The following is a 115,343-nucleotide window of genomic DNA, read 5'->3' on the forward strand; positions in this document are numbered from 1 at the left end:
CGGGCAGAATAGTGTAATAACATAGAAAAGGCCCGTCCTCAAGGGGCCTTAGCATACCATCGGTTAATATTATTATTTGGTATCCAATCTAACCATAGACTTTAGTACTTTTAATAATTGCTCTGGTGTAGTTCGCCCAGTTATTATGTACCACGTTTTTCCATTATCATAAGACCAACCAGCATCCGAACGGACACCCTCATTTGTATCAATTGCTGTAATCTGTCCATTTATTGCACCATGAACTGGATTACTTCCCTTTGGTATTGTAGCCATGACACGCTTCATGATATTAATAGCATTGTTAGTATTCTCTGCCCATACTAAGTATTCCCAGCCGTTATCTTTCCAGATAAATGCTCTTTTATTAGCAGAATACTTTACATCATACCCGTTAAATTTAGTGGCTCCCTCTGGTATTTCGAACATTTCATAGGTAGAGAAAGGCTGTTTTCGGTAACTAGGAAGAGTACCTGCTGACATTGTCATTACGTCAAAAGTAAGCATTTTTGATTCCCCATCACGCACTCTTTGGCGTGATATCTCGAATAAATAATGGTCTTTACTTACTTCAAGTTTGCTTACAAATAAAGAACCAAGCTTTCGAGAAAATTCAGATGAAGCTACATAAGAAGGAACATACACAGCAACATCTACTTTTTTTAGTTCATCAACATACTGTCTATCCCAAGTAAACGGTTCGACCTCCTCGTCTTGAATAGCCACAGCAACAGAAGCAAAACCGATAAGCAATGTAACAAAGAGCAAGATGACTTTCTTCTGCATAAAGCACCTCCTTACCTATCTTTTGTATATTGGTAAATTCTATGCGAGGTGTTTTATGAATCAAAAAGTGGATAGTCATTTGTCCAGTATTGAACTAACGGGTTTCGATAGTTCAATGAGTCAGTCTAAAACTCTATTATAAATGAACATCTGTCCGTTGATCTAAAAATGGATGCTAACAATACCAGGCCTGATCATGATTATGGCAAGCCTGGTACGATGATGACACTTAATTTTTGAATAGAATTTCGCCCACCTGTGTGGAAATGTTGAGCGTTGCATTCTCGGATTGAGCCTCACCTACATATCCATGGAGTTCTTTGGAAACAACCGATGTGGTATTTGTTGCTTTTTCAAGATTAACTTGATTATCAATATTCCCCATTTCTGTTGATAGATTTACATATAGAGGTGCTAATTGATCCGGTAGAGCGAATTCGACGTTTCCAAGGTTAGTAGATATGTTACTGCTTTCCTTGCCAATTACATCCGTTACGGTGATGTTGCCAGCATTGCTGCTCACATTTAAATGTTGGACCGACAATTCTGACTCAATGAAGATGTTGCCAACTTCATTATCTATCTCAAGGGATTTGAAGTCTTTATAAGGAAGATGGATCGTTAAGGATGGCAATGGCTCCGTATTTATGAACTTCTTTTGTTCCTGTTTAAGCATAATCTGTAATGTTCCATCTTGTATCGACGTAGTCACATTGGTATCCATTCCTTTTGAATTGCCCTTGGATAATTCCCATTCTGCTTGATTGATTTGTTTGTCTCCTATGACTTTAACTATAGCAGCGTTACTCTGAATTTTTAGGGAATGAATGTTAGTTACATCTATTTGAGAAATATCCCCATTTACTGCATTCGAGACATTCTTAATGTCCGATGTTTCTGAATTTGCAATTGTGTTCGTCGGTATAGTAGCGTTTTGCTGGGACGAACTTTGTGTACTAGTGACGGAGGATTCCTTCGTACATCCAGCGATTCCGATACTGGCAGCGGCCAGGAGAATCATTGCTAACTTCATGTTGTTGTTCAAACGTTTATCTTCCTTTCTTCTGCATATGCTAAACAGATCGTCATTTCAAATTACGTGATCCGTTTGTACATTAATCGTACAGTGGTCAGAAAGATTTGGTAACGGACTTTGGCTTGAATAAGAACTGGACTTAAGACTAGAAAGAGCCTCCGCCTTTAAACCTAGAGGCACATGATGAATCGAATCCTTGATGTTGAGAAATTAACCGTTTACTCGGTATTCTCATAGAGTTATGCTATGAATTGCAACTTGTAAGACTAGGAACGGGTGATTTTACCGCCAAAAGGACAGCTCGTATGGCAATATGATTAATCATCGTATTTCTAACGATTCCCGTTAGCAACTTTAAGCAACTTCATGAGGTTAGCCAACAGAACGTTGTCTAAAATCGGCTACTGATTAACTTAACGGCAGGTAACTATAAGCGCCATTAATAGTTCAATGGAGCAAGAAGGTTGAAGAGGAGTGGGATATTGAATGTGGAATATTTTAAATATTCCTTTTAGATTCTATGTATAGCCATTTTATTTCTAACCGCTATGTCTATTATTTATTCGATTAATAGCCTGGTTGCTTCTTCTGAAACGAAGCCATACATACCTGTTGAAACGAGAGAACTTACACTGTAAACCAGCAAAGAAATAATGATCAGTCTACTTTTGAATACGATGATGATGTTAAACGTTCATGGTCCATAAGGTATAGACCGACTTAACTATGGCTAGTAAGTACCTATTTTTTTGACAAAGTAATCGATCCAAACGGAACCATTTCTAAAGATGTTTCAGGGGTAACGCTCAGAGAAATCGAGTCGCCCTGAAACAACTCACAGAGAAAAGAAAAGGAAGTCGCGCGTATACGCCACTTCCTTTTAAATCGGGAGATCCCGCAGTGTGGTACACGCATAAAAAGGCAACATTAATTCCCCTTGCTTTTATTATAAAGTGCACAAAAAAATAATGAGTTTCGTTCAACCAACGTGATCGATAGCGTAATAAAACAGCGGCGAATCTAAGACTTTTTTTCAGGTCTTAGGTCGCTGCTGTTTTATTATTCGGGTTCAGTCTAAAACTAATTTTTCTGAGTCTGGAGATTTTTTTATCCAAGAACTACATAGAGTCAACAACTCCAGTCTATTACATTATTTTCAACGAACAGCTCTTTGCCGAAAAAATCGGCATGTGAGACTGCCCCATTTAACTCTTACTCATTCCGCCAAGCCAACGCCAGCGTCCCCATCCCAGCATGCGCCCCAATCGTGGAACTGATCGGTCCAACCAACACCTCGACATCGGAGTACTTGCTCTGAATTTTCTCTTTCAGTTCCAGCGCTTTGTCCAAGACGTTGCCATGCAAAATCTGCACGTGCTTCACGGTGTAAGTCTGCTTGGCTTTCTCCAGCTGCTCCAGCATACGCTTGATCGCTTTGCCTTCGGTACGAACCTTTTCATATACTCCAAACAGCCCATCTTTAATTTGGAAAATCGGCTTGATCTGAAGCAGATTGCCGATAAAATATTGCAAACCGGTCATTCGGCCGCCCTTGTAAAACTGGTCGAGACTGCCAACCAGGATATAGTTCTCAAACTTTTTGTATTCCTCACGCAAGGAAGCAGCAATCTCCTGATAGCCTTTTCCTTCTTTGGCTTGCTCGATTCCGTTTAAGATGATCGAGGTAATCGGGTACGACATCAGCTTGGAATCTACCGGCTCGACAGGGAAGTCTACCATCTTGGCTGCCATTACACTAGTATTGTAGGTCCCACTCAGATCAGAGGAGAGGTGGACAGCAATCGCGCATTCATACTCTTCCTTTAATCGTTCGTAGAGCGTCACAAATTTTCCTAAGGAAGGCTGTGACGTTTTGGGAGCATAACTGGCCTGCACAATTTTCTGATAAAGCTGCTCAGGCGCTAAATCAATACCGTCTTCATAAGTGCCATCTTCAAAAATAATCTCTAGCGGAACGACGTAGATGTCATGCTCTTCCATGATGTGATCAGGGATGAGTGCGGTACTGTCTGTAACCCAGGCAATTTTTTTCTTCAAGGAAACATGTCCTCCCCCATTAAAATGCGTGTTCTATCTTTACTAGCGAAAGCTTCATGGTTGTTCGTTACGGATGTTGTATAAGCAAACTCGCATATTCTATCATAATACGAAAACTGTCGTTTTTTGTCGCAAATAGAAGGAGTTTTATTGAACAAATGAGAGGAGATTAATGGGGAAGAAGGCACAGACAAGAAAAATCCCATGCTTCTTCGAGGGGAAGAGACATGGGATTTGTATCGTCTACTCAACCAACGGCTTGATTTTGGGAAACACCTTCAATGCTGTCTTGTAAAACACATCCTCGTGATATTCCGCTGGGATTAGCTCCTGTACAAATTGGATATACGGCTTCACTGGCGCCAGCGGCCAGTCTGTCCCGAACAAAAATTTGTCGTAATGATCACAATAGGTGATCGCGTGTCGCAGATGAGAGAAGAAGAGAGGGGAGTCCGCGAGTCGCTTGCAATTGGCTGCGTCACCGACCATTAAGCCGGAGAGATCTGCAAACATGTTGCGGTTTTTATAAACGACTTCTGCCCCATCGAGTACCCACGGATCGCCAAAATGGGCCATCATGAAATGAACGTCTCGATGCTTCACAGCCACCTCGTCTAGTGTGAGAGGGTGGGAGTATTTTAAGAGCCCGCGCTCCGAGTACGTATCGCCGGTGTGAAAGACGACAGGTACCTGATATTTGGCTGCGAGCGCATAGACGGGATCATAGACGCTATCGTAGGCGTAGAAGGGATAGTAGCCCAGATAGATTTTCAACCCGACCACGTTGGGCTTTTGCAGGTCAGCTTCCAAGCGTGCCACTGCCGTTTCATCCATCTTGAATGGGTTGATTCCCAGACAATAGACGAACTGTGGTGGCAACTCGTCTGTCAGGTCTAGTCCCATGGGAGTGACAGCTTCCACATCGGGAAAGCCGTCTGGCTGAGTCTCTGTCAAGCCCATGCCTATCCCAAGGACCACGCCATTCTCTGCATATTCTTGCAAGAGACCAGCGACGGAGTAATCGACAAACGACTTTTCTGCCGCTGTCCGCTTGAATTCCTCGATATGGGATAAATGCATGTGCGCATCAATGATTTTCATTAGAAGCCCTCCCTTATTTGGCAAAGCGTATCGTCCGTAAGTCAGATAAGGCATTGGAAGGAAGCGTGTTGTCGGCAAACAGGAAAAAGACAGGCGGAGTAAAGGTAGAGCTGTTGTTTGGCAGATTCAGTTCGCGTATGACAGAAGCTACGGCGACTTCCTTGTTTGCGTATACTTGGAGGTCCGCAGTATCGAGGTCAGTAACGATATGCATCTGATCGTTGCTGGAAGCTCGCCCGAGGACATAATCGGAAACTTCAAGGACATCCAATTCACCTTGTGCCAGCTTGTAGCTGAGCTCCTCACCATTCGTACCAATGGTTTTCAGCCATACCGCCTCTTCCTCGGTTCCTGGCTGCAAAAAGATGTCAGTGGCTAATTCTTTGCCAGCAAAGTACGTTCCAGTATTTTGTTCGATCTCTACTGTATGGCAGAGGACAGGTACTCCTGGTAGCAGCAAGTAATACTGATGGCAAGTCAACCCGCGATACTTCTCCTGCTTTTTCACATGGTAGCTCACCTTGATTCCCTGCCACGCATTTTGCTTGTTGTCGATTAGCTCGACAAAGGAAGCCGTCCGCTCTTCCTTAACCAGTGAAAATGCGCTTAACTCCTCCATATAGTTGCCGATTCCACCAGTCCACGGATTCCACCAAGATTTCGGCTTCCGCTCAGGGAAGGCGCTGTCCAGCCACTCCTGCCCATTGCTTGTAAGCGAGTAGAGCGTCGGAGCAAAATCTGGAGCGGCTTTGATCCGCAATCGTCCATTGTCGGCGATATAGACCTGCTGTCCTTCTTCCACTGTTTGCTCCTGTATGACCTTGCCTTGACCGATTGGGAAAATCGCGCTCTGCAAATGCGACACATGCGTGGCAAAACGTCCCTCTACTTGCACGAGGTCAAATGGTTTTTCCGGCGTCTTGAAAGAGAAGCCAGATTCCGTCTCTTCCTCATCTTCTGTAAAGCTCTGTGCTTGTTCGGAAGCTGACTCGCTCAAAAGGGATGCGATCAGTTCTCCGTCCAAATATTGTTGCTTGTATTCTTTCACCTGTACATCCAGTTCCTTGCTTGTGACAAAAGGATTTTGCCCATTAGCGCTCAACTCTAGATGAGAGCTCAAGGTCAGGTCTGCTGGCATAGGTTCTTTACGGGCAAAGGCACGGAACTCTTTCCAGTCAGCATAGCCCCCATGTGAGAAGTGGAAGGGACCAAACGATTTTTTTTCATGTGGAGCAAGCATGCCGAGATTGGTTTCGAGTGTGACATACCAGCCTTGAATATCAAAACGGTATTCAGGAGGCCAGCACATTCCCCAGGGGGCCGTTTCATCCTGTGTAAATAGCCAGTTTTCACTGACTAACTCTGCATCCCAATAATCCATATCGCTGCCATAGGAGGATGGTGTTTCAACATAACGGCCTTGATACGGCACAATCGGGCGATGAAAACTGTGACTAAATCCTTGGTTAAGCCAAAGCTCAGTAGTCAGCTTGTCAGCAGAGTGGTTTTCTATCTCCAATCCGTGTTCAACGGTACCATCTCCGAACAGGAGCGTTTTGCTAACCAGGGCAATTTGCGGGTATGCCCCGGAGCGATACGTTGCATGGATGCCGATTGCTCCCTTTTCCACGATAAACGCAACATTCTCGGCACGCTTCTTCGAGAACTCGCTAGAAAACGGTTTGCCGAGCTTGGGATAGAGGAAGTTGGTTGGCTCCCCACCTGTCCCGCCGGCAACGGTCATCTCATTATCTTCTTTGTTCAAGTAGAGCGTATGGCGGCCATGGTGAACTTGCCAAGCCTGTTCCGTTTCTCCAGACACCATCGCACCAAGTCCCGTAAAGGCAGCTCCGATTTTTTTGGCAAAAGAAACCGATCTGCCATCTGCGAGCTTTGCCTCCACCTGTACGCTGGCTTCGTAAAAGCCGTGTTCATACAGGTCAGCGTTAAGCGGAAGCGAAATGCGCTCTTTGCCAGATAGTTTCAAAGTGTGGCGTTGCTCTTGTAAGCCAAAAAAAGAACAAACGGGCAGCTCGAATGAAAATTCCGCTTCATCCGTAAAGTTGTTTTCCACGTCCAAATAAAACAGCTTTGTCTGTCCCGGATAGGAGAGGCCAGGTACATGCAAGGAAAGGGTAGCAGGAAACTTGGGAAGGATTCCTACCTCAAATAGCGCTGCCTTGCCGTTGATCAGTAGCTGGGTACAAACACGCGGATGCGTGCGCCAGATGCTTTGCTCTTCTGTGATTGGATCGACAAAAAAGGTAGCTGACAGCGTCGTTTCACCTGTTACAGCCAGCTCGTGCTGATAATCAAAGCGGATCGTGTCGCTCGGTTGCCCGTTTAACGAAATCTGTAACGGCTTGCCTGATTTGTTGACGATCCGGTAGTGAATTTGATACTCCCGTCCAAAGACCAGCTCCAGCTTTTCCGCTTCGGCAGACACGAGATAATCCTCCGTCTCGATGAGGCGCATACCTCGACCCCGCCGCTCAAACTCCACGTGCAGGCTCTTTTCTCCTTTTGCCCAGGAGTATGTGAAGTAATCAAAGCCGTTTTCCTTGCGTCCATCTGGCTCTACAACGATCTCCCGCGTGGAGTCCTGATACCAGTCAAGCTCCTCAAAATAGTGGGCGATCGCTTCGGTACGGAGCACAGAAGGAATCATGTTCATCAGATGGGTGGCGTCGTCCCGGTCTTCCCAGAAAAAGCCGAACTTCTTATACAACGGAACAGCCTTCGTGTTTCCTGCCCACGTATACAGATCAAGTCGCGGCCAGCCCAGCTCAATCGTTTTCTCCAGTGCGCATGAAAGCAGCATCCGGCCGACTTTTTTTCCATGATAGTCGGGACGTACATTGAGCAATGGGATGTAGAGGGCACCGGTATCTTCCCGATATTCGGCCAGGCTGCAATAACCAACGACCGTTTCACCTTCCATAGCGAGATAGACGGTGATAGCGTCAGAGGCTGCTTCTTCTTGTCTAATTTGTTCTGCTGTCGTAATCGAATTTCCGCCTCCCCAGCTATCTCGGCTGGCATTCCACATTTCTGCGACCGCTGCGGCCAGCTCAGGGCGGTAGGTGACAATTGAGATTGATGCTTCCATGCTTGTTAACACCTCGATTACATTGTTAAATTATGTATCTTCTAAGAGTTGTACGTTTGATCGACAGAATTGTTGCTAGTTTTCGGAAAAAGAATCAGCGCATGTGCAAAAAAAGCACCTTATTCAGGTGCTTTTTAACGCATTCAGGTTCTCGTTCTCGTTTTTACTGCGAGTCCACTAAACGTAACAGGCCCAACAACATCAGCTCTGGTATTTGCCGTTCGGTTTTCTGCGGTTACTGTGTAAATATGGGTACCAGCTCTTACATTTCGATCGATTGCCTGAAAGGTGACAGCATAGTTTTGTTCAGAACCAGTAGATTCAATACCTTGGAGGGTGTTGAAAATCTCTCTACCATCACGAAATATACGGAAGAGGATTTGCGCAATACCGGTAATCCCCCGAACACCAACCGTAGCAACTAATTCAACACGATTCGGTTGGGAATTCCTAGATGGGATTCTGATTCGGATAGTGGCGAGGCGAGACCTTCCTGGCGCGCGTCTGATGGTAAAGGAATTTGCCAAGTTGAATCGACGGCGTGGCTGAACGGCTGCTTTATCTAGAATACGTACCAATAATATCACCCCCTTTTTACTTTGATACCTCAAATTATGTTGGACAATGGGGGAGTGATTGGACGAGTTCACGATACTATTCACAATTAAGTCATCTATCTTTGTTTGGGTAAACAATAGAAAAGGGATGTAAAATTAAGGTAACGATAAGGTGCCCTTTAGAAGCCATTAAGCTTAGCTCGATACAATCAGGCATGAGGTGATAGTCATGGAGCTAAAAGAGAACCGCGTCCGAATTATCGATGGCTTGCGGGGATTTAGTTTAGTAGGGATTTTGATGGCGAATATGCTGATTTTCCAGTATGGGATTTGGGGAAGCCAAGAAATGGATTTATACGCCCTCCCCGATTATGAAATGACAGCTTATAAGCTTGTGAAAATATTTGTGGAAGGCAGCTTTATGCCGATTTTTACCTTCATGTTTGGTTTTGGCATGATCAAGATGCAGCAAAGCTTGGCCGCCAAAGGTTTGAAGCAAAAACGCTACCTTGCCCGCAGATTTTTGATGCTGATCGGACTTGGTCTCCTTCATTCGTACTTCCTGTGGGAAGGGGATATCTTGGGGTTTTATGGCATGATGGGCTTCTTTCTGTTGCTGTTCATGAACCGTAAACCGAAAACTCTGCTCATTTGGGGGATTGTCTTACTCTGCCTCATCAGCTTAATGGGGCTTGCTCCAGATGATCCGAATGATCCTACGAGTATTACCGATTCTGCCCGTATGGAAGCTTATGTCGTCAAAACCATGACCGTCTATGGCACGGGCACATACGAGGAAATCGTACATCACAGAAGCAGTGAAGATCCGCTTGGTTTGCCAGAATACATGATGGTTGCTTTATTGTTGATGGCGCCGCTTATGAGCGCACCCATGTTCCTTTTTGGGATGTATGCTGCGAAGCGCAGGTGGTTCGAGAAGCCAGAGGAAGAACGAACCTCGTATCTCCGAAACATGCTGATCTTCTTGCCAGCGGGACTTTTGTTAAAAGTGCTGCATGTGTATCTGCCGGGAACTTGGTGGAGTGGCGTCGGTGAGATATCGGGGGGGACCATCCTTGCCATCGGTTACATTTTCGCCTTTGTTTGGTTCTTTTCCAGAAGTACGAAATCAACTTGGTTGCCAAGATTTCAAGCCGTGGGTAAACTCTCCTTAACGAATTACCTTTTGCAAACCGTCATTTGTACGACGATCTTCTATGGCTATGGACTCGGATGGTTCGGAAAGATCGGGGTATTGGCTGGCTGCGGATTAGCGATTGTGATTTATGTGGGACAGCTGTTCATAAGCCCATTGTATCTAAAGCGGTTCCGTTATGGCCCAGTGGAACGACTACTGCGGATGTGGACGAATTTTTCAATCTCCGGCCAGACAAAGCAACGCCCGGAAAAACCTATTTCTGCTTAGCACCAGAAAATAAAAACCAAGCAGCTGCTCTATGGGCTACTTGGTTTTTTGTTTGATTGTTGGCCTCTAAAAATATGAATCCTCTGATCGGTCTCCATCATATAATGTAAACGATTGGAAAAAGATGATCAGATGGGTCATCGTAAAGAACGGAGGATGGGAATTGGGACGTTTTCCAAGAGCAGTAACGAGTCTTGTTTTCTTTAGCCTCTTTTGCTTGATCTTCCAAGCATCCATATTCGTGCCTGTAAGCCAAGCAGCAAGTGAAGAGGAAACACCTGCCGCGGTAGAATCCACTGTAGATCATCGTCACTTACAAGGAAAAGTCAATGAAATTAACGCCGAGAATTTAATCCAGGAAAAATTTACGCCCGACAGCTGGAGCAAGCTGGTGTATGCGTTGGATGCTGCAAAAGCCGTACTGACGAAGCCAAACACCACCCAAGCAGAAATCGATGGTGCCTTGTCCGTGTTAGTCCTAGCAAGAGAAGGGCTGAAGAAGCAGGAAGGTACAATCGACAAGAGTAAACTGCAAACGAAAGTAGAGGAAATTGCAGTGGAAAAGCTGCAAGAAAAAGATTACACGAGGGACAGTTGGAAAGAGTTGCAGAATCGACTAGGGAATGCTTACTTTGTGCTGGATGATCCGCATGCGAGCCAGCTTGTCGTAGATGTTGCCCTGGAGAAACTGATCAAAGCGAGACAAGATTTGAAGAGACAAGATGACGCTGTCTATAAAAGAGAGCTGAGGGCCAAAGCGAGAGAGATCGAGGACAAAGACTTGGATGAAGACGACTACACCAGATCGAGCTGGCGCAAATTGGAGGATGCGCTTGAACAAGCGTGGGATGTCATTGACGATCCACATGCTACGCAGTCTGAAGTAGATGACGCTCTGTACGATTTGAGAAAAGCATGGAGAAATCTAGAGGATGATGATCGAGACAGAGACCGGGATCGGGATAAAGATAGTAGAAAGGGTTCCTATACCACGCCGACAACCATCTTTTTCACTGGTGGTAGCCCTGCAGATAAGAAAGTGGTTCTCCCTGCAACCAATATAAAAAGTAAGAGCCAACGTGGCTATATGAATGGCTATCCTGACGGAACGTTTCAACCGGATCGTACAGTGACACGTGCGGAGATGGCTGCCATTTTACTGAACGCTGGAATGGTGAGCCAGTCTTCTGCGAATAAGGGAAGGTTCTTCGATGTAGCCGACAACTACTGGGCAGTAAATTCGATTCATCAAGCAAGTGCATCGGGTATGATGAGCGGCTACCCAGATGGCACATTCCGTCCATCGGCCAACATTACCCGAGCGGAAATAGCCGCGGTCATCTATAAGTACAAGGCCTTGCAAGGTGCGGGAGGGGGCACTGCCTTTTTTGATGTGAGGGGAGATCACTGGTCATCTCCAATCATTGCAGCGGTTGTTGCCAAAGGCTACATGACAGGTTATCCCGACGGCACCTTCCAGCCAGAGAAAGCGCTGACTCGTGCCGAAGCTGTAACCATTCTCAATCGCGTGCTGAATCGCGTGCCGCAGAACCAAGCTGGCCTGCAAAGATGGCCGGATGTTGCACCTGGTTATTGGGCGTATAAAGAAATTGAAGAAGCATCCGTTCAATAACGATTTCGAAAAAGGACTCACCCTCCTGTAAAATAAGAGGGTGAGTTTTTTATCACTCGTGCCGTAAAACCCCTTGCTTTAGCTATGGGGATATAAAGCACTTTGCTCTGAATCCCCCGCCTTTAGGCATGGGGAGTGTCAAGTCTGCTGCTCATGGTCATATTTGCTCCGCTAACAATGCGTCTGTATTTGACCAAACCGAATCGATAACTTGCGGATTCATTGCGAAAGCGTCGACGATAATGTCGATGCTTTTTATGTATAGTGAAAATGGTTGCATTTTCTATTCTTTTCTATCATTCGGTTATCTCTTCCAGAAAAATGTGGTATAATCTACCACTAAGATAGAATGGCATAAAATCATTCAGCTTAGAATCGAGAGGAGAAAGTTTCATGAAACTAAACAAACGCTGGAGCAAGCTGACTCGCTGGGCGGGTACAGGTGCACTCAGTTTGGCGCTTTTGCTCGGGTATGTGCTTCCAGTCCACGGGCAGACACCCGCAGCTCTCCCAATCAGCCCTTGGTCGGTAACAACGCTGAACGAAGGGGAGAAATACGGAATTTTTCCGTTGGAGTGGTATCAAGAGAGTTCTTTTCAGCAATCCATTCCTGCTGACAAATTTATTACCTTGATGGAGGGGACAGCGAAAAAGCTGGATCTTCTGGGAATGAAGAAAAAGAACGCTTCCTTATCCTTTCCGACTGATAAGGTCATTACGAGAGAAGCAGTCATTACTTCTTTATACAAACTCTTGGCGAACTACGAACTGCCAGCAGCATTCGAAATGACCGGGGATAACCCGATTGATTATATGAAGAAAAAAGGCTTGGTCAAAGGGACAAGCGCTGGTCTCGAGCTGAATCAGCCAAGCACGGTTGAACAAGCAACGGTGATGGCCAGCCGACTGGTCGAGTTCGTATACGATACGGGGGGCGGCGGTGCCGAAGGTCTCATGTGGAAAGTGACCAACGGCAAAAACACCATGTACTTGCTTGGCTCGATTCACATGGGGATCGCAGATATGTACCCGATGCAAAAAGACATCCGGGAAGCGTATGAAGAGTCGGATGAACTGTGGGTGGAAGCCGATATTATCAACGGTGACACTGATTATATGACACAAAAAATGGTATACACCGATGGCACGACACTGAAGGATCATGTATCCGCTGAGACGTATCAAAAGGTGCAAAAATTGCTTGCAAAGCTGCAACTGCCAGCCAATTCTTTTGACGTTTACAAGCCGTTTGCTGTTTCCTTGTCTGTGCCAACGCTTGGCTACGTGGACGGCGAAACGGATCTTCAGTTCGCAATGCTATCCGGCATCGACAGGTACTTCCTGACGAAGGCGATGCTGGATGAGAAGCCGATCAACGAGCTGGAAGGTATTAAGCTGCAAGCGGACTTGCTGTCAGGTGTTCCTGCAGAGCAGCAGGAGAAAGAATTGAACATCATGTTAGATAGTGTTATGGCCGAAAAAGGGCTGGAAGAAAGCACAAAACTCTTAAAAGACATGCAGACAGAATGGGTAGAAGGCGATCTGAATGGATTTACCCAAATCATGACGACGCATGGCGATTTCGGTGAAGGCGAAGTGAATCAGCGTCTGCTCGGTGAGCGAGACAAAAACATGGCTATTAAACTCGCAGAAGTGTTGGAGAAAAAAGGGGAAACGACTTCTTTTGTCGTGGTCGGTGCTGCCCACTTCTCGATGAAAGGCATGGTTATCGATCACTTGAGGGCAAAAGGCTATGACGTGCAGCAATTGAAATAAGAGAGAGAAAAGGAAGTGTCGGCGCAGGCTGGCACTTCCTTTCCTTGTTTTCCCGAAAAATTGCTTACCCAGACAAGTGTTGCTAACATTATCCAGCGGATAGTAAAATTATACTATCTAGGCATACATAGGAGGTATTTTGCGTGGGCTTGTTTGATATGTTTAAGACAGACAAAGGGGAAGAAATGACCCCTCATTTTGGATTCGCATGCTCCTTGCTCTACATGATGAAATCGGATGGAGAAATGGACCACGAGGAAATCGGTCAATTGCTCGCTGTATTAGGCGGTGAAGAAAGCAACGGCGTGATTGGTGTAGGTGCTAATAACAGACAGTTGCTCGAAAACGCAATGAAATATACACGCAATAACTCTATCGAGAAATTCCTGGGCGAAGTAACTCCATTGCTCACGGATGCTCAAAAAATGTGCATCCTGGTTAACCTGATCGATTCCTCCCTGGCAGATGGCCAACCTGAGCGTGAAGAGCAAGAGCTGTTTGGCAAGTTCTTGACTGCATTTGGTATTTCGGAAGATCGTTTCCGTCCATTCTTTGAAGTAATCGTGTTGAAAAATGACCGTGGTGTGTTCGTGAATCAAAACCATCCTAAGAACCAACCAGGTTACAGAGTGACGCTTCCTGTTTAATCTTTGATACGAATGTAAAGAGGCTGTCCCAAAAGTCATGAACAATGACTGAGGGACAGCCTTTTCATTTGATTTCTTACTAAAATGTAAGAGAGAGGGCGAAATCGTTAGATAGGAGTCATTCATTTGCATGAGAGTCTCGTCTATAATCCAGACATAAATCATTTTCAAGGAGATGTTCAGATGAAAAAAATAATAGGATTCGTGTTGGTTATCGCTCTTTTTGTAGGCATAGGGTTTGGCGTAAAACGATATGTAGAAGGTCCATCGCAACCGGTCAATGGAGTTCTCGTTATCGGCACAGAGAAAGATACGAATAAGGTCAAAGAGTTGTATAAAGATAACACCAAACAAACAAGCGACTACAAACTGAAATTGGTTACAACAACAAAAATCACGAAATTGACAGAGCAAGATCAGAAGGAAACGGGTCAAGAATTTGATAGCCGAGATATTAAGTATTCGGTTGTGAATCGATCTACAGCTGAGCAATTCGTCAAGAAGGGGATTCTCAGAGCCAGACAAGATCCAAGAAGCACGTCTATTATTTCAGACCCTGTTACCAGCATCAAAGAATTATCGAATGGTCAAAATCTGTTTTACTCTATAAGTGATGCAGACATGAAGAATAACCAAATCGATTTGAACGGTCAGATGGTACCTGTAGCGTATGTGAACCATCAAATGTGGATTGGGTATATACCACAAGCGGATCTTGTTATTGTTGACGACAAAACTTACAACCAATTAACTGAAGCAGAGTCAACGCTCTCCTTGATCCAGTTTGGAAATGGCGGCTTCGATTATAAGAATAAAGATAACGTGAACCAGGTCTTACAGGAAATCGGGAACGTTTATGCAGATAGCGAAAACAAAGTAAATTTTGTAGATGTACAAGATTGAGTTTGAGTGATGAGAGGATGAGCTGTATGGAAGTTGTACGGATGGAAAACGTAGTAAAAAGTTATGGGGAAGGCAACAACAGGGTAGATGCGTTAAAAGGGATTGACCTTTCTATTCAGCAAGGAGAGTTTGTCTCAATCGTAGGTGTTTCCGGCTCTGGAAAAAGTACACTGCTGCATATTTTAGGAGGGTTGGATCGGCCAAGTTCAGGGCAAGTATTTATTGGGGACCATAATCTTTATGATTATACAGATGATGAGCTTTCGATATTCAGAAGAAGAAAAGTCGGGTTTATTTTTCAGTTCTTTAATTTGATTCCCGTATTGAATGTCCAGGAAAATATCGCGTTGCCCATGTTATTGGACGACGAACCGATCGATATGACGTATTTGGATGAAATTATTGAAATCCTGGGGCTCCATGAACGAAAAGACCACTTGCCTTCCGAACTATCGGGCGGCCAACAGCAACGAGTTTCCATCGGCAGGGCCTTAATTAATCGGCCGCATTTGATTCTGGCAGATGAACCCACAGGTAATTTGGATACGCGAAATACGAAGGAAGTCATGGATTTATTAAGATTGACTGCAAAAAAATACAATCAAACCATCGTATTGATTACGCACGATCTTACTATTGCATCGGCTTCTGACCGTGTTATTACGATAGAAGACGGTGCGATCATTTCAGATCAACGGCTTGCTGCGAATTAGCCAAAAGACTGGAGGTGAATGATTTTGATCAGCAGTTATAAACAATTAAGCAGCAAGTATTTAAAAGGGAATATAAAACGAACCATTTTGACCTTGGTCGGAATCATACTCTCTGTAGCGTTAATTTCCACGATCGGCCTTTTTATGAAAGGATCACAAATCTCCCAAATTGAGAACATTAAAAAGATAAACGGGCATTCTTTTCATGTCGGTATTTCCAATTACGATAATGCGTTATTAAATAAAATCAAATATAATCCCCAGATTGAATCGTTTGGTTTGATGTCTCAAGGCAACATTGTTCCAGTTGGAGAAGTTTCGGTGCAAATGAATTTCGCCGATCATCGCGCCTTGGAGTTTTTAACGTACAGCCTCGCTGATGGTAAATTACCAACCAATGATCAGGAAGCAGTTGTTGATTCATGGGTGCTTCCTTCTATAAAAAATCGTCTTCAGATCGGCGACTCATTTGAATTGGATGGTAAAACCTATCAACTGGTTGGGTTGCTGGATAATCGCGCGTTCACTCAGAAGAATAAAGAGGGCCGTTTCTTAACCTATAAACGTGATTTCGCTATTGGCGAAGGCAGGATTTTACTCGAAATAAACGAGAAAGCGGACTTTCAAGAGGTTGTAGAGGAAATAAAATCACTTACGCAAGACGAGAATATTGTGATCAATGACGAATTGATCAAAGTTTTGAAACCGGGATCGAACCAATCGATTTTTGCCATGCTCGTCATCGTCGTCAGTATTGTTGTGATCGCGACGGTTGTTGTGATTTACAATGCTTTTCAAATCAGCGTTGTAGAGCGGATGAAGCAATTCGGCTTGCTCCGAAGCATCGGTGCTACACGAAAGCAAATTAGACAAATCGTGATGAGAGAAGCAGCAGTGATGGCTGTCATCGCCATACCGATTGGGCTAGTATGCAGCATATTAGCGGTTGCTGCTCTCCAATTCATCTTCTCGATCCTTTTAGAAGATAGTGCAGGTGTTTCTTTTTTTCATATCGATTGGCAGATTTTATTCATCAGTTCGATCATTACCCTGACCGCCGTATTAGGGTCCAGTTATTACCCGGCTTTTTTTGCTGGCAGAATATCCCCTTTGCTGGCAATCAGCAGCAGGTTATCCATTAAGAAAGAGGCGATCAAAAAACATAACAAAGACGTGTTGAAAAAGCCTTTCTCTTTTCCTTTGAGCCTGGCCTTGAAAAATGTCAAAAGAAATAAAAATCGGTATTCCATTACGATTCTATCCATCATTATATCCAGCGTATTGTTTATTACTTTCTCGTCTTTGATGGATATCGCCTTTGCATCCAAGTATGTGAAAGATTTATCCGCTACATCGGATCTGACCATCTATCTGGAACAGGATAAAGAGGATTCTTCCGTAGAAAGACAGCAAATTTTGGAGCGATTGAAGTCGCTTGAAAATATATCCGAAGTGAAGGAACAGGACTACCGTTTTGAAATCAATTTGAAGGATGCAACTCAGTCTTCTGCTACTGTTGCTGACATCAAGCAGACTGTCGGAATCAAACACTCCATTACTATTGCGAATCACATGGATGAGAATAAAGTAAAGAGGGATTCTGAGCTGGTAATAAAAGTGCTGGTCTATAGTTTCATTGCGGTCATTTCTTTGATTGGCAGTCTCAATATCCTCAATACGATTACGATCAGCATTATCATCAGGCGAAAAGAATTGGCTGCGTTAAAATCCATAGGCATGTCACAAAGGGATTTGAAAAAAATGATCATCTATGAAGCGCTGATTTACGGTTTTTCGGGAAGTTTGCAAGGGATCTTTTTCGGTTGTATACTTTCTTATATTATCTATTTGGCTGTTTCTGGTATCGTGAGGATCGAATGGATGATCCCCTATGAAGCTTGTATCATTACATTTGTTTCCGCTTTGTTCATCAGTTTTTTAGCGGTTCTAATCCCACTGAGAAAAATTCAAAAAGATAATATTATCGATATTATCAGGGAACAATAATAAAAAACGGTCATGACTGTTTTGCTGACCGCAAGCGGTCACACCCACTTTTTATGAAAAGCGTTGAGACGTTTTTCACAGAAAAAGGCCTGGCTATTTGATAGTCGGGCTATTCGGATTGGTCAAAAGGAGGGGACTTCTTGAATAAAATTTTGCTTGTTGAAGATGATGAAGCTCTCGGTCTAGCCATCGAATTTTCATTGAAGAATGAAGGCTATGAGGTGGTCAGAGCCTCTTGCGTAAAAGAAGCGAAACACGAGTTTGATCATCATACTTTTGATTTGACTATCCTCGATATTGGCCTTCCAGATGGAAACGGCTATGATTTATGTCTGCATTTCAAAAAACAAAAAGAGTCAGCGGTTATTATTTTCTTAACCGCGCTGGATGAAGAAGCAAATGTGGTAATGGGTCTGGATATTGGTGGGGACGATTATATAACGAAACCTTTTCGAGTCAAGGAACTCATGTCCAGAGTGAAAGTGCAAATGCGCAAACAAAGGCGGTCGGAAACTTCTCCCATGATCTTAGCGTCTGAGAATGTAAAAATCGATACGAACCTAATCAAGGCTTATAAAAATCATGAAAATATTCCATTAACGAATCTAGAATATAAGCTTCTGCTAACTTTCATGATGAACCCTCATAAAGCTCTAAAAAGAGATGAGATCCTCATGAAAGTATCGGAAGGAGAAGATGCTTTTTTTGATGAAAACACGTTATCTGTATACATTAAGCGTTTAAGAGACAAAGTTGAAGATGACCCCAAGAATCCACAGTTTATCGTCACCCAAAGAGGATTGGGTTATCGGTGGAATAAGGATGTGAACAGAGAGTAAGATGATGAAGAATACCGAATGGAAAGGGTATATAACGATACTGGCTGTTCTGTTATCTCTATTTACCATTTACCAGTTTATTGCACATCAAATGTTTTATGATGATTTGAAACGCGATTACATTTCAAGCTGGGGTGAAATTACTGCTAGATTGGTTGAACTAAATCCCGAGAATGAAGCAGAAATTATGAAAGTCATAACGATGCACACTTCTGATTCAAGTGAGTATCAGGAAAAAGGAAGAGAGATATTTAGGCAGTACGGATTATATGAAGATTTGGAAACAGAGCTTTTTCCGCTTTTAAATCAACATATTTTCAGCCATAATCAATTTATTATTTGGGGATTGCTTTGTTTCGGATTGATGCTGTTTGGGGTAAGTTATATGCAGCATAAGTTGGTCTTCCATAAAATTAGACAACTTACTTCCGCAGCCAAAAAAATAATCGATGGGGATTACTCGGTTGTCATCAACGAAAATAAAGAAGGGGATCTCGCCAAACTAGCGGCTTCCTTTCGTTCTATGAAAGATATTATTAGAAAAAGCATGCAGGATCTACTGGAAGAGAAAGAGTTTTTAGGACAAATGCTGCAAGATATCTCCCATCAATTAAAAACGCCTCTTTCCACAATATCCATCTACAATGAAATGATGTTGAATACAGAGTTGCCCAGACAGCAGCAAGTTCAACTACTGCAAAACAATGAAGTTCAAATCTCGAGAATGAATGTCTTGATTCAAAATTTGCTAAAGGTAGCGAAAATCGACGCCAGAGCCATATCATTTGATAAAGAACCAGCAAATTTGGTGGAGACCATCGAGGAAGTATTGGATCGTTTGGCGAGCATGATCAGTGATAAACATATTTCGATTGACTGGGATGCCCCGGAGGAAATAATCGTTGTTCACGATAAACTATGGATGCAGGAAGCTTTGTTAAACCTGCTGAAGAATGCGATCGAGCATTCCAAACCTGATAGTAAAATCATGATTCAAGTCAAAGATACGCCGATCTTTACAGAATTGGTGATTCAAGACTTTGGGGAAGGAATTGCAACTGAGGAATTGCCGCATATTTTCGATCGATTTTACAAAGCAAGAGGTTCAAAGAAGCATGACTCGTCAGGGATTGGATTGGCGCTGGTCAAAGCCATTATCGAAGCACATCATGCCTTGATTAAAGTGGAGAGTGAGAGAAGTAGCTATACAAAATTTACGATTACCTTTATAAAATTTTAGGGACAGAAGAAATAAAATTGTTCCTTATGCGTAACGATGACTTCTGAATTTCACAGGGGTCATCTTTTTTATTGACCTGATGAGGAGATCCTCAAAAGAGCAATACAGAAGAAATGTCGCCGCTTTGATTGTGCTACGATCTGCTTAGGAAAAAAATGAAAGGTGGGACCCCCATGCGGAGTCAAATTTCCAAAACACGTCTGTGGATTGCACGGATTATGAGCGGACTTGTCATTCTTTTTATGCTTTTTGACGGCGTATTCAAACTCATCCAGCCTGCTCCTGTCGTAGAGGGAACTCTCGTACTCGGCTATGCGGAGCATCACATTGGCGTGATTGGAATTCTCGCCCTTGTATCAACGGTGTTGTATGCGATACCACGGACAGCAGTTTTGGGTGCACTTCTGTTAACTGGATTTTTCGGTGGGGTCATCGCTACCCAGATCCGTGTAGACGCGCCACTCTTTTCCCATACGTTGTTTGCTGTCTACCTCGCAATTTTGATGTGGGGCGGATTGTGGCTGCGGGATGAGCGAGTGCGAAAACTGTTTATTTAGTGCAAAGCTGTAGCCACATCATCGGCTACAGCTTTTTCCATAATGCTATTTAGTTATAACCGTGAGTCTCCGGTATTCGTTGGGCAACAACCCGGTGCTTTTGCGAAACAGCTGGGAGAAGCGACTGGAGTTATGGTAGCCCACGATATACGCAATCTGATTAATGTGTAAATCGGTGCTCGTAAGCAGTTGCTCGGCGTGATTCATTCGCTTGTTTTGGATATATGCGGTGATGGTGCATTGGTTCGCTTGCTTAAAGGTGTATTTCAGCTTGGTGAGTCCCATGCAGGCGATCCGGGCGAGGTGCTCCAAGTGTATTTCGGATGCGAAGTGATCGTCAATGTAGGCGGTCACAGCTGTCAGGCCGTCCAAGTCCTGTTGGGATATGCTTTTGGTTGGATGCGTTTTTTTGTGTGCTTTGGCTTTCTCCACGATCAGTGATACTGCTTCTGCGACTTTTCCCTCGTAGTACAGCTTTGCGGCAATTCCCGTTCCCCGAAAATTCCGTATCTGTCGGAGCACGAAAACAAGCTCCGCGAAATTCGTCATCCCATCTACCGTAATAAAGGACGAGCGCAGATCCTTATACTCTACTGGATATTTGCTTTTCAAATAATCCTCATAATACTCCGGCATGATTTCAATAGCCGTAGAGCGAATCGGAATGTTTTTGCGATAGCTGGCCCGATACAAATTGTTATAGCCGATATGGACGCGGATGCAGCCGCATGACAATCGTTTATATGGGTTGAATTCTTCGCCAGAGACGGAATCGTAATAATTGAAGCTCAGGTACTTGGGTTGCTGGAACTCCAGAAACAAATCCTCGTAAAAGACGAAATCTTGGATCGAAATCGAAAACAGGTTGTCACGGGTATAAGTCCAGTAGCGCCCCTGCCCTTTCTCTGGCAAAACAGAAAAGCAAACACCCTCGCGACTGTATGGACCGTGGTCGTCGTCACGATAAAAGCCGCATTGCATTAAACACGGCGTATGCAGTTCCGTCAAAATATCTTTCATTATAGTCACCACCCATGCCGTGATCGGACGAAAACATACTTCGAAAAGACGTATGTCTACCTGTCGTATTGCTAGAGATTATGATCATCATTATCATTACGATTTGTAAGGAGGACTTCAGCAATGTTCCATGTCCCCTTTATCAGGTTGTGTGTGATCTCGGTTGTAGGGGTGTTTGTCGGATGAAGGAAAAAGCTTATGAAAAAGAAACAGCGCGTACGAGACGTCTCGGTCCCAGAACGCATCTGTTAGTGCTGGTAATAGCGAGTATCTTGGCCATGACCGTTCGTGATGATATACAGGTGCACTTACTGGTGGCATTAAGTGTAGTGTACTTGGTATGGAATCACCTGTCCAGAAAGGCGTTTCAACTGGTTGTGTTCTATTGCCTGTGCATGGCTTTTGTGTTTTTCATGCCGAATGCGTTGGCATTGGGAACGATGAAGCTCATTGTCTACACGATGGTGAGAATGATGCCTGTCATCATGATCGGCACGGTTCTGATCTATACGCCACCTGGTAGTATCATGAGTGCGTTTGAGAAGATGTCAGTCCCCAAACCGATTTTGGTGATGATATGCATTTTGATCCGTTTTTTCCCCGTGGTCATTTTGGAAATGAAAGCGATTCGTGACGGTATTCGCGCCAGAGGGATTTTTCCGCATTGGTACAGCGTACTGAAGCATCCGGCCATGGCCTACGAGTGTTTTTTTATGCCGTTGGTCGTCCGTTGCCTGAAGCTGTCGTCAGAACTGGCGTCGTCTGCTGAGCTCCGCGGCATCGAGTGCACAAACGCGCGGACCTCTATCTATCCAGTTGGCTTCAAGATCATGGATGGCATCGTCGTAGGGCTGTATGCGCTGATAGGCTCAGCAATTTACTGGACAGGAGGGATGATTTCGTGATCGAGCTAAACGATGTTACGTTTCATTATGGTCAGGAAGATGGGGGACATGACACGGAGACCGGCGTGAAAAAGATAAGCCTATCTGTAAAAGCTGGACAGTGTGTCGTACTATGTGGGCGGTCTGGCTGCGGCAAGAGTACGATTATGAGGCTGGTCAATGGTCTCGCACCGAATTTTTATGCCGGACGTCTCACGGGTGAGGTAAGCGTTGGCGGCAAAAGTCCTGCGAGCATGCTGCCCGAGGAACGTACCCGGCTAATGGGCGTCGTATTTCAAGACCCCCGCAGCCAATTTTTTATGGAAACCGTCCGGGATGAGCTGGCGTTTTCCGCAGAAAATATCGGCATGGCATCAGACGAGATTCGAAGCCGGATGGATAGGCAGGCGAGCCAGCTCGGGATTTCCCACTTGCTCGATACCTCTTTACATAAGCTGTCCAGCGGGCAAAAGCAACGGGTAGCGATAGCGGCCGCATCGGTTTTGACACCGCCACTTCTTTTGCTGGATGAGCCTACTGCGAATCTGGACGCTTCCTCTACGCAAAACCTGATTGAAATCGTAAGCAAGCTCAAGCAAGACGGTACCACCCTGCTCATCAGCGAGCATCGGCTCGTTCCTTTTCTACCCGTTGTCGATTTGTTTGTTTGCATGGAAAATGGCAAAATCGCACGTACGTGGACGAAGGACGAGTTCTGCCAGTTGTCTCATGATGACGTGCGTATGTATGGTCTGCGCCATCCTGACATGACGCTTCCCGAGACAGTGAAGAAACGTGAACAGCCAGAAATGTCCGAATTCATGGTGGAAGGAAGAGGGCTTAGCTATTTTTATAAAAAGAAAAACGACGGAATCACCGATATCGACATCTCGCTTCCACAGGGGAGTGTAACAGCGTTGACTGGAGAAAACGGTACGGGCAAGACGACGCTATGCAAAATTTTATGTGGTCTTCTTCGTGAGCGAAAAGGAACGATTGTCAGCCAAGGTCGTTCACTGTCCGCTAGCAAAAGACGAGCTGTCAGCTATTTGGTGATGCAGGATGCGGACTACCAGCTCTACGCAGATAGTGTCGGAAACGAAATCGTGTTGGGAAAAATCTTGAATGAAGAGCTCCGCGAAAAGGCGTATGAAGCGATGGATGCTTTCGGTTTGCGCGAGCTTCGCGATCGGCATCCGGCGTCATTATCCGGTGGAGAGAAGCAGCGAGTCACGATGGCAGCCGCTTATTGCTCTGACGCAGAACTGATTGTGCTGGATGAACCGACAAGCGGACTTGACGGCGATGGAGTGCTGAAGGTGGCCGCATGGGTGAAACAGCTGGCTGAAGCAGGCAAAACGGTCGTCATGATCACGCATGACCAGATTCTTTCTAAGCTGGCATGTGATCAAGTGGTTGAGTTGCGGCTTACCCGAGATGTTGAAACGATTTTTGCGGAGCTAGGGATACGAACAACCGTTGAAACTGCCAATCGTTGACAGAAGAAAAAGCATGTGGTAGGATGGTCACAACTTATCAGGGACGGAGGGGTACGTGTGGCAAATTAATTTTTCGATACTTTATTCGCACAACACAATCAATGAAATAGCGTGAAAAGGCTATGTTGTGTGCATACGAATCGAAAAATGGATTGCCGCTACGGTAACCCAATTGAATCATGGGCAAATGGAGTGAGGAAGGCAAGCGTGATGACCTCCTCTATTTGCATGATCTGCGAAGAGAATGGAACCAATCTTTGTACAATCAGATTTTGATATCTGATTTTATGGTTTTCGTTTCTTCTTCCTTTTTCGATGACGTAAGCACAGGCAGTCTAGCCTGTGTTTTTTTATTTCCATTCGTTGAGGAGGAAAACATACAATGGCAGAACAGATTTTAAAAGTGAACGGTGTAGAAATATGTGCGGAAAGCTTTGGGAAGCCCACAGATCCGGCGATTTTGCTGATTATGGGAGCCCAGATGTCCATGCTTTGGTGGGAGGAAGAATTTTGTCAGCGAATAGCCGATGCTGGACGCTTTGTTATTCGTTTTGATAATCGGGATGTCGGACGCTCCACGACCTACGAGGTTGGGCAACCAGGCTATACATTTGAAGATATGGCGGATGACGCTGTTCACGTCCTAGATGCATTTAATGTACAGCAGGCGCACATCGTTGGTATGTCCATGGGCGGAATGTTGACGCAAATCATTGCATTGCGACATCCCGAAAGAGTTCGCACGATCATCTTGCATGCAACGTCGAATTTTGCCCCTGACCTCCCGCCAATTGATGAGAAGCTGATGGAGTTTTTCAGCAATATGGGAGAAATCAACTGGGAGGACGAACAGGAGGTTTTAGAGGTTGCCGTGGCGAGTTCGAAAGTTTTGATCGGTTCCAAGTATCCTTTTGATGAGGCACGCGTTCGTGAATTGGCCCAAATCGATATCGCCAGAAGCAGCCATTATGCGAGTAAGAACAACCACGCCTTTGTGACGGCCAGTGAAACGTACTTGATGCGGACAGGTGAAATCGCTGTGCCAGCACTCGTGATTCACGGTACAGAAGATCTGCTCATCCCTTTCGCGCATGCCTTACATCTTGCGGACACTATTCCAGGTGCAGTCTTGCTCGCGTTGGAAGGGACAGGGCATGAGCTTCCACATGGGGATTGGGATGTTGTCATCGAAGCGATTTTGAAGCATACGCAAGAAATGGAAGCGTAAATTACACATCCTCCAGAAAAAACGGAGTTAAAAACAGGAATGAACCCTGCTTTCTCTCCGTTTTTTTGTAGCGGAATGGTGTATTTTCTTGGAATCGTTTTTGCTTATGCTCTCGGGCTAACGAGAATTTTTACCTGGTTTTTCTCTTTCAGCAGTGCTTCAAAACCATGCTCCACGATGTCGTCGAGCTTGATGCGCTGGGTGACCAGCTTGTCTGCCGGGAAGAAGCCCTTTTCCATCAGGCTGATGACAGCAGGGAAAACGTCGCGGTAGCCGATGATACCTGTCATGTTGCGCTCTTTCATGACGATGTGGTTCGGTTTGATTGACGCTTCTCTTTCGAAGATGCTGACGATCATGATTTGTCCAGCGATTTTGGTAGATTCGATGGCTTGCGTGAGGACCGGAGGCACGCCTGTGACTTCAAAGGCGATATCTGCGCCGCCATTTGTTCGGTTGTGAATTTCCTGGACTACGTCGTATTCTTTTGGATCGATGACGATGGCGCCCAGCTCAGCTGCCTTGTTTTTACGTTCGGGGGACAGCTCCACTGCATAAATCTCAGCCGCACCTGCTGCTTTCAGTGCTTCAATAACAAGCAAGCCGATAGGACCGGCACCGAATACGACAGCTTTGTCGCCAGCTTTCAACTGACTTGAACGGACAGCGTAAAGGGCTACGGCAGATGGCTCCACAAGAGCGCCTTGCTCATAAGAGAGACTGTCTGGGATTTTGTGAACCATGTGCTCATCGCAAGCCACGTATTCCGAGAAGCCACCGCCACCGCCGGCCAGACCGAGGAAGCCCATTTTTTCACAAAGATTGTATTTGCCTTGTCTGCACGCAGCGCATGTTCCGCATGCGAAAACCGGCTCGACAACGACGCGATCGCCAACCTTGATGGTGTTCACGCCTTCCCCGATTTCCACCACTTGTCCGGAAAATTCATGCCCCATTACAATCGGGGCTTTTTCGCTTGTAAGCGGATGTTCAGCTCCCTGTGGGATGAAGATCGGGCCAGCAACGTATTCATGCAAGTCGCTTCCGCAAATACCGCACCACTCGACTCTGATTTTCACTTTACCTTTGGACGCAATCGGTTCCGAAATGGTTTCCATACGGAGGTCTTTCAAACCGTGCCAACGTAACGCTTTCATATCTGCCATCTCCTCGTTTGATTTGGATTCTATATGAAATTCAGCGAGTAAAATAGGAAACGTTTCCGAAAAATAATATGTCATAAGTTTGGCATCTTGTCAATTTGATTTCCTAGGCAAGAGTTGTGGTGGGTGTGCAATCGGTTGAGGGAAGGATGCTGATTCTAGCAAAGTTGAGAAGATGTATACGTGTTGTGCAACAGGTACGCAATTGCCTGCCATGTTTTGCTCACGCCTCGTTACCCTTGGTTTTGTGTATGCTATAATAGCGGTAGGAAAACACATTTTGCTCGGAAACATAGAAAACGATTCCGATATGGAAAGGAAAGCAAGGCGTTGGATACAAAAAATAAAGTGACAATAGAAGACGTAGCGAAGAAGGCGGGCGTAGGAATCGCAACGGTATCGAGGGCCATCAATGACAGTGGGGGGATCAGTCCGAAGACGAAAGCGTTGATTTTGCAGGTGATCGACGAGCTGGGGTTTATTCCGAACACTTCTGCGCAAAGTCTTAAGGTGCGCCAAACCTATCAAATCGCACTGGCTGTCCCTGACATTCGCAATGCGATCATTCCAGATATCGCTTGGTCGGTCGAGCAAGCGGCCAAGCAGCATGGCTACCGTGTCGTACAAATTAATACAGCAGGAAATGCCCGAATGGAGCTTGAGACTGTGCGTGAGGTCAAAAAGCTGCATGTAGACGGGCTGATTATCATGCCACTCGCCTATCCGAAGACGTTGGTCCAGATGATTAACAAAGCGAGTGTTCCCGTTTCGATTATTAACTATGGAAAAAAGCTTGAAGATAGTGTGAAAGCAGATGTGGTCAGCATGGCCCGTCAAGAAGGGCGACTCGTCATGGAGCATCTGATCAAAATTGGCCGTACGCGAATCGCATACGCTGGTGCGCCGAAGGACAAGATCGAGGAGCGGTATTTTGCCTATGAGGCGTCACTTCAGCACGTCGATCCTTCGCTGGTGTATTTTGGTGAGGACTTCTCGTTTGAGACGGGCCTTCGTGCTGCCGATTACTTTTTTAGCCTGAAAAACATGCCGGATGCTATCTATGCGGTCAATGACATGGTGGCAATCGGGATCGTGAATCGGTTCAAGGAGCTCGGCGTTCGCGTACCAGAAGATGTCGCGGTCGTGGGAATTGACAACAATGTGTGGACGACGATTACGACTCCGCAGATCAGTTCTGTTTCGATCATGGGGGAAGAGGTGGCACGGCTGGCGACTGAGCTTTTGCTGAAACGGATTCGTGAGCAGGGGGCAGGAGCGTACGAACGCGTACAGTTCGAGCCGCGGCTGATTGTAAGGGATTCCAGTGTGGCGGTTATCCGCAAATCCTCGTTGGATTCGTAGGGCATTTTCAGAGGAAAAGCCGAGTGAAAGACAGGTGATCGGTGATGATACCTGGCGTTTCCTCGGCTTTTGAATTAAGGCAAAATCGCAAACGAACGAACAGGAAACCCTGAGGCTTTTTCAGGCTTCGGTGTAATATTTACAATAACAGCACCTTTGGCCGGGAGCTTATCGAGATTTTTGAGTAGCTCTACTTGATAGGTGTCTTGATCGAGCACGAAATACTCACCCAAAAGCGCTCCGTTTTTTCGGTAATCGATAGTCGCATCTGTATCGAAGGTTTCGTGACCGACTGCTTTGATTTGTCTTTCCTCGAACAAAAATTTCAAAGCCTCCAATGACCAGCCAGGAGCGTGATTGTTACCATCTGCATCCTTGTTGTTGAAGGCTTCCACATCTGGCCAGCGCTTGCTCCAATCTGTACGCAAGGCGACGAAGGAGCCGCTCTCGATTTGACCATGCTCGATTTCAAAATGCAAAATGTCTTCCACGGAAAGTGAATAGTCGTTGTTGGCTTCGGCTTCTTTTGATTTGTCGATGACGACGAGTGGCACTACGAGTTCCTTCAGTTCGATCTCGTCTAGATAACGCTTGTTGCGCACAAAGTGAATCGGTGCATCCAAGTGCGTACCGTACTGTCCAGGAAATGAGAAGCGCTGAGCAAAGAAGCCGTCGTCATGCGTGAACAGCGTTTGGAATTCGGCGGCGTCAAAGGCGTGGAAGTGCGGAGATTCCGGACCGAATGTGTGCGTGAGATCCACCCATTCTTTTTGTTTTAACAGGGTAATTGCTTGAATCAGCTCGTTTGCCATGTGCCCACCTCGTTAATGTTTATTGAATTTTCGCGCTAGTAAAACCGAGTTTATCCAATACTTTATCGGTTCTAATTCCGAGTGTCAATATCGGAAATGATATGGATGAATGATTTAACAAAAAATAGCAATCGAGAAGAAGCGTTCGAGCATGATTCTGCTATGCTTTAAAGGAGAAGAATGAGTATCATCCAAACAAAACGCGAAGGAGAAATTCCCATGACAAAAGAGCTTTGGATCAATTTGCCCGTCAAGGACCTCGAAAAGTCCAAATCATTTTTTGCCGCACTCGGATTCTCTTTTCATCCTCGCCATGAGAATAGCAAAGAGATGGCGGGCTTGGTGATTGGTGAGAAAAACATGCTCATTATGCTGTTTCCAGAGGCTACCTTCCAAACCTTTACGCAAAATGAGCTGGCAGATACAAAGCGCGGAACGGAAGTGTTGTTTTCGATCGATGCCGAGAGCAGAGAAGAAGTGGATGAATTGGTGAATCAGGTGAAAGAGGCTGGGGGCACTGTTTTCAGTGAGCCACGGGAACATGGTCCAGGGATGTATGGGGCAGGCTTCGCTGATTTGGATGGTCATCGGTGGAATGTGTTGTATATGGATATGAGACAGATATCGAGAGAATAGAGGAGCGTGCCCCTGAGAAATCAGGGGTTTTTGCATGAACAAGCAAAAAATTCATGTTCTATTAAGGTTGTATAGAAATACGATTAAGACTGATTGTGTATTCTTCTAGAGAAGGAAATAAGGGTAAAGGAGAGGAGCAATCTTATGAAAATGTTTTCGAAGTTACAGACATTAATGGCGACTGTAATTTTAACTACTATGAGTGTCAGCCTTGTAAGCGGAGTTGTTTCTCCAACCAAAGTGTTCGCATCTTCTGTATCTGGGCCGGATGATCCGAGAGAGGTAGAGCAATTTGCAGATGAATTTTTTAACCAGTCAGAAATTAAGAACAACATGGCAGGAGCTACGTTTGTAGTTGTAAAAGGAGACAAGGTCCTTTTTAAAAAAGGGTATGGATATGCGGATGTAGAGAAGAAGATTCCGGTCGATCCTGATCGAACTGTATTCCGTGTAGCGTCAGTATCCAAGGTTATTACAGCTACAGCCGTTATGCAATTGGCGGAGCAAGGAAAAATAGATTTGAACAAAGATGTATCCGCATATATGGGGAGTGCCCGGATTCCGAATAAGACAGGCGCTCCTCTTACTATGAAACATCTGTTAACGAACGCCACTGGATTTGACTTTGGAGACACTTCTGACGGTTCAACAACCGACTTGAAACGGGAGGTTTCTTTAAAGAAATACGTTATGGACAATCTCCCAAATGTCATTCGCAAGCCAGGAGAGTTTTACAGATATGACAACCTCGGCTTCACCATTCAAGGTTATGTTGTGGAACAAGTAGCAGGAAAACCATTTGGTAAATACGTGAAGGAACGCATCTTTAAGCCGCTTGGCATGAAAAATAGTGATTTTCGACTGACGCCATCAATAGTCAAAGGGTTGGCTGTGCCTTATAATATTATCGGACAGCCGATCCCGACTTATGCAATGGTACCAACTGAGCTTCCTGATGGCGGAATGCTCTCAACTGGTTCTGATATGGCTAAATTCATGATTGCTCATCTCAATAAAGGAAAGCTTGGGAATGCGACGATTATGGAAGAAGAAACGGCGGCAGAAATGCACAGACCTCATCTTTCCGTGCATCCAAAGCTGAATAACATGGCGCTTGGTTTCGAATATGGCAACCAGCAAAATTACAATGGACAATATGTTATTGAAAAAGGAGGGGATTTACAAGGATACCATACCGGGATGTGGTTGATCCCGGAAGAAAAAGTGGGAGTATTCGTTACAGTCAATAAGGACTACGAAATTCGTATACCTTTGATTAAAGCGTTTATGGATCATTACTACCCGAAAAATGAGAAGAAAAAGGGAGCGTTTGCGTTAGCGAAACAAGAACTCACGAAGTTTGAAGGGACATACAGCGATTTGCGAAACCGGATGTGGACGACTCGTATACGTGCTGAAGGCGGCAAACTCATTGTAAAAGACTCGCTGGGAGAACATGTCCTATATGAGGTGGAGCCACTCTTATTCCAGGATGAACAAGGTAGTAAAGCTGCTTTTAAGCTGAACGATCACGGAGATGTGCAGGCTTTCTATTACGAGTTAAAAACAGATAGTTGGGCAGAAAAAATGCCTGAGCCGCAACGTTATCAGGATGTGGAGAATGACCATCCATATGCGTCCTATATTTATCACCTGAGACAGATCGGTGTCTTTGCTGATATGGAAGGAGACAATCTCTTTTCGCCCGAACAACAGATAACAAAAGGAGAGTTTGTTGGCTGGTTCATCAAGTGGAGTGGCGTTGCCCCATCAAAGCATAAACTGATTTACACGGATATTTCAGGTAACAAGTATGCGCGGGAAATTCAAGCAGCTTACGAGTTAGGTTTACTAAGAGCATCTGCTGGTGGCAAATTTTATCCGAACGAGCCATTGACGCGTCAAGAAGCAGCAAACATCGTATGGCGCATGGCATTTGGCTATTTTCATGCAGAGCCGAAAAAAGCCAAGTTGAGTGGTAGGACAGATGCTTGGGCTTTAGAGGGAGTCCATTTCGTAGTGGCAAAAGGATTATACGGACCAGAAGTGGTGAAAGGCGGAGATGGCAGTCTCGATTATAAATCAGAGCAGCCGATGGTAAGGAAAGAAGCGGCTGCGTTACTATCTCGGTTTGCAGACCAATTATTTTAGTGTACAACAAGCCGTGACTTCTTGTTTGTGCTTCGTTGCGACATGAGGCGATGGAGGGAAGTACAATCAAAACGATATTGATCATCGACGATGAAGCACAAATTCGTGAACTACTCAGTATTTATTTGAAAAATTACGGGTTTGCTACTTATGAAGCAGGTAATGGGGTTGATGCGCTGGCTGTATTCTCAAACGTGCAAATCGATCTGGTTATTGCTGATATTATGATGCCGATGATGGATGGATACGAGTTATTAAAAAAGATGCGACATATTTCCGAAGTTCCGTTTTTGTTCCTGTCCGCGAAATCGGACGATATGGATAAAATTATTGGACTGCAGCTTGGCGCTGACGACTATGTGGGGAAGCCTTTTAACCCCATAGAAGTCGTCAGCAGAGTTCAAGCGTTATTCAGAAGAATGGATGTATTTTCTAAAGGTGAAAAGCAGAACCATGAAATCATACAAATTGGCGATGTCATGCTCGATTTGGTGAGCTGTAAGCTGTACAAAAATGGACAGCAGAAAGAAGTGACATCGTACGAGTTCAAGATTTTGTCTTTACTGATGAAGCATGCGGGGAGAGTTTTTACAAAAGCATCCATTTACGAGCATGTTTGGGGGCAGGAATACATAGGGGATGAAAACCTCATCATGGTCTATATCAGCAAACTCAGGGAGAAGATTGAGGATAACCCAAGAAAGCCAGTTTATCTTATTACGATCAGGGGGTTAGGCTACCGTTTTGAAAAAAAATGAGAGCATCCCCGACAAGCGGCCGTTAAAACAACTGTTTTTTCGGCATTATGTTGTGATAAGCGGTTTGTTCTTATGTGTGATTATGGTTGCTCTTTTGGGGACAGACCTGTTGATGGACAACTATTTTAATAAAACGCCCGATTTGACCCAAGTGGATGGCAGTAAAATATACCAGTACCCTTTTGAAAAGATTGATGGTCGGTTGTTAGACGAGTACGGCGGCTGGTTCGAGATCGTGGATGAATCGGGGACAGTCATCTATGTAAAAGGCAACAAGGAAGACAATATCATGACATATAGCGATGGAATGCTGTACGCTAAAGTGGACATACTGCGAAATGATGATTCAATTTTCTACCATGCCTATCGAGCGCAAGGGCCAGAGGGTGAAAACTATGTTCTGTTATGGAAATTTCCTGAGCGGTCGGAAATTATATCATTGACGTTTGGAATCTTAATAGCGTTGTTTGTCGTTCTGTTGTTCATCGCCCTTTATTTCTACACCCGGTACTCCGTCTTGAAGATGAAGACGCCTCTCCGGCAAATTGTAGAGGGCATTAAAGAGATGGAAGGCTTCAATTATCAGAAGAGGCTTACATTTTCGGCTGAAATGGAATTTGCAGAAATCCGAGAAGCATTTAACGGAATGGCAGAACGACTACAGCAGACCTCCGCAGAGAAAGAAGCGGTAGCGAACAACAAAAGAAACATGCTGTTGCATTTGTCTCATGATCTGAAAACACCGATTACCTCTGTATTCGGGTATTCTCAGTTGTTGCTGGATAGGCCGGAGCTAGAAGAAGAGCAAAGGCGTCAGTATGTTCAATATATTAACGACAAATCGTCTTATATGGCCCATTTGATTCAAAATTTGTTCGAACTGGCAAAGCTGGAAGACCAGCACGTGAGACTGGATCAAGAAAAGGTGAATATTAGTAAGTGGTTTATGCAGCTTGTTGCGGAATTTTATCCGGAAATAGAAGATAGGGGATTTCAGTTGGAAGTGAAAATTCCAGAGGAGCCGCTGTTTGTCATGTTCGACAAAATGCATATGAACCGCGTTATTACGAATTTGATCGGAAACTCACTAAAATATAATCCGCCGGGAACGCAGCTATTCGTTTCATGCGAGAAAATAGAAGCTGGCGTTGTTCTGTGGTTAGGTGATAACGGTATAGGTGTTCAAGAGAATGTTAGGGAACACATTTTTGAAGAGTTCATAAAAGGGAGTAATCCTGTGAAAGATAGCACAGGACTCGGTCTAGCCATTTGTAAAAAAATTATAACGTTACATCAGGGGACCATTCATTTGGAAAGAAATCAACGGTATACGACTCTTTTTAAAATAACTTTGCCTCTTGAATGAACGGTACTCTTCTTGTGGATGTAACGACGGTCGTTTTTATAATGAAATCAATGGATTCCCGAGCCCAATGTCCATCCGGGATATCGCTGAACTGACTGGCTTGTATAGGCACGGGAGTTGAACCCTTCCCTATTTCTACTTAAACATTGCAGCTATACACAGGTTGATGTCAGGAAGAGATGCAAATGGTATGCTGGAGGGGTAAGGCAGGATTGGAGAAGGGGATGGTGTTATGAAAAGGACACGCAAAATCACCTCCTAAAATCATCATGTTTTCGATTTTAGGAGGGATACCCAATGAAATTTCAGCGAATTGATCTAGATAATTGGAGCAGAAAGCCTTATTTCGAGCATTATCTGAACCGAGTGAATTGCACCTTCAGTATGACTGCCAATATAGATATAACGGAGTTGCTCCCCGCTCTACGGCAAAAGGGGATGAAGCTGTATCCGGCTTTTCTGTATATGGTGACAAACGTTGTCAATGCGCATCGTGAATTTCGAACTTCTTTTCATGCGGATGGCGAGTTGGGCTATTGGGAGAGGATGATACCCAGCTATACTTTTTTTCACCAGGACGATCAAACTTTTTCTACGATGTGGACGGAATTCGCTGACGAGTTCCCTGTGTTTTATCGAAATTACGTAGCGGATATGAAACAGTACGGGGACAACAAAGGTCTTGTGGCGAAAGAATTGGAACCGCCTTATACTTTCCCTGTCTCTTGTATTCCCTGGGTTAGCTTCAGTGGGTTTAATCTGAATATTTCGGGAGATGGGCGGTATTTGCTGCCAATCATTACAAGTGGAAAGTATTTCGAACAAGAAGGCAAAACGTTATTGCCTGTTTCTTTGCAAGTCCATCATGCTGTTTGTGATGGATATCACGCCAGCCTGTTCATCAATGATTTGCAAAAGTGGGCGACAAATTACAAGGAATGGTTAGGTGTCGAGTGAATTGGCTCGTTTGGTATGCTTCTCCTTCCTAATCTCTTCCAATCATTTATAATAACGGTAGGAGAACTGGGAGGAGAAGGAATGAACAAAGAATTGGTAGGGAAAATCTTTGGATGTATCGTTTTGGGTGCGATCATCACTGTGATTGGAGTCGTGGCGGTGGTAATGACGGCCCTGAACGCACAGGGAAGAGTTTATTCCCTTCTCGTGGCTGTCACGACGGTCGTTTTTATCATCTACATCATCGGACAAATGTTCGCCCCGCAAAAGAGTCGGCTATGGAACCGAGCCCTCTTTGTCTATTTTCTCTTTTGTACGCTGCCGGTTGCAGGATATGAGATCAGTAGCTATTACCATAACAGCATTCCTGTGGTCAGTGAGGCAGAGGTCGATCTGGAACAGTATAAACCGTTTGGTGCAGATTCCAAGGTCAATAAACTTGATCATCCTGCGACACTGTCGTTACAGTCTGATTTGCCCAAAATAGATGGGGCGACGGCTTTGTATCCTCTCTATGCCTCCTTTGTGCAGGCTGTTTATCCCGACAAGGCATACGACCTCTACGACAGCGAAGTCATGGTAAGTAAGACGCCAAAAGCGTACGAAAACTTACTGGATGGCAAGGTCGATGTCATCTTTGTAGCAGGTCCTTCTGAGGAGCAGCTCCTAGCAGCAAAAGAAAAAGGAGTAGAGCTTAAGCTGACACCAATCGGTAGGGAAGCCTTTGTCTTCTTCGTCCATACAGAGAATCCTGTTCAAGGACTCACTACCCAGCAAATTCAGGACATCTATGTGGGAGACATCAGTTCTTGGGATGAAGTCGGGGGCGGCTATGAGCGCATTCGCGCCTTTCAGCGTCCAGAAAATAGCGGGAGTCAGACGATGCTGCAGAAGATCATGGGGGATAAAGAACTCATGACCGCGCCACAAGAAGACGTGGTAACAGGAATGGGTGGAATCATCGAGCAAACAGCCAACTATAAAAATTATTCGAATGCCATCGGTTACTCGTTCTTGTTTTATGCCACTGAAATGGTGCGAAACGGAAACATTCGTCTACTCGCAATTGATGGGGTTGCGCCTAATAAGGAAACGATAAAAAACAGAGCGTATCCGTTTTCGGCCGAGTTTTACGCAGTGACAGCTGGGACGGACAATCCGAATGCAGCGAAACTGATCGAATGGATTTTGTCTCCACAGGGACAAGAATTAGTAGAAAAAACGGGCTATATTCCGGTGAAATAATAAGCAGCATGTAAAGGAGACCCTTGGGCAATTGACCCGAGGGTTTCTTCTTCGTTCTCTCTTTGTTTCGATCTGGGGATCGTGAACTGGTTCATTATCACTTTCACTCCGTACCGATCAGCTTAGAAGGAAATTTGAAAAAATTAGACGGATTCGTGAAACGATTATTTGAATACCGTATTTCAAAATAGGAGAGGACGGGAATTTGGAATTACTCTATCACCGAAGTTATTCTGCTATCAATAAGGCGAGAAACTCTGTAAGAAACAGGAAGGAAGCCTTGACGGGGCCAAAAACGTGAAGATTGTAAATTCGTTTCTCTCCAATCTGTCATGCAGTAGACATATCCTTTTTTCTTCGCATGGGCAAGTCCATGTAGTGTAAGTGCATAATTGATACCTTGTCCGCGATATTGATCTAGAGTACCAGCAACTCCTAATTCAACACAACGATCCGGTACATTCAAATTTACATCACTTTTATCTAAGGGGAAATATCCTTGGAAAGAAACAATTTTTCCATCTTTTAAGGCGATCCAGAAATCGACATCATGATCATCAAGGAGACCTGCATAGCCTTTACGTAATTCCTGAGGGTCATCACGTAAAGAATAACCAAAAACGGGTGCCTTATTTTGATGAGTTCTAATAATATTTGCAATATCCTCTACCAAACTACGGTCTTCTGGGGATGCCAAGCGAATTTCAACATCTGGAATGCTCAAGGGAAGGGGAGATTCCCGATCAAGTAATGAGAGTAATGCATGTGTTTGTTCAAAGCCAAATCCTAAACGGAACCAAGAATGAAGTAATTCCGGTTGACTGGCTGGAATTAGCGCAATATGACTAAAATACCCCTCATCTACCCATAGTTGAGAAGCCTCTGAATAAAGATCTCTATATAATTCAACGGAGGTATTGCGAGAAATTGCATGCCCCTCCAACTTCATCCAGACATGTCGATCCCGAAGAGGGTTTTCAATCTTTTGTCCAATTAGGTATCCGATTAATTTACCATCTTCAATTGCTGCGACTCCGCTACTGTTTGGTTTTGACCATATCGTTTTAACAGCAGTCGTTGCATAATTTTCATCTTCACATTCAATTGGTAGTACCGAAAGGATTTCTCGATCTAGTTTATGACGTTTGGACAATAGTTGCCCAGCCTCTGAGATTAACTCATCAGTAAATGGTATGAAATACATGAAATGGACACCTCTGTTTTTTATCATCATAAAGCTGCTCTTCATCTATTGCAATTCGTTTCCTTAATCCAACTGGTCAAGAGTACATCTAACCCTCAATTTGAGTGAAACCAAGACTATTACCATACTGCTTTTTACTAATATGTCCCGGCCATTTTACCAAGTTGACTAGATGAAATTCCATTTTGTTAAAGTTGGCGGTTTTTCTTTCTGCTGGTTCATATTGACAGAAAAATCTAAGACTGTTATAAAAATAGTGAATAGCACTCACGAGATGAGAGTGCTAACATTGGAAAAGGAATATATAAGAAGTCCGGAAGGGTGGGTATTTCATGGAAAAAAAGCAGTTTCAAGCAGAATCTACACGTCTGTTGGAAATGATGATCCATTCTATTTACACACAAAAGGAAATCTTTTTGCGCGAGTTGATCTCCAATTCGAGTGACGCGATTGACAAAATTTACTACAAATCGCTCGTCGATGATCAATTGGTGTTCGATAAAGAGAACTATTACATCAAAGTAGCGGTTAACAAAGACACGAGAACGCTGACCCTGACAGATACAGGGATCGGGATGACGCAGGATGAGCTGGAAAACAATCTGGGTGTCATTGCGAAGAGTGGTTCGTTGGCGTTCAAAAAAGAAAACGACGCGAAAGATGGCTACAACATCATCGGTCAATTCGGCGTAGGTTTCTACTCGGCTTTCATGGTTGCCGACAAGGTTACGGTCATCAGTAAAGCACTGGGCAGCGACACTGGGTACAAATGGGAGTCCAGTGGTGCGGATGGCTACACAATCGAGCCTTATCACAAAGATTCCGTCGGGACCGAGATCATTCTCGAAATCAAGGAGAATACAGAAGAAGAGAATTACGACGACTTCTTGGAAGAGTACCGTTTACAAGCGATTATCAAAAAGTACTCTGACTTCATTCGTTACCCGATCAAAATGGACGTTACGCAGCATAAGCCAAAAGAGGGCAGCGAAAACGAGTACGAACAAGTGACGGAAGAACAAATCGTGAACAGCATGGTTCCGATTTGGCGAAAAAATAAAAGCGAGCTGACAACTGAGGATTACGAGCAGTTTTATGCGAGCAAGCATTACGGCTTCGACAAGCCGCTCAAGCACATCCACATCAGTGCAGATGGAGCCGTTGTTTATCAGGCGATTTTGTACATCCCGGAGAGCATGCCATTTGATTACTACTCGAAGGAGTATGAAAAAGGTCTGGAGCTGTATGCGAACGGCGTACTGATCATGAACAAATGTGCGGACCTGCTACCAGACTACTTCAGCTTTGTCAAAGGGATGGTTGACTCCGAGAGCCTGTCGCTCAACATTTCTCGTGAGATGCTGCAGCATGATCGTCAATTGAAGCTGATTGCGAAAAACATCACGAGCAAAATTAAAAGCCAGCTGCAAAGCTTGCTGAAAACAGAGCGGGAAAAATATGAGCTGTTCTACAAGTCGTTTGGCAGACAGCTGAAATACGGCATGTACAGCGACTACGGAATGCATAAAGAAACATTGCAAGACCTGTTGATGTTCTACTCTTCCAAAGAGAAAAAGCTGGTGACGCTAGAAGAGTACGTAGAGAGAATGCCAGAAGATCAAAAGTACATCTACTACGCATCTGGCGAGTCGATCGAGCGAATCGAAAAGCTGCCGCAAACAGAGCTCGTATCCGAGAAAGGTTACGAAATCCTGTACTTCACAGATGACGTCGATGAGTTCGCGATCAAGATGATGATGAACTACAAGGAAAAGGAATTCAAATCCGTGTCGAGCGGCGATTTGGGAATCGAACCGGGCGAAGAGGAAAAAGCAGCCGAAGCCGAAAACGAGAACAACAAAGAGCTGTTCGACTATATGGCATCGCTGCTCGAAGGAAAAGTCAAAGCGGTGAAAGCTTCCAAACGCTTGAAGTCACACCCTGTCTGCCTGTCGACTGAGGGTGAAGTGACGATCGAAATGGAAAAAATCTTGAATGCGATGCCGAACAATTCGAATGTGAAGGCAGACAAGGTACTGGAGATCAATGTGAACCATGCGGTGTTCCAGTCGTTGAAGGGTGCATTTGACACAGACAAGGAAAAGGTTAATCTGTATACGGCTCTCCTGTACAATCAGGCTCTTTTGATCGAAGGCTTGCCGATTCAAGACCCGGTAGAGTTTACGAACGACATTTGCAAAGTCATGGTGTAATTCAAAAAAAGAGGATGCGGCTTGCGCATCCTCTTTTTTATGTGAAAATAACGTCTCGACTAGTTTCTTGACTTCGACACATACGTAAAGATCGGATCCTTTAGCTCGAACTCATATGTCGCTCCATTCACTATTCCTACTACCTTCTCACTGTCATATAAATCGAGCAAGAAGCCTGCCATTTCAGCAGCTGTATGGAACTTGGGAACTGCACCAGCATATTCAAATTGATCAATATCAAAGGAACGCTTCGCAAATTCGGTCTCAGTCGCAGCAGGTGCCAAGACTTTTGCTTGCATGGCTGCTCCATGCTCCCTCAATTCTTGTGCGAGACCTTCCGTAAAGGCACTTACATAGAACTTCGTTGCGCAATAGGTGACGGCGTCAGCAATAATTTTGTAGCCTCCGCCTGAAGAAATATTGATGATTTGCGTTCCTTCAACATGTGCATAGTCACGAACATAAAGAGAAGATAGAATCGTGAGTGCTTCGATATTCAAGTGAAGCATAGACTCAATTTTATTCAAGTTTTGTTCCCCAACAGAAGCAAAGTTTCCGAACCCCGCATTGTTGATCCAGGTCTCAATCTCATAATCCTTTAGACTGTCGTAAAAATCATGAACATTTGCACTCACACTCAAATCAACGGTTCGAATGACGACATCCAATTTTGCGTTGATATCAGCCACTTTTGATTGTAACTTTTCTAATTCCTCCGTTCGACGAGCTGCTAAAATTAAGTTTTTTCCACGAGCAGCAAATGCCAGAGCGGTTTCAAAGCCAATTCCTGAACTTGCTCCCGTAATAACCGTATATTTCATGAAAATCCCTCCTGAATTTTATTCACTAGCTTTCATTGAGAAGTAACGATGAGCTGATTATACTGATTAGAGTAAACTCTAAGTCAAGGGTATTAGATTAATGCGGAGGTTTCCTATGTACACAATTGGTGAAGTGGCACAGCTATTAGGGATAAGCACACATACGTTGCGTTATTATGAAAAGGAAAAAATAATTATTCCTGATCGCGATGAAAACGGTGACAGGCGATATAACGATTCACATATTCGATGGCTGCAATTCGTTATCAAGTTAAAAGAAACGCAAATGCCGATCTCAAAAATAAAGCAGTACGCTTCCCTGTTTGTAGAAGGAGAACATACGACCTTAGCTCGATTGGGTCTTTTAGAAGAACATAAACGCTATATTGAGCAACAAATAAAAACGTTAATCGCTGTGGATGATATGCTAGAACGTAAGATTGTTGCTTACAAAGATTTCATCAGTAAACGAGCAGCCAAAACACCAGCAGACTAAAAACTTGCTGCTGCAGACATTGATTTTCCATTCCCAAGGGACTTATGATGATAGACAGGGATATACACAAAAGAGGAGAGTAGAACCTATGTGGAATCCGTTGGAAGTAAAAGATCTTATAACTAGTGCAGACGAACTAAAAAGCCTGGTAGGTGAACCGCACGAGGCGGTTGTGAAAAAAAGCATCGCACAGGTTGAGTCGCATGTGATCCATTATGTGTCTATGTCGCCGTTGTTTTTCTTGTCCACAGCAGATGCTTCAGGCAGATGTGACGTTTCCCCACGAGGCGACGAGCCGGGTTTCGTTAAAGTGCTGGATGATCACCATATTATCTTTCCCGAGCGAATGGGGAACAGACGGGTCGACTCTTTGCTAAATATTATTGCCAATCCGCAGGTGGGAATGATTTTCCTGATTCCAGGTCTGGAAGAAGTGTTGCGTATTAACGGATCAGCCCACATTACAAAAGATGCAGAGCTACTCGCCGCGCAAGAATGGAAGGGTAAAACAAGCGGCATCGGCGTGATCGTGAAGGTAGAGGAGTGCTTCCTCCATTGCCCGCGCGCATTTAAACAAGCAAGCTTGTGGAAAACGGATTCATGGCCAGAAAAAGAGGCAATGCCTTCGATGTTGGAAATGTTTCGCGCTCATTTGAAAATAAATGGTGTTACGTTGAATGAAAAAGAATAAGAAAGAAAAAACCTTGAATGAGCTTCAAGGTTTTTTTTCGTCCAAACGAGCTTGGCAGGAAGCTGATCCGAGCCACGTATGAGGATTGCCGTTCCAGCACCAACCTAGCTTCGGTTTATTTTCACTGATCCACATGGCCGTTACGCGTCGGTCGCCACAACGCGATCCGAGCAGAGAAAAGCCGTTGTTTTTCTTTACCAGATCCGGGAAGTGAGTGATCAGGGCAATCCCTTCCTCCAGCGTGAGCGGAGAACGCTGTTGCTCCAAGAGGATGGGCATCGCGTCATTCGGAGTGACGTTCAACGTCTCTTTTCCTGTATCAATTCCGGTCATTAGGTAAGCCATTCCTGTAGGAATCTCGATGCCCTCGATGGGTGTAAAGCGCCGAATTTCTTCTGCATCCATGACACTGAAGCCAGTTTTCTTTTGCCGCTCGATGGCTTGCATCGCTTTTTCTCCGTCGAACCAATCGCCTTTCACAACGAGAACAAAGGGGACGAGGCCGTCTTTCTGATCGTCTTCTGGAATGGGTAGAGCTTCTGCCAGTGATTGCAGCGGGGTCAGATTTTTCCTAAACACATCTGCTGTCATGCCCGCCATTTCAGGATAGCCCTTTTGAATGAGCGTTGTTAGTTGCCGTTCGAATTCAGCTTTGTGCATGGGGTAATGCGCCTCCTTCCACTTGTCACATTCATCTTACAACATTCGAGCTAATTCTAAGGTCTAACCAAAGAAAAAGGAATAAAGCGGGTTAAGATTGAAATAACTTTACAACTAAGCTTTAATCTTCATCGAAGAAAGTCGGGTAGGAGGCTGGTGGCTGCCATGCGCCCCATTGATATTGCACGTAAGCTGAAGCTGAGCACGAGCGCCTTGCGCAATTACGAAGCACATGGGCTGGTTCCGCCTGTGGAACGGTCAGCGAGTGGCTACCGGAAGTATACGGAGGAACATGTCGCTTATTTTACCTGTATTCAAGCCATGTCTCCCGGATTTGGGATGGAAGTGACGGCGCAGGTGATGCGACTGATCCAGGATAGACATTTGCAGGCTGCTCTGTGGCGTGTGAATGAGGCTCAGGCCAATCTACAGAGGGACAAGCAGTTAGCCGAACGAAACTTGGCAATGCTCGAAAACGGTGGAACAGGAAAGTACGAGGAAGCTGGAAACAGCGAATGGATGACGATTGGGGAGGTAGCAGCCATGACTTCACTGCCCAGCTCAACCATTCGTCACTGGGAAAAGGTTGGGCTCATTGCGACTTCCCGTGATGAGAAAAATGGCTACCGACTCTTCAATCGCTCGCAAATCCGCAAAATCATGCTGCTTCGTACGCTGCGACCTGCTGTCTATTCCTTATCGGTTGTGGAGCTAAAGGAAGCCATCGCGAACATGAATGAAGAGGATGTGAGAGAGGCGCGAAACATTGCTTTGGAAACGTTGCGTTATCTAGATCAGATGAATCGCGTACAAATGCGTGGGGTTTTCTATTTCTATCAATTATGCAAAGTGGTTCAGTTGGTCGAAGAATAAGGTAGCCAAAAGAGAAAACCCCCTCCTGCACATTCGCAAAAGAGGGGATGTCGTCGTTATTCCACAAACAGTGATACCCGCTCAAATCCCGCATCTGAAATGCGAATCAAGCCCGTATCCGATATGTGCAAGGTCGGTATGACGACCAGAGCAAGCAAAGACAATGTCATAAAGGCGTAGTTCATCGTGCAGCCAGCCTTCACCAACGCTTGGCTAATCTCCATGGATTGCTTCACAACTGTTTCATAAGGCTCAGTCGACATCAGTCCGGCTAAACGCAGCGGAAGCTCCACGATTTCGCCGTCTCCAGTCACGACAGCGATACCGCCTTGCATGCCGATCACAGCATTTGCTGCTTGTGCCATCCGCTCATCGTCGTTTCCGATGACAAGCACGTTATGGCAGTCATGGGCGACAGTCATGGCAATCGCTGCTGGCTGGTTAAATCCGACATTGCCGACAATCCCAATGGCAGAGCCGCCAGTTTTCCCATGACGCTCGAAAATAGCCATTTTGCACAAGGAGCTCTCTGGCGTAATCTGAAGCTCACCATTTGCGACAGCTATATCCACAAATACTTCATCCGTCTCTACATGATTTTCGCGGACACCTGCGACGCGCGTCTTGATCGACCCAGATGGAACAGGGGTCTTGATGATGAAGTCAGATGGCGTGAGATCAGCCTTGATTTTCACTGAGTTGACAGCAAACGCAGGGTAAGGGAACGGAGGTAGTTCGATCGTCATTTCACCATTCTCTGCTACTACTTCACCGCGCGCGATCGTCATCACGACATTCACATCAGCCAGATTTCCGTCGAGCAAAATGATATCGGCGATCATACCCGGTGCGATCGAGCCTACATCTCTTGCGACACCGAATCGTTCTGCTGTATTGATAGTCGCCATCTGGAAGGCAGTAACGGGCTTCACTCCTTGCGAGATCGCGTGTCGGACGATGAAGTTCATATGTCCTTCTTCTTTCAACGAATCGCAGATGCGGTCATCGGACACGAGCATCATCCGGCGGGAGTCAATTCCCTGTTCGGTGTGTGCTTTGATCGTTGCTGCAACATCGTGCCAGGCAGAGCCGCGGCGCATTTTGGCATACATGCCGAGCCGTACGCGCTGTGCGACATCTTCGCTGGTCACACACTCATGGCAACCGGATACACCCGCAGCGGCATAAGCAGCCAGACGCGGATCGCTTGAAGGCCATGTATAGTGACCATCCACTACTTTTCCTGCCCGCAGTGTCGCTTGAATCTCTCCAATCATTTTCGGGTCACCGTACACGACGCCAGGGAAGTTCATGACTTCTCCGAGTGCGATCATATCCGGTCCCCAGCTCAATGCTTCTGCGACCTCCGCTGGTCCGAATTCTGCCCCAGCCGTTTCAAAGGATGCATCCGTCGAAGGGACGCAGGAAGCGACCTGCATGTAAGCAGCCATCGGTGTTTGTCTCGCCTCATCCAGCATGATTCGCAAACCAGGTAGACCGAGAACATTCGAGATCTCATGGGCGTCGAAAAAGCCGCCTGTCGTTCCGAGCGGCAGTACCGCATTGGCGAACTGCGTCACGGACAGCATGCTGCTCTCGATATGACAGTGCCCGTCCAACAGTCCAGGTGCCATATACTTTCCTTTTGCATCGATCATCTTGGTGGATTCATCTGTCATCCCTTCCACATAAGGACCGACATAAGCGATACGGGTACCAACGACAGCGACGGACATATTCGGCAAGATTTCACCGGAGAGAACATTGACGAGCGTGCCATTATGAATGAAGAGGGTCGCTTTTTTCTCTCCTCTGGAAAAGGCAACGAGATCAGGAATACAATCTGCGAGTGGAGGTCTTGCATAGGACGAATGCTGCTGTGTCATGTTTACTATCACCTCATGCTGGATTTGGTATTTTACATATAGTACACATCGAAGCGGAAGGAAGCTAGTTTTCTTTTAGAAAAAATTTTGAAAAAGGGGTGCAGTGGATGACGAGAGTAAAGGTCAAATACATAAAAATATCGTCCTATCTAAAGCTGTGCGTGGGAGCTGGGGTTTCGATCGGGGTTTTGGATGGGGCCTTCCGTTTTCTACTTTTACTCGTAATGGGGCAATTGAGCGCATCGGAAGCTTTGCTCTTCCGTATGCAGGTAAAGGGGTGGGTAGCGGGAATCTTGCATTTGCTTTCTGTACCGTTGCTGTATGGGATGGGCGCAGTTCTGTTTGGCTTCGTTTCCTATTTTCCGTTTATGTACTATCTCAAATGCAAGAAAGGGCTTGTGATCGAAGGGGTATTTGAAGGGGAACAACTCGAGGACATACCAAAATAAAACACCTCCTATTTTCACCGATGTTGAAAGTGAAAACAGGAGGCGCTGCTTAGTGTTCTGCTACCTCTATTTCATTTGTCTTCGTTTTCCGCAGTTTGTAAATCACGACGAGCAGAATAAACCATACAGGTGTGATGAACAAGGCGACTCGTGTATCTTCCGCGAGTGCCAGTACGACTAGAATGAAGGCAAGGAATGCCAGGATCAGGTAGTTGGCAAAAGGATAGAGCGGCATTTTAAATGTATTCGCTTTTGCTAAATCTGGTCTCGTTTTGCGATATTTCAAATGACAGATGACGGTAATTCCCCAAATAAAGATAAAGCAAACGGTTGACACGCTTGTGATCAGCGTAAATACGCCTTCTGGCATGACGTAATTCAATACAACGGCGATAAGGATAACAACTGTTGAAAAGAGTAGTGCATTTGCCGGGACTTTGTTGGCAGTCAGTTTGGTAAGAGGCACAGGTGCGTTCTTTTCTTTGGCAAGGGAGTAAACCATCCGGCTTGTACTAAAAATGGCGCTATTACAAGCGGAAGCAGCGGATGTCAGTACAACGAAGTTGACGATACCGGCAGCGGCTGCAATACCAATCGCTGCGAAGACCTGCACGAATGGACTCTCCAACGGGTTGATCGCGTTCCAAGGATAGATGCTCATGATGACGATGAGAGCGCCAACGTAGAAAATCAAAATCCGAATCGGGATTTGGTTAATTGCTTTTGGAATGACTCGTTTTGGGTCTTCTGTTTCACCAGCTGTTAGACCGACAAGCTCGATCCCAACAAATGCGAACACGACCATCTGGAAGGAGAGAAGGAACCCATTGAAGCCGTTCGGGAACATACCGCCATGACTCCAGAGATTCGTGAAGCTAGACGCACCTGCGTTCGTAGAAAACCCCTTGATGATCATGAAGACGCCGACAAAAATCAGGGCGAGAATCGCGATGACCTTTACGAGCGCGAACCAAAATTCCATTTCTCCAAAAAGCTTCACCGTAGCTAGGTTCATGATTAACAAAATCACGAGGGCAATTAAGCCTGGCATCCACTGCGGTATTTCCGGAAACCAGAATTGCGTATAAAGACCAACAGCTGTCAGGTCGGCCATGGCGATGGAAATCCAGCAAAACCAGTAAGTCCAGCCCGTGACAAATGCGGCCATGTTCCCCAAATAGTCTTTGACGAAATCCACAAAAGAATGGTAATTCAAATTGCTCAAGAGGAGCTCCCCGAGTGAGCGCATGATTAAAAAGCAGATGATGCCCGTAATCAAGTAAGCAAATAAGATGGATGGGCCGGCCAAATGAATCGATTTTCCTGCGCCCAAAAATAATCCTGTTCCGATTGCACCGCCGATCGCGATGAGTTGTACGTGTCTGTTTTTTAGACCTCTCGCCAAGTTTTGATCCTGCATACGATCCACCTCTTTCTTATTTTTAGTTAGTTTTCAATTTTTAGATTTTTATCAAACAGATAATGTTCATATTAACATAACTATTGTTGTTTCACATATGTTTATTTATTTTTATAGAAAAAAAGCTTTTCATTATGAACGAAATAGGAATGTTTTGGAAGTGTTGTATCTTTTAAACAGAGGCTGCACTTTTTTTGTATTTCAGAAAAAAGAATATATTGACATGATAATGGAAATCATTTAATTTTGCATTAGGGCAACTTTTTTATACGAATGCATATTAGTTTGTTTGGGTGAATATTATTGGTACAAGACTACATTGTTGTGTGTAGGCATATGTGCATAGAGGAATTACCCGTTTCACCATCGGTTTTTGGACGGGAACATATAACGGGCTATTATTGGAGGGAAGAATTATGGAATTTGCTATCACGGTAAGGGACCTGCATGTCTCTTATTTTGGGAATGAAGTTGTTCGGGATGTTTCGTTTGAAGTTGAAGTAGGGAGCATGGTTGGAATCATCGGTCCAAACGGGGCAGGGAAGTCAACCCTGATCAAAGCGCTCTTGGACCTCATTCCGAGAGATAAGGGGAATGTGCGGATTTTTGGGAAAGAGACAAATGAATTCCGGAAGAAAATTGCCTATGTACCACAGCGGAGCATGATTGATTGGACGTTTCCGATCACGGTCATGGATACAGTGCTGATCGGGACATACCCAAGTGTCGGACTGTTCAAATTTCCGAAAAAAAAGGAAAAAGTGTGGGCGTTGGAATGCTTGAGAAGAGTAGGGTTGGAGGATTTCCGCGACAGGCAAATCGGGGAGCTCTCCGGCGGGCAGCAACAGCGTGTCTTCCTTGCAAGGGCACTTGCGCAAAAACCGGAGCTACTGCTTCTGGACGAGCCGTTTGTGGGGATTGATGTGGCGAGCGAGGACACCATCATTCGCATTTTGAAAGAGCTGCAGTTTCAGGACAAAACGATTGTCGTCGTCCATCATGACTTGTCCAAAGCATATGCATATTTTGATCAGCTTCTTCTAATGAATAAAGAATTGATCAAGTTCGGTACGGTCGATGAAGTGCTGAATCGAGAAGTCATGTCGAGAGCATATTCCTATCAACTACCATTTCTCGAAAAGACCGAGGTGCTTGCATAATGGATTTCTTGATGGCAATTGGACAGTATGAGTTTTTGCAAAAAGCATTGTTTACGTCCGTAGTGGTTGGGTTAATCTGCGGCGTCATTGGCAGCTTTATCATCTTGCGGGGGATGTCCTTGATGGGGGATGCCATCTCACACGCTGTTTTACCTGGGGTGGCCCTCTCCTATGCTTTTGGAATCAATTTCTTCGTGGGCGCTGTTTTAACGGGTGTACTCACCGCGGTTGGAATTGGCTACGTGAGCCAAAATAGCCGCATCAAGAACGACACAGCGATTGGGATTTTGTTCACGTCTGCCTTTGCGCTTGGGATCATCATGGTTACGATGCTGAAAAGCAGTACCGATCTGTATCACATTTTGTTCGGGAATGTATTGGCTGTGCGTTCGTCAGACATGTGGGTGACGGTTGGCATCGGGATCGTCGTCATCGTGACCGTTTACGCTTTTTTCAAAGAACTGTTACTGACTTCGTTTGATCCGACCATTGCTGCTGCCTACGGCTTGCGTAACAACCTCATTCATTACTTGCTGATGACCTTGTTGACGATGGTAACAGTCGCTTCCTTGCAAACCGTAGGAATCGTGTTAGTCGTGGCCATGCTGATTACACCGGCTGCTACTGCTTATCTTTTGACGGACCGTTTGTCGATCATGATCTTTTTGGCTGGCGGTTTTGGGATGCTGTCTTCGGTTATCGGCCTTTATTTTAGCTTTACCTATAATTTGGCCTCTGGTGCCACGATTGTCGTGGTTGCAACTGTGTTATTCTTCCTGGCCTTTCTCTTCTCCCGAAAACACGGGGTGGTATGGAAATCAATCCGAGCCCGACAAAAACGAGTCGAGCTCTCAAAGTAAAGGAGAATATCGTAATGAAGAAATGGAATCTGTTTTTCGTTTTTCTAGTATCAACCGTATTAATGGCAGCGTGTGGTGCTCCGCAAAGTGCGAACGAGCCCACGAAATCAGATAGTGACAAGCTACAGGTCGTGACCACGTATTCCATCCTGTATGACATCGTGAAAAACGTTGGGGGAGATCGGGTAGAGATCCATAGTCTCGCTCCGATTGGTTCCAATCCACATGAATATGATCCACTGCCTGCTGACGTGCAAAAAACGACGGATGCAGACGCGGTTTTCTACAACGGCTTGAATCTGGAGGCGGGCAACTCTTGGTTCAATAATCTCATGAACACAGCAGGCAAATCAGGTCCGGATGCACCCGTGTTCCGACTTAGTGAGGGCGTAGCGGCTAAGCACTTGACAACCAAAGGCAAAGAGAGCGAAGAAGACCCGCACGCTTGGCTGGATGTACGCAATGGCATCAAGTATGCGGAGAATGCAAAAAATGCCTTGATCAAGGTGGACCCAGCGCACAAGGAAACGTATGAGCAAAACGCTAAGAAGTACATCGAACAGCTGACTGCTTTGCACGAGGACGCGGTTAAGCAATACAGCCAGATTCCGAAAGAACAGCGTATGCTTGTGACGAGCGAGGGAGCGTTCAAATATTTCAGCGAAGCTTACGATTTTGAAGCGGCATACATTTGGGAAATCAACTCGGAGAACCAAGGAACACCAGAGCAGGTCACACAGGTGGTCGACACGATCCGTGCGAAAAAAATCCCGGCCCTGTTCGTAGAGACGAGTATCGATCCGCGCAGCATGGAGATGGTATCAAATGAAACTGGTGTACCGATTGTCGGCACAGTATTTACGGACTCTCTCGGAAAGCCGGGAGAAGATGGCGATACGTACATCAAAATGATGGAATGGAATATCAAGACGATTTACGAAGGATTGACCAAGAAGTAAGATTCGTAAAAGCAAAGCACAGCTCTCTTAATCAGGGGCTGTGCTTTTAAATTCTTCCACTGCTTAACATATTTCATAAGATTGAGGTATAATAGGCTAGTGTGTAAAAGGAATCCGGAGTAATCATATTTAATCTGCCATATTGAAAGAGAGTGGGATTATGGGTCGTAAGTGGAACAATATTAAAGAGAAGAAAGCTTCTAAAGACGCGAGCACCAGTCGTATTTACGCGAGGTTCGGAAAGGAAATTTACGTAGCGGCAAAGCAAGGCGAGCCGGACCCAGAGTCCAACCGTGCTCTGAAGGTCGTCCTGGAGCGTGCCAAAACATACAGCGTACCGAAAGCGATTATCGACCGCGCGATTGATAAAGCAAAGGGCGGCTCTGATGAAACGTTTAGCGATCTGCGCTATGAAGGCTTCGGACCAAACGGTTCCATGATCATCGTGGATGCACTGACCAACAACGTAAACCGCACAGCTCCTGAAGTACGTGCCGCTTTCAACAAAAACGGCGGAAACATGGGCGTATCCGGTTCGGTTGCTTATATGTTTGACCCAACAGCGGTATTTGGCTTGGAAGGTAAAACCTCTGATGAAGTGCTGGAAATCTTAATGGAAGCGGATGTAGACGTGCGCGACATTTTGGATGAAGACGGTGCTGTCATTGTTTACGCAGATGCAGAACAGTTCCATGCTGTTCAAGAAGCACTCAAAAATGGTGGCGTTAATGAGTTTACCGTAGCTGAACTGACCATGCTGCCACAAAACGAAGTAACGCTGACAGAAGATGTACAAGCTCAATTCGAAAAGCTGATCGATGCTTTGGAAGACCTGGACGATGTGCAGCAGGTGTACCATAACGTTGATTTAGGTGAATAATGTTTTCAATGGAGAAGACCTTTGTTTTAGGACAAGGGTCTTTTTCTATGTGGCTGTAGAGGAGAGAAGAATATTTCCAGTCTAGGCTCCAGGCTCCGTCCTGCTGGGGGCTAAGACTGTCCGCTCCGAAGGGATTCGCGGGGAAACGCAAAAGTGGTAGCCGCTTCGTCGCGCGGGCACGCCTAAGTTTCTTTTTCCCGCTAATCCCTTCTCCGCTCCGTAGGACTCCACAAGTCGCTACGTCTGGAAATATTCTTCTCTGTCGTTGCAGAATGCATTCTTCCATCTTTTCAGGCTTTTAAAACCCGTCTAACACGGAAAGCTCGTAGAGGAAACAGGAGAAATAAGCGAAGATCTTTGGTACACCGACCGAGACTCCATGCAAAAAGAGAAACACGCCCTTTAGCGTCCACCTCTGAAAAGGCATCCTGAAAGGACCACTTTGGACGCGGTTTCGCTTTTTGCATGGAGTCGGGCTGTCAATCCTCCAGCGGGTGGGACAAGAAGCTGAGCGTTTTCTCCTGTTTCCTCCCGGCACTACAGTAACAACTAAAGATTCCTATGTATGTGGCTGCGGTGAAGAGAAGAATATTTCCAGTCTAGGCTCCAGGCTCCGTCCTGCTGGGAGCTAAGACTGCCCACTCTGAAGGGATTCGCGGGGAAACACAAAAGTGGTAGCCGCTTCGTAGCACGGGCACGCCTAAGTTTCTTTTGCCCGCAAATCCTTCTCCGCTTGGTAGGACTCCACAAGTCGCAGATATCAACTTAGATGAAAAATACTCGGATTTACTTTGGTCTGCTGCTGACGAGTGGAACGCAATCAGCAATATAAACCTTTCTCCAGCAGACACTAATGAAACTGGTTATATTTCTGTTGAACACCCAGATTCAAGAACCGAAAAGGAACTTTATAGGCTTGGGACATATGGACTTGGAATACCCTATGATGATAGAGGCAGGATGAACCGGTCTCCATATGCGTCAGCCAATATAATAATTGTAAAGTCAATGTGTGACGATCTAGACACGGATGATACGATAAAAACGATGACTCATGAATTCGGTCATACATTTGGTCTTGCCCATCCTGAAGATACAAGTGTAGATTCCATAATGGATAACAAAGATGTATTTGACTGGGATATCCATGGTCCTACAAAGTATGACAAAAAAGAACTTAGAGGTCTCTACGATAACAACTAATTAATAGAAAGGAGTGTGTGAACATTGAAAAAATTGATTGCGATTGTGTCTGTGACAGCTGTAATTGCTGGTGTTGGTTCTGCACTGATGTATAAAGAATTCAATCATTCAAACTCTCATAGCGTTGCTCTATCTAGAACATTTAGCTCTACAGAAGAAATAGTCAAAAAAGCTAATGTAATCATAAAAGGAAAAGTACCATCTGAGTTTAGGCAAGAAAAAGTGGGGACTGTTGTTTATAATGTGTACGAAGTACAAGTAGATAAATTATATAGCAACCTTTCTGACGCCAAGATAACTGAAGGTGAAAGCATCGAACTTTATCGCCTTATAGGTCTAGATTTAGGTGACAATAAAGAGCTTGCTAACGTAGTTGACGCGGACTATCACGAGTTAGAGAAAGGTGAATATCTGTTATTTCTGAGCGGAGAATATGATGAAGAATTGAAGAAATATACTTATATTCCAAACACACCTAATCAATTATTTAAAATGACCAGTTCCAAAGGCTTACGATCAAATCAGTCAGACACTGAATTTGAAAATATAACTAAGGCGGATGAGCTTCCTTCCATCAATGAGGCAGATTTGTTAGAAGTAATAGAATCAATGAAGTAATTTTATCTTAGGCGCTTCCGATGAAGTGCCTTTTCTACTCTCAATCCCAGCACTACAGTAACAACTAAAGATTCCTATGTATGTGGCTGCGGTGAAGAGAAGAATATTTCCAGTCTAGGCTCCAGGCTCCGTCCTGATTGGGGCTAAGACTGTCCGCTCCGAAGGGATTCGCGGGGAAACGCAAAAGTGGTAGCCGCTTCGTCGCATGGGCAAGTTGCGCTTCTTTTTCCCGCTAATCCCTTCTCACTTGGTAGGACTCCAAAAGTCGCTACGTCTGGAAATATTCTTCTCTGTCGTAACAGATCACATTCTTCCATCTATTAAGGCTTTTAAAACTCGTTTAACACGGAAAACTCGTAGAGGGAACAGGAGAAATAAGCGAAGATCTTTGGTACACCGACCGAGGCGCAATGAAAAAAAGAGAAACAAGCTTTTAGCGTCCACCTCTGAGACACCTCTTGAATGGACGACTTTGGACGCGGGTTTCGCTTTTTTTCATGGAGCCGGGCAGCTTACGCTACCCTGGGGGTGGGACAAGAATCTGAGCGTTTTCTCCTGTTTCCTCCCCACCACGACCGCCCGACAAACGGGTTTTAAAAGAAATAAAACCGCCCCCATAAAGGAGACGGCATATATCGAGCTCGTTAGTTTTGAGGTGTTACCGATCATCACGTGCGACGCATCTACCTCCAGTATGAAGTTAGAAGCTTAAAGCAGTGTGCGGTTTTCCTTACTCACTAGGTGATCGTGTAAATCATCCATGGCACATCGCCTCCGTAAAGGACTACAGCCTGATTGAGAACACACCACCGAGCTCGATGAGTATAGTATGAGCAAAGCTCATCTTTTTATTCACTCATTTTTAGCATCTGTTTTCGAATTGCATTTAAAAACGATTGGTTGCTGTAGGCAGTGCCACCAGCCAATCCTGGTTCAACTGCATTCATATACATTTGATCCGCTTTGACTGCGCTTAGATTTTTCCATGCAGGCTGCTCTTGCAACTGCTTAAAAGCGGGCTGGTCTTCTTTGTTGACCATCACAAACAAGAAGTTGGGATCTTCTTTTGCCAAAGCATCTATTGAGAGCGCGGTACGCTCCTGCACATTCGCGACGACATCTGGGACAGGCAGAGCCAAGTCCGTATATAACAGGTAATTGTACCGTTCATCCTTCGGATAGACGTAGAAGGAGCCTTCTTGGAACCACAGCGTCAGCACTTTCTTTTCTGGAAGGGCGGCGAGCTTGTCGCGGAGTTCCTGTGCGTTTAGCTTCACTTTACCTACAAAAGTATCCAAATTGGCATCTTTTCCACGAACATCAGCGAGCAGACGCAAGTTTTCTTGCCAATGAGCTCCGTTCGTAGAGACGGGAATGACGGATGCAGCAGTTTGCAATTTGGCTAAGTCTTCCTTGGAGGTCTTGTCGGTTGTCACGATGACGTCAGGTTCGAGGGCAACCAGCTCACCTAGATGATCTGCAATATTATAAGGGAGATGCTTGGCATTTCTGATCATGGCTTGATATTCCGCAGGGAACTTTCCGTTTTTATCCATGGTTGCTGCGACGGGCGGAATTCCCAGCAAGAAAGAATCTTCATACGAAGCAGGGAAGCCTACGAAAACAATATCTTTGGTTCTGGCCGGAATTGTATAAGTGTTGCCCAAGTAATTGATCGATCGGGTCGGTTTCGATGCCGCTGAATCGCCCGTTTGTCCACCATTGCCGCAGGCTGACAGGACGAGGAGCAAAGCGGCAATCGGGATAGCTAGTAGCCGTTTATACATACAGGTCACTCCGTTCTTACTTCTTGTGTTATCAGGAAAGTAGCAGGACTCATGTAAATTATAGGCTACCCGATCCATCCGTCGCTGTTGCATTCCTGAACATTTTCAAACATTATGCTGTAACCTTTTTCCTGATCAAGACACTAATGGGTATACGAGAAAATTTTCGCTACAGGAAAGTAGTCGATCAGCCGACAGCAAGAGAATGGAGGAGCTTCTTTGTATGAAGAAATGAAACATCAGGTCATGGCCATCTATGAGCGGCATTATCATGATGTGTATCAATTTTTGCTGTACTTTGCCGGCAGTCAGAATGATGCAGAAGATTTGACGCAGGAGGTTTTTTTGCGAGTGATTCGTTCGCTCGATCGATTTGAAGAGCGATCTGATGTGAAGACATGGCTGTTTGCGATCGCGAAGCATACAGCGATGAATTACTATCGAAAACGCAAGTGGCAAAAGCTGTTGTCAGGCAACTGGCTGTCTGTCGTGATGCCAGCCTCGGAAGGGAATCCTGCTCAGGAAGCGGAAAGCCGGGAGGACGAGCAGGAATTGATCGCTGCGATCAAGGGACTGCCACCGCATTACCGCATGGTTGTCATTCTGCGTGGCATTAAAGAATACAGCGTCAAAGAGACAGCTGAAATACTGGGTTGTTCTGAATCAAATGTGAAAACGACGATGCATCGGGCACTGAAGCTGTTGCATGGCAAACTGTCGCATACGAAGAAGGGGGAGTTGTACAGTGGATTGGCAAAATGAAAGAGATATGCTCGAACGGTTAGCGACTCTGCGAAAAAGTACACCCCCACGTAAGGAGTTTGTAGAGAGTTTACGTACTGTGCTGGAACAAGAAACCATTCGGGTCGGCAAGAGGAGACGGCTGTTCATGAATCCGTTGAAAGCGGGGATGACAGCAGTCGTGATCGCTTCTGGCTTTGGGCTGTATATCATGGCTGGGATGGGGCAAAACGAATTCGTGGACCCTCAGGTGACGGCAACAAGTAGTCCGCAGCTACCCGCCCATCCTGTATACGAGCAGGCGAAGAAGCTGCTGCAAGAATTGGCAGGTCGAGATGCGAGTCAATATGCGGTAAACGGCATGCTGTCCAATACAGAAATAGGTCATGTCGTGATGAACAAGACGGTTAACAACATTCCGGTTCTGGAAGACCAATACATATTTACGATAGACAAGGCGGGCAGGCATCATATAAAAGAGATACAGACAAACGATACGACACGCATGGTCTTTCCTGATCCCCAAAAGGCAATGCCAGTGAAACAGGCTGAGCAAATTTTTGGACAAAGTGCCCGGCTCCTCTATTCAGAGGGGGAAGGGCGGTTGCAATACGAGTTTCCATTTTCAGGTGATATCGATGCGATCACAGGAGAAATTTACCCCACGGAACGCTATCATCCCGATTACAGTCTCGCAGAAATGCCGCCAATTCCGGTGAATCCGGGAGGCATTAAACTGGTAGCTCCGGACATGGAAGAGGCAGATAGACTTTTTCGGGAGTGGGGATTCGAGCCTCCGTTTTCCTTCGTGGTTCATCAAGGCTCGGGCGTGCATACGTACAAAGTAGAGACGCGAACCAAACAGAAAATGGAACTGACCGTGGTGACTGAAACAGGGAATATTCTCGACTATCGGTATGGAAACATCCATGAGAAAGAGGAGAAGCTCCCTCATCCGAAGCTGGAAAACGTTCAAGAAGCAGCTAAGCAGTTTCAGAAATACCTTCCGTTAGACACCAAAGAACTGCTCCTTGGTTCTGCCACAAGAAAAGGCAACATCGAAACCTATCAATTCTTCCAGTCCCATCAGGGAGTACAGATTATGGGGGGGTATACGGTTCATTTTGATGTGGACAGGAAACAGGTGATCGGAATTATTCCCCCGTATGCCGAGGAGTCTAAACCGCTTCCTGACAAAAACAACGCAATGTCACGGGAAGACGCGACTAGCGTATACGTTACCCATCGTCCGCTGCGGTTGGTTTACAAGCTGATAGAGAATCCAGCTACAGGGAAAATAGAGCCGCGTCTCGTCTATCATAGTTATTATCACGATACCCCGCTTTATATGGTGGATGCACTGACAGGGGAGTGGGTGCGTAGATAATAACATCGTAACAACAGAAAAACCAGGGAGAGGATTCCCTGGTTTTTCGCTATGTCTCTTATTTGAAGAGCGGAATGTAAATATCAATTTCATTGTCTTCTTGCTCTGGCTTGTAACGCTCGTCCCAATATTCAAAATCAAATCCGGCATAATCATATCCCGATTCGCAGAGCCAAGATCCGTAAAGAAAATCATATGTTTCGCCCAAGTTTGTCTCAGGTCCCTTGTGTGTTACTTTTGCAAATGTCCCCGCAGGAATCGTGTGACTGACCATCCCTTCAGGAATATCGGCGAGGCTGGAAACTGCGACGCCAATTAGGGTGGTAAAAGGATCAACGGCTGCATCGAAGTCATCTTTGTCAGGATAGATTTGGATTAGGTATTCTCCCTTACCAACCTGATTGTGAATCTCGCTTTTTCTAGCTCGCAAAGCTTCAGTCGTACTAGCGGAGTGTTTCTGTTCCAAGTCTTCTGTCACATTCGCCGTAAAAGTAAAACCGATTACGTGTGTTTCCTCGCGGGAAAGAACAGTTGGCTCCATGGAAAAACGTCCTTTCATTTAAAAAATAGGGATCATAATAAACATAGAGAAAAAAGTTGATAATGACAAGATTTGGATGATAGAATCATATGCATAGATTTATGATGTATTGTTAATCTAGGTATTTGTGATTAAATCGGGAGGCACTATGAAAATCAATAAGGAACTCTTAAAGGGCAGTACCGTGATTTTAATCTTGACGATGCTGGATCGAAAGGAAATGTACGGCTATGAAATCGCGAAAGCCATCGAGAAGGAGTCAAATGGTCTGTTTACGCTAAAAGAAGGGACGTTGTATCCGATCTTGCATGCACTCGAAGCGGAGCTTTATGTGGAAGCGTATTGGGATGAGAAGGATGGGAGGAAGCGTAAATACTATCGGATTACGGCAGAAGGTCGCGGGCAATTGAAGGAAAAAAAGCTCGAGTGGCATACGTTCCGCGATGGGATTGATCGGGTGTTAGGAGAGGGAAGAGCATGAAGCAGATGAATACACATCCACTGATCGCAGATTACCTCGATCAAGTATGTCGACATGTGCGGGCGACGGAAATGCATCGCAGAATTCGGGATGAGCTGGAAAGTCACCTTCTAGATTTGATGGATGAGCAGATGGACGAGGGGATGGGAGAGGAAGAAGCAGTCAGGCAAGCCATATTGCAAATGGGCGATTCAGCTACGGTTGGGAAGCAGTTGCATCGGATTTATAAGCCCAAAGTGGAGTGGAGGCTTCTGGTGTATGTGATGGCTTTTCTGGCTGTTGGGCTTTTCACGATGTATGGAACTCCGGTCAATTACTTTGAGTACAAGCTGGACACGTATTGGCTCTCAGCCCTATTGGGTATCGGGGTGATGCTTGTGGTGGCTTTTACAGACTATCGCAAGCTATTGCGGTATTCGTTGCATGTATACGTGCTGACTGTAGGCGTTTTCCTATTTGTTTTTTGGTATGAATACACAGTTTATGAAAGGGTGATAGTGCATTTCAACCGATTCGGAATTTTTGATTTTGGAACGATTTCCATGTATTTGTTTCTCATAAGCGTCGCAGGAATGCTACTTACTAGGGTCTGGCGTTTCCGGAGCACTGCTTCTAAGCTGATTGTGTTTGTTTTTCTGCCCACTATATTTTTGCTGATGACGCAACAGTATTTGAATCTTAAGCTTTACTTATTTGGTTTTGTTGTACTCTTGATGTACACGAAGACAGTTAAGAAAGAAAAGCTCCCCCTTTACATCACGTCTGTTGGTGCTTATCTGGCTGCCTTGTTATTGGATTACCATACTTTTGATAAGTTGTTGGACTGGATGCAACCGATGAAAGATCCTGAAGGAGGCGGTTATTTTTATCTCCTAGTGATGGAGACAATTCGCTCGGCAGGTTTTTGGGGAAAGGGCTTCGGTGCGCCTTTACAATTTCCTCAGATAGACTCAGATTTCAAGTTCACGTATTTAATCCATAGCTATGGCTGGATTGCTGGACTCTTGATCTTGTTAGCCGTTACCTTGTTTATGATGAGGCTGGTTCGGGTCGTCAAGGAAGTGGACGAGCCTTATGGCAAACATCTCATTGTCAGTATCGTTCCTTTATTCTCTGTGTACTTTTTCTGGCCACTGCTGATGTCAACAGGCATGCTGCCAATCGCACAACTTGAAATTCCTTTTCTCAGCTATAGCAGAATAGGAACTGCTTTGGCTCATTTTGCCGTCCTCGGTCTCGTCCTGAGTGTCCATCGGCATAGAAACTCAATCGGAAAGCCACATACCTACATGGCAAAATAGCAATCCATAAGAAGCCTCGTGCAATCAGAAATGCTAGGATATATACATCAAGGAAAAACAAACCCGAGGAGGAAGTACACATGGCATTGCAATCCAAACAGATTTTCGTCAATTTACCGGTGAAGGACCTAAACAAATCGATCGACTTCTTTACAGCAATCGGCTATGAATTTAACCCGCAATTTACGGATCAAAATGCAGCATGCCTAGTGATCAGCGAAAACATTTTTGCCATGCTGCTCGTCGAAGAGTTTTTCCAAACGTTTACGAAAAAAGAACTGACAGATGCAACGAGAAGCACCGAGGTGATTGTCGCGTTGTCGGCGGACAGCAGAGCGCAAGTCGATGAGATCGTAAATAAAGCATTAAACGCGGGGGCAACTCCATCGAAAGACCCGGTTGACCACGGCTTCATGTACAGCTGGAGCTTTCAAGATTTGGACGGACATCTGTGGGAGTTCTTGTATATGGATCAAGGCGCTGTTCCACAGGAATAAGAGACGTATAAAACGAACTGAGGGCAAAAAGCTTGGGATCGAAGAGGTGATTCCAGCTTTTTGCCCTTTTTGTCAATACTGGCACATCCCAAGTGGATTCCCGTCTGGGTCAAAAAACGTCAGCACCTTCGTAGACCCAAATCCATCAATCGGGGTTACCTTTACTCCACGCTCTGTTAACAGTTGATGTGCCGCCTCAATATCTGCGGGTAGAAAATTATAGTATTTGCCGACACCAAAATGATTTTCCGGAAATGTCATCGGCTGATGGTTCTCTACGCGGACGAGACAGATCACGGTGCTTGATTCATCGGAAATCCGCATCGTGACCGCTTCCTCTTCCACAAACAAAGGTCTGCACCCAAGCTTTTCTTCATACCATTTTGCAGACGCACGCGGGTCCGTCACAGGTATAAAAATCCCTTCTATGCCTTTTAACAGTGATTGAGCCATCATTTCATCTCCCATTTGATCAAAAATCTATCACCTAACATTTTCGCCGACGATGCTAGGAAAAACCTGTAAGCCCCACACTTTCATTTTGACAATCACTCGTGACATTTCGCTAGCTAAGCGTTATCTTGTACGTAAGAACACAGATGGGGTGAACGGATGCGCTTCTACACAACATACATAAAAAAATACGGCGTAGTCGCCGGGATTTCCATGTTTTTCTTAGCTTTGGAGGCGGTATGTGATCTTTTGCAGCCGACGATCCTATCACACATTATCGATACGGGTGTAGCAAACCGGGATATGGACTACGTGCTCAAGACAGGCGGGCTGATGCTGCTCGTAACGGCGTTGGGGGCTGTTGCTGCATCGATCCGAAATGTGTTGGCCACATACGTCTCTCAAAACTTTGGTGCGCAGCTGCGCGCAGATTTATTTTCAAAAGTTCAAACCTTATCCTTTGAAAACTTGAACAAGTTCGACAGAGCCTCGCTCGTGACACGTCTGACCAATGACGTCAATCAAGTACAGATGTTTGTAAACGGAATGATGCGAATATTCGTCAAAGCACCGTTGATGTGCATTGGCGGGTTGTTTATGGCAACCCAATTGAACGTAGATTTGGCTGTGATTCTCGCAATTGTCGTACCCATTGTGGGATTGTTTATTTTCTTGAATATGAAAATTGGTTTTCCTTTTTTTCTGAAGGTGCAACAAGCACTTGACCGGGTGAATGGTGCGATGCGCGAGTATTTATCTGGCGTACGAGTTGTTAAGGCATTCAATCGCTTTGATTTTGAACGTGGCAAGTTTACACGGGCAAACGAAGAGCTGCAATCCAAATCGGTCTCGGCTACGCGGGTGATGTCCATCTTCAGTCCCGCGATCATGCTGACGATGAACCTCGGAATTGTCGCGGTCCTCTGGCTTGGGGGGCTTGGCGTAGAACAAGGAAGCATCGAGGTCGGTCATATCATCGCGTTTACGAACTACATGACGCAAATCCTGTTTTCACTCATGATGATTTCCTTGGTATTTAACATGTTTGTGCGGGCCAAAGCATCGGCAGGACGTATTGGAGAAGTATTTGCTGAGGAAAACCAAATGAGCTGGAAAGAAGAACAACCTCACGAGCTTCCAGGCAAAAAGGGGCGCATTGACTTCGAAGAGGTCAGCTTCTCCTATGATGGAGAAGGCGGTCAGCCAGTACTCAAGCAGATTTCGTTTACTTGTCTGCCTGGGGAGACCGTCGGGATTATCGGGTCGACAGGCGCTGGAAAAAGCAGTTTGGTTGGCTTGATTCCACGGTTTTATGATGTAACGGAAGGCACGATTCGGGTCGATGGCATGGATGTACGAGACATCGAACCCAAGCGATTACGTGAAAAAATGGCGATCGTACCGCAAAAAACGATGCTGTTTACAGGCACGGTGATGGAAAACATTCGTTGGGGCAAGGCAGAGGCGACCCATGAGGAGGTCGAGCAAGCGGCACGTATGGCGCAGGCTCACGAGTTTATCTCCACCACTCCTGAAGGCTATGAGACACGCGTAGGGCAGGGAGGAGTCAACTTCTCTGGTGGACAGAAACAGCGCATTTCCATAGCCAGAGCCTTGGTGAAAAAGCCGGAAATCCTCATTCTCGATGACAGTACCAGCGCGGTAGATGTGGCGACAGAAGCGAAGATTAAGGATGCGCTTCGAGCCTATGCGGCTGGCCTCACTTGCATCTTGATCGCACAGCGGATTACGTCTGTCATGGATGCGGATAAAATCATCGTGCTCGACAATGGAGAAGTCGCTGGCATCGGTACGCATGACGAACTGATGACCTCTTGCCAGGTCTATCAGGAAATCTTTCAGTCACAAATCGGCCGGGAGGTGAAGTAAGGTGAGTCAACAGAAACAACAACCTGTCTTTTCACCGAGACCTGGACGAGGCTTTGGACATGGTGCTGCCAGAGGTCCAGTGAGTAAGCCCAAGAATTTTTCGGCTACGCTAAAAAGGCTCTGGCAAGCTTTTGGCAAAGAAAAAAAGCTGCTACCGATTGTATTTGTCATTGTTTTTGTCGATGGACTACTCATGCTGTCTGCACCTTATTTGATCGGAAAGTCGATTGATACGATGACAGGTGGCGAGGAAGCTCTTAGCTTTTTGTCTATCATCATTCTTGCCCTGCTCGGCTCGTACATTTTGGATGGGGCACTGACGTTTTTGCAAAGCTGGTTGATGGCAGGCATCTCGCAACGGATCGTCACAAATCTGAGGCAAGCCCTTTTTGACAAGCTGCAAAAGCTGCCCATTGCTTATTTCGATGAGCGTACGCACGGGGAGTTGATGAGCAGGCTCACGAATGATATCGACAACGTCAGCAACTCTATCTCTCAATCCACAACGCAGTTGATGTCAGGCGGGATCGTGATCCTCGGTTCGCTGGTGATGATGCTCGTCTTGTCTCCGATCCTGACACTCGCATGCCTGATCACGGTGCCACTCGTGTTTCTGCTCACACGCACGATTGCCAAACGAACGAGTGTACTGTTCAAAAATCAGCAGATGGAGCTGGGTAAGCTAAACGGGCACATTGAAGAGACGATTTCAGGCATTCAGGTGGTGCAGGCCTTCAATTATGAGCAAAAGGCCATTGAGGACTTTACGACGATCAATGACCGGCTCTGCAAGATCGGGATGAAGGCACAGGTATGGACGGGCTTTCTCATGCCGATCATGAACGTGATTAACAACCTCGGCTTTGCTATGGTAGCGATCGTCGGAGGCGTACTCGCTGTAAAAGGACTAATCACAGTAGGTGTGATTGCGAGCTTTCTCAGCTATTCCCGACAGTTTGTCCGCCCGCTGAACGACCTCGCGAACATTTTCAATGTGCTTCAATCCGGTGTTGCTGGGGCGGAGCGGGTGTTTGAGGTATTGGATGAACAAGAGGAGCCATTGGATTCTCCGGGTGCCACTGTGCTTGCACAGCCCAAGGGTCACGTCGTGTTTGATCAGGTCAGCTTTGGCTATCGTCCGGATCAACCGATTTTGAAAAATATTAGCTTCGAGGCACAGGCAGGGAGTACCATCGCGTTAGTCGGTCCGACGGGTGCAGGCAAGACCACCATCGTGAATTTGCTCACGCGGTTTTACGATGTGACCTCAGGTACGATTTATTTGGATGGAAAAGACATTCGGGAGTATTCGCGGGACAGCTTGCGGCGCAGCTTTGGCTTTGTTTTGCAGGATACGTACTTGTTTTCGGGTACCATCAAGGAAAATATTATGTACGGCAAGCCAGACGCGACAGATACGGAGGTAGTCGCCGCTGCGAAAATGGCGAATGCGGACGTGTTCATCAATCGGCTGCCGATGCGTTATGATACGATGCTGACGGAAAATGGGGGCAACCTGAGTCAGGGACAACGCCAGCTTTTGGCGATTGCCCGTGTAATACTCGCCAAGCCGTCGCTGCTCATACTCGACGAGGCGACTAGCAGCATTGACACACGGACAGAACTGAATATCCAAGATGCGCTCCTCACCATTATGGAGGGACGTACGAGCTTTGTGATTGCGCATAGGCTTAATACAATTCGGGATGCCGACACGATTATGGTCGTGGATCGGGGCGAGATCGTGGAAAAAGGCAGTCACGATGAACTCATCGAGCAGAAAGGTACCTATTATCAATTGTTTTACAACCAGTTTAAAAATCTAGAGGCTGCTGGGGAATAACAGAGCACCCCGTCCAAACACGGAAATGACGTGGAGGACGGGGTGCTTTTTTATCGGTTAGGATGCTCGTTTGCTGGCGGCGATCAACAAGAAGATCGGCCGACGGAGTTCGTCTCGCATCCCGGGTATATCCAGCATTTCTTCAGGAGGGCCAGGTTCAGCGACTTTTGTTAGGTGAAATCCGGCAGCAAGGAGATCGTTCATATAGCTCGAAAACGTTCGGTGGTACTTGACGACTTCATGATCCAGAAAGATGGTTTGCCGGATGCCTTCCTGCTGATAGTTGTCCACTGGCCAGTGCAATCGTTCGCCTTGAGGTCCGTAATGCCAGTCCTGTTCAGCTAGAGCAGTGAAGACGGGATGCTCCACGGAGAAAACGAAGGAACCTCCAGGAGCAAGACAGTGATAAACACGTTGGCAAAGCAAGTCAAAGCGCTCCACATAATGGATGGCCAAGGAGCTGATGACGACGTCGAATGCCTCTGGAGCAAAATCGATGTCTTCAATCGGAAGACGCAGATACTCGATGGCGGGATCAGTTGTCGTCTCTCTGGCACGAGCCAGCATTTTTTCGGAAAGGTCCACACCCACAATGGAGCGGGCCTGTTGCTCACGTGCATATCGGCAGTGCCAGCCGAAGCCACAGCCAAGATCGAGGACCTTTTTCTCGCGAAGGGAAGGCAGTAGCTCCCGAAACGCGTGCCATTCTCCCGCGGCGTTCAGTCCCTCAATCGAACGAGCCATTTGACTGTATGTGGTGAAAAAGCCTTGCTCATCGTATTTGTTCTGTTTCATCCGTTCAAAACCTCCTGGGTCGGATCGTAGGCTTGGAGTAGTTCCCGCAGCGCTTGCTTGATGTCCCCTTGAAACGATCCACCGTGATAGCAAATCAACTGCTCGATGTCATATTCGAGTAAGTGGCGGACAGAGCGAATCGCTTCCTGCATATCCAGCGTGTAGGACGGATTGGCGATTTCGAGTCTACCGTTTTCGATCACAACAGCATCTCCGGCAATCAGCGTTTTGCTTGCGATCAAATACAACGAAATATGTCCCGGCATATGTCCAGGTGTGTGAATGATCTTGATGCCGCCACACCAAGGTAGACGTTCGTGATTCGTTACGGTTCGATCAACCGCAGTGGGCTCGATGGACTGCAAAAAGCGAATCAATTCCTCAGCGTGCTGCTTTTCACCCGACGACAGATGGTCCAGTGTTGCTTGCGCCTGTTCCAATCGCAAAGATGTCTTTTGTCCAGCGATGTACGGTGCTTCGGATTCGTAGGCGATGATTTCAAGGTGGGGATAGGTTCTTTTTAACGCTGCCAAAGAACCGATGTGATCCATATCGTGATGCGTCACAATGACCTTCGTAAGGTCGTCGAGCGTAAGCTGTTGCTTGTGTGCAGCCTCCTGAAGCAGTGGCAAAAAGTCTGGATAACCACAGTCCACAAGGATCATTTCATGCTCATCCTGCAGTAGCACAGGGGTAATGATCTGTGCAGATCCATTGTACATAAACGAAATGTCGAGAAAGTGAATCTGGTTCATACGTTGTTCCTCCTGACTGACTGATCTTACAAAGGAGTGTAACGCAATTGGGAAACAGACACACGGTCGACCTTTTCTCTGTCTCATTTATGTCCACGAATAATGCGCCGAATACTGTGTTCGGTCAAGTAATGTTTCCGGGCGAGCATTTTGACAGAAGCCCCTTCGTGATAGGCTTGCCAAATAGCCTGATTACGCTCGTTTAGCCATTGCTTTGTGTCTGTGGATGCGCCCCATTGTCGTTTGTTTTCGTGGTGGATCGGGATGTATAAGTAACTTCCTTGTACGTAATGCTGAATTTGCCGCAGTAGATCGTCTGGCAATAGGTCTTGTGCATTTTTGTATTTCATGTGCTTTGCTCCTGTCTATATAGCGTGATATGCGTATATAGATGAGCAAAGAGATCCTCAACTCAATATGTGGAAAGGCTCTGAACCAAGAGAAAGCGGAACTCTTTGCTCAGAGCCGCATTCGGCTCTTCGTACATAAGGGTCTAGCATATGAATCATCTCCCTTCTTATTCTCTATAGTAGGGAGAAAAGGGAGTTCCTTCAATAAACATCTTTTCCTTGATTGCGAAAGAAAGGGTAAGATGAGAGGGATGCGTAGATTTGTTTTTCGGATAGGGGATGAGAAAAAATGAGTCTTGGCGGCTTTCAGAGCGGCTTTTCCGCCCGCAAGGTACCACGTTCGGAAGTGCGGTGGGGACAGTTTTTAATATGCGATCACGGGTGTGAGGAAGTCATCCAATTGATTTCGCATGTATCTGGTGAAGTCGAATTTGAGCTATGCAAAATCGAGGCAGAGCGCATGGCGCATGTTCTGTTAGAAGCTTCGAAAGCAGAGCGCTTATGACGTGTATTTTTCATAAATTTCTTGAAACTTACAGCCCACTCTCTCGTATACATGAATGAGCATGTATAGATAGAGGGAGGACGAGTATGAGCGACAAAAATGTTGTAAAAATGAGTCCCTTTCAAGCAGGTGGAAAGCTGATCGCAACGATTGTAATACTGGTTGCGTTGGTCTTGCTTGGCACGCAATCTTTTACGATTATTTCCGCAGGGCATAGTGGGGTTGTGCTGCAACTGGGAGCAGTACAGCCAAAAGTGCTGCAAGAAGGCATGCATTTTAAAATTCCGTTTATCCAAACCGTGGTGCCGATGGAAGTGCGGGTTCAAAAATCAGAAATGAGCCAGACTTCCGCTTCACGTGACTTGCAAACCGTCTCTACGACAATTGCTGTTAACCATCATTTGGATGCAGAAAATGTCAATAAACTGTATCAGCAAGTGGGATTGGAGTATACTAGCCGAATTGTTGATCCTGCCATTGCCGAATCATTTAAAGCCGTGACCGCTCAATACACAGCAGAAGAACTGGTATCCAAGCGCTCCGAGGTCAGCCAAAAGGTAAAAGAAGTCTTGCATACAAAGCTGTCGAATTATAACATCATCCTCGACGAAATCAATATTCGCGAGTTTACTTTCAGTGATGAATTCAACCGCGCCATTGAATCCAAGCAGGTGGCCGAGCAGCAAGCGCTCAAATCGAAGCTCGATTTGGAGCGGATCAAGATCGAGAAAGAGCAAGAAATCACGAGAGCAGAAGCACAGGCACAAGCGCTGCGTCTGCAAAAGCAAGAGGTTACGCCAGAGCTGATTCAGCTCAGACAGATTGAGGCCCAACTCGAAGCCATCCGCAAATGGGATGGAAAGCTGCCGAACGTAACAGGTGGAGCTACTCCGTTTATCAACGTGGGTACACCATAATCGAATAAATAAACAAAGCCACTCCCTTGAAGAGGAGTGGCTTTGTTATTAGTTGCGGATGAGATAGTCAAAAGCTCCCAAAGCCGCAGTAGCACCAGATCCCATCGAAATGATGATCTGTTTATAAGCACTGTTCGTGCAATCACCGGCAGCAAAAACACCAGGGATGTTTGTAGAACCATGGCTGTCTACCACGATCTCACCAAAGCGAGTGCGCTCAATCGTGTCGCCCAACCAATCTGTATTCGGTACCAGACCGATCTGTACAAACACACCTTGCAATTCAATGTGCTTGGTTTCACCTGTCTCCCGTTCGATGTAAGAAATACCGTTTACTTTATCCGTACCCGTAATTTCTTTGGTTTGAACGTTTTTGAGTACAGTGACATTTGGCAGACTGTAAAGACGATCTTGCAATACCGCGTCAGCTTTCAGCTCTGGCGAGAATTCCAGAACCGTTACATGTTTCACAATACCTGCGAGATCAATCGCTGCTTCCACACCTGAATTACCGCCGCCAACAACGGCAACATCTTTGCCTATGAACAAAGGACCATCGCAGTGAGGGCAATACGCTACACCCTTGTTCTTGAACTCTGCTTCACCTGGTACACCCAGATTCCGCCAACGAGCACCTGTCGATAAGATGACTGTCTTACTCTTCAGAACAGCGCCGTTTTCAAGTTCAATTTCGATTAAATCCTTCTTCTCTAAACGCTTGGCACGTTGCAGCTTCATGACATCAATGCCATACTCTTTTACTTGTTTCTCCAAGTTGGCTGCGAGCTGAGGACCTTCAATGTATTTCACACTGATGAAGTTCTCAATGCCCAATGTGTCATTGACTTGACCGCCAAGGCGTTCAGCAACAAGACCAGTACGAATCCCTTTGCGTGCTGCATAAATCGCCGCACTAGCACCTGCTGGGCCACCGCCGACAACAAGCACATCATAAGGGTCTTTATTGTCAAACTCAGATGCGTCTGGAGCAGAACCCAGCTTGGCGAGAATTTCTTCCACTGTCATACGACCGCTTTCGAAAAATTCACCATTGAGGAAAACGCTTGGCACAGCCATCACGTTTTTGCTCTCTACCTCGTCCTTGAATACGGCACCGTCAATCATTGTATGAGTAATACCAGGATTGAAGATACTCATCAAGTTCAGAGCTTGGACAACATCTGGACAATTGTGGCAACTCAAGCTGATGTAAGTTTCGAACTTATATTCACCATGAAGTTCTTTGATTTGATCAATGACACTTTGCTCGACCTTTGGAGCTCTACCGCTAACTTGCAAGAGAGCCAATACCAAGGAAGTAAATTCGTGACCAAGTGGAGTACCAGCAAAAACGACGCCAGTATCTTCACCGACACGGTTTACGCTAAAGCTAGGTGTGCGAGTTAATGCTGCTTTCTCCACACTGATCTTCAAAGACATGCTGGCTAACTCATCAATCAGTGCAAGCATCTCAGAAGATGCCTCATCGGTGCCTGCACTGACTTTGAGTACAATATCGCCTTCCAAGAGCTCGAGATATTGTTCTAGTTGCGCTTTGATTTCTTGGTCAAGGGCCATTTTATATCACACCTTAAATTTTGCCTACGAGATCAAGGCTTGGTTTCAGTGTTTTGCCACCTTCTTGCCATTTTGCTGGGCAAACTTCACCTGGATTGTTGCGAACATATTGTGCTGCTTTGATTTTGTTGATCAGAGCACTTGCATCACGGCCAATGCCACCTGCAGTAATCTCAACAGCTTGAACGACACCGTCTGGGTCGATGATGAATGTACCGCGATCTGCCAGACCTTCAGCTTCGATCAATACATCGAAGTTGCGGGAGATAACATGGGAAGGATCGCCGATCATGATGTATTCTACTTTACCGATTGCTTCAGAGCTGGAGTGCCATGCTTTATGAGTGAAGTGAGTATCTGTAGAAACGGAGTATACTTCAACACCGAGTTCTTTCAAAGTTGCATATTGGTTTTGCAGATCTTCGAGTTCAGTAGGGCAAACGAAAGTAAAGTCTGCTGGGTAGAAGCAAACTACGCTCCATTGACCTTTGAAGTTTGCTTCTGTTACTTCGAGGAATTTACCTTTTTGGAATGCTTGTGCTTTAAAAGGCAATACTTCAGTTCCGATGAGTGACATAGTGTTAGCTCCTTTATATGTTTTTTGTATAGTACATATTCAGGACATGCGTAACGAGGCATGCTTGAATATAATTTACAATGATTATTATTTAATAAATGATTCAGTAAGTCAAGTTTTTTATAATGATTATAATGTGATAATTTTTACAAGCCGTTTTCTCCATCATTTAGTATGATTCGAACGGCATAAGAGTATTCGTTTGCTGTATGAAAAATTGACGAATCGTCCGTAGAAACCGGGCGGATTGTTTTACGTATGAATTAAAGAGCGAATTGAGAGCGTAATAAACATACAGGAGTGATGATATGCCATCTCCAATTAGCGCACCGCAAAAATGCTTGTCCAAGGATGCGTTCAAAGTACAACTGATTACTGAGGGGATTACGGCAGTGATCGGGTTGATTATTTTGGCCGTCCTTTATTATCTAGATGATCGTTTTGCCTGGAAGGAATGGATCGGATGGAGTCTGCACGGATTGCTCGTGATCGGTGTGATCGCGATGATTTGGTCTTTTGTCGAGCCGTATTTTTTATATAAAAGCTGGCGGTATGATATCGACGAAGATTTCTTGCAATTGAAATTCGGGGTGATCACAGAGAGACATTTCCTTGTCCCTATGACGAAAATCCAAGCAGTCTCAACGAAACAAGGACCGATTTTACGAAAGTACGGATTGTACACCATCTCGATAAAAACAATGGGGTCCTCGCACGAAATTCCGGGACTGCCGGGGGATGTCGCTTCTCAATTAAGAGAACAGATTGCACACTACGCCAAATTAAAGGAAGTGGAGTAGTGATGGAAGCAAAACGATACCATCTACTAAATATCCTTTTTGATCTCATCACCCAAGTAAAGCATCTGTTTTTTCCTGCGTTGATTCTGTTTGTGTTCAATCGTGATTCGACGAACGCATTCATTACGTACGGGAGAATTGTGTTTTATATCTATGTAGTAGGGATGCTGGTCTATCTGGTTTTGAAATGGTTTTCGTACAAATATAGGCTGGATGATACGGCTTTCCATCTTTACCAAGGAATTTTTACAAAGACAAAGCAAACGATCCCCTTTGCCAAAATCCAAAACGTCAATCGACATACGACGTTGCTGCACCGGATTTTCAAGGTGACTTCCATCCGATTTGAGACAGGGATGGTTGGGGATGATTCTACCGTGGAATTCGCGGTGATTTCTTTCAACGAAGCGGATCGACTGGAGGCTTACACGAAACAGGCAGTGCGAGTAGAGAAAGAGCCTGAAGCGGAAGGGAAAGAAGGAGACGCGACCTCTTTGGAGGAAATCGGTACGCCGTATCCTACTCCTGAGCGAATCATTCACTTTACGCCAACGAAAAAAGAGATTATCAAGGCTTCCTTCACTTCTCTCAGCTTCCTCGGGATGATTACGTTACTGGTATGGGCGTATTTCAAACTCACCGAATATATCGACGTGGAGGAGCAGGTAGTAGGTATTTATTCGCTTATTACGAGCTCGTGGACATTGATTACGCTAACAGCTGTTGGACTTCTGGTCCTTTCCATCGTATTCGGTATGGTCACGACTTACATTCGTTACGGAAAATATGAGATATCGTCGGATCATGAGCGAATTTACATTGCCAAAGGAGTTATCGAAGAAACAGCTTTTTCGATCGCAAAAGAGAGAGTGCAGGCGATTAAAATCAAGCAATCCTTGTTAAAGCGCATGCTGGGTCTCGCCGAAGTCAAGCTGACAGTTGTTGGCGGGGATAGTGATTCGGAGAAAGATAAACAGGATGTCAGCTCACTCTATCCATTTTTACCGGTAAAACGTGCGTATGAGATGATCTCAGAAATATTGCCTGCGTATGAAGTGACGGAAGAAATGACGAGTCTCCCAATCAAATCGTTATGGATTCGCTTGGTCAGATCATGCTGGATTTGGATGATAGGAACAGGTGCGCTTTCCTATTTCAAGCCGAATATTTTGGGATGGGAGCAAGCATGGTGGATCATATCCATTGCGTTGACACTGTTCGTTCTGGTCTTCGAGGTCATTGAATTCTACAACACGCGATACACCTTGAATGATCACTTCATCCAGTTCCAAACAGGGAGCTTAACCACAACGTTATTTGTCTCCAAACGAGAAAAGATTATTGAGGTCAACGTCAAAAGAGACCTTCTTCAAAAGCAGTTAGGTCTCGCTTCTATCAAAACGGTCAATCGCGCCAAACCAGTGAGTCATAAAGGGGTAACAGATGTGCCGATTGAGTTGGCGGAAGGGTTTTATCAGTGGTATATGGGACGTAGAAAAGAGATTAAAGTAGAGTAGAAGAAGAGGGAACGTAGAAGGAAAAGGCGAATCTTTTCCCTCTACGCTCTTGTGCTTTCGAACAGCTCCAGCCACTCCCCATCCGGACCTTTGAAGAACATATAACGCGAACCGTTCGGTAGTGTGGTTATTTCCTGATCGATAAAGGATACATGTAGTTGCTTCAAACGGTCGATTTCAGCTTCGAGGTTGTCTACAGAAAACGCAAGGTGGTGGACCTTGCCCTCTACCGGCAGTGAATCGCTATATCCGTGAATGAGCTCCAGCTCTGTCTCTGTACTCCCCGGAAATCCAAGAAAAGCGAGGGTAATGACTCCGTTGGAATGAGCGAGCTTTCCTTTTAGCTCCATCCCAATCACTTCGGTGTAAAAGGCAATGGATGCCTCCAAATCTTTTACCATCAAACCCACATGCTCCAGCTTTTTGATTGCCATATTCGTTCGTTCCTTTCCACAGGTATGATTTTTTCTATTGTAGAAGAATTTGTAGGAAATGTCTGTATGCGCAAACAGACAGGATGGGTTTTTCGTTGAAAAACATGGCTATAATTTGGATATAGTGGAAATTTTGTCATCCTCGGGGTGGAGCATGGAGTCAATTGTGGAAATAGTTGCGAGAGTAGTACTGGCTTTTGCGATCATGATGATCATTACACGGATGCTGGGGAAGCAGACGATCGCGCAAATGACGTATCACGACTTTGTCGCGGCGATTACTTTGGGGGCGTTGACAGCTAATCTTGCCTTTAACAATATGATCAAAATCTCGCATATGATCGTGGTGTTACTCACTTTTAGTGGCATCGCCTATTCGCTCATGATCCTCTCTCTGAAAAGCCGAAAGATGCGAAAATGGTTTTCGGGCCAGCCGACGGTGATCATCCAGGATGGAAGAATTCTCGAAGATAACATGCGCAAGCTGAAGCTGTCTTTGGATACGCTGAATCAAGAGCTGAGGGAGAGAAACATTTTTAATATCGAAGAAGTTCAATATGCTGTGCTGGAGTTGAATGGAGAGGTATCGGTCCTGCGAAAACCGCAGTTTCTGCCTGTCACACGCGGAGACTTAAAGCTGAAAACGGGGAATAGGCAGGCATTCCCGATTGAATTGATCATGGATGGCCAAATCATCCAGAGCAATTTACGTCAACACAGCCTGACCATCGAATGGCTACTCTCACAGGTGGGCAAAAAAGGCTTGAGTGTCGCGGAAGTAAATTACGCGGTGATTAGCTCCAATGGACAAATTTACTTCGATCCGTATAAAGACGGTATCACTAATCCGATCGACAAAGAATAAGGATTCGCAAAAAAACCTCCGAGATGGAGGTTTTTCACTTGCTCGAGTATTGGCGGAGTGTCCCTGTTTGCTTCAAATAGTTATAAAATCTGTGCAAAATAGTGACAGCTTCTGCACGAGTCAGCATTTCTCCACCCTCGAACTTGCCGTTCCAGGCAGTCATGATCCCTGTTTTTTGCAAAAGGGCGAGATTAGTTCCAATGATTCCACTGTAGTCATCCGTAAACAAGATTTCATTGTCGTCGTGCCCAAAGAGAAGGGGATAGAGGATATTCGTCTTGTCTGCCCCATCTTCGTTGTACCGACCATCCTCCTGGAAAGTATCTTCAGGCGAATTTGGATCAAGCGAATACGGACTCAAGACGATGGGAATATCCCGCATGGCAGAAAGGATTTGAAAAACTTCTGCAGCTGAAATGTCTTGGTTATCTAACATAAAAACGGGCAGCATGTTCGCCGTACCAATTCGATTCAGCTTGGTATCCGGGAAAAATTTTGCACCAGCAGGTGAATCGTTTACGGCATTCCACCAATCTTGTGTGACGATTGACGTGATTTCCGTGTACGCCCAGTGATTTTTGGGCACGTCGACAAATTGCTTGATGTGATAGTCGCTGTAATCTGTCTTTTGTTTAGCCTTGTATGGTCTATATTGATCAAACAGGCGATAAATCATGACAGTCATTTCTGCCTTGTCGACCAATCTGTCAGGTTGGAAGCGACCGTCAGGATAACCACTAACCACACCCTTATCTACCATGAAGGAGATCGAATTCATGGCCCAACCGTATTTCTTCGGATCGACATCATTAAATTTCGGTGCAGCATGAGAAACTGCGGGATATATACCAGATAATCCGAGAATGAGTGCAAGTAACACTGTGATGACTTTCATATGTTCTCCTCTCTTTTTTCTATGAAATGGTAAGGATTATCCTTCTAGTATACTATCCGGCGATGGAAAAGGAAGGCGCTCTGCAAGAACAGATGTGACGATATGCAGCGAGTCAAACTCGCCAGACGAAGCCGCTATGATTGGTGGTTTAGAAGGAAACAGTTGCTTGTTTATTTCATGGGGAGAAAGCCCTTGGCTATGCAAATGCAGGATTTCCCCAGACAGATTCTCCAAATGCCCCAGCTTTTGTTGCAAGCGTGTTTTCCCGTCTGGATGATAGCCGGAATGGGCGCAAAAGATCGACTTGAAGTCACAAGCCAGTACCGTACGAAGGGAATTCATCAAGGTGGGGATCGATTCTTCTCGTAGTATGACCTTCGTTTTCACCCCCATAAAAAGATCGCCACAGAACAAGCGGCCAGTCCTTTCGTCCAATAAGGCTACATGGTCTTGGGCATGGCCGGGGGTATAAAGCACCTTCCATTCCGTAGAGCGAGAGTGATGGACGTCACCCAAAGGTTGGGCCACAAACGGATCACGAATCCCCCAAGTAAGCTTACGGTAGAAAGGATACTGTGCTTTTTGTGAGCAAATATCGACTCCTTTTTCGTGAATGAAAAGAGGGACCTGCTTGTGCTGGGTAATCCACGAGGCGGTACCGACATGGTCTTCATGGCTGTGCGTCAGTACGACCGAATCAAACGAGGCTTCCTGAAACCTGTGAACGAGAGCTTGCTCGAGTACTTTCGGGCCAGTATCAACCAGCATGCCATCCGTCACATAGACATAAATCCCTGATTCCCAATCCCCAACGCGAACAATCCCTTCCAGACATGCCACGTCTTCATGATGATGCATGTGAATCATACCGCACACCTCCCATAGTAATGGAATCATTATACTATTGAATGAGCATTCAGTCATTTTTGATTGTGATCTACACTCATCCTATATCTCTGTATCGTGTATGATGAATAGGGATGATTGCTCGTATGAGGTGAAAACATGAATGCATTGCCGATAAATGAAGTATTGCCAGAGCTGGTAAACACGCTGCGCAAAGAGACAAACGCAGTGTTGGTCGCTGCTCCGGGTGCGGGGAAGACGACGCGGGTACCACTGGCCTTGCGTGAAGAAGCTTGGTTACAAAATCGACGAATTGTCATGCTGGTCCCACGCCGACTGGCCGCACGTCAAGCTGCTACCTACATGGCTGCCTTGTTGGGTGAGGCAGTTGGACAAACGGTCGGATACCGGGTCAAGCGTGAATCAAGAGTAGGCCCAGACACACGGATTGAAGTGATTACAGAAGGAATTTTAACGAGAATGCTACAGGATGATCCGGAGCTATCTGATGTCGGTCTTGTTATTTTCGACGAGTTCCACGAACGGAATTTGCACGCAGATTTAGGGCTGGCCCTTAGTCTTCAGGCACAAAGCTTGTTTCGGGAAGACCTGCGAATTCTCGTGATGTCCGCTACGCTCGATGCCGAGCCCGTGTCAGCCTTGTTGGGGAATGCTCCCGTTGTCAATAGTAAAGGCAGGATGTTTCCAGTGGAGACGCACTTTTTGACTTCCCCGATGGAGGGGCGTCTGGAAGAGGTCGTTGTCCAGATGATCTTCCAAGCGTTGAGACAAGAAGAGGGAGATATGCTCGTCTTTTTACCGGGAGCCAAAGAAATTCACCGGGTGCAAGAGTTGCTTGAACAAAGCGGTGTGGGCACGAACTTACAGATTGCTCCTCTTTACGGAAATTTGTCGCAGGAGGAACAAGATAAGGCGATCCAGCCCGGGAAAACAGGGGAGTGCAAAGTTGTCCTCGCTACCACGATTGCCGAGACGAGCTTGACGGTCGAGGGTGTACGTATCGTGATTGACAGTGGATTAAAACGGGTGCCGCGCTTTTCTCCACGAACAGGGATGACGAGACTGGAGACTGCAAAGGTATCGAAAGCATCTGCTGACCAACGCCGAGGAAGGGCTGGACGACTTGCGCCAGGGGTCTGCTTTCGACTGTGGACAGAGCAAGAAGATCGCATGCTCATTCCACAGCAGGCACCTGAAATCATGGAAGCGGATCTGGCTGTGCTCGCTTTGGAGCTGGCTCTATGGGGAGTCGGGTCGTCGGACGAGTTGGATTGGCTGAATCCCCCGCCAAAGGCAGCGATGGCACAGGCTCAAGAGCTGCTGCATCAACTGGGCGCATTAGATGAGAGCAAGCAGATCACACCACATGGACGAGTGCTGGCTGGGATGGGGGTACATCCGAGATTGGGCCACATGATTCAGAAAGCGAAAGAACTGGGGCATGGTGAATTGGCTTGCGAGCTGGCTGTCCTCTTGGAAGAACGCGATATTGTGAGGGGGCGCCAAGCTTCAGCAGATGCGGATATGCGTACGCGTGTTGAACTACTTCGTCAGGTAGCGAACAAGCAGAATGGGGCAGTGGAGCTTCCGATTGATGTAGGAGCATGCAAAAGACTTTGGAAAGAGGCGGCGTACTTCAAACGGGTATGGATAAACAACAAGCATAGTGACACTTCCACTCGTACAGAAGCGACGGGAAGACTGCTGGCGTTTGCGTACCCGGATCGGATTGCCCAGCGAAGGGCAGATGGACGTTATTTGCTTCGCAATGGGCGTGGGGCAGCTTTTTCCGTGCAGCAACCACTGATTGCTTCGCCGTATATTGTGGCAGCAGAACTCGATGACCAGGGCGCAGACAGTCGGATATTACTGGCGGCTAGCGTGGCAGAAAGCGAGCTGTTGAATGATTGTACGATGCAGATTACCGAACGAATGAACGTATGGTGGGAGCATACAGCAGGGGCAGTTCGCAGCCGTAAGCAAAAACGGCTGGGGGCGATCCTGTTGGCGGATATACCTGCAGAGGCTTCGACAGATGAGGTATTAACAGCGTTTTTGGACGGAATAAAAGAAGAAGGCTTGGAGAGTTTGCCGTGGAATCGGCAGGCGAGACAGTATCGGGAGCGTTTGTTGTTTATGCATCGTCTGGAGGAAGACTGGCCGAATGTGGAAGAGGAGGCACTGCTTACTTCCTTGGAGGAATGGCTCGCTCCCCATGTGTATGGTTTCAAAAGAAAGGAAGACTTGCAGTCGCTGACAGTGACGACGTTGCTGGAGAGTATGCTGTCATGGGAGCAGCGCAGACAACTAGAAGAATACGCTCCGACTCATGTGATCGTCCCAAGCGGTTCCAAAATTCCTGTCGATTACAGTGATCCAGCGGCACCGGTGCTTTCGGTCCGGTTACAGGAGTTGTTTGGTTGGCAAGAATCTCCGAGAATAGGCAGAGGCAGAGTACCACTGACATTGCACTTGCTTTCACCAGCTCATCGTCCGGTACAAGTGACACGGGACTTGGCGAGCTTTTGGGCACATGCGTATTTTGAGGTAAAAAAAGATTTGAAGGGGCGTTATCCCAAGCATTATTGGCCAGATGATCCGCTAGCGGCCATTCCGACAAACCGAACGCGTCCACGCATATAAATCGATTCGCTAGGTATATTCGGGCATAGAGGAGGGGCTCGGCGTCAGGTGAAATTTCCCATTTTGCTAGTTCCATGTTCGTGAGTCATGTCAATTGTGAAACCTTCTTCGTGTTCGGGCACGTCAGGAAGATACCGTGAATCACGTACTACCCCCTCTACCTTTATTATGCTGCCTGTTGATCAGGCGGTTTTTTTTTTGAAAAAATGCAGACTTGATTTAAGTCAATGACCGTCTCTAACCTTCCTCCTACAATAAAATGAAACAATGCAAAACAGGAGGGGTCTTATGGCGATCTCAATCAATCAGCCATCGATTCAGAGAAAATCTGCTCTGATTGCTGGTGTTTCACTTCTCATCATGGCGTTTGCTTCCTTTTTTTCTTTTGGTTTTGTTCATGGAAATCTTGTCGTAGAAGGAGATCCCAACGCAACCTTCCACAATATCTGGACATCCACTGTGCTTTTCCAAGCGGAAATTTTGGGATGGCTCATGATCCTGATCACGGACATACTCGTCGCCTGGGCTTTCTATCTCTTTTTGAAGCCAACGAATAAATACCTGTCCTTACTCGCTGCGTGGTTCCGTCTTATCTATACGGCTGTTTTGGGAATGGCCATACTGAACCTACTCGTTGTCTTACTTCTCGCGAAAAGTGCCGTTCCGAATTCCTACTTGCCAATCGAGCAGGTTCCAGGACAAATGATGCTTTACTTGGAGGCATTTCAATCCATTTGGTCGATTGGCTTACTTATTTTTGGTGGGCATCTGATGATGATCGGGTATATGGTATTTCAATCAGAAAGTATCCCGAAAGTCATTGGCCTGTTATTGTTGCTGGCTTCCATCGGCTATATTTTCATCAACGTAAGCAACTTGTTTGATTTGCAAAATATCGAGATCATTTCAATTCTGACCACCATCTTTCAAATACCCATGATCGCAGGAGAGCTGGGCTTTGGGATCTGGTTACTGTTCAAGGGCGGGAAAGCCCCCAGTTAAAGATGACGACTTGCTGCTATTTATCGACAGAGACCCTCTTTTTGATCCGACTTAACGACTCTGGCGTCATGCCAAGATAGCTCGCCAATTGATGCTGGGGCACCCGATCGATTAAGTGGGGACGTTTCTGCAAAACGGTTTTATACCGCTCTTCAGGTGTGGAAGCGATGAAGGAAGCGAACTCATCTTGTATCTCGCCAAGGTTTTCTTCTAACATCTTGCGTGACATGGTTTCCAATTGTGCGTATTTGTTGAACATGTCGCTTACGGTATCGAGATTGCCGACAACCAATGTACAGTCTTCGAGACAAGCTAAAAAATACGCAGATGACTGATCCAGCTTACGCTGCCCCAGATTCACAATGGTTTGTTCTTCCGTGTAGAATTGGGAGGTAACTTCTTTCCCCGTTTCATCTATCGAATACTGTCTGACACATCCCTTTAGTACAAAATAACATTTCGTGGGAACATCTCCTTGTCGAAGGAGTATGGTTCCTTTTTTATATTCCTCCGTAACGATTTCTTCAACGATTGCCTGTTGTTCTTTTTCAGAAAGGGTTGTAAATCTAGTTAGGTATTTCAATAGAATCTCTTTCATTTCATTTTCCTTTCCTGAAAGAAAAAGGCTCCCATGCTCGAAACGGGAACCATTTTTCTTTGTTAGTCTTTCGTCGCGGCTTACGACTTGCTCCCCCACTGCTCCCGATAAATCAACTGTTGCAGATCCTCGCGTTGTCTCCATTGGTGTAGCTCCAAGAGTGGACGTTCCGGATAGTGATCCGTGTAGCCGATCGACAGCAATGCGACTGGATCGATATGTGGCGGTATGTTCAGGATACGACGCACGTCGGCCTTCTTGTAAAAACTGACCCAGCCCATCGCCAAATCTTCTGCGTAGGCAGCGAGCCACATGTTTTGGATCGCACAGCTGACAGACATGATATCTGTTTCCGGGATGGAATTGCGTCCAAGTACATGGTCTCCGCCACGTGTAGGATCACAAGTGACACAGATGGTGACAGGCGCTTCCTTGATCCCTTGAATTTTCAACTCTAAAAAGGTCGACTCTCGTCCCGTACCTTCGTAGTGGATGGCTAGCGCCCGGCGTTCTTTATCCGCACATTCTGCGAGAGCTTGTTTGGTTGCGTCATCTTCTACCAGGACAAAATTCCAAGGCTGCATGAATCCGACAGAAGGAGCATGGTGGGCAGCAGCCAAGATCATGGCGAGCTTTTCTGGGTCGACAGGGTCTTGACGAAAGGTACGAATATCGCGACGATTGCTGATGGCTTTATACAAACCGTTTTTTTCTTCCGCGGTTAAGCGTTTCATGAGAAAAACCTCCCTATTTGCATTCAGGTCTCTTTATTTTACTTACAAAGTATGCTTCCTTCCAGACATCTGCTTGACATATTCATGTCCTACGCTAAAGGGGAGAGTAGTCCGAGCAGAGGGGAGAGAGTACGAGCATGCAAAACATCTTAATCGTGGAAGACGAGTTACCCATCTCTCGGGTATTGAAAGCGTACTTGGAAAAAAACAATTTTCAGGTCGAACAGGCATTTAACGGCGAGGAAGCAGAGCGGAAGTTTGATTCACTCAATCCTGCGCTCGTCTTGCTGGATGTGATGCTGCCTGGACGAAGCGGATGGAGTATTCTCGAATATATTCGGGAGAAAAGTTCGTGTCCCGTCATCATGCTGACCGCGTTGGGACAAATCGATAACAAGCTGGCGGGCTTGAACAAAGGCGCCGATGACTATATCACCAAGCCCTTTATTGCCGACGAAGTGGTCGCTCGCGTACATGCGGTATTACGTCGTCCGAAACAATTGATAGAAGGCGATCATGTGAAGCAGTTCGGTAGTCTGAAAGTCGACTTCAAGGCGTATTCTGTCATGCTGCACGGCATCGAACTGGCGTTTACGCCTAAGGACTTGTGCCTGTTTCTTTTTTTGGCACAGTACAAAAACCAGACATTCACCAGAGAACAGCTCATCGAGCAGGTGTGGGGGATGGATTACGAAGGAAGTGATCGCGCAGTAGACCTCGCGATCAAACGCATCCGGCGATCCTTGGAGAATTGGCCGACATCCGAAGGGGAAATCCGTACCTATCGTGGCTTGGGCTACAAGCTGTGTGTATATGAGTGAGAAAAAACGCACCTCTTTATTTCGGTATTGGACGACGCGATACCTGATCATCTTGTGTATCGGCCTTTTCGTGATCGGGATTGCCTCCAGTTATTGGATTTCTTATAGCGAAACTCAAAAACGCCTTGATTTTATGAGACTGATGGCGGCGGAAGTAGCGGATCGGGTCGTTGATGTGGAAGGCAAGGTAAAAATGGCTCCGTTCTTGTTTCGTATAGTGGACAGTCGCCAGGAGTCACTCGGAGTCAATTACAAGCCAATTATGATGATTTTAGATGAACACAAGCAACCAGTATTTGGCGTACCAGGTCCTTTTTCCGGGGAACTGAAGCGCATCGCGCCTGATTTGGTGGAAGCGGATGACAGTCTGTCACGGTTTGAGCTTGCGCGGGGCGAAGAAGTGCTTTTCGTGAAGGAAAGCATTAAGGTTGATGAGCGAGTGGTTGGCTGGGTCATGCTGTTCACCCCACAAAAACAGGTGATTCGAAGCATGACGGAATTCCAGTTGCTTGCGATCATGCTTCTGGGTCTCGGCTTGCTTGGCTGGCTCGTCATTTATTTGCTGACGAAAAAGCTGTCTCAGCCGATTAAGGATGTGGCGGACGCTGCCAAGCAAATCGTGCTGGGGAACTACGAGATTCAATTGGATAAAAACAAGCGTGAACAAGAAGTGTATGAGCTGATCCATTCCTTTGAAGAAATGGCAGAACGACTGAAGCAGCTGGAAATGATGCGTACCGAGCTATTGGCAGGGGTGACCCATGAACTCAAAACACCTGTTACGTCCATCAGTGGGTTGGTACAAGCCGTGAGGGAAGAGGTTGTGAGCGGTGAGGAAGCCAAGGAGTTTTTGGATATTTGTACGAATGAAACGGCACGTTTGCAAAAGATGGTAGAGGATTTGCTCGATTTTAACTCTTTTGCTGTCGGTGACATTCGCATTCGCAGGCAACCTCAAAACATACAAGAGCTGATCCGGGAAATTACGCACCAATGGGAAATTGTGCAGGAAGAAGAGAAGCTAAGCTTGCACAGCGAAAATGCCTCTGATCCGATTTGGATAGAGACCGACCCACTGCGTGTGCAGCAAATCATGTACAATCTCCTAAACAATGCGGCACAAGCGATGGAATCGGAGGGGCGGATTCTCGTGTCGCTATCTGCAACAGCAGATGAGATTCGCATTGACGTGAAGGACAATGGACGTGGGGTACCGCTAGAAGAACAGTCTTTGATTTTTGAGCGATTCTACCGAGGCGAGGACAAGAAGCACATCATCCGTGGGCTTGGGCTTGGTCTGTCTTTTAGCAGAATGATTGCCCAAGCGTTAGGCGGTAGGTTGATTCTGACAGAAAGTACCTCGTCGGGAAGCACATTCACCTTGATTTTGCGTAAATAACATACGTATGGACAAAAAGCGACCAGGTTAGCTCCGGTCGCTTTTTTATACATCATGGACACCCCAAAGACCGCGATACGTTATTTTACAAATTCCAAGACCTGATCAATGATGTGATTGGCCCCAAGCGGAGTAACTCCACGATTCCACAGTTGTTGTTCCACGATATAAACCTGATTTTTTTGAACAGCGGAGAGACCTTTCCATACCGCTGAGCTTTTCATTTCAGCCAATTTATTTTTTGCTTCTTTTTCTACATTCTCCATCAAAAAGATATGGTCTGGATTCAAGGCTGGCAGCTCTTCAAAAGAAATCGGCATCATCGGCTTGTTACCTTCCAGTTTCACCCCTTGTAGATCTAGTTCCTGATGAATGATTCTCCCGATACGTGTATCGTCGACCCCATATACTCGAAGCTCCTTTGGCATGACACGCATGACGACAAATACTTCATTGCCCGCGCGCTTATCCAATTCTATTTTGGCAGCCTCTACCTTGTCCAAATATTTCTTCAGTTCTTGTTGTGCCAGCTCCTCTTTTCCTACGATTTTACCGAACTCTAGAAGCATTTGACGCCAGTCTCCTTGCAGTTCACTACTTATGAATATCGTAGGGGCAATTTTGCGCAGTTGGTCGGCAACTTTTTCATGGGAAGGTCCAAAAGCGATAATCAGGTCGGGTTCAGACTCAAGCAGGCGCTCCATGTTCAACGACTCTGAGCTGCCAATGGGAATGACGCCTTCCATCTCTTTGGCGATATAGGGTAAAAACTGATCATTCACTAAGGAAGTAGTGGCTGCGTAAGGCTTTATTCCAAGCGTTAATAACGGATCAGAGAAATAGTCGAGCAGAACGGCAATTTTTTGTGGGCTGGCTGGGATCTCCACGTCCGAATAAGCATCTTTATAGGTTCGAGTGAGCAGAGACTGACTTTCTGTCTGTTCGTTGGCGCTTTGTTCCTTTGGCGAAGCAGTAGAGCCACATCCTGAAATATGTAAAATGACTGCTAAAAGGAGGAGGAGAAAAAATAGCCTCAACTGGAATGCACGATACATGGGAATAACCTCCTAATGAAAAATGTCGGAATCAATATTGATTATCATTATCAATTAGATTCGAGCTAATTATAGGCTGACTTTATTCGATCGTCAATATTTACTGAGAATCGTTCTCTTTTATTGTATCCAGTATGAATTCATCTGACTTTTCCCTGACGTATTCGTTCCGTATAGTGATCGCAACCAAAAAGACAAGTCTTCAATCAAGTAGACGGTAGGAGGACTACGAGTGACACAAATGGAGAAAAAGCGAACGTTGTTTTCGAAGGTAGGAAGCAACAAGAAAAGATGGATGGTTGGTATATTGGCTGTCGGAGCCGTGGTCATTTCAGGTGGAATATTCGGCTACCAGTCGTTTTTTCCCTCACAAACGGCGCAGGCCGCTTTTCAAGTGGAGACGGTAAAAAGGGGAGACATCTCAGAAGTCGTGCAGGCATCGGGCACTGTCCAGGCTTCCAAGCGCTCGGCTCTCTCGTTTTCTGATGCAGAAGAAGCCAAGGATGCGATCTCTACCATTCAGGTCGGCGTGGGTGATGCTGTGAAGGCAGGGCAAGTTCTGGCGACGATGGACGATTCCGTAGCGAGAATCCAGGTGACCAATGCGGAAGCCAATCTTTTATCGGCACAAGCCAAGCTAGAAGAGGCACAAAAGCGGAAGAGTCCTGCTGAAATCACTTCCTTGCAAGCCACCGTCAATCAGACCAAGAACGAGTGGGAGCTCGCAAAGCAAAACATTGACGGGAAAAAAGCGACGAATGACGTGGAGAAGGCAAAGGCAAATCTGGAGAGTGCCCAAAAGACATACACTTCCCAGAAAGCATTGTTTGCGGCAGGTGCGATTGCCAAGAGTGAATTCGACAGTGCCCAGTCCTCGTTGGACCAAGCTCAGCGCGATTATAACTCGGCAGTCTTGACAGCCGGACAGACGACAGGGCAGGCCAGTGTGAAGGTAGAGCAGGCATTGGCTGCGTATCAAACAGCGCAAGAAGCGTTGCAGGAAGCGAAGGAAGGACCCGATGCCGCTACAGTATTATCGGCCAAAGCAGCGGTGGAACAGGCAAAAGCGGGGCTGCAACAAGCACAAAAGGCATGGAGGGCAGTCACCTTGAAAGCACCGATGGACGGAGTGATCGTCCAAGTGAATGGTAATGTAGGCGAAATACCCGGCAACGATTTCATTATCATGGATAATTCGAATAGCGGAGACTTAGAGGTATTGGCCCAGATTAGCCAGAGTGACATCGGAAAAGTGCAGGAAGGCTTGCCTGTGACGATTACGACAAGTTCTTATGCGGACGAGACGTTCCGTGGAAAAGTTAAGCTGATCTATCCAGAAGCGAAAACCGACGCTGGAGTCACTACTTACGATGTGCTTTTGTCTGTGGCAAATCAGGATAACAAATTGAAGATCGGGATGACGATGAACGTCGCGATCGAAAGAGGTACCCATAAAAATGTGCTTGTGGTACCTGCGCAAGCGCTGCAAACGCAAAATGGCAAAGATGGCGTATATGTGCTAAGAGATGCTGCTGCACAACAAGCCGGTGAAGGAGCGGAAGGGAATCAGGCTGAGGCGAAGCAAGTGAATAACCGCAGTGGAGGCAGAGCAAATATGCCGTATCGATTTGTTCCGATCAAAATGGGGTACTTCACTGCCGATCAGGTAGAAGTGACGGAGGGGCTTACCGAAGGAGAGCGTGTCGTTATCCTCGTGAATACACAGACCTCATCTGGAACGATTCAAAATGGAAATCGAATGGGCGGCGGTGGTATGCCGGGATTCGGCGGAATGGGCGTCCAGATAAGGGGACGGTAGGCAGATGAAACCGGTCATTCAAATAGAAGCGCTCAAAAAACAGTACGTCATCGGAGATCAGGAGATTTATGCGCTCAGAGGTGTCAGCTTGTCGATTGAGGAAGGGGATTTCGTGGCCATCATGGGGCCCTCCGGTTCAGGCAAGTCTTCCATGATGAATGTGATTGGCTGTCTGGATAAGCCCACCTCGGGAGAATTTTTTTTAGACGGCTATCCTGTATCACAAGCACATGACGATGAATTGGCGGTCATCCGCAATGAAAAAATCGGCTTTGTTTTTCAAAATTTTAATCTGTTGCCACGTACAACCGCAGTTGAAAATGTAGAGCTGCCTCTATTATATGGAGGCACGCCTGCACGGGAACGAAGAGAAAAAGCCATCCGAGCATTAACGAGTGTCGGGCTGGCAGAGCGATTGAACAACAAGCCCAATGAGCTGTCAGGTGGACAGCAGCAACGCGTGTCGATCGCGCGAGCTCTCGTCAATGATCCCGTCATCCTGCTGGCAGATGAGCCGACAGGGGCGCTGGACACAAAGACGAGTGAAGAGATCATGGGTATTTTTCAAAAGCTGAACGATGCAGGCAAAACGGTTATTTTGGTGACACATGAACCTGATATTGCGGAGTATGCCAAGAGGATCGTCCGATTTCGTGATGGGCAAATCATAGCGGATGAAGTGGTGGAGGATCGCAGGAGGGTGTCGATGGAGGGTAGAGCAGATGAGCTTTATTGAATGTGTACGCATTTCATTTCGCAGCATCAGGGCAAATGGCTTGCGCTCCGTTCTCACGATGCTGGGAATCATCATAGGTGTGGCTGCTGTTATCGCGATGGTGGCGATCGGAGAAGGGACTTCCACGTCTGTTACATCACAGATCAATGGTTTAGGGAGCAACCTGCTGATTGTCTCACCTGGTCAGGCGACACAAGGCAGGGTAAGCCTTGGGGCTGGCTCTCTGAATACGTTGACGATGGCAGATGCAGAAACCCTGATGCAAAAAGAGTCCATATCGGGTGTGGCTCCCAGTGTCAATGCGCGGGGCCAGATTGTCTGGGGAAGCAATAACTATTCCAGTACGCTCGAGGGGACGTCAGCCGATTTCCCTCAGGTGAGGAATGTAGAAATAGGACAAGGGCGTTTCTTTAGCAACTTTGAAGTGAAGATGCAATACAACGTGGCTGTCGTGGGGACAGAGGTGGTCAGCAACCTGTTTAAAGGAGCGAATCCGGTGGGGCAAACCGTTCAGATCAACCGGATTCCCTTTACGATCATCGGCGTATTGCAGAGCCAGGGAAGTACAGGCATGACAAACAACGACGATCGGATCATCATTCCGATTACCACTGCGATGAACAGGTTGACCGGAGATAAAAATGTAGGCTCGATCTACGTCTCGGCAGCATCGTCGGACTTGATGGAGAAGGCACAACAAGATATTCAGCAAGCCCTTCGTGCCAATCACAAGCTACGGCCTCAAGCTGCCGATGATTTCCGCATTACGTCTCAATCAGACATTTTAAGCACAGCACAGTCAGTCTCCAGCTCGATGACCGCGCTCTTATCTGGCATTGCTGCTATCTCGCTGATTGTTGGCGGGATCGGCGTGATGAACATTATGCTTGTATCAGTCACGGAGCGGACACGGGAGATCGGGATTCGCAAGGCGATTGGAGCCAAGCGGGGAGATATTCTCCGCCAGTTTTTGATCGAAGCGGTTACGCTTAGCCTGATTGGCGGGGTGATTGGTATTGCCTTAGGGGTAGGGGCTGCGTTATTGGTTAGCAAGATCGGTCAGATGGCGACCTCCATTAGTCTGTCGCCGATCATGTATGCATTTTTGACCTCTACATTGGTTGGTGTCATTTTTGGTGTGTATCCGGCGAGAAAAGCAGCACAGCTCAAACCAATTGACGCACTGCGGTATGAGTGAGTGTGTAATTTTACCAATCCGGGCATACTAGCCGTGAGAGGTGTTGGTGCTGATGGAAAAAAGCGTTCAATTTTCCGTACCATGGCGAGAAGCGACACGCATTGTGAAAAGGATCAAAACAAGCAAATTGCGTTATTTTGTCAGACAACAAGAGGGCAAGACCAGTGTTGCGTTCGTCTTTCCTCGAGTTAGCGTCAGCCAATATGTCTATTTGTATATCATTTTTGGACCTAGAGCTGCTGATGTGCTCAACAACGATAGCAAATAGAATGATCCCTGATGGCCCGAGCAGGCGTCAGGGATTTGCAATAATTCACAGGAAAACAAAACCTGACACTTTTCGATAGGACTGTTTCATAGTACAATTCCAATATGAACGAACTTGGGGAAGTTCGGGATGGCGGCACCCAATCTGTGCAGAAGGGCCGCCTCTTTTTTTGCTATTGTACAAATGTTCGATTTCGACAGCATTTTTACTCATAGGATATATTAGGTACAACTACCTGAATATACAGCTAGAACGAGTGAGTAGTTGGATATAAAATGAGCGTATTCACGTGAATACAACGTACTACTCTCTCCCAAGATTTGATCTTGGGGCTTTTTTTTTGTTCAAAATGCATGAAAAAAAGCCGTTTCTCATAACGGCTCTGTTATCGATAGAGTAGGTTGAAAGCTTCCTTTCAGCAAGGCGTCAATCAATTGCTCTTGTGTGAGAGAAATCGTGATGCCCATCCCAGGTAGATCGACAGAAAAAACATTCTCTCGGTACAAATACCAAAGATCGCCTGTCGGCTCAATGGAATAGACGTGTATATTTTTCTGTGAATGCTGGCCTGCTTTCTGGATTTCCCGCAACGCTGTAAATAGTTCTCCCCATACAGGCAGATAAGGCTTCGTTTGGTACTGTACAATCGCTTGAATCAGTTGGTTTTTCACGAGAGAAATAGCATCCATGGTTGAGTGGTTCAACGAAAGCATGACCGTTATACTCCTTTTGCATGGCTTGGCGCATTAGTCTTGTGTGATGGCGATTTTTGTCGAAGTTATGAATAAGTGTAAAATAGTTATCAGTTCGATGCAAGAGAAGAGAAGGTAGAGATGAGCATTTGGATATTTGACGGTTGCTGCTGATTTGGATAGCATAGGAAAAGCGGTTTTGACAAATGGCAATAGCGAGAAGCGGGAGATGAGATTGTGGCAAAAAAACACCGGTTAATCATCGAGTTTTGCGGTGGATTTGGACAAGGGCTGGCCTTGCTGTATGCTTTGCGGTCGCCTGATGTTCAAGTGGCAGGAATCATTTGCAGAGACACGCAGTCAAGCTTGGCTAGCAAGCTGATTGATTTTGCGCAGCCAGGCTATGAAATTCCAATCGTTACAGGTGCCAAGCAACCGCTTTTCTCGGGAACGATAGAGACAACCACCTCGGAAGGTGTACGGCTCCTTGCAGAAAACACGCAGGATGAGGAAAGTGACTTGACGCTCGTGACGTTTGACCGTTTGACGACGCTAGCTTTGGCTGTCACGCGTGATCCATTGTTGGCGCGTAAATTTACGCGAATTGTGGTGCAGGGTGGAGCCATACGCGTACCAGGAGACGTTACGGCCATTGCTGAAACAAACATGCATGGTGATCCAGAAGCAGCTGCGTTCGTTTTGGCAGCCCGCTTGCCGCTGGTGCTTGTTCCATTAGATACAACCAGCTCGTTTCGTTTGACGGAAGAGCAAGTACATATGCTAAGAAGTCTCGCACAAGCAGTTGGCCTGATCGATAGACCGACGATGTCAGACATGCCATTCGCCGCTTCTGCTCGTGCGCTCCATGCATGGGTAGCGATGCTCGCGGCTCTCTCGCCAGAAAAGATGCGGATGGAGCAGATGAAGCTCTCAGTCGAATGCAAAAGCGAATGGTCACGCGGTGCCATTCTAGCCGATCTACGGGCGAAACCGAGTGTAGGAACCGATACAGCCGTATGTGTTGAAGTTGAGAGAGAAGAGGCAGAGCGCTTTTTGCAAACCGTTTTGGATCAGGGAGGGGTATAGGCGCATGGAAAAAATCATTTTGGATGTCGATACCGGGATTGATGATGCGCTGGCGATTGCTTATGCCGTTCACTCGCCTGCTCTTGAAGTGTGTGGGATTACCACGACTTTTGGCAATATTACGGTGGAGGAAGCAACACGCAATACCTTACAGATGCTAGAGCTGCTGGGTGCCTCTGCGATTCCAGTCTATCAGGGGGCATCGAAGCCGATTGTTCGCGATCTCACAGGAAAAGCAAGGCTGTTCCACGGTGAAAACGGGCTAGGCAATGTCGTCCTTCCTGAGCCATCGACAACGGCTCAGCCACAGTGTGCCACACAATTTCTCATCTCTGCGATAAAGGAACATCCTCACGAATTGACACTCGTGACCGTCGGGAGCATGACCAATCTGGCGCAGGCGATTATGGCTGCTCCAGAAATCGTATCCCTTGTCAAAAGAGTGGTCGTGATGGGAGGAGCTGTAACAGTGCCTGGGAATCGCACACCTGTAGCAGAGGCGAATATTTGCGCCGATCCGGAAGCGGCAGCGTATGTCTTCCAGTCTGGTATTCCAGTGACGCTGGTAGGCCTGGATGTGACGATGCAAACGCTGCTCACCCGCGAACACTTGCAGGAATGGAGAGCGAAGGATACACGCTTGAGCCATGTTTTCGCGGATATGTGCGAGGTGTACATGAATGCCTACGCCACAGTGGGTAATTTGCGCGGCTGCGGTCTGCATGATCCGTTAGCGGTAGGTGTTGTCATTGATCCGACGTTTGTGAAGGCAGTCCCGATGCATGTTGCGGTAGATACGTCCGGGGGAGCCAGTGATGCCCGTACGATTGGAGACAGACGGGAGCATCCAGCGCAGCAGCCGAATGTGGACGTGTGCCTAGAGGTTGACCATGAGCGCTTTGTCAGCCATTTTTTACAGAATGTATTAGGAAATTAGGAGGTAGTTATTGTGTTAAAAGAGTTTAAAGAGTTTGCGTTAAAAGGAAATGTGATGGATCTCGCTGTCGGTGTCGTGATCGGTGGGGCTTTTGGTAAGATTGTTACCTCCCTCGTTAATGACATCATTACCCCATTGATTGGGATGCTTTTGGGCAAGGTCGATTTCTCCGGTCTCTTCATCAATTTGAGCGGAGTTCCTTATAAGACGATCGCTGAAGCAAAATTAGCTAAAGCTGCAACGCTGAACTACGGGTTGTTCATCAATTCCGTCCTTGATTTTGTCATTATCGCTTTTTCTATTTTTATCGTCATCAAACAGCTTAACCGCTTCAAGCGCAAGCAAGAAGTGGAGAAAGCACCTGAGACAACGAAAGAGTGCCCGCATTGCATCTCAGCTATTCCGATCAAGGCTACACGTTGCCCGAACTGCACCTCCATGCTCGAGACAAAAGGAACATTGGCACACGAATAAGACAAATACACGAATCAAACGAACAGAGGAGGGCGATTATGCCTTCCTCTGTTTTCGTTTCACGCGGTTTTTATACTGAGAGTGAAGTCTTTTAATCGTATGGTAATAGGTCTTGTCTTTGAGCTTGGCAAACAACCCGTGGGATGGAAAGTCGTAATTGACCTCAATAATGGAGAGGCTTCCGGCTTTATCAATGGCAAAATCAACGCCGATTTGCGCACTGTGCCGATATTTATTAAAGTGGGCACATACACGGTGACTGATTTGGATCAAATCAGAGACGACACTTTTCAATTTGGCCGGCTCGACTGCTCCAGATTTTTTCAAGGCATGCGGGACTGTGACGGCATATCCGCCACCACGAGCGACATTGGTAATAATACTGTCGGAACCGGCTACCTTGGCTAGCATGCCGGCATACTGCCATTTGCCTAATCCATTGCGCATCATCATGACGCGAATATCAAAGGGGCGGCCATCGATTTCAGCTAAATCCAGCCCTTTTTGGATGACATAATTTTTTTCTGTGCACAGGCTGGTGAGCTGTTGCTTCAAGTCTGCCAAGGTCATAGCGTGCATCGGCTCTCCACGTTCCTTGACGAACTGGTAGCCCCCGTCGCCCGTTTTCCAGACACGAATAATGCCTTTTCCCATATGGGTTCGCGTCGGTTTGATATAGACGGTAGAATACTTCGCTACATACGAGTCCAAATGTGCAGGCTGATACAAGGAAGTAGGCGGGAGGTAAGGGCGAATGTGCGGACTTTTTGAAAAGAACTGATGAAGTTTCCACTTGGAAGAAGAGATCACACCATGCACCTCACTTTCGAAAAATCCATTCGTCCTAACATATGCAACTATATTCACGACCGTTTTTGCTGGCTCTCGATGAGACTGGCGTTTTTCAAAAAATGCCGAGGAGTGAGAAGGATTTAGAAAGTTGTGGGGGAATATATGTTCTAATCATTGGACAAGGATGGCGAAAATCATGCGGCAATATCGCCCAGTGCAACCTCCGACTCTGGAACGAGCGAACGTCCAAAATGAGTACCGTTACCGAGAATACATGCCCAGCAAAAGCCTGGCGAACTATATCGCCTGCTACTGGACCTCAGAGTACAACGGGGAGGGTATCGCACGTATGAGCCGAGTCATTCCAGATGGATGCGTCGATATCATTTTCAATCTCGGAGCTACTTCTGTAAAGAAGGGGGCATTTCTAACGGGACTGATGCGGACGTACGAAGACATGCTAGTAACCGAACCACAAGCCTTGATCGGCATTCGGTTTTACGTTGAGGGAGCAGCTCGCTTTTTGCGCTACCCCGTCGCTATAATCAACGGACATCATCCCCATTTGCAAGACATCTGGGGCAAAGAGGCGGATGAGGTGATAGAGGGCTTACTCGAAGCTTCCGACACGGCGGAGCGGATCGCTTGGTTGGAGCAGGAGCTAATCAAACGAATATGGATGGATGATCCAGCAGACCAGTTGCTATTGACAAGCATGAACTATTTATATGAATACAGAGGAAGTCTTTCCATGGCTGCGCTCGCCGAGAAAGTGAATTACAGCGAGAGAACCTTGCGTAGGACGTTTCAACAACAGTTGGGTATGAGCCCGAAGGAACTGGGCCGAATCATTCAATTTCAAGGGCTACTACAAATGCTGGCTAAAGGAACACGCACTTCGTTTACAGATGCAGCTCTCCAGTGTGGCTATTACGATCAGTCGCACTTGATCAAGAGCTTTCACACTTTTTACGGTGTAGCTCCCAGTAAAATTGTCTCGCCAGATCGTACGAATCGATAGTCTTGAAAAGTTGTCCGTTTTTTACAATCTTCTTTTTGGGAGACTCGTTACCCTATAGAAAGGATGGTGAATTCATGTGAATGAACAAACATTAGATACATACTGCCGGAAGCAGCCCGGTGCCACTCATGACTATCAGATGGATTGGGAATGCGATCGCTACCATGTCGGAGGCAAAATATTTGCCATGATCGGAGGCGATTCCAAAGGTGTTCGTATCCTCACCTTGAAATGCGATCCGATGCGTGCGGAGGAATTGCGCGAGACCTACGAAGGGATCGTACCCGGCTATCACATGAATAAATCCCATTGGAATTCTGTCTACTTGGACGCTGCCATTCCCGAAGGCTTGTGGGAAAGGATGATCGAGCATGCGTACGAAACGGTGCTCCAAAAACTGCCTAAGCGCGTCCAGCAAGAAATCAAGAGCGAATAGGAGTGAATGATATGGGAATCAAGCTTGATATGCTAGGGATTGTTGTACAGGACATGAAAAAAGCGCTGGATTTCTATCGGGTTCTCGGTTTCGATATTCCGGAGGGAGCAAATGAAGAGCCACATGTGGAAGTAGCGCAGGAGGGTGTTCGTCTGGCCTTTGATACAATAGTAGTTGCCAAGGGTGTGTATGGAGGATGGGAAGCACCTGTTGGGCATCGAATTGAGCTGGCTTTTTTGTGTGAGGATGCTGCGGCACTTGATGCGTTGTATACAAAAATCGTTTCACATGGCTACGAGAGTCATCGTGAGCCGTGGGATGCGTTCTGGGGCCAGCGGTATGCCATTGTGAAAGACCCGGATGGGAACCTGATTAGTTTGTTTGCGTAATACGAACCTTACATAAGAAGACAAGCCGAGCCTATGTGAAAAAGGTTCGGCTTGTTTGCGTTTTGGACCGAATCATTGGCTGATATATAAAACTTTTTAATAGGAAAACATACCCATAACTTCACTGGTTTTCCTCACTATAACGGGTTAGTGCTGTGACAGCTTGAACGGGGAGAGGCTTGACCATGGTTATTATTTTAAGAAATAAAATTTACTAATAATCGATTGACTTGTGTAATTTTGCTACATATAATGAAAGCGATAACAGGAACGAATTTTTCAACGATTCTCGATTTTTAAATGGGGGCTTTTGACATGGATCAACCTGCAAAATTGCTCGATTATCGTGCGAAAAATGAGCATGTACTCATCGGCCTCATGTCGGGAACTTCGCTGGATGGCATTGATGCCGCACTCGTAGCGATCCGCACAGATGAACAGGGCGAGATCGAAAAGGTGACTCTCCGCGATTTTTTTTATATGCCTTACTCCGATGAATTGCGTGAGTGGGTCATGAATCTGTGCAGTGTCGAAACAGCGAGAGTGGATCAGTTGACTGCGGTTCATTACGGCTTATCTGAATGGTATGCCTATGCGGTACAGCAATTGATGCAGAAAGCTGGTGTTACGACAGCCGAAGTAGATGCAGTCTGTATGCACGGACAAACCATTTGGCATATTGCCGGGCGCACGCCATTTCCCGGACCACAAGGAATGACAGAGGTCAGGGCGTCCTTGCAAATCGGCGAGCTGTCCACACTGGCAGAACGTACGGGTATTCCGGTAGTGGGGAACTTCCGCGCTCGAGATTTGGCAGCTGATGGAGAAGGAGCACCGCTTGTACCGTATGCGGACTATATTTTGTTCCGCCATCCGCAAAAAGGCAGACTGCTGCAAAACATCGGTGGAATCGCCAATGTCACATTACTTCCTGCAAGCGCAGCGATTGAACAGGTCGTCGCTTTTGACACAGGCCCTGGCAATATGATCATGGATCAAATCGTCCAGCTCATGACCAATGGACAGATGAGATATGACGAGGGTGGCAAGCTGGCCGCAGGTGGCACCGTCTCTTCGGTGCTACTGGAAAAATGGCTACAGGACCCGTATTACCAGATCAAGCCACCGAAGAGTACAGGCCGCGAAGTATACGGCAAAGCTTTTGCCCAAGAGCTGTTCCAAGATGCGGATCAACTCGGAATTAGTCAGACGGATCTGTTAGCAACCGTGACAGCATTGACTGCCACGACAATTGCGAACGCCTATGTGCAATTCGTATTACCCACAACCAAAGTGGAGGAAGTGATCGTCTCAGGGGGAGGCGCTCATAACCAGACGCTTCTCGCCATGCTGCAGCGTCAATTGCCGACAGGAATGACCGTGATGACGGCGCAGCAATTTGGGATGCCTGACGATGCGAAGGAAGCCGTCGCTTTTGCCATTTTGGGTCATGAGACACTAATGGGACGACCATCCAATGTGCCATCTGTAACAGGGGCGAAGAGGGCCGTACCGTTAGGAAATATATGCTTCTAACATGAGATCAACAGAGGGGGTACCATCGTGAAAAAAAGAGTATTGGCAGGGTTTTTCCTATCATTGTCTCTCGTGCTTTCCGCTTGTTCTGGTGGAGGAACAGCACCCGCAGAGCAAGGCAAGTCAGCGGAAGGTCAAGCAAAAACAGAACTGATCGTGGCAGCCGAGCAAGAGCCAGTGGGCTATGACCCGCACAAGGTTCCAGCGGCATCCAGTGTGCGTGTCTATGCGCTCATTTACGATAGCCTGACCAAGCTGGACGAGAACATGAACATCATACCGAACCTGGCAGAGAAGTGGGAGATTGCGTCAGACGGGAAAACCGTCACCATGTTCCTGCAAAAAGGCGTCAAATTCCACAATGGCAAAGACATGACGGCAGAGGATGTAAAATTCAGCTTTGAACGAATCATGAATCCAGACACAGGTTCGATCGCGAAATCATATTTTTCCAGCGTAGAAGCAATTGAAGTGAAAGATCCAACGACAGTTGTCTTCAAGCTGAAAAATGCGGATGCCTCATTCGTTGCAAATACGGCAAGCGCCTATGCTTCCATCGTGCCAACAGGCTCCACTGACCTGACCAAGGAAGCAATCGGTACCGGTCCCTTCAAAATGGAAAAAAGTGAGTCGGGACAATATGTCCTGCTGAAGAAAAATGCGGATTACTTCAATAAAGAACTGCCAAAGGTAGAGTCCATCAAGTTCCAAATCATGAAGGACGAGGCTGAGCGTCTCGCTGCGATTCGCTCTGGTAAAGTCGACATCAGCATGGTGTCTGCTGATTCTGCGAAGCTCTTGGAAGGCAAGCCAGGTGTACAGATCAAGAACTACCAATCTTTGGAGTACAGTTACCTGGGCATTAACGTAAACAAAAAGCCTTTTGACAATCCAAAAGTGCGCGAAGCGATCAGCTATGCCGTTGACCGTAACCAAATTATCCAGACTGTCTGGAAAGGGGAAGCGACTCTGACTGGTCCGATCGCTCCTGCTTTGACCAACTCGGCTTTGGACCCAGCTACTTATCCGACCTACAAAACAGATGTAGAAAAAGCGAAGCAAATGCTGGCGGAAGCGGGCTATCCAAACGGTTTCGAGACTCAAATCGAAACAGCAGCAACTTACCCAGATATGGTGGAAACGGCACAAGTGATTCAACAACAGCTCAAAGCAATCGGCATCAATGCGAAGATCAACCAGCTTGAGTGGGGGAACTACATCGAAACGTGGAAATCCAAGGACATGAACTTGATGGTAGGCCGCAACACTTCTGGTGTAGATGCTGACCGTTCCATGCGCTTCTTCTTCTCGACAACTGGTTCTGCTAACGTGTGGAACTACTCCAATCCTGCCTACGATGAACTGGTGCAAAAAGCTCTGACGACAGTAGATCAAGGAGAGCGCAAAAAGCTGTATGACGAAGCACAAACCATGCTGGTAGCAGATGCACCAAACCTGTTCCTGGCATCTCCGAAAAACTACTACGCGGTACGTGACAACATTGATTTCACGCCGTCGGCAGCGGGCGAAGTATACTCGCTGATCAAAACTTCGATCAAGTAATGTAGCATACGTGTGAGGAAGGCTCCGCCAGAGGTTAGGCGGAGCCAAGTTTCTAAATATGGAGGGAAACTCGTGGGATCTTACCTAATCAAACGTGTCGCCAGCCTGATTCCCATCCTGTTTGGCATATCCGTCTTGATCTTCACGATCCTGCATCTGGTGCCGGGCGATCCAGCTTCCATCATGCTAGGAACGAATGCCACACCGGAAGCAATTGCGGCGTTGAATAAAAGCATGGGGCTGGATCAGCCGTTGATTAACCAGTATCTGCATTGGATCACAGGAATCCTGCAAGGGAATTTTGGTGTGTCGGTCCACACAGGAGAAGAGATTTTGCCCCAAATTCTCAAGCGTTTTGCCATCACCATGCAACTGACTGTATTTGGCGTTCTGATTGGGTGGGTGCTCGCGATTCCGTTCGGGATTCTTTCGGCGATTCGCGCTCATTCCAAAACAGACATCGTGGTTCGTGTGTTTACGCTGCTAGGTATTTCTGTTCCGAACTTTGCCATCGGGACCCTGCTATTGCTCGGTTTTTCCCTTTATTTCAACTGGTTCCCGCCCATTGATGTGGTGAACTTCTGGGAAGATCCGATCGAGGCGTTCAAGGTATTCATACTGCCTGCGACAACGATGGGGATTGTAGTGGCTGCTGGTGTGATGCGGATGACTCGTTCAGCGTTTTTGGAAACCATGGACAAAGATTTTATTCGGACAGCACGGGCCAAAGGTAACAGTAAGTGGACAATCGTCATAGGTCATGCGTTCCGCAACTCTTCGATTCCGATTGTCACGATCGCAGGTATGCAGATCGGTTACCTGTTGGGCGGGTCTGTGATCGTCGAGCAGCTATTCTCGATTCCTGGTTTGGGCCAGTACATTCTGGAGGGAATTTATCAGCGGGATTATCCGGTTGTACAGGGAGGCGTTTTGTTCGTCGCTCTGGTGTTTGTCCTGGTCAATCTGCTCATCGACCTGATCTATACCTGGATTGATCCGCGTATCAAGTATTGACAAGGGGAATGCGACATGAGCACATTTCGAAAGCGTTTTTTGGCGAATAAGACAGCCGTCTTCTGCTCCATTTTGCTGGCGTTGCTCTGTTTGACGGCAGTGCTGGCTCCAGTGTTGGCTCCGCATGACCCGACACAAATGTTTCAGGATCATCGGATGGAAGGCAGCTCAGGTGAGTTTTTGCTAGGTACGGACCAGTTTGGTCGTGATCTTTTGAGCCGCATCATCTACGGTGCGCGCGTATCGCTGGTGGTCGGGCTTTCTGCCGTTCTTGTCAGCGCCGTTTTCGGTACGCTGTTTGGCTTGATCGCTGGCTACTTCGGGCGCTGGATTGACGGTTTTATCATGCGCTGTATGGACGTTCTGTTTGCTTTTCCGGAAATTTTGTTGGCGCTGGCGATTGTAGCAGTATTAGGGCCGGGAACCTTTAACACGATCATGGCCATCGGAATCGTGAACATTCCGATCTTCACCCGGACGGTGAGGGGAGCAGTTCTCTCTATCAAAAATCTGGAGTACGTAGAAAGCGCTCGTGCCATCGGTGCGAGTACACCGCGTATCTTGTTTCAAGAAATTTTTCCGAATGTAACGGCACCGCTGCTGGTTCAATCCTCTCTGGCGATTTCAGGCGCGATCTTGACCGAATCGGCCCTCAGCTTTTTGGGCTTGGGGATTCAGCCACCAGACCCGTCATGGGGCGGGATGATTTCAGAGGCGCGTCGTTACATGGAGTTGGCTCCGGGCATGATTATCTGGCCATGTGTGGCCATGACGGTGACGATTCTTGCTTGTAACATGTTTGGAGATGCTGTCCGTGATATTCTCGACCCGCGTCATCGTGGGAAATAGGAACGATAGGCAGAGGTGAGAACGAATGAACGTGCAACAGATCAGAGAACGAATGGAGTCCAGTCTGACGCAAGGGATTCATCAGGGCATTTTTCCGGGAGGCGCTGTCAGTATGCTGCGAAAAGGCGCGCCCGCTTTGACAGTCTGCATGGGAAAAACAAGCTATGGACACGATGGAAGGCCGGTTCATAGTCAAACGATATACGATATGGCCTCTTTGACCAAGGTGATGGTGACCTTGCCGCTCATTCTCATTAGTGTGCAGGAAGGCAAGCTCTCGTTGACTGACTCTGTGACGACCTACCTGCCAGAATTGGCGAGCGCCCACGATCAGGAACGCAAAGGGCAGATCAAAATCATTCACCTGCTCACACATACATCGGGACTTCCTGCATGGCGTCCGTACTTTTTGCTGGGGAAAAATCGGGAGGACTATTTGCGGCTCATCGCAAACGAGTCGATGCTGGACGCCCCGGGACGAAGCGTTGTGTACAGTGATCCGGGATTCATGCTGTTGGGCTTTTTACTGGAGCGCATCTGGGACGAGGAACTGGACGCGCTGGCGATGCGACTGATTTTTCAACCGAGCCAAATGTTTCATACGAGCTACTTGCCGCTGGAACAAACACGTATGCAAGGAATGGACATAGCTGCTACGGAGAAGGGCAATGCCTTTGAACAAGAGATGGCAGTGACTTTTTTGTCGGAACTGGCAGAAGCCAGACATCCTTTGGCGCTGGAATGGCAGCAAGCTTTGACCGGATACGGTTGGCGAGAAGGAGTGATTAGTGGCACGGTTCACGATTGCAACGCGCACGATGGCTTGGAAGGTGTCAGTGGGCACGCCGGACTTTTTTCTACCTTGGCTGATACAGAGCGATACATGCACATTTGGATGAGTGGGAAGGCTTCCGTGCAGCTTGATCCGACGCTGTGTGCCTTGGCTACTCGCTCACTCACAGACCATTCGATTCATCGCAGAGGATTGGGGTGGATCATTTCCCCGACAGGCGGCTCCTTAGAACAGCTTGCCGCAGGTTGTAGTGGGGGAGACCTTGTTTCGGAATGCGCTTTTGGGCATACCGGCTTTACAGGAACGTCTATCTGGTCGGACCCGGCGAGAGACGTGACGCTGATTACATTGACAAACCGCGTGCATCCTGTCGCGAACCCGTTGATCGGGGCGTGGCGGACCGCTCACCATAACCGATTATTTTCTGTAATCAAACCTGACCACACATCCTGATGAAAAGGGGGAGTACTCATGGCAGCAATGCTTACGATTGATGATTTGCGAACTTCTTTTATCCAAGCAGGCAAAAAGCTGACCGTGATCGAGGGTGTCAGTCTCTCTGTAGAGCCTGGTGAAACTGTCGGTGTGGTCGGTGAATCCGGATGTGGAAAAAGCGTGACCAGCATGTCCATCATGCAGCTCTTGGGACGGAATGTGGAGATGACCGGGAGCATCCGTTTTCAAGACAAGGAGCTGCTCTCACTTACGGATAAACAAATGCAGACGATTCGCGGCAATCAGATCGCGATGATTTTTCAGGAGCCGATGACTTCGCTCAACCCATTGCATTCGATCGGTAAACAGATTAGCGAGCCCTTGCGTCGGCATCTCGGACTATCGAAACAGGAAGCCAAGCGACGAACGATCGAGCTTTTGAAAGAAGTCGGGATTCCGCGTGCCGATGAAATCATTTCCGACTATCCGCACCAATTGTCAGGCGGGATGCGTCAACGTGTGATGATTGCGATGGCGATGTCTTGTGCGCCCAAGCTCTTGATTGCCGACGAACCGACAACGGCTTTGGACGTGACGATTCAGGCGCAAATATTGGAACTCATGAAAAAAGTCCGGCAAGAGCAAGGCACTTCCATCCTGCTTATCACACATGATCTAGGAGTCGTGGCGGAGATGTGTCATCGTGTCATCGTCATGTATGCAGGTCAAATCGTAGAGGAAGCCGACGTCAAGCAGCTGTTTGACGAGCCGAAGCATCCGTATACGAGAGGACTTTTGAAATCGATGCCTTCTGTCAGTGTTAACCAAGAGCGTTTGGATGCGATTCCGGGCTCGGTGCCCCTTTTGAGCGAAATGCCTGCGGGATGTCGTTTTGCACCGCGCTGCTCACAGGTCATGGATATTTGCCGCGAGAAAAATCCAGAACTGACGCCTGTCGCAGACAACCAAAAGTGCCGCTGCTGGCTGTATCGCGAGGAGGACGTGCAATGAGGCAACCACTGCTAGAAGTCAAATCATTGACCAAACATTTCACGAGCAAGCAAGGATTCTTCAGCAAGGAAAAAGTCGTCCGTGCCGTCGATGGGGTCAACTTGACGGTTTACCCGGGCGAAACCGTCAGCATCGTTGGCGAATCAGGCTGTGGGAAATCCACAACAGGACGCTGCATCCTGCGCCTGATTGAGCCAACTGACGGAGAAGTGTTTTTTGAAGGACAGGATATCCGCAAGCTCAATGAAACAGAGCTGCGCCGGGCAAGACGAAACATGCAGCTCGTGTTTCAGGATCCGTTTGCCTCGCTGAACCCGCGAAAAACAATCGGACAGCTTTTGGAGGACCCACTCATCATCCACGGAATCGGCAATTCAGTAGAACGCAAAAAGCAAGTAGAGGAGATGATCCAGATCGTCGGTCTCTCCAAGCAGCAGCTGGATCGTTTTCCGCATGAGTTTTCCGGTGGTCAGCGCCAGCGGATCGGCATAGCAAGGGCACTGATATTGCGCCCCAAGCTGATTGTGGCTGATGAGCCTGTATCTGCTTTGGACGTGTCAATTCAGGCGCAAATTTTGAATCTGATGCAAGATTTGCAAAAGGAGTTCAATCTGACGTATTTGTTCATCTCGCATGATTTGAGTGTCGTCCGCCATATATCGGACCGGGTAGCGGTGATGTATCTCGGAAAAGTGGTGGAGGTAGCGGATAAACAATCGTTGTATGAGAAACCAACACATCCATATACACAAGCACTGTTATCAGCGGTGCCTGTACCGAATCCCCATTTGACGACCCAGCGGATCATTTTGGAGGGAGACCTGCCTAGTCCAGCGAATCCGCCGTCTGGCTGCACATTCCATCCGCGTTGCCGCCACTGTATGGACATTTGCAAAACGGTTGCTCCTGTGGCTAGCGAGGTATCGAGAGGGCATTTTGTCACTTGCCATCTGGAGCAGTCATGAAGTGAGCATGGGGCAGTAAGATTGAAAAGGAGGTTCGATAGAGCATGAATCTGGAGAACTTGCAAGCATTGACGACTGAAGAAAAAAACGAGAGCAGCAGTGATTTGGATCAATTGAGTGCCCGAGGCATCGTGCAAATGATGAACGATGAGGACAAGAAGGTTCCTTATGCGGTAGAGCGCGTTCTCGATCAAGTATCCGATGCGGTAGAGGTCATCTCACACGCATTGGAAAAGGGCGGGAGACTGTTTTACTTTGGTGCTGGAACGAGTGGACGTTTAGGGATCTTGGATGCGTCCGAGTGCCCGCCGACCTTTGGTACACAGCCTGAGCTCGTTCAGGGTGTGATTGCAGGTGGACCATCTGCAATGGTACGCGCGGTAGAAGGCGCAGAGGATTCTTTTGAATTAGGTCAAGAAGATGTGCATAAATACGGCGTGACCAAAAATGATGTGGTCGTAGGAATCGCAGCCAGTGGACGGACTCCGTATGTTCTCGGTGTTTTGGCAGAGGCACAGAAGATCGAAGCCAAGACGGTTGCTGTCTCTTGCAACAAGCCTTCGTACATCAATGAAGGCGTAGATGTCGCGATTAATGTGGTCGTAGGACCGGAAGTATTGACCGGATCGACGAGACTCAAGGCAGGAACAGCCCAAAAGCTGGTGCTAAACATGCTGACGACAGCGACGATGATTCGTTTGGGCAAAGTGTACGGAAATCTGATGGTCAGCGTGCAAGCAACCAACCTCAAGCTGAAGGAACGAGTAAAGCGGATCATCATGGAAGTGACCGGAGCGAGTTACGAGGAAGCAGAGCAACTGGCTGATCAGGCAGATGGTGATGCGAAGACAGCTATTATCATGAAGCTGACGGGATCGAGCAGGGAAGAGGCCACTCGTTTGTTGAATGTTACCAATGGAAGAATCAGGGAAGCCATTCAGCAGTTGGACTAAGTTTTTGGGAAAGGATGGAGAGACTCCATGTTGCCAGAATCCATTCGAGAAGAGCTGCGTGCCATCGTCGGAGAGAAAAACAGTCTCGACAAACAGGAAGCATTAGTCGCCTATTCGTATGACGCGACGCCGATGCAGCAAGCATTGCCGGATGTGGTCGTCATGCCGAAGAGCACAGCCGAAGTCCAGCAGGTCATGCGAGTTGCAGCACGACATCACATCCCGATTGTGACGCGTGGAGCAGGCTCTAATCTATGCGGCGGAACGATACCAGTCGGTGGCGGAATTGTTTTGGTATTGAGCCGGATGAATCAGATCGTAGAGATTGACGAACAAAATTTGACGATAACGGTACAGCCGGGGGTTCGAACGGTCGATATCCATCAGGCGGTAGAGGCGCTCGGTTTGTTTTACCCACCAGATCCAGGCAGCATGGTCATCTCCACGATTGGCGGGAATATTGCGCTTAATTCGGGTGGACTGCGAGGGTTGAAGTACGGAACAACCAAGGATTACGTGCTGGGTCTCGAAGCTGTGTTGCCGAACGGAGAGGTCATCCGTACCGGGGGCAAGCTGATGAAGGATGTGGCGGGCTATGATCTGACCAAGCTCTTGGTCGGTAGCGAGGGCACACTGGCGATCATTACCGAGGCTATTCTCAAGCTGATTCCGAAGCCGCAGACACAGCGGGTTATGCTGGCGATGTTCGCAGATATGGCACAGGCGGCGAGGTCTGTTTCTGATATCATTGCCAATCGTATCATTCCTGGCACGCTTGAATTTCTTGATCAGGGCACGATCCGTGTTGTCGAGGATTTCAAAAAGATCGGGCTTCCGACAGATGTGGCGGCGATCCTCCTGATCGGTCAGGACGGAGAGCCACAGACGGTTGATCGGGACATGGAGCAGATCGCTGTTATTTGCGAGAAGAATGATGCTGTCCAAATTAAGGTAGCGAAGACAGCCGAGGAAGCTGATGAGGTAATGACCGCCCGACGCAGTGCGCTCGCCGCATTGTCACGGATGCGTCCGACGACCATTTTGGAGGACGCAACAGTTCCCCGCGCCGCGATTGCGCCGATGGTCGCTGCGATTCAAGAGATTACGGAGCGTTACGGACTGCAAATTTGTACCTTTGGTCATGCAGGAGACGGCAATTTGCATCCGACCTGCATGACAGACGCTCGCAACACGGAAGAGATCGAGCGTGTGGAGCATGCCTTCGAGGAAATTTTCGCAGCGGCAATCGATTTGGGGGGAACGATTACGGGAGAGCATGGCGTAGGAATCGTCAAGGCACCGTATTTGGAGTGGAAAGTAGGGGCCGCAGGTATGGAGATCATGAAAGGCATCAAGCACGCTTTCGATCCTCACAATCTCCTGAACCCTGACAAAATGTTTGCCAAACAGTCCCGGAACAGAGTGGTGGTCCAGCGTGCTTAAAGAAGCCTTGGTGAATAAACTCGATTACGACGAGCTGTCCAACTGTATGCGCTGCGGCTTCTGTCAGCCAGCCTGTCCGACCTTTCGGGAAACAGGCTATGAGGCAGCTTCTCCACGAGGTCGCATCGCCTTGATGAAAGCCGTAGCAGACGGTGTCATGGAGCCGGACAAAGATTTCGTCGATCAAATGAATCTGTGTCTAGGCTGCCGGGCATGTGAGCCGGTATGCCCAGCAGGTGTTCCGTACGGTCAGTTGATCGAGCAGACGAGAGAAGCGATCGAAGAAGTGCAGGAGCATCCATGGTGGGTCGAAGTCGTCCGCAAGCTCGCATTTTTCCACCTATTCCCTCATCAGAAACGCATGTACCAGCTCGGCGGACTCTTGCACTTCTATCAGCGCTCAGGAGTGCAAAAAGCCGTTCGCAAGCTAAGCGTGTTATCCATCCTGCCTAAGCAAATGCGGGAAATGGAAGCAATCATGCCTGAAGCATCTGGAAAAGGTATCGTGGACTTTTTCGGTGGCACGGTTATTCCAGCCGTGGGCGAGCGCAAGTATCGCGTAGGAATGTTTCACGGCTGTATCATGGATGTCTTATTCAATGAGACGAATCGCAACACCGTGCGGCTTCTGAGTGAGGCAGGCTGCGAGGTAATCATCGCTCCAGACCAGGTGTGCTGCGGTGCTCTCCATGCACATAGCGGTGAGCGTGAACAGGCTCGCCATCTGGCGCGAAAAAATGTGGCTGCTTTTCACACGGCTGATGTGGATATCATTGTATCCAATGCAGGCGGTTGCGGGGCGATGCTACAGGAATACGACCATTTGCTGGCGGAAGATGCAGAATGGCAGGAGAAGGCACAATGGTTCGCTTCACGCGTGAAGGATATTAGCGAGGTGCTTGCACTCCTCGTCGAACCAACAGAATGGCAGTCATTGCCCCAACGGATCACCTATCAATCCTCCTGTCACCTACGCAACGGGATGAAGGTGACCAAAGAGCCAGTGAATCTGCTGCAAGCCATTCCGGGAGCCACATACGTACAACTCCGAGAGGGAGATCGCTGCTGCGGCTCAGCGGGCATTTATAATCTGGTGCAGCCTGAGATGGCCGGAAGCCTTTTGGATGAAAAAATGGGTCATGTAGCGGCTACCCAAGCAGATATTCTCGTGACCTCAAATCCGGGCTGTCTGTTGCAAATGAAAGCAGGCATTCATCGAGCTGGGCTGGAAGGAAAGATGGAGGCCGTGCACATCGTCGATTTGCTGGCGCGTGTCAGTCAGAAATAATAGAATCGTATAGTCGAGAAAACGTGTAGGGAATCATTCTGCAAGACGGGGTGGTTCCTTGCACGTTTTTTTCATAGAAAAAGGGGATAAAAATAAAAGGACTATTAACGGAAATTGCATGTAAGAATGGCCAAATGCATGGCAGTAAAAATTCGGAGAGGAAGTGGTAGGAAGCGATGGAAATCAAAGGCGCAGTTATAGGTCCTTACGATTTGCTTGATGAGGTTTTGCGTATGGCAGCAACATTTCCAGCCTTGAATCAACCTACTCGGAGATGGTCTCCGCGATTTATTGGACCCGCATATATCTATTTCCAATTCCTCGAAAAGAGAGAGCGGGATAACAGATTTTGTTAATTGCTGTCGAATATTGTATTATAATAGAAGGAAATAATGTAAAATTTTTAATGGAGGTAATAGGATGTCAATGACGAGTACGTTCACAAACTGGTTGAAATCGACAAAAGTTGGTTTGCAAGAGCAAGTGAAAAAGTTTCAAAACCGAGACTTTCTAGATGCAGTGGTAGCCGGCTGCGCATTGGTAGCGGCTGCCGATGGCAGTATTGATTCCGCAGAAAAACAAAAGATGGCTGCTTATATTGGAAGAAGTGAAGAGTTAAAGGTATTTAACATGAATGATGTCATTGCGAGATTTAATCACTTTGTATCTGGCTTTGAATTCGATCACGGTGTCGGCAAGATGGAGGCATTGAAAGTGATAGGAAAATATAAAAATAATGCTGAGGCTGCGCGTATTGTTGTCAGTGTTTGCTGCGCAATTGGTTCCGCGGATGGTCATTTTGATGAACAGGAAAAATCCGTTGTTCGAGAGATTTGTGGGGTTGTTAATCTCAATCCAGCAGAGTTTCAGCTATAAAAAAGAAGGGCGCCTGATCGGTAGCCCTTCTTTTTTTACTTTTTCGCTCCAAATAGATGAAAGATAGAGGGAGACTTAAATTCTTCAGGTCCAACATCCATTTTAAAACTTCCATCCTTATAAAGGAGCGGAGACTTTTCTGAGTTATTCTTCGAGTATTTTTCTACGTGGCTGATTTTCATTTCGCTTTGATCTGTAAAGTCAATGTGGGCAATGGCAACCCAATAGGCATATTTATTTTCTTCTAATAAGGGAGCGATCACAGTTTGTCCTACGTGATTCTCCACAACAGCCCTTGCATGCATAGATTTAAAACTTCCTATTCCATTACTTAATGCACTATAGGCGGCGAATAAAACATAGCGCAATTGATCTGGGCGATGAATGTGAATGGTTTCTCTACCGGCATTTTTGGAATCTCCATCTAATGTAATAAACGGTGACTTTGTTGAGGTGCCTTTATTTTTGTAATAGACTTTTCCTTCTACGCCATCCCGAGTAACAAAGAAACAATACAAATCCAGGTCTTTCTTGCTGGTCCATTCCAGATGAGTGGTGATCTTTTCAGATTTCCTTATTTGCACAGACTCTTTCTTTGTCAGTTCAATTTTGGTTAATGTAACGGGGAGAGGAGGCGGTAATGTCTCTTCCTCTTCGCTGACATCAAGTCCAAAATTGCGGCATAACGCAGCTAATCCTCCGTTAAATCCACTTCCAATTGCATTGAACTTCCACTCTCCGTTATAACGATATAGTTCAGCAGTAACAATTGCGGTCTCGTTCTCTAAATCTGATCCAAATTCGAAGCGCAATAATTCGGTTCCATCAGACGGGTTCACTATTCGAACGTATGCGTCATGAATTTGTCCGAAACGGTGGTCTCTTTTTTCAGCTTCATGAATGGTTAGAGTTAATGCGATTCGATGAATGTTAGGAGGAATTTTCTTCTCTATGATTTCTATTTGCTCTTTATCTTTACCAGGCGCTGTTGAGTGCTTTACTGCTTGGGTGATGCTCATGGTATTTCCGTAAAAAATGAAATCTTCATCCTGTTGGCAATTCCCGGAAATATCTAACAAGAATGCCGCAGAGTCAATCTCAATCTCCTCTTTTGATTCCCATCCTAAACATACGATCCACTTTTCTGCATTGATATTTTTGGTAATATCCGTTTTCTGCCCTTTTTTTAGTAGCATAGAATGTCTCCTATTCCAGCGTCATCAAAAAACAAGAAAAAATGACATTGTTTTCGTAATTTTTGTCGAAATTTAATTCGTTTCATATCGACATTTTTATTATACTGGAAAGAGTAAGTTATATTTACAATTGTTTTCTCTATTGGATGTAATGTTATTTAAATGTGTATAGCTTCCAAATGATAATGGTATGGATAAATTAGGAAAGGGGCGGGGTTTTTACTATTGTAGTAAAAACGTTTATTCATGAGACATTTCGATTATTTGAGTGTAGAAGAACGCGATGAATTATTTTATGGAAAACCGGTTTCGTTTAATAGAAACACGGAGAAGGAAATCCTTTCCTTTAGTCTGGGAGCCACATTATACATGCCTGCAACGAAGGCAACGATTTCTCAAGATATCGTTCGAAAGAAGCATGAAGGTCTTGTTTCGATGGTGGCTTGTCTGGAAGATGCAATCGGTGATCACGAAGTTGTGGAAGCGGAGCAAAGCTTGCTTAAACAATTTGCTACCCTGGCACACCAGCTGCGACTCGGTGAACTGGATATCAATGATGTTCCTCTTATTTTTATTCGGGTTCGGGACGCAGCCCAAATGAAACGTATAGCAGATACGCTGGGTGAAGATCTATATGTGCTCGCTGGTTTTGTTTTCCCAAAATTCACGAGCAGAAATGGCGAAGAATATTTTTCCATTCTCCATTCGATTAACGCCCCTCTTTCTTTTACGGTTTACGGTATGCCTATTCTGGAATCTGCTGAGGTTATTTATAAAGAAACGCGAGTGGACGAGCTTGTTTCGATTCGGCAAATTTTAGATAAATATGAAGATCTCGTTTTGAACGTCCGGATGGGTGCTACTGATTTTTCCAGCCTGTTTGGGTTGAGAAGGGGACCCGATGTGACTATCTACGACATTTCTACGATTCGGGATTGTATTAGTGACATGGTCAATATTTTTACCAGAACCGAAAAGGGGTATGTTCTCTCTGGACCGGTTTGGGAGTACTTCACTAATGGGGATCGACTGCTCAAGCCGCAGCTAAGAGAGTCGCCTTTTGAAAAACAGCTTGGTGGCGTACAAGGAAGAAAACTGAGATTAAAGCTTTTAAATAAATTTGAAGACGGACTGATAAAAGAAGTGCTCCTAGATAAAGAGAATGGATTGACGGGCAAGACCATCATTCATCCAAGTCATATCAAAATCATTCATTCTCTCTCTGTTGTTAGCCATGAAGAATACGAGGATGCCATGAGCATCCTGCAAAGCAATTCCAACGGAGTACTGAAAAGTAACTTTTCCAACAAAATGAATGAAGTAAAGCCGCATACTAATTGGGCAAAAAGAGTTTTGGTGAAATCAAAAATTTATGGGGTGTATCATGGACACAACAACTTTATCAACCTCTTGGCAAAATCCTCCAAGATACAGCTTCAATATTCTCGATAGCTTGGAAGTGGAAGGGATTGTGGAGAAGAATCCATTTGATCTTCCACTAGAGCTTCTTTTCGGAATGGCAGGTCGGATTAATAAGAAGAGAGGCTTTTTGTTCGTAAGTAAGGTACTAGGAAAGCATATTCCAGTCATTCCGGCTGTATCGTTGGTGAGTGGTGCTTTACTAGGTGCGCGTTTTTTAGAAGCCTACTACGGTCAGCAGGTGGATACTGCTCCACTCGTTCAAGGCTTGATGAATCAAGAGAGAAGTCAAGAGGTCTTCCAGCAACTGATGCAAAAGCGATTTGAACTGCCTGAGCAGGTGCTTTTTATCGGCTTTGCCGAAACTGCAACGGGCCTCGGTCATTCCATGTTTAGCTGCTTTCAGAACAACGCGTACTATATCCATACGACAAGAGAAATGATTCAGGATATACAGCCATCCATTACGTTTGAAGAGGAGCATTCTCACGCAGTGGCTCATCTTATGTACCCTCGTGAGGACCACTTGTTATCCACAGATGCGCCGATTGTTTTGGTAGATGATGAGATCACTACAGGCAAAACTGCGCTCAATATCATTCGAGAAATACAAAAGAAGTATCCTCGTAGTCATTACATTGTGGCTTCCTTGCTCGACTGGCGATCTGATGAGGATTGTCAGCGATTCAGGGAGTTACAAGAGGAATTAAACATCACAATTACTAACGTATCCCTCGTGAAAGGACAAATCAAAGTGGAGGGAGCACCGGTTGAAAAGAATGATAATGAAGAAAAGAGTATTGTTGAGCGAACCAGCAGCTTCCCTAAAATTATACAAATGGATGGGGCAGAATGGCCGCGTTTGAGCTATACCTCTATGGATTCAAGCGCCTTTCCTAACCACCGTCCGTATTTGTTGCAAACGGGACGTTTTGGGATGATAAGCTCGGATCAAAACTTGCTGAATACGTACTGCGAAAAAACGGGAATCGAATTAGGCGCGTATAGGAGCGGAAAAACTTTATGCATGGGGACAGGCGAATTTATGTACATCCCAATGATGATTGCGGCGCATATGGGTGATGACGTTTGGTACCAGTCGACCACAAGAAGCCCGATCCATCCTTCTGAGATGGAGAAGTACGCAGTGAAAAATGCATTCTCCTTCTCTTCTCCTGATGACCCGCTTGTACCGAATTTTTGTTACAACATCCCTGATAACTACTATTCAGATATATTCGTATTTTTTGAGCGAGGGACGACGGGAGAGCGATTGCGCTCCTTTTATGACGTGCTGAATAATCTTTCCATCCCCAATAAATATATCGTATTTTTCGGATAAAGGTGGCGTAGACTCTTGAATTCACAGTTGTTACAACGCGTAATCCAAGAACCTTCACCAATGGGCAGCTACCCTCCAGGTGATGTGACATTTCTGCTTAAAGAGATAAACGGATTGATAAGGGAGACAGGGACAGAGGATCGTGAGGAATTAATTCAGACGGGACACCATTACTCAGAGATGCTACCGATCGAATACCGTCCAACAAAAGAATATATGGAATTGTTCCATCAAACCTTACAAACATCAGCCAAAAAGGTTGCATTGGCAGTTGCCATCGTAGCAGAGCTGATTAAGGCTACGAAGGGAAATAATGTAGTGATTGCCTCACTTGCCAGGGCAGGAACGCCAATTGGCATTTTAATAAAAAGGTATCTGGAATCCATTCATCGGCTACATATTCCACACTATAGCATCTCTATTATCCGTGGAAAGGGCATCGATGAGAATGCTCTTTTGTATATGCTAGACAAGCATCCAGGAGCCAAAATTCAGTTTGTGGATGGATGGACGGGAAAAGGTGCGATTACGCGGGTGCTGCAAAAAGCGATCAAATCCTTTAATGAAAAGCTGGGAACTCATCTTGATGACGATCTGGCAGTATTGGCTGATCCTGGTCATTGTGTGAGCAAGTTTGGAACACGGGAAGATTTTCTTATCCCGAGTGCATGTCTCAATTCTACGGTATCAGGCTTGGTCAGTCGGACTGTTCATCGCCAGGATTTAATCGGACGTACAGACTTTCACGGGGCGAAATACTATCGTGAATGGTTGTCTGAGGACGTATCCAATCTTTTTGTTGATACCATCGCTAAACATTTCCACGAGCTGGCAGACACAGCGAAGCAACAGTGCAGCATGCACTTGATTCAAGATGAGGAGCAATGGATCACATGGAGTGGCGAACGTGATATCCAGCGAATACAACAGGATTACAAGATAAATGATATCAATCTAATCAAGCCTGGAGTGGGAGAGACCACTCGTGTCCTTTTGCGAAGAGTTCCGTGGAAAATCCTTGTGAATCGAATGGATAATCCTTATTTAGCCCACATTCTTTTGCTGGCCCATGATCGCGGTGTACCGGTTGAAGAACGTTCAGACCTTTCCTACTCTTGTTGTGGGATCATTCGTCCACAGGGGGAGGATAACCGATGATCTTTGCCAGTGATCTTGACCAGACGTTGATATATTCGGAGCGATTCTTAACGGACCCGACGCTGCAGGTACGCTTAATCGAGCAACTGGATGGAAAGCCAATTTCGTATATGACAGAGCGGGCACTATTGCTACTGCAAGAGATCCATAAGCACATGCTGTTTATTCCAGTGACTACGAGAACGATCGAGCAATATAGGAGAATCACGGTATTTCAGAACGAGCTGCGGCCTGCGTATGCGGTCACGAGCAATGGTGGGAATATCATCCGTAATGGGGCTGTCGATGAGTCGTGGAACAAAAAAATTCGTGAGCGTATAGAGGATGAGTGCATATCCATCACGGATATTTTGGCGCGTTTTGAAGACATAAAAGACTCAAGCTGGATTCTCAATGGAAAATCGGCAGAAGATCTGTTTCATTATTTCATCATCGATCGCCAAAATATGCCAACAAGCGAATGGGACGGTTTTGTGCAATGGATGGAGCAAGGCAATTGGACAGTATCCATCCAGGGGAGAAAGCTTTATTTTGTGCCAAGAGCCGTGAATAAACGCGATGCAGTCCTCTATGTAAAAGACATCGAAAAGAGGACAGAGATTTTCGCATCGGGAGACTCTTTGCTCGATTTGCCTTTGGTGTCCTGCACGAAAAACTCTCTGATTCCTTCTCATGGGGAAATCTATCATCTTGCTCAAATATCAGCACAAGACACACCGTTTCAGTTTACAGCTAAGAATGGAATACGAGCGTCAGAGGAAATTCTTGACTGGGTCATTGAGCAGATAAAGATAACACGTTAAATCTGTAAAACGTTATTACTTGTCAAAATATTGCACATATCGTCGATTTTACGGGATTCATGTAGATATTTTGGTAGATTTATGAAATAATAGTGATGTCTAAAAAATTTTACTTCATTACATGAATCTGTAAAATTTTAATGAGGTTGGGAGGTAGAACATGTCAGTAGTCAGTTTGCAAAAAGGTCAGAAGATCGACCTGACAAAAGGGAATGCAGGATTAACTAAATTGTTAGTTGGTCTAGGCTGGGACCCGGTCAAGAAAAGTGGCGGGTTGCTTGGAGGCATTTTTGGTGGCGGGAGTAACGCAAACATCGATTGTGACGCTTCCGTAATTATGCTCGACCAGAACGGGAAAATAACTAAAGAGAAGAACCTTGTTTACTTCGGCAACAAAAAAAGTCAATGCGGCAGCGTATCACACTCAGGAGATAATCTCACCGGAGATGGTGAAGGTGATGATGAGCAAGTGAACGTAGACTTGAGCCGAGTACCCAATGATGTACATAAATTGGTGTTCGTTGTGAATATTTACGATTGTGTGAGTCGTCGCCAAGATTTCGGGATGATCGGCAATGCGTATATTCGCGTAGTCAATGCTTCGAACAATCAGAATTTGTGCAAGTTTAATCTAACCGATAATTATTCGGGAAAAACTTCGTTAATTATTGGAGAACTATACCGTTACGATGGTGAGTGGAAGTTTTCTGCGATTGGCGAAGGGACGACAGACACAGCTATCTCCCAACTTGTAAGAAGATATAGTTAATTTGAAAGTTTTTAAAATGAATGAAATATAAGGAGGTTTTTTAACATGGCAGTATCTTTGCAAAAAGGTCAAAAGGTAGATCTCACGAAAACGAATCCTGGTCTGGTTCAAATTCAGGTAGGTCTTGGTTGGGATACAAACAAGTATGACGGTGGACAAAGCTTCGACCTCGACGCTTCCGTATTTCTCTTGAATGATGCAGGAAAAGTACTGGATGACCAACACTTTATTTTCTTCAATAATGCAACTAGCCCTGACGGTTCCGTTGTGCACTCTGGTGATAACCGCACTGGCGAAGGGGAAGGCGACGATGAAGTAATCAATATTGATTTGTCCAAAGTATCGGCTAGTATTCAAAAAATCTCTTTTGCTATCACGATTTATGATGCGCAAACTCGTAACCAAAACTTTGGACAGGTTTCCAACGCTTATGCACGCGTGGTAAATCCTGCAAACAACGAAGAATTACTCCGCTATGATTTGGGCGAAGACTTCTCTATCGAAACTGCGATTGTAGTTGGAGAGCTGTATCGTAACGGTAGCGAATGGAAGTTCAGTGCAATCGGTTCTGGTTACAAAGATGGATTGGCAGGACTCGCTCGCGATTTCGGAGTAAACATCGGATAGGAAGCATACAAATCACAGATGAAGGATTGAATTTTTATGTCAGTTATTAGTTTAACTAAAGGTCAGAAAATTGATCTTACAAAAGGCAATCCGAATTTAACAAAAATCGTTGTTGGTCTTGGTTGGGACACAAATAAATACAGTGGCGGACAAGCTTTTGACCTCGACGCAGCTGCTTTCCTTTTGCGTACAGGTGGAAGAGCGTCCGGGATTCAAGATTTTGTCTTTTACAACAACCTTCAAGGCGGGAATGGATCGGTGGTTCACACTGGTGACAACCTGACTGGTGAGGGTGACGGCGACGATGAGCAAATCAAAGTGGATTTGAAGGCTGTTCCAGCTGACATTGAAAAAGTAGCGATCACGATTACGATTCATGAGGCTGATATCAGAAACCAAAACTTTGGACAAGTATCAAATGCGTTTGTTCGAATTGTAGATGAAACAACAGGCAGAGAAGTTCTGCGCTACGATCTTGGAGAAGATTTCTCTGTAGAAACGGCAATTGTTGTTTGTGAATTGTATCGCCATCAAGGCGAGTGGAAGTTTGCAGCCGTGGGTAGCGGTTTTTCCGGTGGTCTACGAGCGTTAGCCAATAACTTTGGTTTGCAAGTTTCATAATTTCCAGAAATGGGTGCTAGTAATTGCGCTAGCACCTGTTTTCTGACCTTTGAAATAAAGGGTGATCGAAATGGGAATGACGACGATTAAGGGACAAAAAGTCGATATAACGAAGTCAAATCCTGGACTTTCCAAAATTACAGTGGAACTGAGCTGGACTGCTAACGATGGGCTTGACCTGGATGCTTCGGCTTTCTTAATCGGGAAAAGTGGTAAAGTGAATAAAGAAGAAGATTTTATTTTCTACAGCAACCCCAGATCAACGAATGGCTCTGTATCTCTTCAAACAGGATCGAGCGAAAGACAGCGTTTTGACATTGATTTAATGAATGTACCACTTGATGTAGAAAAGATCGCTTTTACTCTTACTATTTATGATGCGATTGCACGTAATCATTCATTTAATCGTGTTTCGAGTCTTTATCTTCGTATTCTACATCCTTCTACTAACACTGAAATTATTCAGTTTCCGCTCGATAGTTTTACGATTGAAAATGCAATTGTGGCAGGAGAGCTATACAAACATCAAGGACAATGGAAATTTAATGCGATTGGCAGTGGCTTTCATGGCGGTCTGGCAGCTTTGTGCGGAAACTTTGGGATCGAGGTATCCCAAGAAAAAACGCCGGAGTCGAAAGCGCCAGAACCAAATCCTGCACCGAAACCCGAACCCGTCGTGTCTACTTCTCCCCCTATTTCGATCACAAAAATTGAGTTGAAGAAAAAGGGAGAGGCAATTAGTTTAAAGAAAACCTCGGCAAACCTGGGGCAGCTCTTAGTTAACCTCAACTGGAATAAAGGCACAAAGCAGAACACGGGCTTTTTTGGTAGAAGCAAAGGAATTGACTTAGACCTTGGCTGCCTTTATGAATTATCAGATGGATATAAAGGGTGTATACAAGCATTAGGTGGAAATCTTGGCGACTACCGCGACTTTCCTTATATTGCATTAGATGGGGATGACCGCACAGGCACCCGATCAGAAGGAGAGAATCTACGTATCAACGGAAATAATGTCAAGGAATTCGAACGAATCCTAATCTACGCTTTTATTTACGAAGGTGTTGCCAAATGGGCAGAAACCGATGGTGTGGTAACGATTACGCAAGCTGACAATCCAGCCATCGAAGTGAAAATGGATGTGCATGACCCGCGTAAAGGGGTGTGTGCCGTAGCGATGATTGAGAGACATGGTGATACGTTCAATATCAGGAGATTGGTTGAATACTTCTCCGGTCATCAGGAGATGGATCGTTACTACGGGTGGAATATGCGCTGGACAGTCGGTTCGAAATAGCAAAAGATACAGTTACTATTTGCGGACATCATTAGAAATGGAGTGAACTGTATTTATGGAAATGATAGCTGATTTTTTAGTTCAATCATGGAGCGCGCTACTAGCGATCATCCTGATTGACATCGTGTTGAGCGGAGACAATGCTGTTGTAATTGCAATGGCAGCGAGAAATCTCCCGAAACAACAACAGAAGAAGGCCATTTTTATTGGTACTTTTGGTGCGATTGCGCTACGTATTGTTTTTGCTGCGATGGTGGTCTGGCTGATTCAAATTCCGCTTTTAAAAGCAATCGGTGGTTTACTGCTTCTTCAGGTAGCCTACAAGCTGTTAGCTGCTGATGAAGGCGAGGACAACATCAAGAGTGGAACGACCTTAATGGGTGCAGTAGGGACGATCATATACGCAGATGCGTTGATGAGTTTGGACAATGTAATCGCGGTTGCAGGTGTGAGTCACGGAAGCATTACGTTAATCGCAATTGGTGTACTTGTCTCGATTCCGATTATCCTGATCGGATCGGCATTTATTTTGAAGGCTTTGGAAAGATTCCCAATCATTGCTTACATTGGATCGGGAATTCTGGCTTGGACTGCTGGCGATATGATTGTGAAAGACAAAATCATTCAAAATTATATTTCTAGCACAGTTGGTCTGATTATTACTATCGTTTTAACGGTCGCTGTCATTCTGGCTGGGTGGTTGAAAAGTAGAAAAAGCAAAGAGGAAAAATCAGAAAAAGCTGTTGCCTAGTTTTTGATTGTGTGAAAAGTGGTAAGTCCATAAAGAAGATACATGATAAGAGCGAGGTCATTGCGACTTTCGCTTTTCTTTATAAATAATGAAGAGTTGAAGGGAAGAACTTCTCATGAAGAAACGCATTTGGTTTAATCGTACTTTCTCTACAGCGTATCATTTTATTGATATGATTCGTACAAATCCGGACGGTTTGGACTTTGAGTTTTATGTCACTCACCCAAAACGGTATAGCGTGATGCTGCAAAATGCTGATGTTGCAGAGATTGAACCAAGCTTGTCAATTCCAGAGTATATTGAATACTGCGTGCAGTTTTGTCAGAAGCATCAGATCGATATCTTTTTCCCGAATTATAGACTGGTGGAAATTGCAAAGCATATAGATCGGTTTGAACAAGTAGGCACATCTGTTCTAGTATGCAAAGATGCCGACTTATTAGAAACCGTATCAGACAAAGGAAAGCTCTTTCAAGCCTTGAGGGATACCCCGGGATTACACCTACCTGATTATTTCATTGTCAACACAAGCGAGCAATTTAAGATTGCCTATGAGAAGCTAAGAGAAAAAGGACATAAGGTCTGCTTTAAACCTGCTAGTGGCGAAGGAGGAGCGGGCTTTCATATCATTGAAGAACACATGAATCCCCTAGACAAGCTGCTCGGATCAAGCAACCAAACGATCGCCATCGAAGAAGTTCTGAGCATCATAGGGGATCAAATCGTAGATGACATCATGGTCATGGAGTATTTGGATGATTGGGAATACAGTATTGATTGCCTGGCAACAGAAGAGGAGTTAATTGCGATCGTACCACGGAAAAAAGTAGAAGGACGAATTCGTTTGTTAGAGGATAATCAAGCACTTATAGATCTGGCAAAAGCAGTCCATGAAC

109 protein-coding genes (1 of these 109 running past the window's edge) are annotated in these 115,343 nt (G+C 46.2%); 78 read left to right on the forward strand and 31 right to left on the reverse strand.

The genetic code is table 11. From position 1 onward, the window contains the following. Window positions 1-72: 72 nt before the first annotated feature. The 6 genes from HPY27_RS18220 to HPY27_RS18245 form a co-directional block, all read right to left on the reverse strand. Entirely contained in the window at window positions 73-786 is a 714-nt protein-coding gene (locus HPY27_RS18220) for a hypothetical protein (RefSeq protein ID WP_017250819.1), read from the reverse strand. 229 nt (window positions 787-1,015) lie between these two features. After that, window positions 1,016-1,831 carry a DUF4097 family beta strand repeat-containing protein gene (locus HPY27_RS18225; protein ID WP_174225636.1) on the reverse strand — a complete coding sequence of 272 codons (816 nt, stop codon included), beginning with the start codon at window positions 1,829-1,831 and terminating at the stop codon, window positions 1,016-1,018. Window positions 1,832-3,034: 1,203 nt separating this feature from the next. Continuing rightward, window positions 3,035-3,880 carry a DegV family protein gene (locus HPY27_RS18230; protein WP_017250821.1) on the reverse strand — a complete coding sequence of 282 codons (846 nt, stop codon included), beginning with the start codon at window positions 3,878-3,880 and terminating at the stop codon, window positions 3,035-3,037. Window positions 3,881-4,123: 243 nt separating this feature from the next. After that, window positions 4,124-4,981, reverse strand: a complete 858-nt coding sequence (locus HPY27_RS18235) for an amidohydrolase family protein (RefSeq protein WP_017250822.1) — start codon at window positions 4,979-4,981, stop codon at window positions 4,124-4,126. A gap of 13 nt (window positions 4,982-4,994) precedes the next feature. Next, on the reverse strand, window positions 4,995-8,090 hold the full coding sequence (locus tag HPY27_RS18240) for a GNAT family N-acetyltransferase (protein ID WP_174225637.1): 3,096 nt from the start codon (window positions 8,088-8,090) through the stop codon (window positions 4,995-4,997). 143 nt (window positions 8,091-8,233) lie between these two features. Next, entirely contained in the window at window positions 8,234-8,668 is a 435-nt protein-coding gene (locus tag HPY27_RS18245) for an exosporium protein C (RefSeq protein WP_174225638.1), read from the reverse strand. 208 nt (window positions 8,669-8,876) lie between these two features. Between HPY27_RS18245 and HPY27_RS18250 the strand changes: the two genes are divergently transcribed. From HPY27_RS18250 to HPY27_RS18295, 10 genes are all read left to right on the forward strand, one after another. Continuing rightward, window positions 8,877-10,073: a DUF418 domain-containing protein gene (locus HPY27_RS18250; protein ID WP_174225639.1), complete on the forward strand. Its 1,197-nt coding sequence runs from the start codon at window positions 8,877-8,879 to the stop codon at window positions 10,071-10,073. Between the two features lie 163 nt (window positions 10,074-10,236). After that, the gene (locus HPY27_RS18255; RefSeq protein WP_254612934.1) at window positions 10,237-11,706 is read left to right on the forward strand and encodes an S-layer homology domain-containing protein; all 1,470 of its coding nucleotides are present in this window, start codon (window positions 10,237-10,239) and stop codon (window positions 11,704-11,706) included. Between the two features lie 393 nt (window positions 11,707-12,099). Then, window positions 12,100-13,482 carry a TraB/GumN family protein gene (locus HPY27_RS18260; protein WP_173624209.1) on the forward strand — a complete coding sequence of 461 codons (1,383 nt, stop codon included), beginning with the start codon at window positions 12,100-12,102 and terminating at the stop codon, window positions 13,480-13,482. Between the two features lie 143 nt (window positions 13,483-13,625). After that, window positions 13,626-14,129 carry a tellurite resistance TerB family protein gene (locus tag HPY27_RS18265; RefSeq protein WP_017250830.1) on the forward strand — a complete coding sequence of 168 codons (504 nt, stop codon included), beginning with the start codon at window positions 13,626-13,628 and terminating at the stop codon, window positions 14,127-14,129. Between the two features lie 183 nt (window positions 14,130-14,312). After that, complete coding sequence (locus tag HPY27_RS18270) at window positions 14,313-15,032, forward strand: lipoprotein BA_5634 family protein (protein ID WP_174225641.1); 720 nt, start codon at window positions 14,313-14,315, stop codon at window positions 15,030-15,032. A gap of 26 nt (window positions 15,033-15,058) precedes the next feature. Then, entirely contained in the window at window positions 15,059-15,745 is a 687-nt protein-coding gene (locus HPY27_RS18275) for an ABC transporter ATP-binding protein (RefSeq protein ID WP_017250832.1), read from the forward strand. 24 nt (window positions 15,746-15,769) lie between these two features. After that, on the forward strand, window positions 15,770-17,752 hold the full coding sequence (locus tag HPY27_RS18280; protein WP_174225642.1) for an ABC transporter permease: 1,983 nt from the start codon (window positions 15,770-15,772) through the stop codon (window positions 17,750-17,752). Between the two features lie 140 nt (window positions 17,753-17,892). Beyond that, complete coding sequence (locus HPY27_RS18285; protein WP_174225643.1) at window positions 17,893-18,591, forward strand: response regulator transcription factor; 699 nt, start codon at window positions 17,893-17,895, stop codon at window positions 18,589-18,591. Window positions 18,592-18,595: 4 nt separating this feature from the next. Further along, window positions 18,596-19,831: a HAMP domain-containing sensor histidine kinase gene (locus tag HPY27_RS18290; protein ID WP_174225760.1), complete on the forward strand. Its 1,236-nt coding sequence runs from the start codon at window positions 18,596-18,598 to the stop codon at window positions 19,829-19,831. 173 nt (window positions 19,832-20,004) lie between these two features. Beyond that, window positions 20,005-20,388 (forward strand): DoxX family protein, encoded by a 384-nt coding sequence (locus HPY27_RS18295; RefSeq protein ID WP_106832870.1) that lies wholly within the window; start codon window positions 20,005-20,007, stop codon window positions 20,386-20,388. Between the two features lie 45 nt (window positions 20,389-20,433). Here the strand turns inward: HPY27_RS18295 and HPY27_RS18300 are convergent, their stop codons facing one another. Then, window positions 20,434-21,408: a helix-turn-helix domain-containing protein gene (locus HPY27_RS18300; RefSeq protein WP_174225644.1), complete on the reverse strand. Its 975-nt coding sequence runs from the start codon at window positions 21,406-21,408 to the stop codon at window positions 20,434-20,436. 182 nt (window positions 21,409-21,590) lie between these two features. Between HPY27_RS18300 and HPY27_RS18305 the strand changes: the two genes are divergently transcribed. The 3 genes from HPY27_RS18305 (at window position 21,591) to mleBRB (ending at window position 25,019) form a co-directional block, all read left to right on the forward strand. Then, a complete protein-coding gene (locus tag HPY27_RS18305) occupies window positions 21,591-22,313 on the forward strand; it encodes an energy-coupling factor transporter transmembrane component T (RefSeq protein WP_174225645.1) in 723 nt (240 codons plus the stop codon). Next, window positions 22,310-23,791, forward strand: coding sequence for an ABC transporter ATP-binding protein (locus tag HPY27_RS18310; protein WP_174225646.1), 1,482 nt, complete (start codon window positions 22,310-22,312; stop codon window positions 23,789-23,791). The genes HPY27_RS18305 and HPY27_RS18310 overlap by 4 nt, the downstream gene beginning before the upstream one ends. 382 nt (window positions 23,792-24,173) lie before the next feature. Beyond that, the gene (gene mleBRB / locus HPY27_RS18315) at window positions 24,174-25,019 is read left to right on the forward strand and encodes a BRB family alpha/beta fold macrolide esterase (protein WP_174225647.1); all 846 of its coding nucleotides are present in this window, start codon (window positions 24,174-24,176) and stop codon (window positions 25,017-25,019) included. A 104-nt stretch (window positions 25,020-25,123) separates the two neighbouring features. On the opposite strand, the gene HPY27_RS18320 is transcribed toward mleBRB, so the two are convergent. After that, window positions 25,124-26,176, reverse strand: coding sequence for a 2,3-butanediol dehydrogenase (locus tag HPY27_RS18320; RefSeq protein ID WP_026043269.1), 1,053 nt, complete (start codon window positions 26,174-26,176; stop codon window positions 25,124-25,126). 336 nt (window positions 26,177-26,512) lie between these two features. Between HPY27_RS18320 and HPY27_RS18325 the strand changes: the two genes are divergently transcribed. Next, window positions 26,513-27,544 carry a LacI family DNA-binding transcriptional regulator gene (locus HPY27_RS18325; protein ID WP_174225648.1) on the forward strand — a complete coding sequence of 344 codons (1,032 nt, stop codon included), beginning with the start codon at window positions 26,513-26,515 and terminating at the stop codon, window positions 27,542-27,544. A 74-nt stretch (window positions 27,545-27,618) separates the two neighbouring features. Here HPY27_RS18325 and HPY27_RS18330 read toward each other — a convergent pair whose 3' ends face one another. After that, a complete protein-coding gene (locus HPY27_RS18330; RefSeq protein ID WP_174225649.1) occupies window positions 27,619-28,356 on the reverse strand; it encodes a cyclase family protein in 738 nt (245 codons plus the stop codon). 219 nt (window positions 28,357-28,575) lie between these two features. Here HPY27_RS18330 and HPY27_RS18335 point away from each other — a divergent pair, with 219 nt between their 5' ends. From HPY27_RS18335 to HPY27_RS18360, 6 genes are all read left to right on the forward strand, one after another. Continuing rightward, complete coding sequence (locus tag HPY27_RS18335) at window positions 28,576-28,992, forward strand: VOC family protein (RefSeq protein WP_173624199.1); 417 nt, start codon at window positions 28,576-28,578, stop codon at window positions 28,990-28,992. Window positions 28,993-29,136: 144 nt separating this feature from the next. Further along, on the forward strand, window positions 29,137-31,143 hold the full coding sequence (locus HPY27_RS18340; RefSeq protein WP_174225650.1) for a serine hydrolase domain-containing protein: 2,007 nt from the start codon (window positions 29,137-29,139) through the stop codon (window positions 31,141-31,143). 50 nt (window positions 31,144-31,193) lie between these two features. Continuing rightward, complete coding sequence (locus HPY27_RS18345) at window positions 31,194-31,901, forward strand: response regulator transcription factor (RefSeq protein WP_007723834.1); 708 nt, start codon at window positions 31,194-31,196, stop codon at window positions 31,899-31,901. Beyond that, the gene (locus HPY27_RS18350) at window positions 31,888-33,267 is read left to right on the forward strand and encodes a HAMP domain-containing sensor histidine kinase (protein ID WP_174225651.1); all 1,380 of its coding nucleotides are present in this window, start codon (window positions 31,888-31,890) and stop codon (window positions 33,265-33,267) included. The genes HPY27_RS18345 and HPY27_RS18350 overlap by 14 nt, the downstream gene beginning before the upstream one ends. 297 nt (window positions 33,268-33,564) lie before the next feature. Beyond that, window positions 33,565-34,224, forward strand: coding sequence for a type A chloramphenicol O-acetyltransferase (gene catA, locus HPY27_RS18355; RefSeq protein WP_174225652.1), 660 nt, complete (start codon window positions 33,565-33,567; stop codon window positions 34,222-34,224). Window positions 34,225-34,305: 81 nt separating this feature from the next. Continuing rightward, window positions 34,306-35,469 carry a PstS family phosphate ABC transporter substrate-binding protein gene (locus HPY27_RS18360; RefSeq protein ID WP_174225653.1) on the forward strand — a complete coding sequence of 388 codons (1,164 nt, stop codon included), beginning with the start codon at window positions 34,306-34,308 and terminating at the stop codon, window positions 35,467-35,469. A gap of 211 nt (window positions 35,470-35,680) precedes the next feature. Here HPY27_RS18360 and HPY27_RS18365 read toward each other — a convergent pair whose 3' ends face one another. Continuing rightward, window positions 35,681-36,673 (reverse strand): GNAT family N-acetyltransferase, encoded by a 993-nt coding sequence (locus HPY27_RS18365; RefSeq protein ID WP_174225654.1) that lies wholly within the window; start codon window positions 36,671-36,673, stop codon window positions 35,681-35,683. A 332-nt stretch (window positions 36,674-37,005) separates the two neighbouring features. Between HPY27_RS18365 and htpG the strand changes: the two genes are divergently transcribed. Continuing rightward, window positions 37,006-38,886, forward strand: coding sequence for a molecular chaperone HtpG (gene htpG / locus HPY27_RS18370; RefSeq protein WP_174225655.1), 1,881 nt, complete (start codon window positions 37,006-37,008; stop codon window positions 38,884-38,886). A gap of 59 nt (window positions 38,887-38,945) precedes the next feature. Here htpG and HPY27_RS18375 read toward each other — a convergent pair whose 3' ends face one another. Continuing rightward, window positions 38,946-39,707, reverse strand: a complete 762-nt coding sequence (locus HPY27_RS18375) for an SDR family NAD(P)-dependent oxidoreductase (protein WP_174225656.1) — start codon at window positions 39,705-39,707, stop codon at window positions 38,946-38,948. A 115-nt stretch (window positions 39,708-39,822) separates the two neighbouring features. Between HPY27_RS18375 and HPY27_RS18380 the strand changes: the two genes are divergently transcribed. Next, window positions 39,823-40,203 (forward strand): MerR family transcriptional regulator, encoded by a 381-nt coding sequence (locus tag HPY27_RS18380; protein ID WP_174225657.1) that lies wholly within the window; start codon window positions 39,823-39,825, stop codon window positions 40,201-40,203. A gap of 88 nt (window positions 40,204-40,291) precedes the next feature. Continuing rightward, window positions 40,292-40,894, forward strand: coding sequence for an MSMEG_1061 family FMN-dependent PPOX-type flavoprotein (locus HPY27_RS18385; protein WP_017250855.1), 603 nt, complete (start codon window positions 40,292-40,294; stop codon window positions 40,892-40,894). Window positions 40,895-40,918: 24 nt separating this feature from the next. On the opposite strand, the gene HPY27_RS18390 is transcribed toward HPY27_RS18385, so the two are convergent. Further along, window positions 40,919-41,554, reverse strand: a complete 636-nt coding sequence (locus HPY27_RS18390) for a DUF5701 family protein (protein WP_173624189.1) — start codon at window positions 41,552-41,554, stop codon at window positions 40,919-40,921. Window positions 41,555-41,719: 165 nt separating this feature from the next. Here HPY27_RS18390 and HPY27_RS18395 point away from each other — a divergent pair, with 165 nt between their 5' ends. Beyond that, window positions 41,720-42,427, forward strand: coding sequence for a MerR family DNA-binding transcriptional regulator (locus HPY27_RS18395; protein ID WP_173624188.1), 708 nt, complete (start codon window positions 41,720-41,722; stop codon window positions 42,425-42,427). A gap of 56 nt (window positions 42,428-42,483) precedes the next feature. On the opposite strand, the gene HPY27_RS18400 is transcribed toward HPY27_RS18395, so the two are convergent. Then, the gene (locus tag HPY27_RS18400) at window positions 42,484-44,313 is read right to left on the reverse strand and encodes an adenine deaminase (RefSeq protein WP_174225658.1); all 1,830 of its coding nucleotides are present in this window, start codon (window positions 44,311-44,313) and stop codon (window positions 42,484-42,486) included. 107 nt (window positions 44,314-44,420) lie between these two features. Between HPY27_RS18400 and HPY27_RS18405 the strand changes: the two genes are divergently transcribed. Next, complete coding sequence (locus tag HPY27_RS18405; protein WP_174225659.1) at window positions 44,421-44,762, forward strand: hypothetical protein; 342 nt, start codon at window positions 44,421-44,423, stop codon at window positions 44,760-44,762. 49 nt (window positions 44,763-44,811) lie between these two features. Here HPY27_RS18405 and HPY27_RS18410 read toward each other — a convergent pair whose 3' ends face one another. Continuing rightward, window positions 44,812-46,182, reverse strand: coding sequence for an amino acid permease (locus tag HPY27_RS18410; protein ID WP_026043272.1), 1,371 nt, complete (start codon window positions 46,180-46,182; stop codon window positions 44,812-44,814). Between the two features lie 416 nt (window positions 46,183-46,598). Between HPY27_RS18410 and HPY27_RS18415 the strand changes: the two genes are divergently transcribed. From HPY27_RS18415 to HPY27_RS18440, 6 genes are all read left to right on the forward strand, one after another. Further along, complete coding sequence (locus HPY27_RS18415; protein WP_017250861.1) at window positions 46,599-47,342, forward strand: metal ABC transporter ATP-binding protein; 744 nt, start codon at window positions 46,599-46,601, stop codon at window positions 47,340-47,342. Next, a complete protein-coding gene (locus HPY27_RS18420) occupies window positions 47,342-48,202 on the forward strand; it encodes a metal ABC transporter permease (RefSeq protein ID WP_017250862.1) in 861 nt (286 codons plus the stop codon). Before HPY27_RS18415 ends, HPY27_RS18420 begins: the two co-directional genes overlap by 1 nt. Window positions 48,203-48,216: 14 nt before the next feature. Further along, window positions 48,217-49,161 carry a metal ABC transporter substrate-binding protein gene (locus HPY27_RS18425; RefSeq protein ID WP_174225660.1) on the forward strand — a complete coding sequence of 315 codons (945 nt, stop codon included), beginning with the start codon at window positions 48,217-48,219 and terminating at the stop codon, window positions 49,159-49,161. Between the two features lie 160 nt (window positions 49,162-49,321). Beyond that, window positions 49,322-50,041: a YebC/PmpR family DNA-binding transcriptional regulator gene (locus HPY27_RS18430; RefSeq protein ID WP_017250864.1), complete on the forward strand. Its 720-nt coding sequence runs from the start codon at window positions 49,322-49,324 to the stop codon at window positions 50,039-50,041. Window positions 50,042-50,752: 711 nt separating this feature from the next. Then, window positions 50,753-51,244: a zinc metalloprotease gene (locus HPY27_RS18435; protein WP_254612935.1), complete on the forward strand. Its 492-nt coding sequence runs from the start codon at window positions 50,753-50,755 to the stop codon at window positions 51,242-51,244. 24 nt (window positions 51,245-51,268) lie between these two features. Beyond that, entirely contained in the window at window positions 51,269-51,862 is a 594-nt protein-coding gene (locus HPY27_RS18440) for a hypothetical protein (RefSeq protein ID WP_069845847.1), read from the forward strand. Between the two features lie 848 nt (window positions 51,863-52,710). Here HPY27_RS18440 and HPY27_RS18445 read toward each other — a convergent pair. After that, complete coding sequence (locus tag HPY27_RS18445) at window positions 52,711-53,649, reverse strand: ABC transporter substrate-binding protein (RefSeq protein ID WP_174225661.1); 939 nt, start codon at window positions 53,647-53,649, stop codon at window positions 52,711-52,713. Between the two features lie 219 nt (window positions 53,650-53,868). Here HPY27_RS18445 and HPY27_RS18450 point away from each other — a divergent pair, with 219 nt between their 5' ends. Both HPY27_RS18450 and HPY27_RS18455 read left to right on the forward strand, forming a co-directional pair. Further along, a complete protein-coding gene (locus tag HPY27_RS18450) occupies window positions 53,869-54,411 on the forward strand; it encodes an RNA polymerase sigma factor (protein WP_017250867.1) in 543 nt (180 codons plus the stop codon). Then, on the forward strand, window positions 54,395-55,777 hold the full coding sequence (locus HPY27_RS18455; RefSeq protein ID WP_174225662.1) for a hypothetical protein: 1,383 nt from the start codon (window positions 54,395-54,397) through the stop codon (window positions 55,775-55,777). Before HPY27_RS18450 ends, HPY27_RS18455 begins: the two co-directional genes overlap by 17 nt. Window positions 55,778-55,835: 58 nt before the next feature. Here the strand turns inward: HPY27_RS18455 and HPY27_RS18460 are convergent, their stop codons facing one another. After that, window positions 55,836-56,318 (reverse strand): GyrI-like domain-containing protein, encoded by a 483-nt coding sequence (locus HPY27_RS18460; RefSeq protein ID WP_173624183.1) that lies wholly within the window; start codon window positions 56,316-56,318, stop codon window positions 55,836-55,838. Window positions 56,319-56,466: 148 nt separating this feature from the next. On the opposite strand from HPY27_RS18460, the gene HPY27_RS18465 reads away from it, so the two are divergent. From HPY27_RS18465 to HPY27_RS18475, 3 genes are all read left to right on the forward strand, one after another. Continuing rightward, window positions 56,467-56,799 (forward strand): PadR family transcriptional regulator, encoded by a 333-nt coding sequence (locus HPY27_RS18465; protein WP_017250870.1) that lies wholly within the window; start codon window positions 56,467-56,469, stop codon window positions 56,797-56,799. Continuing rightward, window positions 56,796-58,100, forward strand: a complete 1,305-nt coding sequence (locus HPY27_RS18470) for an FtsW/RodA/SpoVE family cell cycle protein (protein ID WP_174225663.1) — start codon at window positions 56,796-56,798, stop codon at window positions 58,098-58,100. The genes HPY27_RS18465 and HPY27_RS18470 overlap by 4 nt, the downstream gene beginning before the upstream one ends. Window positions 58,101-58,180: 80 nt before the next feature. Continuing rightward, on the forward strand, window positions 58,181-58,597 hold the full coding sequence (locus HPY27_RS18475) for a VOC family protein (protein WP_017250872.1): 417 nt from the start codon (window positions 58,181-58,183) through the stop codon (window positions 58,595-58,597). Between the two features lie 72 nt (window positions 58,598-58,669). Here HPY27_RS18475 and HPY27_RS18480 read toward each other — a convergent pair whose 3' ends face one another. Beyond that, window positions 58,670-59,050: a VOC family protein gene (locus HPY27_RS18480; protein ID WP_174225761.1), complete on the reverse strand. Its 381-nt coding sequence runs from the start codon at window positions 59,048-59,050 to the stop codon at window positions 58,670-58,672. A 159-nt stretch (window positions 59,051-59,209) separates the two neighbouring features. Between HPY27_RS18480 and HPY27_RS18485 the strand changes: the two genes are divergently transcribed. Together HPY27_RS18485 and HPY27_RS18490 are read left to right on the forward strand one after the other, a co-directional pair. Then, complete coding sequence (locus tag HPY27_RS18485) at window positions 59,210-60,940, forward strand: ABC transporter ATP-binding protein (protein ID WP_017250874.1); 1,731 nt, start codon at window positions 59,210-59,212, stop codon at window positions 60,938-60,940. Window position 60,941: 1 nt separating this feature from the next. Further along, window positions 60,942-62,783 carry an ABC transporter ATP-binding protein gene (locus HPY27_RS18490; protein WP_017250875.1) on the forward strand — a complete coding sequence of 614 codons (1,842 nt, stop codon included), beginning with the start codon at window positions 60,942-60,944 and terminating at the stop codon, window positions 62,781-62,783. A gap of 57 nt (window positions 62,784-62,840) precedes the next feature. Here HPY27_RS18490 and HPY27_RS18495 read toward each other — a convergent pair whose 3' ends face one another. The 3 genes from HPY27_RS18495 to HPY27_RS18505 all read right to left on the reverse strand — a co-directional run bounded on the left by HPY27_RS18495 (window position 62,841) and on the right by HPY27_RS18505 (window position 64,683). Further along, the gene (locus HPY27_RS18495; protein ID WP_174225664.1) at window positions 62,841-63,578 is read right to left on the reverse strand and encodes a class I SAM-dependent methyltransferase; all 738 of its coding nucleotides are present in this window, start codon (window positions 63,576-63,578) and stop codon (window positions 62,841-62,843) included. Next, complete coding sequence (locus HPY27_RS18500) at window positions 63,575-64,333, reverse strand: MBL fold metallo-hydrolase (RefSeq protein WP_174225665.1); 759 nt, start codon at window positions 64,331-64,333, stop codon at window positions 63,575-63,577. The genes HPY27_RS18495 and HPY27_RS18500 overlap by 4 nt, the downstream gene beginning before the upstream one ends. A gap of 83 nt (window positions 64,334-64,416) precedes the next feature. Then, window positions 64,417-64,683, reverse strand: coding sequence for a CD3324 family protein (locus tag HPY27_RS18505; RefSeq protein ID WP_017250878.1), 267 nt, complete (start codon window positions 64,681-64,683; stop codon window positions 64,417-64,419). 289 nt (window positions 64,684-64,972) lie between these two features. On the opposite strand from HPY27_RS18505, the gene HPY27_RS18510 reads away from it, so the two are divergent. Both HPY27_RS18510 and HPY27_RS18515 read left to right on the forward strand, forming a co-directional pair. Further along, entirely contained in the window at window positions 64,973-65,188 is a 216-nt protein-coding gene (locus tag HPY27_RS18510; RefSeq protein WP_017250880.1) for a hypothetical protein, read from the forward strand. A gap of 86 nt (window positions 65,189-65,274) precedes the next feature. Beyond that, entirely contained in the window at window positions 65,275-66,105 is an 831-nt protein-coding gene (locus HPY27_RS18515; protein WP_017250881.1) for a prohibitin family protein, read from the forward strand. A gap of 48 nt (window positions 66,106-66,153) precedes the next feature. Here HPY27_RS18515 and ahpF read toward each other — a convergent pair whose 3' ends face one another. Together ahpF and ahpC are read right to left on the reverse strand one after the other, a co-directional pair. Then, window positions 66,154-67,683 (reverse strand): alkyl hydroperoxide reductase subunit F, encoded by a 1,530-nt coding sequence (gene ahpF, locus HPY27_RS18520; protein ID WP_017250882.1) that lies wholly within the window; start codon window positions 67,681-67,683, stop codon window positions 66,154-66,156. Between the two features lie 13 nt (window positions 67,684-67,696). Next, on the reverse strand, window positions 67,697-68,260 hold the full coding sequence (ahpC, locus tag HPY27_RS18525) for an alkyl hydroperoxide reductase subunit C (protein ID WP_007727513.1): 564 nt from the start codon (window positions 68,258-68,260) through the stop codon (window positions 67,697-67,699). A 308-nt stretch (window positions 68,261-68,568) separates the two neighbouring features. Between ahpC and HPY27_RS18530 the strand changes: the two genes are divergently transcribed. Together HPY27_RS18530 and HPY27_RS18535 are read left to right on the forward strand one after the other, a co-directional pair. Next, window positions 68,569-69,060, forward strand: coding sequence for a PH domain-containing protein (locus HPY27_RS18530; protein ID WP_174225666.1), 492 nt, complete (start codon window positions 68,569-68,571; stop codon window positions 69,058-69,060). 2 nt (window positions 69,061-69,062) lie between these two features. Next, window positions 69,063-70,577 carry a PH domain-containing protein gene (locus HPY27_RS18535; protein ID WP_217438031.1) on the forward strand — a complete coding sequence of 505 codons (1,515 nt, stop codon included), beginning with the start codon at window positions 69,063-69,065 and terminating at the stop codon, window positions 70,575-70,577. A 41-nt stretch (window positions 70,578-70,618) separates the two neighbouring features. On the opposite strand, the gene HPY27_RS18540 is transcribed toward HPY27_RS18535, so the two are convergent. Further along, window positions 70,619-71,011 (reverse strand): VOC family protein, encoded by a 393-nt coding sequence (locus HPY27_RS18540; RefSeq protein WP_174225668.1) that lies wholly within the window; start codon window positions 71,009-71,011, stop codon window positions 70,619-70,621. Between the two features lie 154 nt (window positions 71,012-71,165). Here HPY27_RS18540 and HPY27_RS18545 point away from each other — a divergent pair, with 154 nt between their 5' ends. Next, entirely contained in the window at window positions 71,166-71,876 is a 711-nt protein-coding gene (locus HPY27_RS18545) for a DUF421 domain-containing protein (protein WP_026043273.1), read from the forward strand. Window positions 71,877-71,910: 34 nt separating this feature from the next. On the opposite strand, the gene HPY27_RS18550 is transcribed toward HPY27_RS18545, so the two are convergent. After that, window positions 71,911-72,771 carry an S-layer homology domain-containing protein gene (locus HPY27_RS18550; RefSeq protein ID WP_174225669.1) on the reverse strand — a complete coding sequence of 287 codons (861 nt, stop codon included), beginning with the start codon at window positions 72,769-72,771 and terminating at the stop codon, window positions 71,911-71,913. A gap of 36 nt (window positions 72,772-72,807) precedes the next feature. Beyond that, a complete protein-coding gene (locus HPY27_RS18555) occupies window positions 72,808-73,638 on the reverse strand; it encodes an MBL fold metallo-hydrolase (RefSeq protein ID WP_174225670.1) in 831 nt (276 codons plus the stop codon). 138 nt (window positions 73,639-73,776) lie between these two features. On the opposite strand from HPY27_RS18555, the gene hrpB reads away from it, so the two are divergent. Continuing rightward, window positions 73,777-76,281, forward strand: a complete 2,505-nt coding sequence (hrpB, locus tag HPY27_RS18560) for an ATP-dependent helicase HrpB (RefSeq protein ID WP_174225671.1) — start codon at window positions 73,777-73,779, stop codon at window positions 76,279-76,281. Window positions 76,282-76,569: 288 nt separating this feature from the next. Further along, entirely contained in the window at window positions 76,570-77,283 is a 714-nt protein-coding gene (locus HPY27_RS18565; RefSeq protein WP_017250890.1) for a DUF4386 domain-containing protein, read from the forward strand. Window positions 77,284-77,299: 16 nt separating this feature from the next. On the opposite strand, the gene HPY27_RS18570 is transcribed toward HPY27_RS18565, so the two are convergent. Both HPY27_RS18570 and bluB read right to left on the reverse strand, forming a co-directional pair. Beyond that, window positions 77,300-77,881 carry a Crp/Fnr family transcriptional regulator gene (locus HPY27_RS18570; protein WP_174225762.1) on the reverse strand — a complete coding sequence of 194 codons (582 nt, stop codon included), beginning with the start codon at window positions 77,879-77,881 and terminating at the stop codon, window positions 77,300-77,302. A gap of 80 nt (window positions 77,882-77,961) precedes the next feature. Continuing rightward, a complete protein-coding gene (gene bluB, locus HPY27_RS18575; protein WP_174225672.1) occupies window positions 77,962-78,615 on the reverse strand; it encodes a 5,6-dimethylbenzimidazole synthase in 654 nt (217 codons plus the stop codon). A 137-nt stretch (window positions 78,616-78,752) separates the two neighbouring features. Here bluB and HPY27_RS18580 point away from each other — a divergent pair, with 137 nt between their 5' ends. Both HPY27_RS18580 and HPY27_RS18585 read left to right on the forward strand, forming a co-directional pair. Continuing rightward, complete coding sequence (locus HPY27_RS18580) at window positions 78,753-79,436, forward strand: response regulator transcription factor (RefSeq protein WP_017250893.1); 684 nt, start codon at window positions 78,753-78,755, stop codon at window positions 79,434-79,436. Next, window positions 79,402-80,835, forward strand: coding sequence for a HAMP domain-containing sensor histidine kinase (locus tag HPY27_RS18585; RefSeq protein ID WP_174225673.1), 1,434 nt, complete (start codon window positions 79,402-79,404; stop codon window positions 80,833-80,835). Before HPY27_RS18580 ends, HPY27_RS18585 begins: the two co-directional genes overlap by 35 nt. 80 nt (window positions 80,836-80,915) lie before the next feature. Here HPY27_RS18585 and HPY27_RS18590 read toward each other — a convergent pair whose 3' ends face one another. Then, window positions 80,916-81,890: an ABC transporter substrate-binding protein gene (locus tag HPY27_RS18590; RefSeq protein WP_174225674.1), complete on the reverse strand. Its 975-nt coding sequence runs from the start codon at window positions 81,888-81,890 to the stop codon at window positions 80,916-80,918. Window positions 81,891-82,122: 232 nt separating this feature from the next. On the opposite strand from HPY27_RS18590, the gene HPY27_RS18595 reads away from it, so the two are divergent. From HPY27_RS18595 to HPY27_RS18610, 4 genes are read left to right on the forward strand one after another with little or no spacing between them, the layout of a single operon-like run. Further along, window positions 82,123-83,709: an efflux RND transporter periplasmic adaptor subunit gene (locus tag HPY27_RS18595; RefSeq protein WP_173624169.1), complete on the forward strand. Its 1,587-nt coding sequence runs from the start codon at window positions 82,123-82,125 to the stop codon at window positions 83,707-83,709. Window positions 83,710-83,713: 4 nt separating this feature from the next. Then, complete coding sequence (locus tag HPY27_RS18600; RefSeq protein ID WP_017250897.1) at window positions 83,714-84,445, forward strand: ABC transporter ATP-binding protein; 732 nt, start codon at window positions 83,714-83,716, stop codon at window positions 84,443-84,445. Further along, the gene (locus HPY27_RS18605; protein ID WP_174225675.1) at window positions 84,432-85,643 is read left to right on the forward strand and encodes an ABC transporter permease; all 1,212 of its coding nucleotides are present in this window, start codon (window positions 84,432-84,434) and stop codon (window positions 85,641-85,643) included. The genes HPY27_RS18600 and HPY27_RS18605 overlap by 14 nt, the downstream gene beginning before the upstream one ends. A 52-nt stretch (window positions 85,644-85,695) precedes the next feature. Beyond that, the gene (locus tag HPY27_RS18610; protein ID WP_017250899.1) at window positions 85,696-85,911 is read left to right on the forward strand and encodes a hypothetical protein; all 216 of its coding nucleotides are present in this window, start codon (window positions 85,696-85,698) and stop codon (window positions 85,909-85,911) included. Between the two features lie 371 nt (window positions 85,912-86,282). On the opposite strand, the gene HPY27_RS18615 is transcribed toward HPY27_RS18610, so the two are convergent. Further along, window positions 86,283-86,624 (reverse strand): hypothetical protein, encoded by a 342-nt coding sequence (locus HPY27_RS18615; RefSeq protein ID WP_174225676.1) that lies wholly within the window; start codon window positions 86,622-86,624, stop codon window positions 86,283-86,285. A gap of 216 nt (window positions 86,625-86,840) precedes the next feature. Between HPY27_RS18615 and HPY27_RS18620 the strand changes: the two genes are divergently transcribed. The 3 genes from HPY27_RS18620 to mscL are packed head-to-tail and all read left to right on the forward strand — an operon-like array spanning window position 86,841 to window position 89,100. Then, on the forward strand, window positions 86,841-87,689 hold the full coding sequence (locus HPY27_RS18620; RefSeq protein WP_173624167.1) for a nucleoside hydrolase: 849 nt from the start codon (window positions 86,841-86,843) through the stop codon (window positions 87,687-87,689). 4 nt (window positions 87,690-87,693) lie between these two features. Beyond that, complete coding sequence (locus tag HPY27_RS18625) at window positions 87,694-88,626, forward strand: nucleoside hydrolase (RefSeq protein ID WP_174225677.1); 933 nt, start codon at window positions 87,694-87,696, stop codon at window positions 88,624-88,626. 12 nt (window positions 88,627-88,638) lie between these two features. Further along, window positions 88,639-89,100 carry a large-conductance mechanosensitive channel protein MscL gene (mscL, locus tag HPY27_RS18630; RefSeq protein WP_017250903.1) on the forward strand — a complete coding sequence of 154 codons (462 nt, stop codon included), beginning with the start codon at window positions 88,639-88,641 and terminating at the stop codon, window positions 89,098-89,100. Between the two features lie 36 nt (window positions 89,101-89,136). On the opposite strand, the gene HPY27_RS18635 is transcribed toward mscL, so the two are convergent. Then, complete coding sequence (locus tag HPY27_RS18635) at window positions 89,137-89,910, reverse strand: YheC/YheD family protein (protein WP_017250904.1); 774 nt, start codon at window positions 89,908-89,910, stop codon at window positions 89,137-89,139. Between the two features lie 166 nt (window positions 89,911-90,076). On the opposite strand from HPY27_RS18635, the gene HPY27_RS18640 reads away from it, so the two are divergent. From HPY27_RS18640 to HPY27_RS18705, 14 genes are all read left to right on the forward strand, one after another. Then, complete coding sequence (locus HPY27_RS18640) at window positions 90,077-90,913, forward strand: AraC family transcriptional regulator (RefSeq protein WP_174225678.1); 837 nt, start codon at window positions 90,077-90,079, stop codon at window positions 90,911-90,913. A 76-nt stretch (window positions 90,914-90,989) separates the two neighbouring features. Continuing rightward, window positions 90,990-91,349, forward strand: a complete 360-nt coding sequence (locus tag HPY27_RS18645) for an MmcQ/YjbR family DNA-binding protein (RefSeq protein ID WP_069845780.1) — start codon at window positions 90,990-90,992, stop codon at window positions 91,347-91,349. Between the two features lie 11 nt (window positions 91,350-91,360). Then, window positions 91,361-91,738 carry a VOC family protein gene (locus HPY27_RS18650; RefSeq protein WP_174225679.1) on the forward strand — a complete coding sequence of 126 codons (378 nt, stop codon included), beginning with the start codon at window positions 91,361-91,363 and terminating at the stop codon, window positions 91,736-91,738. Window positions 91,739-92,053: 315 nt separating this feature from the next. Next, the gene (locus HPY27_RS18655; RefSeq protein WP_017250908.1) at window positions 92,054-93,274 is read left to right on the forward strand and encodes an anhydro-N-acetylmuramic acid kinase; all 1,221 of its coding nucleotides are present in this window, start codon (window positions 92,054-92,056) and stop codon (window positions 93,272-93,274) included. Window positions 93,275-93,301: 27 nt separating this feature from the next. Further along, window positions 93,302-94,837, forward strand: coding sequence for an ABC transporter substrate-binding protein (locus tag HPY27_RS18660; protein ID WP_017250909.1), 1,536 nt, complete (start codon window positions 93,302-93,304; stop codon window positions 94,835-94,837). Window positions 94,838-94,909: 72 nt separating this feature from the next. Beyond that, complete coding sequence (locus tag HPY27_RS18665; protein WP_017250910.1) at window positions 94,910-95,851, forward strand: ABC transporter permease; 942 nt, start codon at window positions 94,910-94,912, stop codon at window positions 95,849-95,851. Window positions 95,852-95,866: 15 nt separating this feature from the next. Then, the gene (locus HPY27_RS18670) at window positions 95,867-96,700 is read left to right on the forward strand and encodes an ABC transporter permease (protein WP_017250911.1); all 834 of its coding nucleotides are present in this window, start codon (window positions 95,867-95,869) and stop codon (window positions 96,698-96,700) included. A gap of 25 nt (window positions 96,701-96,725) precedes the next feature. Continuing rightward, on the forward strand, window positions 96,726-97,946 hold the full coding sequence (locus tag HPY27_RS18675) for a serine hydrolase domain-containing protein (RefSeq protein ID WP_017250912.1): 1,221 nt from the start codon (window positions 96,726-96,728) through the stop codon (window positions 97,944-97,946). 18 nt (window positions 97,947-97,964) lie between these two features. Then, window positions 97,965-98,939 (forward strand): ABC transporter ATP-binding protein, encoded by a 975-nt coding sequence (locus HPY27_RS18680; protein WP_026043275.1) that lies wholly within the window; start codon window positions 97,965-97,967, stop codon window positions 98,937-98,939. Next, window positions 98,936-99,904 (forward strand): ABC transporter ATP-binding protein, encoded by a 969-nt coding sequence (locus HPY27_RS18685; RefSeq protein WP_173624163.1) that lies wholly within the window; start codon window positions 98,936-98,938, stop codon window positions 99,902-99,904. The genes HPY27_RS18680 and HPY27_RS18685 overlap by 4 nt, the downstream gene beginning before the upstream one ends. A gap of 44 nt (window positions 99,905-99,948) precedes the next feature. Next, window positions 99,949-100,857, forward strand: a complete 909-nt coding sequence (gene murQ / locus HPY27_RS18690) for an N-acetylmuramic acid 6-phosphate etherase (protein WP_017250913.1) — start codon at window positions 99,949-99,951, stop codon at window positions 100,855-100,857. Between the two features lie 27 nt (window positions 100,858-100,884). Then, window positions 100,885-102,300 carry an FAD-binding oxidoreductase gene (locus HPY27_RS18695; RefSeq protein ID WP_174225680.1) on the forward strand — a complete coding sequence of 472 codons (1,416 nt, stop codon included), beginning with the start codon at window positions 100,885-100,887 and terminating at the stop codon, window positions 102,298-102,300. Further along, window positions 102,293-103,588, forward strand: coding sequence for a (Fe-S)-binding protein (locus HPY27_RS18700; protein ID WP_174225681.1), 1,296 nt, complete (start codon window positions 102,293-102,295; stop codon window positions 103,586-103,588). Before HPY27_RS18695 ends, HPY27_RS18700 begins: the two co-directional genes overlap by 8 nt. Before the next feature lie 420 nt (window positions 103,589-104,008). Then, window positions 104,009-104,464, forward strand: coding sequence for a tellurite resistance TerB family protein (locus HPY27_RS18705; protein WP_069845765.1), 456 nt, complete (start codon window positions 104,009-104,011; stop codon window positions 104,462-104,464). Window positions 104,465-104,499: 35 nt separating this feature from the next. Here HPY27_RS18705 and HPY27_RS18710 read toward each other — a convergent pair whose 3' ends face one another. Further along, a complete protein-coding gene (locus tag HPY27_RS18710; protein WP_173624161.1) occupies window positions 104,500-105,660 on the reverse strand; it encodes a TerD family protein in 1,161 nt (386 codons plus the stop codon). Window positions 105,661-105,906: 246 nt separating this feature from the next. Between HPY27_RS18710 and HPY27_RS18715 the strand changes: the two genes are divergently transcribed. The 10 genes from HPY27_RS18715 to HPY27_RS18760 form a co-directional block, all read left to right on the forward strand. Continuing rightward, a complete protein-coding gene (locus HPY27_RS18715) occupies window positions 105,907-107,112 on the forward strand; it encodes an HpcH/HpaI aldolase/citrate lyase family protein (RefSeq protein WP_174225682.1) in 1,206 nt (401 codons plus the stop codon). Next, window positions 107,045-108,421, forward strand: a complete 1,377-nt coding sequence (locus HPY27_RS18720; protein WP_254612937.1) for a phosphoribosyltransferase family protein — start codon at window positions 107,045-107,047, stop codon at window positions 108,419-108,421. The genes HPY27_RS18715 and HPY27_RS18720 overlap by 68 nt, the downstream gene beginning before the upstream one ends. A 60-nt stretch (window positions 108,422-108,481) precedes the next feature. Continuing rightward, on the forward strand, window positions 108,482-109,579 hold the full coding sequence (locus HPY27_RS18725) for a cysteine protease StiP family protein (RefSeq protein WP_052168355.1): 1,098 nt from the start codon (window positions 108,482-108,484) through the stop codon (window positions 109,577-109,579). After that, window positions 109,576-110,382, forward strand: coding sequence for an HAD family hydrolase (locus HPY27_RS18730; RefSeq protein WP_017250919.1), 807 nt, complete (start codon window positions 109,576-109,578; stop codon window positions 110,380-110,382). Before HPY27_RS18725 ends, HPY27_RS18730 begins: the two co-directional genes overlap by 4 nt. A 160-nt stretch (window positions 110,383-110,542) precedes the next feature. Further along, entirely contained in the window at window positions 110,543-111,151 is a 609-nt protein-coding gene (locus HPY27_RS18735) for a TerD family protein (RefSeq protein WP_017250920.1), read from the forward strand. 45 nt (window positions 111,152-111,196) lie between these two features. After that, a complete protein-coding gene (locus HPY27_RS18740; RefSeq protein ID WP_017250921.1) occupies window positions 111,197-111,778 on the forward strand; it encodes a TerD family protein in 582 nt (193 codons plus the stop codon). 36 nt (window positions 111,779-111,814) lie between these two features. Then, entirely contained in the window at window positions 111,815-112,399 is a 585-nt protein-coding gene (locus HPY27_RS18745; RefSeq protein ID WP_017250922.1) for a TerD family protein, read from the forward strand. Window positions 112,400-112,469: 70 nt separating this feature from the next. Next, window positions 112,470-113,696 (forward strand): TerD family protein, encoded by a 1,227-nt coding sequence (locus tag HPY27_RS18750; protein WP_174225683.1) that lies wholly within the window; start codon window positions 112,470-112,472, stop codon window positions 113,694-113,696. A 55-nt stretch (window positions 113,697-113,751) separates the two neighbouring features. Then, the gene (locus HPY27_RS18755) at window positions 113,752-114,447 is read left to right on the forward strand and encodes a TerC family protein (RefSeq protein ID WP_017250924.1); all 696 of its coding nucleotides are present in this window, start codon (window positions 113,752-113,754) and stop codon (window positions 114,445-114,447) included. Between the two features lie 115 nt (window positions 114,448-114,562). After that, window positions 114,563-115,343, forward strand: the 5' portion of a protein-coding gene (locus HPY27_RS18760) for an ATP-grasp domain-containing protein (RefSeq protein ID WP_174225684.1). Its footprint extends 239 nt past the window's final position; 781 of the gene's 1,020 nt are visible here — the first part of the coding sequence; the start codon lies at window positions 114,563-114,565; the stop codon falls past the right edge of the window.

The sequence above is a fragment of the Brevibacillus sp. HB1.1 genome (genome assembly GCF_013332445.1).
GTDB classification, from domain to species: Bacteria; Bacillota; Bacilli; order Brevibacillales; family Brevibacillaceae; genus Brevibacillus; species Brevibacillus porteri.

What these genes read in the sequence shown, in the direction of transcription:
- HPY27_RS18410 (WP_026043272.1), bottom strand. Translation starts at nt 46,182, where the DNA reads ATGCAGGATCAAAACTTGGCGAGAGGTCTAAAAAACAGACACGTACAA.
- HPY27_RS18695 (WP_174225680.1), top strand. Translation starts at nt 100,885, where the DNA reads ATGTTGCCAGAATCCATTCGAGAAGAGCTGCGTGCCATCGTCGGAGAG.
- HPY27_RS18755 (WP_017250924.1), top strand. Translation starts at nt 113,752, where the DNA reads ATGGAAATGATAGCTGATTTTTTAGTTCAATCATGGAGCGCGCTACTA.
- HPY27_RS18515 (WP_017250881.1), top strand. Translation starts at nt 65,275, where the DNA reads ATGAGCGACAAAAATGTTGTAAAAATGAGTCCCTTTCAAGCAGGTGGA.
- HPY27_RS18365 (WP_174225654.1), bottom strand. Translation starts at nt 36,673, where the DNA reads ATGTATTTCATACCATTTACTGATGAGTTAATCTCAGAGGCTGGGCAA.
- mleBRB (WP_174225647.1), top strand. Translation starts at nt 24,174, where the DNA reads ATGGCAGAACAGATTTTAAAAGTGAACGGTGTAGAAATATGTGCGGAA.
- HPY27_RS18405 (WP_174225659.1), top strand. Translation starts at nt 44,421, where the DNA reads ATGACGAGAGTAAAGGTCAAATACATAAAAATATCGTCCTATCTAAAG.
- HPY27_RS18680 (WP_026043275.1), top strand. Translation starts at nt 97,965, where the DNA reads ATGGCAGCAATGCTTACGATTGATGATTTGCGAACTTCTTTTATCCAA.
- HPY27_RS18480 (WP_174225761.1), bottom strand. Translation starts at nt 59,050, where the DNA reads ATGGCTCAATCACTGTTAAAAGGCATAGAAGGGATTTTTATACCTGTG.
- HPY27_RS18460 (WP_173624183.1), bottom strand. Translation starts at nt 56,318, where the DNA reads ATGGAGCCAACTGTTCTTTCCCGCGAGGAAACACACGTAATCGGTTTT.
- HPY27_RS18335 (WP_173624199.1), top strand. Translation starts at nt 28,576, where the DNA reads ATGACAAAAGAGCTTTGGATCAATTTGCCCGTCAAGGACCTCGAAAAG.
- HPY27_RS18565 (WP_017250890.1), top strand. Translation starts at nt 76,570, where the DNA reads ATGGCGATCTCAATCAATCAGCCATCGATTCAGAGAAAATCTGCTCTG.
- HPY27_RS18400 (WP_174225658.1), bottom strand. Translation starts at nt 44,313, where the DNA reads ATGACACAGCAGCATTCGTCCTATGCAAGACCTCCACTCGCAGATTGT.
- HPY27_RS18420 (WP_017250862.1), top strand. Translation starts at nt 47,342, where the DNA reads ATGGATTTCTTGATGGCAATTGGACAGTATGAGTTTTTGCAAAAAGCA.
- HPY27_RS18380 (WP_174225657.1), top strand. Translation starts at nt 39,823, where the DNA reads ATGTACACAATTGGTGAAGTGGCACAGCTATTAGGGATAAGCACACAT.
- HPY27_RS18295 (WP_106832870.1), top strand. Translation starts at nt 20,005, where the DNA reads ATGCGGAGTCAAATTTCCAAAACACGTCTGTGGATTGCACGGATTATG.
- HPY27_RS18535 (WP_217438031.1), top strand. Translation starts at nt 69,063, where the DNA reads ATGGAAGCAAAACGATACCATCTACTAAATATCCTTTTTGATCTCATC.
- HPY27_RS18510 (WP_017250880.1), top strand. Translation starts at nt 64,973, where the DNA reads ATGAGTCTTGGCGGCTTTCAGAGCGGCTTTTCCGCCCGCAAGGTACCA.
- HPY27_RS18305 (WP_174225645.1), top strand. Translation starts at nt 21,591, where the DNA reads ATGAAGGAAAAAGCTTATGAAAAAGAAACAGCGCGTACGAGACGTCTC.
- HPY27_RS18430 (WP_017250864.1), top strand. Translation starts at nt 49,322, where the DNA reads ATGGGTCGTAAGTGGAACAATATTAAAGAGAAGAAAGCTTCTAAAGAC.
- murQ (WP_017250913.1), top strand. Translation starts at nt 99,949, where the DNA reads ATGAATCTGGAGAACTTGCAAGCATTGACGACTGAAGAAAAAAACGAG.
- HPY27_RS18390 (WP_173624189.1), bottom strand. Translation starts at nt 41,554, where the DNA reads ATGCACAAAGCTGAATTCGAACGGCAACTAACAACGCTCATTCAAAAG.
- HPY27_RS18675 (WP_017250912.1), top strand. Translation starts at nt 96,726, where the DNA reads ATGAACGTGCAACAGATCAGAGAACGAATGGAGTCCAGTCTGACGCAA.
- HPY27_RS18260 (WP_173624209.1), top strand. Translation starts at nt 12,100, where the DNA reads ATGAAACTAAACAAACGCTGGAGCAAGCTGACTCGCTGGGCGGGTACA.
- HPY27_RS18320 (WP_026043269.1), bottom strand. Translation starts at nt 26,176, where the DNA reads ATGAAAGCGTTACGTTGGCACGGTTTGAAAGACCTCCGTATGGAAACC.
- HPY27_RS18570 (WP_174225762.1), bottom strand. Translation starts at nt 77,881, where the DNA reads ATGAAAGAGATTCTATTGAAATACCTAACTAGATTTACAACCCTTTCT.
- HPY27_RS18470 (WP_174225663.1), top strand. Translation starts at nt 56,796, where the DNA reads ATGAAGCAGATGAATACACATCCACTGATCGCAGATTACCTCGATCAA.
- HPY27_RS18605 (WP_174225675.1), top strand. Translation starts at nt 84,432, where the DNA reads ATGAGCTTTATTGAATGTGTACGCATTTCATTTCGCAGCATCAGGGCA.
- HPY27_RS18710 (WP_173624161.1), bottom strand. Translation starts at nt 105,660, where the DNA reads ATGCTACTAAAAAAAGGGCAGAAAACGGATATTACCAAAAATATCAAT.
- HPY27_RS18465 (WP_017250870.1), top strand. Translation starts at nt 56,467, where the DNA reads ATGAAAATCAATAAGGAACTCTTAAAGGGCAGTACCGTGATTTTAATC.
- HPY27_RS18545 (WP_026043273.1), top strand. Translation starts at nt 71,166, where the DNA reads ATGGAGTCAATTGTGGAAATAGTTGCGAGAGTAGTACTGGCTTTTGCG.
- catA (WP_174225652.1), top strand. Translation starts at nt 33,565, where the DNA reads ATGAAATTTCAGCGAATTGATCTAGATAATTGGAGCAGAAAGCCTTAT.
- HPY27_RS18715 (WP_174225682.1), top strand. Translation starts at nt 105,907, where the DNA reads ATGAGACATTTCGATTATTTGAGTGTAGAAGAACGCGATGAATTATTT.
- HPY27_RS18580 (WP_017250893.1), top strand. Translation starts at nt 78,753, where the DNA reads ATGCAAAACATCTTAATCGTGGAAGACGAGTTACCCATCTCTCGGGTA.
- HPY27_RS18655 (WP_017250908.1), top strand. Translation starts at nt 92,054, where the DNA reads ATGGATCAACCTGCAAAATTGCTCGATTATCGTGCGAAAAATGAGCAT.
- HPY27_RS18600 (WP_017250897.1), top strand. Translation starts at nt 83,714, where the DNA reads ATGAAACCGGTCATTCAAATAGAAGCGCTCAAAAAACAGTACGTCATC.
- HPY27_RS18500 (WP_174225665.1), bottom strand. Translation starts at nt 64,333, where the DNA reads ATGAACCAGATTCACTTTCTCGACATTTCGTTTATGTACAATGGATCT.
- HPY27_RS18345 (WP_007723834.1), top strand. Translation starts at nt 31,194, where the DNA reads ATGGAGGGAAGTACAATCAAAACGATATTGATCATCGACGATGAAGCA.
- HPY27_RS18375 (WP_174225656.1), bottom strand. Translation starts at nt 39,707, where the DNA reads ATGAAATATACGGTTATTACGGGAGCAAGTTCAGGAATTGGCTTTGAA.
- HPY27_RS18300 (WP_174225644.1), bottom strand. Translation starts at nt 21,408, where the DNA reads ATGAAAGATATTTTGACGGAACTGCATACGCCGTGTTTAATGCAATGC.
- HPY27_RS18625 (WP_174225677.1), top strand. Translation starts at nt 87,694, where the DNA reads ATGGAAAAAATCATTTTGGATGTCGATACCGGGATTGATGATGCGCTG.
- HPY27_RS18275 (WP_017250832.1), top strand. Translation starts at nt 15,059, where the DNA reads ATGGAAGTTGTACGGATGGAAAACGTAGTAAAAAGTTATGGGGAAGGC.
- HPY27_RS18330 (WP_174225649.1), bottom strand. Translation starts at nt 28,356, where the DNA reads ATGGCAAACGAGCTGATTCAAGCAATTACCCTGTTAAAACAAAAAGAA.
- HPY27_RS18705 (WP_069845765.1), top strand. Translation starts at nt 104,009, where the DNA reads ATGTCAATGACGAGTACGTTCACAAACTGGTTGAAATCGACAAAAGTT.
- HPY27_RS18530 (WP_174225666.1), top strand. Translation starts at nt 68,569, where the DNA reads ATGCCATCTCCAATTAGCGCACCGCAAAAATGCTTGTCCAAGGATGCG.
- HPY27_RS18640 (WP_174225678.1), top strand. Translation starts at nt 90,077, where the DNA reads ATGGCGAAAATCATGCGGCAATATCGCCCAGTGCAACCTCCGACTCTG.
- hrpB (WP_174225671.1), top strand. Translation starts at nt 73,777, where the DNA reads ATGAATGCATTGCCGATAAATGAAGTATTGCCAGAGCTGGTAAACACG.
- HPY27_RS18650 (WP_174225679.1), top strand. Translation starts at nt 91,361, where the DNA reads ATGGGAATCAAGCTTGATATGCTAGGGATTGTTGTACAGGACATGAAA.
- bluB (WP_174225672.1), bottom strand. Translation starts at nt 78,615, where the DNA reads ATGAAACGCTTAACCGCGGAAGAAAAAAACGGTTTGTATAAAGCCATC.
- HPY27_RS18720 (WP_254612937.1), top strand. Translation starts at nt 107,045, where the DNA reads ATGGACACAACAACTTTATCAACCTCTTGGCAAAATCCTCCAAGATAC.
- HPY27_RS18395 (WP_173624188.1), top strand. Translation starts at nt 41,720, where the DNA reads ATGCGCCCCATTGATATTGCACGTAAGCTGAAGCTGAGCACGAGCGCC.
- ahpC (WP_007727513.1), bottom strand. Translation starts at nt 68,260, where the DNA reads ATGTCACTCATCGGAACTGAAGTATTGCCTTTTAAAGCACAAGCATTC.
- HPY27_RS18550 (WP_174225669.1), bottom strand. Translation starts at nt 72,771, where the DNA reads ATGAAAGTCATCACAGTGTTACTTGCACTCATTCTCGGATTATCTGGT.
- htpG (WP_174225655.1), top strand. Translation starts at nt 37,006, where the DNA reads ATGGAAAAAAAGCAGTTTCAAGCAGAATCTACACGTCTGTTGGAAATG.
- HPY27_RS18590 (WP_174225674.1), bottom strand. Translation starts at nt 81,890, where the DNA reads ATGTATCGTGCATTCCAGTTGAGGCTATTTTTTCTCCTCCTCCTTTTA.
- HPY27_RS18610 (WP_017250899.1), top strand. Translation starts at nt 85,696, where the DNA reads ATGGAAAAAAGCGTTCAATTTTCCGTACCATGGCGAGAAGCGACACGC.
- HPY27_RS18270 (WP_174225641.1), top strand. Translation starts at nt 14,313, where the DNA reads ATGAAAAAAATAATAGGATTCGTGTTGGTTATCGCTCTTTTTGTAGGC.
- HPY27_RS18685 (WP_173624163.1), top strand. Translation starts at nt 98,936, where the DNA reads ATGAGGCAACCACTGCTAGAAGTCAAATCATTGACCAAACATTTCACG.
- HPY27_RS18220 (WP_017250819.1), bottom strand. Translation starts at nt 786, where the DNA reads ATGCAGAAGAAAGTCATCTTGCTCTTTGTTACATTGCTTATCGGTTTT.
- HPY27_RS18745 (WP_017250922.1), top strand. Translation starts at nt 111,815, where the DNA reads ATGTCAGTTATTAGTTTAACTAAAGGTCAGAAAATTGATCTTACAAAA.
- HPY27_RS18730 (WP_017250919.1), top strand. Translation starts at nt 109,576, where the DNA reads ATGATCTTTGCCAGTGATCTTGACCAGACGTTGATATATTCGGAGCGA.
- HPY27_RS18425 (WP_174225660.1), top strand. Translation starts at nt 48,217, where the DNA reads ATGAAGAAATGGAATCTGTTTTTCGTTTTTCTAGTATCAACCGTATTA.
- HPY27_RS18415 (WP_017250861.1), top strand. Translation starts at nt 46,599, where the DNA reads ATGGAATTTGCTATCACGGTAAGGGACCTGCATGTCTCTTATTTTGGG.
- HPY27_RS18290 (WP_174225760.1), top strand. Translation starts at nt 18,596, where the DNA reads ATGAAGAATACCGAATGGAAAGGGTATATAACGATACTGGCTGTTCTG.
- HPY27_RS18250 (WP_174225639.1), top strand. Translation starts at nt 8,877, where the DNA reads ATGGAGCTAAAAGAGAACCGCGTCCGAATTATCGATGGCTTGCGGGGA.
- HPY27_RS18555 (WP_174225670.1), bottom strand. Translation starts at nt 73,638, where the DNA reads ATGATTCACATGCATCATCATGAAGACGTGGCATGTCTGGAAGGGATT.
- HPY27_RS18360 (WP_174225653.1), top strand. Translation starts at nt 34,306, where the DNA reads ATGAACAAAGAATTGGTAGGGAAAATCTTTGGATGTATCGTTTTGGGT.
- HPY27_RS18735 (WP_017250920.1), top strand. Translation starts at nt 110,543, where the DNA reads ATGTCAGTAGTCAGTTTGCAAAAAGGTCAGAAGATCGACCTGACAAAA.
- HPY27_RS18670 (WP_017250911.1), top strand. Translation starts at nt 95,867, where the DNA reads ATGAGCACATTTCGAAAGCGTTTTTTGGCGAATAAGACAGCCGTCTTC.
- HPY27_RS18445 (WP_174225661.1), bottom strand. Translation starts at nt 53,649, where the DNA reads ATGTATAAACGGCTACTAGCTATCCCGATTGCCGCTTTGCTCCTCGTC.
- HPY27_RS18340 (WP_174225650.1), top strand. Translation starts at nt 29,137, where the DNA reads ATGAAAATGTTTTCGAAGTTACAGACATTAATGGCGACTGTAATTTTA.
- HPY27_RS18485 (WP_017250874.1), top strand. Translation starts at nt 59,210, where the DNA reads ATGCGCTTCTACACAACATACATAAAAAAATACGGCGTAGTCGCCGGG.
- HPY27_RS18475 (WP_017250872.1), top strand. Translation starts at nt 58,181, where the DNA reads ATGGCATTGCAATCCAAACAGATTTTCGTCAATTTACCGGTGAAGGAC.
- HPY27_RS18385 (WP_017250855.1), top strand. Translation starts at nt 40,292, where the DNA reads ATGTGGAATCCGTTGGAAGTAAAAGATCTTATAACTAGTGCAGACGAA.
- HPY27_RS18505 (WP_017250878.1), bottom strand. Translation starts at nt 64,683, where the DNA reads ATGAAATACAAAAATGCACAAGACCTATTGCCAGACGATCTACTGCGG.
- ahpF (WP_017250882.1), bottom strand. Translation starts at nt 67,683, where the DNA reads ATGGCCCTTGACCAAGAAATCAAAGCGCAACTAGAACAATATCTCGAG.
- HPY27_RS18750 (WP_174225683.1), top strand. Translation starts at nt 112,470, where the DNA reads ATGGGAATGACGACGATTAAGGGACAAAAAGTCGATATAACGAAGTCA.
- HPY27_RS18495 (WP_174225664.1), bottom strand. Translation starts at nt 63,578, where the DNA reads ATGAAACAGAACAAATACGATGAGCAAGGCTTTTTCACCACATACAGT.
- HPY27_RS18740 (WP_017250921.1), top strand. Translation starts at nt 111,197, where the DNA reads ATGGCAGTATCTTTGCAAAAAGGTCAAAAGGTAGATCTCACGAAAACG.
- HPY27_RS18725 (WP_052168355.1), top strand. Translation starts at nt 108,482, where the DNA reads ATGGGCAGCTACCCTCCAGGTGATGTGACATTTCTGCTTAAAGAGATA.
- HPY27_RS18235 (WP_017250822.1), bottom strand. Translation starts at nt 4,981, where the DNA reads ATGAAAATCATTGATGCGCACATGCATTTATCCCATATCGAGGAATTC.
- HPY27_RS18540 (WP_174225668.1), bottom strand. Translation starts at nt 71,011, where the DNA reads ATGGCAATCAAAAAGCTGGAGCATGTGGGTTTGATGGTAAAAGATTTG.
- HPY27_RS18240 (WP_174225637.1), bottom strand. Translation starts at nt 8,090, where the DNA reads ATGGAAGCATCAATCTCAATTGTCACCTACCGCCCTGAGCTGGCCGCA.
- HPY27_RS18615 (WP_174225676.1), bottom strand. Translation starts at nt 86,624, where the DNA reads ATGCTTTCGTTGAACCACTCAACCATGGATGCTATTTCTCTCGTGAAA.